Annotated in this window: 89 protein-coding genes, 5 tRNA genes and 3 rRNA genes (2 of these 97 only partly in view); 46 read left to right on the top strand and 51 right to left on the bottom strand. The window is 37.9% G+C overall.

Features of this window, described 5'->3' with window-relative positions; all coding sequences use genetic code 11:
• Positions 1-631, bottom strand: partial view of a malectin domain-containing carbohydrate-binding protein gene (locus P0077_RS02395; protein ID WP_276167573.1) — the 5' portion only. 395 nt of this gene lie to the left of the window's left edge; 631 of the gene's 1,026 nt are visible here — the first part of the coding sequence; the start codon lies at positions 629-631; its stop codon lies beyond the left edge, outside the window.
• Positions 632-1,188: 557 nt separating this feature from the next.
• On the opposite strand from P0077_RS02395, the gene P0077_RS02390 reads away from it, so the two are divergent.
• The gene (locus P0077_RS02390; protein WP_276167572.1) at positions 1,189-1,428 is read left to right on the top strand and encodes a hypothetical protein; all 240 of its coding nucleotides are present in this window, start codon (positions 1,189-1,191) and stop codon (positions 1,426-1,428) included.
• Between the two features lie 600 nt (positions 1,429-2,028).
• Entirely contained in the window at positions 2,029-2,268 is a 240-nt protein-coding gene (locus P0077_RS02385; RefSeq protein ID WP_276167571.1) for a hypothetical protein, read from the top strand.
• Between the two features lie 434 nt (positions 2,269-2,702).
• On the opposite strand, the gene P0077_RS02380 is transcribed toward P0077_RS02385, so the two are convergent.
• The 10 genes from P0077_RS02380 to P0077_RS02335 all read right to left on the bottom strand — a co-directional run bounded on the left by P0077_RS02380 (position 2,703) and on the right by P0077_RS02335 (position 16,842).
• Positions 2,703-3,683: a sensor histidine kinase gene (locus P0077_RS02380; protein WP_276167570.1), complete on the bottom strand. Its 981-nt coding sequence runs from the start codon at positions 3,681-3,683 to the stop codon at positions 2,703-2,705.
• A 365-nt stretch (positions 3,684-4,048) separates the two neighbouring features.
• Positions 4,049-5,443 (bottom strand): Gfo/Idh/MocA family protein, encoded by a 1,395-nt coding sequence (locus P0077_RS02375; protein WP_276167569.1) that lies wholly within the window; start codon positions 5,441-5,443, stop codon positions 4,049-4,051.
• Between the two features lie 74 nt (positions 5,444-5,517).
• Positions 5,518-6,735, bottom strand: a complete 1,218-nt coding sequence (locus P0077_RS02370; RefSeq protein ID WP_276167568.1) for a sensor histidine kinase — start codon at positions 6,733-6,735, stop codon at positions 5,518-5,520.
• A 224-nt stretch (positions 6,736-6,959) separates the two neighbouring features.
• Complete coding sequence (locus tag P0077_RS02365; protein WP_276167567.1) at positions 6,960-8,168, bottom strand: sensor histidine kinase; 1,209 nt, start codon at positions 8,166-8,168, stop codon at positions 6,960-6,962.
• Between the two features lie 300 nt (positions 8,169-8,468).
• A complete protein-coding gene (secA, locus tag P0077_RS02360; RefSeq protein WP_276167566.1) occupies positions 8,469-11,831 on the bottom strand; it encodes a preprotein translocase subunit SecA in 3,363 nt (1,120 codons plus the stop codon).
• 199 nt (positions 11,832-12,030) lie between these two features.
• Positions 12,031-12,255 carry a DUF2795 domain-containing protein gene (locus P0077_RS02355; RefSeq protein ID WP_013994285.1) on the bottom strand — a complete coding sequence of 75 codons (225 nt, stop codon included), beginning with the start codon at positions 12,253-12,255 and terminating at the stop codon, positions 12,031-12,033.
• Positions 12,256-12,426: 171 nt separating this feature from the next.
• Positions 12,427-13,011 (bottom strand): cob(I)yrinic acid a,c-diamide adenosyltransferase, encoded by a 585-nt coding sequence (locus P0077_RS02350; protein ID WP_276167565.1) that lies wholly within the window; start codon positions 13,009-13,011, stop codon positions 12,427-12,429.
• Between the two features lie 243 nt (positions 13,012-13,254).
• A complete protein-coding gene (locus tag P0077_RS02345; protein WP_276167564.1) occupies positions 13,255-13,758 on the bottom strand; it encodes a hypothetical protein in 504 nt (167 codons plus the stop codon).
• A 20-nt stretch (positions 13,759-13,778) separates the two neighbouring features.
• Complete coding sequence (locus tag P0077_RS02340; protein WP_276167563.1) at positions 13,779-15,659, bottom strand: ABC-F family ATP-binding cassette domain-containing protein; 1,881 nt, start codon at positions 15,657-15,659, stop codon at positions 13,779-13,781.
• Positions 15,660-15,663: 4 nt separating this feature from the next.
• Entirely contained in the window at positions 15,664-16,842 is a 1,179-nt protein-coding gene (locus tag P0077_RS02335; RefSeq protein WP_276167562.1) for an Lnb N-terminal periplasmic domain-containing protein, read from the bottom strand.
• 102 nt (positions 16,843-16,944) lie between these two features.
• On the opposite strand from P0077_RS02335, the gene P0077_RS02330 reads away from it, so the two are divergent.
• Positions 16,945-17,682, top strand: coding sequence for a CDP-alcohol phosphatidyltransferase family protein (locus P0077_RS02330; protein ID WP_276167561.1), 738 nt, complete (start codon positions 16,945-16,947; stop codon positions 17,680-17,682).
• Positions 17,683-17,685: 3 nt separating this feature from the next.
• On the opposite strand, the gene lptB is transcribed toward P0077_RS02330, so the two are convergent.
• The 3 genes from lptB to P0077_RS02315 form a co-directional block, all read right to left on the bottom strand.
• Positions 17,686-18,426, bottom strand: coding sequence for an LPS export ABC transporter ATP-binding protein (lptB, locus tag P0077_RS02325; protein WP_194524294.1), 741 nt, complete (start codon positions 18,424-18,426; stop codon positions 17,686-17,688).
• Positions 18,427-18,516: 90 nt separating this feature from the next.
• Positions 18,517-19,371 (bottom strand): twin-arginine translocase subunit TatC, encoded by an 855-nt coding sequence (tatC, locus tag P0077_RS02320; RefSeq protein WP_276167560.1) that lies wholly within the window; start codon positions 19,369-19,371, stop codon positions 18,517-18,519.
• The gene (locus P0077_RS02315; protein ID WP_276167559.1) at positions 19,371-20,336 is read right to left on the bottom strand and encodes a KpsF/GutQ family sugar-phosphate isomerase; all 966 of its coding nucleotides are present in this window, start codon (positions 20,334-20,336) and stop codon (positions 19,371-19,373) included. Before P0077_RS02315 ends, tatC begins: the two co-directional genes overlap by 1 nt.
• A 256-nt stretch (positions 20,337-20,592) precedes the next feature.
• Here P0077_RS02315 and recQ point away from each other — a divergent pair, with 256 nt between their 5' ends.
• Positions 20,593-22,803 (top strand): DNA helicase RecQ, encoded by a 2,211-nt coding sequence (gene recQ / locus P0077_RS02310; protein WP_276167558.1) that lies wholly within the window; start codon positions 20,593-20,595, stop codon positions 22,801-22,803.
• Between the two features lie 64 nt (positions 22,804-22,867).
• Here the strand turns inward: recQ and P0077_RS02305 are convergent, their stop codons facing one another.
• The 8 genes from P0077_RS02305 to P0077_RS02270 form a co-directional block, all read right to left on the bottom strand.
• Positions 22,868-24,040, bottom strand: a complete 1,173-nt coding sequence (locus P0077_RS02305; RefSeq protein WP_276167557.1) for a fibronectin type III domain-containing protein — start codon at positions 24,038-24,040, stop codon at positions 22,868-22,870.
• Between the two features lie 280 nt (positions 24,041-24,320).
• Positions 24,321-25,373, bottom strand: coding sequence for a S66 peptidase family protein (locus P0077_RS02300; RefSeq protein WP_276167556.1), 1,053 nt, complete (start codon positions 25,371-25,373; stop codon positions 24,321-24,323).
• An 87-nt stretch (positions 25,374-25,460) separates the two neighbouring features.
• Complete coding sequence (locus tag P0077_RS02295; protein WP_276167555.1) at positions 25,461-26,792, bottom strand: carboxypeptidase-like regulatory domain-containing protein; 1,332 nt, start codon at positions 26,790-26,792, stop codon at positions 25,461-25,463.
• Between the two features lie 216 nt (positions 26,793-27,008).
• Entirely contained in the window at positions 27,009-27,740 is a 732-nt protein-coding gene (rluF, locus tag P0077_RS02290; RefSeq protein ID WP_276167554.1) for a 23S rRNA pseudouridine(2604) synthase RluF, read from the bottom strand.
• 99 nt (positions 27,741-27,839) lie between these two features.
• Positions 27,840-29,060 carry a DUF3999 family protein gene (locus tag P0077_RS02285; protein ID WP_276167553.1) on the bottom strand — a complete coding sequence of 407 codons (1,221 nt, stop codon included), beginning with the start codon at positions 29,058-29,060 and terminating at the stop codon, positions 27,840-27,842.
• Positions 29,044-31,413, bottom strand: a complete 2,370-nt coding sequence (locus P0077_RS02280; RefSeq protein ID WP_276167552.1) for a DUF2339 domain-containing protein — start codon at positions 31,411-31,413, stop codon at positions 29,044-29,046. The genes P0077_RS02285 and P0077_RS02280 overlap by 17 nt, the downstream gene beginning before the upstream one ends.
• A 186-nt stretch (positions 31,414-31,599) precedes the next feature.
• On the bottom strand, positions 31,600-32,742 hold the full coding sequence (locus P0077_RS02275; RefSeq protein ID WP_276167551.1) for a serine hydrolase: 1,143 nt from the start codon (positions 32,740-32,742) through the stop codon (positions 31,600-31,602).
• Positions 32,743-32,776: 34 nt separating this feature from the next.
• A complete protein-coding gene (locus tag P0077_RS02270) occupies positions 32,777-33,028 on the bottom strand; it encodes a hypothetical protein (protein ID WP_276167550.1) in 252 nt (83 codons plus the stop codon).
• 304 nt (positions 33,029-33,332) lie between these two features.
• Between P0077_RS02270 and P0077_RS02265 the strand changes: the two genes are divergently transcribed.
• The 6 genes from P0077_RS02265 to P0077_RS02240 all read left to right on the top strand — a co-directional run bounded on the left by P0077_RS02265 (position 33,333) and on the right by P0077_RS02240 (position 42,885).
• Entirely contained in the window at positions 33,333-34,265 is a 933-nt protein-coding gene (locus P0077_RS02265) for a peptidyl-prolyl cis-trans isomerase (protein WP_276167549.1), read from the top strand.
• The gene (locus P0077_RS02260) at positions 34,258-35,718 is read left to right on the top strand and encodes a peptidylprolyl isomerase (protein ID WP_276167548.1); all 1,461 of its coding nucleotides are present in this window, start codon (positions 34,258-34,260) and stop codon (positions 35,716-35,718) included. Before P0077_RS02265 ends, P0077_RS02260 begins: the two co-directional genes overlap by 8 nt.
• A gap of 5 nt (positions 35,719-35,723) precedes the next feature.
• On the top strand, positions 35,724-36,677 hold the full coding sequence (locus P0077_RS02255; RefSeq protein WP_276167547.1) for an AAA family ATPase: 954 nt from the start codon (positions 35,724-35,726) through the stop codon (positions 36,675-36,677).
• 365 nt (positions 36,678-37,042) lie between these two features.
• Positions 37,043-39,817: a bifunctional aconitate hydratase 2/2-methylisocitrate dehydratase gene (locus P0077_RS02250; protein ID WP_276167546.1), complete on the top strand. Its 2,775-nt coding sequence runs from the start codon at positions 37,043-37,045 to the stop codon at positions 39,815-39,817.
• Between the two features lie 165 nt (positions 39,818-39,982).
• Positions 39,983-42,250, top strand: coding sequence for an aconitate hydratase (locus P0077_RS02245; protein WP_276167545.1), 2,268 nt, complete (start codon positions 39,983-39,985; stop codon positions 42,248-42,250).
• Positions 42,251-42,327: 77 nt separating this feature from the next.
• Positions 42,328-42,885: a TlpA family protein disulfide reductase gene (locus P0077_RS02240; protein ID WP_276167544.1), complete on the top strand. Its 558-nt coding sequence runs from the start codon at positions 42,328-42,330 to the stop codon at positions 42,883-42,885.
• 65 nt (positions 42,886-42,950) lie between these two features.
• On the opposite strand, the gene P0077_RS02235 is transcribed toward P0077_RS02240, so the two are convergent.
• The 5 genes from P0077_RS02235 to P0077_RS02215 all read right to left on the bottom strand — a co-directional run bounded on the left by P0077_RS02235 (position 42,951) and on the right by P0077_RS02215 (position 46,869).
• Positions 42,951-43,406: a sterol desaturase family protein gene (locus P0077_RS02235; RefSeq protein WP_276167543.1), complete on the bottom strand. Its 456-nt coding sequence runs from the start codon at positions 43,404-43,406 to the stop codon at positions 42,951-42,953.
• A 1-nt stretch (position 43,407) separates the two neighbouring features.
• Positions 43,408-44,247, bottom strand: a complete 840-nt coding sequence (locus P0077_RS02230) for a phytoene/squalene synthase family protein (protein ID WP_276167542.1) — start codon at positions 44,245-44,247, stop codon at positions 43,408-43,410.
• A gap of 10 nt (positions 44,248-44,257) precedes the next feature.
• Complete coding sequence (locus P0077_RS02225) at positions 44,258-45,715, bottom strand: phytoene desaturase family protein (protein WP_276167541.1); 1,458 nt, start codon at positions 45,713-45,715, stop codon at positions 44,258-44,260.
• 21 nt (positions 45,716-45,736) lie between these two features.
• Complete coding sequence (locus P0077_RS02220) at positions 45,737-46,633, bottom strand: MerR family transcriptional regulator (RefSeq protein ID WP_276167540.1); 897 nt, start codon at positions 46,631-46,633, stop codon at positions 45,737-45,739.
• A gap of 152 nt (positions 46,634-46,785) precedes the next feature.
• Positions 46,786-46,869, bottom strand: a tRNA-Leu gene (locus tag P0077_RS02215).
• 606 nt (positions 46,870-47,475) lie between these two features.
• On the opposite strand from P0077_RS02215, the gene P0077_RS02210 reads away from it, so the two are divergent.
• From P0077_RS02210 to P0077_RS02180, 7 genes are all read left to right on the top strand, one after another.
• Positions 47,476-47,877 (top strand): response regulator, encoded by a 402-nt coding sequence (locus tag P0077_RS02210; protein ID WP_276167539.1) that lies wholly within the window; start codon positions 47,476-47,478, stop codon positions 47,875-47,877.
• Between the two features lie 77 nt (positions 47,878-47,954).
• Positions 47,955-48,497 carry a heme NO-binding domain-containing protein gene (locus tag P0077_RS02205; protein WP_276167538.1) on the top strand — a complete coding sequence of 181 codons (543 nt, stop codon included), beginning with the start codon at positions 47,955-47,957 and terminating at the stop codon, positions 48,495-48,497.
• Positions 48,490-50,481 carry a PAS domain-containing sensor histidine kinase gene (locus P0077_RS02200; protein WP_276167537.1) on the top strand — a complete coding sequence of 664 codons (1,992 nt, stop codon included), beginning with the start codon at positions 48,490-48,492 and terminating at the stop codon, positions 50,479-50,481. The genes P0077_RS02205 and P0077_RS02200 overlap by 8 nt, the downstream gene beginning before the upstream one ends.
• A gap of 2 nt (positions 50,482-50,483) precedes the next feature.
• Positions 50,484-51,617, top strand: a complete 1,134-nt coding sequence (locus P0077_RS02195) for an FIST signal transduction protein (protein ID WP_276167536.1) — start codon at positions 50,484-50,486, stop codon at positions 51,615-51,617.
• Entirely contained in the window at positions 51,617-52,699 is a 1,083-nt protein-coding gene (locus P0077_RS02190; protein ID WP_276167535.1) for a sensor histidine kinase, read from the top strand. Before P0077_RS02195 ends, P0077_RS02190 begins: the two co-directional genes overlap by 1 nt.
• Entirely contained in the window at positions 52,680-52,997 is a 318-nt protein-coding gene (locus tag P0077_RS02185; protein ID WP_276167534.1) for an Hpt domain-containing protein, read from the top strand. The genes P0077_RS02190 and P0077_RS02185 overlap by 20 nt, the downstream gene beginning before the upstream one ends.
• Before the next feature lie 4 nt (positions 52,998-53,001).
• Positions 53,002-53,724, top strand: coding sequence for a LytR/AlgR family response regulator transcription factor (locus P0077_RS02180; RefSeq protein WP_276167533.1), 723 nt, complete (start codon positions 53,002-53,004; stop codon positions 53,722-53,724).
• A 443-nt stretch (positions 53,725-54,167) separates the two neighbouring features.
• Here P0077_RS02180 and P0077_RS02175 read toward each other — a convergent pair whose 3' ends face one another.
• Positions 54,168-56,228 carry a tetratricopeptide repeat protein gene (locus tag P0077_RS02175; RefSeq protein ID WP_276167532.1) on the bottom strand — a complete coding sequence of 687 codons (2,061 nt, stop codon included), beginning with the start codon at positions 56,226-56,228 and terminating at the stop codon, positions 54,168-54,170.
• 210 nt (positions 56,229-56,438) lie between these two features.
• On the opposite strand from P0077_RS02175, the gene P0077_RS02170 reads away from it, so the two are divergent.
• Positions 56,439-56,741: an STAS domain-containing protein gene (locus P0077_RS02170; protein ID WP_276167531.1), complete on the top strand. Its 303-nt coding sequence runs from the start codon at positions 56,439-56,441 to the stop codon at positions 56,739-56,741.
• A 51-nt stretch (positions 56,742-56,792) separates the two neighbouring features.
• On the opposite strand, the gene P0077_RS02165 is transcribed toward P0077_RS02170, so the two are convergent.
• The 3 genes from P0077_RS02165 to P0077_RS02155 are packed head-to-tail and all read right to left on the bottom strand — an operon-like array spanning position 56,793 to position 62,631.
• Positions 56,793-58,322, bottom strand: coding sequence for a cellulase family glycosylhydrolase (locus P0077_RS02165; protein WP_276167530.1), 1,530 nt, complete (start codon positions 58,320-58,322; stop codon positions 56,793-56,795).
• On the bottom strand, positions 58,319-59,542 hold the full coding sequence (locus P0077_RS02160) for a hypothetical protein (protein WP_276167529.1): 1,224 nt from the start codon (positions 59,540-59,542) through the stop codon (positions 58,319-58,321). The genes P0077_RS02165 and P0077_RS02160 overlap by 4 nt, the downstream gene beginning before the upstream one ends.
• Before the next feature lie 2 nt (positions 59,543-59,544).
• Positions 59,545-62,631: a hypothetical protein gene (locus P0077_RS02155; protein WP_276167528.1), complete on the bottom strand. Its 3,087-nt coding sequence runs from the start codon at positions 62,629-62,631 to the stop codon at positions 59,545-59,547.
• 525 nt (positions 62,632-63,156) lie between these two features.
• Between P0077_RS02155 and P0077_RS02150 the strand changes: the two genes are divergently transcribed.
• From P0077_RS02150 to P0077_RS02115, 8 genes are all read left to right on the top strand, one after another.
• Positions 63,157-64,413, top strand: coding sequence for an oligosaccharide flippase family protein (locus tag P0077_RS02150; RefSeq protein WP_276167527.1), 1,257 nt, complete (start codon positions 63,157-63,159; stop codon positions 64,411-64,413).
• A gap of 74 nt (positions 64,414-64,487) precedes the next feature.
• A complete protein-coding gene (locus P0077_RS02145) occupies positions 64,488-65,732 on the top strand; it encodes a glycosyltransferase (RefSeq protein WP_276167526.1) in 1,245 nt (414 codons plus the stop codon).
• A gap of 53 nt (positions 65,733-65,785) precedes the next feature.
• Complete coding sequence (locus P0077_RS02140) at positions 65,786-66,937, top strand: response regulator (RefSeq protein ID WP_276167525.1); 1,152 nt, start codon at positions 65,786-65,788, stop codon at positions 66,935-66,937.
• Between the two features lie 158 nt (positions 66,938-67,095).
• Entirely contained in the window at positions 67,096-67,659 is a 564-nt protein-coding gene (locus P0077_RS02135) for a TetR/AcrR family transcriptional regulator (RefSeq protein WP_276167524.1), read from the top strand.
• Positions 67,660-67,738: 79 nt separating this feature from the next.
• On the top strand, positions 67,739-68,302 hold the full coding sequence (locus tag P0077_RS02130; RefSeq protein ID WP_276167523.1) for a carboxymuconolactone decarboxylase family protein: 564 nt from the start codon (positions 67,739-67,741) through the stop codon (positions 68,300-68,302).
• Positions 68,303-68,752: 450 nt separating this feature from the next.
• Positions 68,753-69,061 (top strand): EthD family reductase, encoded by a 309-nt coding sequence (locus tag P0077_RS02125; protein ID WP_276167522.1) that lies wholly within the window; start codon positions 68,753-68,755, stop codon positions 69,059-69,061.
• A 73-nt stretch (positions 69,062-69,134) separates the two neighbouring features.
• Positions 69,135-69,782 carry a DsbA family oxidoreductase gene (locus tag P0077_RS02120; protein WP_276167521.1) on the top strand — a complete coding sequence of 216 codons (648 nt, stop codon included), beginning with the start codon at positions 69,135-69,137 and terminating at the stop codon, positions 69,780-69,782.
• A gap of 113 nt (positions 69,783-69,895) precedes the next feature.
• Complete coding sequence (locus tag P0077_RS02115; RefSeq protein ID WP_276167520.1) at positions 69,896-70,657, top strand: aspartate/glutamate racemase family protein; 762 nt, start codon at positions 69,896-69,898, stop codon at positions 70,655-70,657.
• Between the two features lie 42 nt (positions 70,658-70,699).
• Here P0077_RS02115 and P0077_RS02110 read toward each other — a convergent pair whose 3' ends face one another.
• The 3 genes from P0077_RS02110 to P0077_RS02100 all read right to left on the bottom strand — a co-directional run bounded on the left by P0077_RS02110 (position 70,700) and on the right by P0077_RS02100 (position 73,282).
• Positions 70,700-71,953 carry a mechanosensitive ion channel family protein gene (locus tag P0077_RS02110; RefSeq protein WP_276167519.1) on the bottom strand — a complete coding sequence of 418 codons (1,254 nt, stop codon included), beginning with the start codon at positions 71,951-71,953 and terminating at the stop codon, positions 70,700-70,702.
• Between the two features lie 123 nt (positions 71,954-72,076).
• The gene (locus tag P0077_RS02105) at positions 72,077-73,024 is read right to left on the bottom strand and encodes a universal stress protein (protein WP_276167518.1); all 948 of its coding nucleotides are present in this window, start codon (positions 73,022-73,024) and stop codon (positions 72,077-72,079) included.
• A gap of 114 nt (positions 73,025-73,138) precedes the next feature.
• Complete coding sequence (locus P0077_RS02100; RefSeq protein WP_276167517.1) at positions 73,139-73,282, bottom strand: hypothetical protein; 144 nt, start codon at positions 73,280-73,282, stop codon at positions 73,139-73,141.
• 874 nt (positions 73,283-74,156) lie between these two features.
• Here P0077_RS02100 and P0077_RS02095 point away from each other — a divergent pair.
• Entirely contained in the window at positions 74,157-75,431 is a 1,275-nt protein-coding gene (locus tag P0077_RS02095; protein ID WP_276167516.1) for a ribonucleotide-diphosphate reductase subunit beta, read from the top strand.
• Positions 75,432-77,219, top strand: a complete 1,788-nt coding sequence (locus P0077_RS02090; RefSeq protein ID WP_276167515.1) for a ribonucleoside-diphosphate reductase subunit alpha — start codon at positions 75,432-75,434, stop codon at positions 77,217-77,219.
• 360 nt (positions 77,220-77,579) lie between these two features.
• Here the strand turns inward: P0077_RS02090 and P0077_RS02085 are convergent.
• Both P0077_RS02085 and P0077_RS02080 read right to left on the bottom strand, forming a co-directional pair.
• A tRNA-Lys gene (locus P0077_RS02085) sits at positions 77,580-77,652 on the bottom strand.
• Positions 77,653-77,737: 85 nt separating this feature from the next.
• Positions 77,738-77,813 (bottom strand) — tRNA-Lys (locus P0077_RS02080).
• Positions 77,814-77,952: 139 nt separating this feature from the next.
• Here P0077_RS02080 and P0077_RS02075 point away from each other — a divergent pair.
• Complete coding sequence (locus tag P0077_RS02075; protein WP_276167514.1) at positions 77,953-78,468, top strand: shikimate kinase; 516 nt, start codon at positions 77,953-77,955, stop codon at positions 78,466-78,468.
• Here the strand turns inward: P0077_RS02075 and P0077_RS02070 are convergent.
• Together P0077_RS02070 and P0077_RS02065 are read right to left on the bottom strand one after the other, a co-directional pair.
• On the bottom strand, positions 78,460-78,957 hold the full coding sequence (locus P0077_RS02070; protein ID WP_194524251.1) for a phosphoribosyltransferase family protein: 498 nt from the start codon (positions 78,955-78,957) through the stop codon (positions 78,460-78,462). The two genes, P0077_RS02075 and P0077_RS02070, sit on opposite strands and share 9 nt — an antisense overlap.
• 53 nt (positions 78,958-79,010) lie before the next feature.
• Positions 79,011-79,412, bottom strand: a complete 402-nt coding sequence (locus tag P0077_RS02065) for an RNA-binding S4 domain-containing protein (RefSeq protein ID WP_276167513.1) — start codon at positions 79,410-79,412, stop codon at positions 79,011-79,013.
• Positions 79,413-79,489: 77 nt separating this feature from the next.
• On the opposite strand from P0077_RS02065, the gene P0077_RS02060 reads away from it, so the two are divergent.
• Complete coding sequence (locus P0077_RS02060; protein ID WP_276167512.1) at positions 79,490-80,341, top strand: FKBP-type peptidyl-prolyl cis-trans isomerase; 852 nt, start codon at positions 79,490-79,492, stop codon at positions 80,339-80,341.
• A 76-nt stretch (positions 80,342-80,417) separates the two neighbouring features.
• Here P0077_RS02060 and P0077_RS02055 read toward each other — a convergent pair whose 3' ends face one another.
• The 3 genes from P0077_RS02055 to P0077_RS02045 all read right to left on the bottom strand — a co-directional run bounded on the left by P0077_RS02055 (position 80,418) and on the right by P0077_RS02045 (position 82,952).
• Positions 80,418-81,011, bottom strand: coding sequence for a porin family protein (locus P0077_RS02055; protein WP_276167511.1), 594 nt, complete (start codon positions 81,009-81,011; stop codon positions 80,418-80,420).
• Positions 81,012-81,060: 49 nt separating this feature from the next.
• A complete protein-coding gene (locus P0077_RS02050; protein ID WP_194524247.1) occupies positions 81,061-82,014 on the bottom strand; it encodes a transketolase family protein in 954 nt (317 codons plus the stop codon).
• A gap of 62 nt (positions 82,015-82,076) precedes the next feature.
• Positions 82,077-82,952 carry a transketolase gene (locus tag P0077_RS02045; protein WP_226979451.1) on the bottom strand — a complete coding sequence of 292 codons (876 nt, stop codon included), beginning with the start codon at positions 82,950-82,952 and terminating at the stop codon, positions 82,077-82,079.
• 259 nt (positions 82,953-83,211) lie between these two features.
• On the opposite strand from P0077_RS02045, the gene tgt reads away from it, so the two are divergent.
• The 7 genes from tgt to P0077_RS02010 all read left to right on the top strand — a co-directional run bounded on the left by tgt (position 83,212) and on the right by P0077_RS02010 (position 92,067).
• A complete protein-coding gene (gene tgt, locus P0077_RS02040) occupies positions 83,212-84,342 on the top strand; it encodes a tRNA guanosine(34) transglycosylase Tgt (protein WP_276167510.1) in 1,131 nt (376 codons plus the stop codon).
• A complete protein-coding gene (locus tag P0077_RS02035) occupies positions 84,342-85,424 on the top strand; it encodes an LptF/LptG family permease (protein ID WP_194524244.1) in 1,083 nt (360 codons plus the stop codon). Before tgt ends, P0077_RS02035 begins: the two co-directional genes overlap by 1 nt.
• Positions 85,425-85,449: 25 nt before the next feature.
• A complete protein-coding gene (locus tag P0077_RS02030; protein WP_276167509.1) occupies positions 85,450-86,343 on the top strand; it encodes a DMT family transporter in 894 nt (297 codons plus the stop codon).
• A gap of 45 nt (positions 86,344-86,388) precedes the next feature.
• Complete coding sequence (locus tag P0077_RS02025) at positions 86,389-87,342, top strand: acetyl-CoA carboxylase carboxyltransferase subunit alpha (RefSeq protein ID WP_276167508.1); 954 nt, start codon at positions 86,389-86,391, stop codon at positions 87,340-87,342.
• A 155-nt stretch (positions 87,343-87,497) separates the two neighbouring features.
• Positions 87,498-89,045 carry a replicative DNA helicase gene (gene dnaB / locus P0077_RS02020; RefSeq protein WP_194524241.1) on the top strand — a complete coding sequence of 516 codons (1,548 nt, stop codon included), beginning with the start codon at positions 87,498-87,500 and terminating at the stop codon, positions 89,043-89,045.
• Between the two features lie 109 nt (positions 89,046-89,154).
• On the top strand, positions 89,155-90,420 hold the full coding sequence (locus tag P0077_RS02015; RefSeq protein ID WP_276167507.1) for an asparagine synthetase B: 1,266 nt from the start codon (positions 89,155-89,157) through the stop codon (positions 90,418-90,420).
• Between the two features lie 48 nt (positions 90,421-90,468).
• Positions 90,469-92,067 carry a beta-N-acetylhexosaminidase gene (locus P0077_RS02010; protein WP_276167506.1) on the top strand — a complete coding sequence of 533 codons (1,599 nt, stop codon included), beginning with the start codon at positions 90,469-90,471 and terminating at the stop codon, positions 92,065-92,067.
• Between the two features lie 44 nt (positions 92,068-92,111).
• Here the strand turns inward: P0077_RS02010 and P0077_RS02005 are convergent, their stop codons facing one another.
• The 5 genes from P0077_RS02005 to P0077_RS01985 all read right to left on the bottom strand — a co-directional run bounded on the left by P0077_RS02005 (position 92,112) and on the right by P0077_RS01985 (position 100,242).
• Positions 92,112-94,307 (bottom strand): PepSY domain-containing protein, encoded by a 2,196-nt coding sequence (locus P0077_RS02005; protein ID WP_276167505.1) that lies wholly within the window; start codon positions 94,305-94,307, stop codon positions 92,112-92,114.
• Positions 94,308-94,312: 5 nt separating this feature from the next.
• Complete coding sequence (locus tag P0077_RS02000; protein WP_276167504.1) at positions 94,313-94,810, bottom strand: DUF2271 domain-containing protein; 498 nt, start codon at positions 94,808-94,810, stop codon at positions 94,313-94,315.
• 5 nt (positions 94,811-94,815) lie between these two features.
• Positions 94,816-96,327, bottom strand: a complete 1,512-nt coding sequence (locus tag P0077_RS01995; protein WP_276167503.1) for an ankyrin repeat domain-containing protein — start codon at positions 96,325-96,327, stop codon at positions 94,816-94,818.
• Between the two features lie 88 nt (positions 96,328-96,415).
• Positions 96,416-97,807 (bottom strand): DUF4374 domain-containing protein, encoded by a 1,392-nt coding sequence (locus tag P0077_RS01990; RefSeq protein WP_276167502.1) that lies wholly within the window; start codon positions 97,805-97,807, stop codon positions 96,416-96,418.
• A 20-nt stretch (positions 97,808-97,827) separates the two neighbouring features.
• Positions 97,828-100,242: a TonB-dependent receptor gene (locus P0077_RS01985; protein ID WP_276167501.1), complete on the bottom strand. Its 2,415-nt coding sequence runs from the start codon at positions 100,240-100,242 to the stop codon at positions 97,828-97,830.
• Between the two features lie 126 nt (positions 100,243-100,368).
• On the opposite strand from P0077_RS01985, the gene P0077_RS01980 reads away from it, so the two are divergent.
• Positions 100,369-101,358, top strand: a complete 990-nt coding sequence (locus tag P0077_RS01980) for a helix-turn-helix transcriptional regulator (protein WP_276167500.1) — start codon at positions 100,369-100,371, stop codon at positions 101,356-101,358.
• Here the strand turns inward: P0077_RS01980 and P0077_RS01975 are convergent.
• Positions 101,355-102,176, bottom strand: a complete 822-nt coding sequence (locus P0077_RS01975) for an HAD family hydrolase (RefSeq protein WP_276167499.1) — start codon at positions 102,174-102,176, stop codon at positions 101,355-101,357. The two genes, P0077_RS01980 and P0077_RS01975, sit on opposite strands and share 4 nt — an antisense overlap.
• Before the next feature lie 92 nt (positions 102,177-102,268).
• Here P0077_RS01975 and P0077_RS01970 point away from each other — a divergent pair, with 92 nt between their 5' ends.
• The gene (locus tag P0077_RS01970; protein WP_276167498.1) at positions 102,269-102,691 is read left to right on the top strand and encodes a secondary thiamine-phosphate synthase enzyme YjbQ; all 423 of its coding nucleotides are present in this window, start codon (positions 102,269-102,271) and stop codon (positions 102,689-102,691) included.
• 53 nt (positions 102,692-102,744) lie between these two features.
• On the opposite strand, the gene rplT is transcribed toward P0077_RS01970, so the two are convergent.
• From rplT to thrS, 4 genes are all read right to left on the bottom strand, one after another.
• Positions 102,745-103,089: a 50S ribosomal protein L20 gene (gene rplT / locus P0077_RS01965; protein WP_194524229.1), complete on the bottom strand. Its 345-nt coding sequence runs from the start codon at positions 103,087-103,089 to the stop codon at positions 102,745-102,747.
• An 89-nt stretch (positions 103,090-103,178) separates the two neighbouring features.
• The gene (rpmI, locus tag P0077_RS01960) at positions 103,179-103,376 is read right to left on the bottom strand and encodes a 50S ribosomal protein L35 (RefSeq protein WP_027064530.1); all 198 of its coding nucleotides are present in this window, start codon (positions 103,374-103,376) and stop codon (positions 103,179-103,181) included.
• A 104-nt stretch (positions 103,377-103,480) separates the two neighbouring features.
• Complete coding sequence (infC, locus tag P0077_RS01955; RefSeq protein ID WP_276169161.1) at positions 103,481-104,029, bottom strand: translation initiation factor IF-3; 549 nt, start codon at positions 104,027-104,029, stop codon at positions 103,481-103,483.
• 37 nt (positions 104,030-104,066) lie between these two features.
• Positions 104,067-106,007: a threonine--tRNA ligase gene (thrS, locus tag P0077_RS01950; protein ID WP_276167497.1), complete on the bottom strand. Its 1,941-nt coding sequence runs from the start codon at positions 106,005-106,007 to the stop codon at positions 104,067-104,069.
• Positions 106,008-106,769: 762 nt separating this feature from the next.
• Here thrS and P0077_RS01945 point away from each other — a divergent pair.
• The 7 genes from P0077_RS01945 to P0077_RS01915 form a co-directional block, all read left to right on the top strand.
• Positions 106,770-108,297 (top strand): 16S ribosomal RNA (locus P0077_RS01945).
• Between the two features lie 142 nt (positions 108,298-108,439).
• Positions 108,440-108,513 (top strand) — tRNA-Ile (locus P0077_RS01940).
• A 155-nt stretch (positions 108,514-108,668) separates the two neighbouring features.
• Positions 108,669-108,745, top strand: a tRNA-Ala gene (locus tag P0077_RS01935).
• A 205-nt stretch (positions 108,746-108,950) separates the two neighbouring features.
• Positions 108,951-111,783, top strand: a 23S ribosomal RNA gene (locus P0077_RS01930).
• Between the two features lie 138 nt (positions 111,784-111,921).
• Positions 111,922-112,031 (top strand): 5S ribosomal RNA (rrf, locus tag P0077_RS01925).
• The 16S, 23S and 5S rRNA genes sit together here with 2 tRNA genes alongside, the layout of an rRNA operon.
• 255 nt (positions 112,032-112,286) lie before the next feature.
• Positions 112,287-114,173: a 3-keto-alpha-glucoside-1,2-lyase-like domain-containing protein gene (locus tag P0077_RS01920; RefSeq protein WP_276167496.1), complete on the top strand. Its 1,887-nt coding sequence runs from the start codon at positions 112,287-112,289 to the stop codon at positions 114,171-114,173.
• A gap of 10 nt (positions 114,174-114,183) precedes the next feature.
• Positions 114,184-115,343, top strand: the 5' portion of a protein-coding gene (locus P0077_RS01915; protein ID WP_276167495.1) for a sulfocyanin-like copper-binding protein. 790 nt of this gene lie beyond the right edge of the window; the window shows 1,160 of its 1,950 coding nt (coding positions 1-1,160); its start codon is at positions 114,184-114,186; its stop codon lies beyond the right edge, outside the window.

Below are 115,343 nucleotides of genomic sequence, written 5' to 3'. Positions count from 1 at the left end.
CTGAAGCGTCCACATTGGGGTTGTTATAAGCTTCTGTAGGACCGTCAAAATATTGGTCGGCAAGAAAGGTAACATCACCGAAAGTTATTTCGTCTCCTCCACAGTTGATTCTTAGTAAAGTAGGGCCAACAGCTTCTGTTGACTGTTCTGCTTCTTGTGCTGGATTTGACTCATCTGGGTTAAAAGTAATGTCTACAGTACTGGTAATATCCGTACCATCTAATGTTCCTGACACAGTTATTGTTTCTTCTACCTCACCACTTACGGTTGCTGTATATGTTCCATCTGCGTTATCAGTGATTTCGGATATTGTAGCAGATCCAGTAGTAGTTAGGGCGATTGTACCTCCGCTAGCGCTTAACTTTTTTCCATCTGCATCGGCTAATTGCACGGTTACAGTGGAAGTACTTACTCCGTTGGAATGAGCGGCTGCTGTAGCATCTATAGTAGTATTCTCATTGGTAGGGTCCGCTACCTGTTCGGGATCTGGGTCTGGTTCCGGATCGGGGTCTGGGTCAACTTGTTCTTTGTCTGTTCCTCCGTCATCGCTGCTACAAGCTGCAGGTACCATGATAAATGATACGAATAGCATTGAGAACAGAAAAAATCGTGTAATTAAATTACGTCTCATAATTAGTGATTTAAATTAATCCATTTTCTTTTTCAAAAGAAAGCGCAAATTATTCATTTTGATTTATCGCTCCAATTATATTAACTAATAATCGATAAAAGTTAGTTGTTGATCGTTCGTTCATCTGTTGTTGATGTAAGTCTTCTGATACAAGTTTCTTAAGCTCTGCTCTTTGTTGTAAGAAAACTATCAATATATAATTGCAGTCTCCTGACCCTGGACAAATATGTTAGATAAAGGGTATTGTTGTAGCTCTTTGGGTTTTAGGCTATAGTTAAATCGGTATCTAAAACTTACGTAAAGAACAATAAACAGTTAAACCATTCAAACTAGCCATAATTATTAAAAAGTGAAATTTAGGGATTAAAAAATGTATATGTTTTCCGATTAAAAACACTTAATCTCGGTAAGGTGTTTTTAGGGTGAATTACGTTCATCGGTGCTTTTTTACACTTGAACCGAAGTTGTGCCGATAACCGAAAATTAGGGGTTTTTCAGCGAATGGAACCTCGGTAGGGTAGGGCCTGCGGCGTTTTAATTATATAAAACGTCAAGTCATGAAAACTATCGCAACTTTAATTTTTGTTCTTTTTATCGGAGTAACTGCTCAAGCTCAAACTGCTATCGAAGAGGTTAAAGTTGCCACTATAGAAATGAGCATTGTTTCTGAAGCTTCTACAGAGGAAGTTAGCTTGGAAAATACAATTGAGGTTGCACGTTTGTACAAGAGAGATAATGCTAGGGTAACCAAGGCACTTTCTTTTACTACAAAAAGAAACAAAGCTAAAATGGCTTAATCCATTTCTTATGTAGTAAGCCTTAACTTTAATACTCAAGACTTTTTTAGTTTCTTAGGAATAATCTATCTAAAATCTCACAGATAAATTTCACGGGATATTTCTTTACTCTCTGATAGTTATGGCATGGGTTACGTTTTATGATTTTTTCCTCGGTTACTCTTCAATTCTATTAGACCAGGCTTAATGCACTAGTATATGTTAGCAAGGGAACTTGTATTTGGATTACTATGTTTATATGCTGATTTTTGGATATGGGTTAAGAGTAATGAGTTTTAATCTGCTTTTCCCTTCTTCTCCATTCTTATTTCTGCATGACCTTTACATAATGATAGGTTGTGGCGTAGCACAACATAAGTATTGCCAAAAAGAAATATTGTATTGTTGCTGTTCTAGCTTTTATAGTTTGTAAAACACACTCGTTTTCCGATTAAAAACACTTAATCTCGGTAAGGTGTTTTTAGGATGAATTACGTTCATCGGTGCTTTTTTACACTTGAACCGAAGTTGTGCCGATAACCGAAAATTAGGGGTTTTTCAGCGAATGGAACCTCGGTAGGATAGGGTCTGCGGCGTTTTAATTATATAAAACGTCAAGTCATGAAAACTATCGCAACTTTAATTTTTGTTCTTTTTATCGGAGTAACTGCTCAAGCTCAAACTGCTACTGAAGAGGTTAAAGTTGCCACTATAGAAATGAGCATTGTTACTGAAACTTCTACGGAGGAAGTTAGCTCGGAAAATACAGTTGAGGTTGCACGTTTGTACAAGAGAGATAATGCTAGGGTAACCAAGGCGCTTTCTTTTACTACAAAAAGAAACAAAGCTAAAATGGCTTAATCAAAAATAAAAAACTTGAAGTTTAGAATATAGTTCGGTCAATTTTGGAACTAAAGAAATTTATGTCATGCGGGATTTCCAAATAAGCACTTACCGAGTTTATCAACTATAAGACGTCTAATTACATTTTTGAAATGGCTTCTATTTTAGCTGATAGCCTTAAGATTTTTCGATTATCAACATAAGTGAAATTAATGCCAATGCCAACTAAGTCCGAATAAATTGAAAGAATAATGATTAAAGCTTTGACATTTATAGCTTAATTAGATAATCAGCTTTTAGTATAAATTTAAAAACAGTTTCTATGATGTTATTCGTTCTAATAATAGCTATTGCTTTGATTTTAAGTCATATTCTATTGTTTCCAAAAACAAAAGGAGTACTACGCACATTAAAATCTCACGTAAAGAAATAGTTCTTTCTTAAGAGCGAGGCTAGGCTACACTGGTAACTTGATCCCTTATTTCTTTGAACTTTATTGTATAGTGTGTACCCTTTTGAGTAAGGTCTCGCATTATTGAGCCTTGAAGTTGGCGCGATAAATTGTGTATGAGTTTAAGACCAAGAGATTTTGAGTTTTTATGGGTAATTTCCTCAGGAAAGCCCTGACCATTATCACCCAAATTTAAAATAAACTCATTTCCTTCCGTTTTTCTTAGCTTAATACAAATCTCTCCTTTGTTTTCATCTACAATTCCATATTTAAGAGCATTGGTAACTGTCTCGTTTATTAACAGGCCCAAAGGTATAGCCGTATCAATATTCAATTTTACGTTAGGAATATCTATGTTTAAAGTAATATTGCTACTAGTCCCCTTTATTGATCGGACTAAATATTCTGCAAGTTCCTGAACGTAAGATTTATATTCAATTTTAGATAAATCCTCCCGCATATATAGCATTTCATGAACTATGGCCATGGTAATTACTCGGTTTTGACTGCTTTTCAGAAGACTTTTAACGTCCTTGTCCACAATACTTCTTGATTGTAGGCTTAGTAAGCTAGAAACCGTCTGTAGGTTGTTTTTTACTCTATGGTGTACTTCTTTTATTAGGGTTTCTTTTTCGCGTATTTTTTCTTCAAGTTCATTCTTGGTTTTGTACAGGTTGTGATGTGCCTGTAATAAGTTTTTACCAAAAACACCACCAAGTAGATAAACGGAAAATAATACACTCAGAAGGGCAAATAGGTTTTTTGACTCTTCCGGCACCACATTTTTTACAAAGTTGAAATCAGCTACATTCTGTAGATAAATGAGAACAATAATCAATATATTCAAATTAAGGTAAAGTGCACCGTAAGCTTTTGTGGTAACGTATCCGGCAACTACTATTAATGCCAGAACAAAAATAAAAGGACTATTTATTCCGCCACTATATAAAGTAACAACGCTAGCTCCTGCAAGCGTCATCATTGAAACAACGTTGTAAGTAAGTGTAAGGCTTTTGTGATATTTGTAGGAAAGGATATTAATTAGATTCAGAATTCCAAATGCAAGAAAAATATAAGGTATGACATTCGTTATGTTCAGAAAAAGGTAACATAGTGCAGCAAAAATTAGAGAAAACACAGAAGAGTAGTAATTGACTTTAAGGACAAGTCTAACCTTGCTTTTCAGTTTTTTTTCTAGATCGGTACTTTGCTGCATAGAAGGGTGTCTGTTTTGCTCTTCGGTAACTATAAGTAACACGTTTGTAAGAGAGGTAAATCTAAATAGGTTTTATCGCACAATCAACAATAGTAAGTTAAATACTACCTTGTAGGCAAAGTTTTTAACATTTATCCACGCTTTTTTTTGGGTTTTAAATCGGTAAGTTGTGAAATGCGTATGGCTTTTTCTTGTTCAATACTTCTTCTTGCACCAATACCAATTAGAATTGACATAGCGCCATCTCTTATACCTGCCGTTCTGCCAAAGGGGTCTTCACTATCTGCGGTTTTAAATATTTTGTCTTGTAAACGTTTGTCGCCACCTCCGTGCCCCCTTTTTTCCATTGGAACTTGTATAGTCTCGTGTTCGCTCCAAAGTTTATGTATTATAATAGGTTCATAGGAGAGTTCTTCTTCATTTGTCTGAGCCATTTCGTTAGTATGTTTTTCCGCTTCGGAAATAGTATCGATTTTGTGATAGGGGATATCCTGTGAAGCCTCAATCCGACCTTTTGTGCCATTAAAAGCTACTCTCCAGCCTTCAAAGGGAGAGTAAGTGGTAAGCGAGTAATTTAGGATGGTATTGTTCGTGTATTTTACTTGGGCAGACATTTTATCATAGATGTCTATGTCTTCCCGGAATAGACAGTTGTCCCGTATGTAACCGTCTTGATGTTCATGGTTAACATATAGTTCCTTCATGAATTCATCTTGTGAAATGTCCCAATAAAAATCACACTCTTTCGTATGATTACAGTTACGACAATTTTTTCCTCTAAACGGACCATTTTTTCCGTAGAACTCCAAATCTCCATAGGCGAACACTTCATTGGGCTCAGAGTCTATCCACCAATTCAATAGATCAAAATGATGGGTGGCCTTGTGCACCCAAAGAGAGCCGCTGCTCTCCATTTCTCCATGCCATCTTCTAAAGTAAGATGCACCATGATAAGTGTTCAGATACCAATTGAAATCTACAGAGACTAAATCGCCAATTGTCTTGTTCATTAAGAGTTCTTTAATTTTTGTAGCATAAGGACTCCATCTATAATTAAAACCTACAATTAAGTTCTTCTCTGATTTTCTTTCGGCATCTAAAATAGCTTGGCATTTTGCTTCATCAACGGTTAGTGGTTTTTCAGTGAGTACATCACATCCCATTTCTAACCCTTTTATTATAAATTGATGGTGCGTGGAGTCTTTGGTGGTAACGATGATGAGGTCTGGGCGGGTGTCTTTTACCATTTTTTCAAAATCCACAAAAACAGGACATGAAACCCCAATATATTTTTTACTGTAAGCCAGTCTACTTGAGTTTATATCAGAAAGGCCTACAAACTCAATAATCTCAGAATATTGGTCCACTAACCTTTTTCCCCAAAATGTTATACCTCGTATTCCAGTGCCTACTAAAGCAACCTTTAGTTTTTCCGTTGCCCCAAAATTAAAAGCGTGGAGAGGTAAAGCTGTACTTGCTGCTAACATACTAATGGAAGACAAAAACTTTCGGCGAGAATTTTTCATGTGTATAGAAGTGCTTGTGTCCTTTAAAGGTATAGAATTTAAAGGGAAAATAAGAAGGCTACTTTTTTAGAAATTTAACCATTTAGCCCCGGTAGATGACGCTCTTTATCTTTAAAAGTAATATGGTAACCGGTTCCTTTCTCGGTTTTAATACGTGTAACCGAACCTCTTAATTGCCTACCTAGGTTATGCATAAGTTTAAGTCCAAGTGATGTGGTGGTTTTATGGTTAATTTCCTCAGGAAAACCTATGCCATTATCGGTAATATCTAAACAATAACTATGAGATTCTTCAGTATTCTCTTTGAGAAGAATGTCTATTTGACCAGTTGTATTTTCTGGGAAACCATATTTTAGGGAATTTGTAACTGCCTCGTTAATGAGTAGACCTAAAGGGATAGTAGTATCCAGGCCTAGGTTGACTTCTGGCATATTTATATTTACTCTAATATCAAGGTTTTTACTGTTGGCGGATTTTACCAAGAAATCCGTAAGTTCGTGCAGGTAAGGTTTAAAGGCAATTTTGGATATATTGTTTTGCATATAGAGCATTTCATGTATCATAGCCATAGAATTGATCCTAAGTTGACTACTGTTGGCAAGCTCTTTTATTTTGATGTTGTCCGTGTTCTTAGATTGTAAGCTTAGAAGGCTTGAAACGGTCTGTAAGTTGTTTTTTACTCTATGGTGAACCGTTCTAAGAAGGACTTCTTTTTCTGCAATGCCCGCTTCTATTTTGGATTTTGAAACCTGTAGATTTTCATGAGCCAGTAAAAGGTGTTTCCCAAAGACCACAAATAATAAATAGGAGCAAAAGATGATACACATTAAACTGAATAGGGCTTGTTTGTCTTCAGGAATTTCATTTATAATAAATCCATGTTCACTTATGTTATATATTCCGAAGATGGCGAGTAGTACTGCGGTTAAGAAAATATTACCGACAACATGGGCGGTCATGTAGCCGCCCAAAATAATTATACTAAATACAAAAATAAACGGACTATTGATTCCTCCACTGAATATAGTTACTATTGTTACACCGATAAGTGATAGAATGGAGCTGATTAATGATGCAATTAATAGCTTATGGTGTATTTTATATAAAAGTATATTGGTAAGGGCTAATATCGCATATAGAAGGAATACCCCAGATATATAACCCGTAATTTTCAATACAAATATTAAAAACAAGCCAACCAAAAAGGATAAAGCAGATGAAGAGTATGCAAAATTTATTAGCAACCTACTTTGGTTGTCCAACCTACTTTGAATTACATTCATTTTTGGCATTACTATTTCTATTGAAGCAGAAGTAGGTAGTTAGAATAATTACCATGTAATTAGTGCAACTACATCGTTCTTCTAAAGGCAAGTACTATCTAAAGGTAAAGTTGGGGCTCTGGGTAGAAAACTACAATATTATTATGAATTCTCTCTCCTTAAGAGAAGGAAAAATCTAATTTAGAATAGAGAAAGATAAAATGGAAGATATTATGATAGGAGCAATATAGCACTTATGTGTTAAATTGACTTGCAATATCTTGAAATACTAGTTCATAGGCTGTGCCCTCTTTTCTCGGAAGTCGCTCTATTGTACCCTGTAATTGTCTTGCAAGGTTATGAATTAATTTCATCCCCAATGTGTTGGAGTTTTTGAAATCATAGTCTTGGGGAAAGCCGGCACCATTGTCTGTAATTTTAAGGATAAATTTGTTTTGATATCGCTTTTCAAGCGCAATGGTTATTTTACCTTCTTCTACATCTTTGAATCCGTATTTAATTGATTTGGTGACTGTTTCATTGATTAAAAGGCCTAAAGGGATGGCAGTATCAATGTTTAACAATGTATCGGGTATATTTATAATAACGTCTATTTTTCTGTCTTTACGTTCAACCGTTCTTAGAAGATATTGGGTAAGTTCTTGTACGTAAGACCCAAATTCAATTTTAGAGAGATTATCCCGGACATATAGCATTTCGTGTATCATAGCCATTGCCATTACTCTATTTTGGCTACTTTTAACCAACTCTTTTATTTGATCGTTTGGTGTATTTCGAACTTGTAAGTTTAAAAGACTAGAAACAGTTTGAAGATTATTTTTAACCCTATGATGGACTTCCCTTAACAGGTTTTCTTTTTCGTCAACGCTTTTTTCAATCCTAGCTTTTGATTTGTAAAGGTTATGATGGGTCCTTAGTAAATTTTTACCAAGAACACCTCCTAATAAATAGACCGAAAATAATATACTTATTAAACTGAATAGATTTCTGTAACCATCAGGAACCTCGTTTATTATAAAGTCAAGATTGGCGTGATCAACCAGATAAATAAAGACTATGGTGAGTATAATAAGGTAGAGATAAACTTTGCCAAAAACTCTTGTTGATATATAACCGGCAAGAACAATTAAGCCTAGGATAAAGATAAACGGACTATTTATTCCGCCACTGAATAATGTAATTACAACGGTACTTAAAAAGGAAAGTACTGAAGTATAGATAGCCATTGTTGTTAGGTTCTTATGCTTGTTGAAAGCAGCTATGTTCAATAGATTAAGAACAAAGTAAAAATAGAAAACATAAGGTATGGTCCCTTGCATATGAAATACAAACGAACAGATCAGGCCTATAAGTAGACTAAGAGCAGATGATGTATAGTTGAACTTAAGGAGTAACTTAGTTTTGTCACTAATTCGGTTCAGACGTATTTTTGGCTTTCGCATGTATACTACTTTGGGTATTCATTTTCAAAAAAGAAGTGAGCCCGCTTGGTATATGCGACACTTCATCAGACACGCTAACTGTTTTACTGTACAGTAAATGTGTCTCTAGAAGTTAAATTCTGAATAAATTATAGCTCTAATTGCTTAATTAACTGCAATTTAAGCTCTGGGGTAATTTATTCTAAGCCCTGCAATAGTAGATACTATTGTATTCAAGTAACTTTTTACTCGTTAAGCGGGCAAAAAAAAACGGCAACTTATCTCTAAGATGCCGATTTACATTGTAGTAAATGTTATTTTTTAATTCTCAATTAGAACCCATTCTCCTTTTTCGATAAGGGGCTCTGCTTGTTTAAATTTTACTGTTTTACTTTCGCCAGACATTACATTTTTAATTGTGACCCTATCGTTACGTCCAATTTTTGGTCGTTCTCGAACAATGGTCTCTGTAACTTGTGGACGTTGACCTTGTGTTTGACCAGCAGCACGGTTCTGTGCGGCCAGTTCGTCACTATTAGGAATCTCTTCTTTACTGGTTTGAAGATTTTCCTTTGGTTTACTAACATTTCTAGCTTCCTGAATCTGATTTGGGTTTTCACTTGGCAATTCCCCTTTAAACAAGAAAGAAACTACTTCTTTGTTAACCTTGTTTATCATCTCTTTAAAAAGCTCAAAAGCTTCGAACTTATAAATCAATAAAGGGTCTTTTTGCTCATGAACAGCCAACTGAACAGATTGTTTTAATTCATCCATCTTACGCAAATGCGTTTTCCAAGAATCGTCAATAATGGCTAGGGTTATATTTTTTTCAAAATCCGTTACTAATTCTTTTCCATTACTTTCGTAAGCGCTTTCTAAATTGGTAACCACATTAAGCGTTTTAATACCGTCCGTAAAAGGAACTACAATACGCTCAAACTTATTGGCACTATCTTCATAAACCTTCTTAATGACAGGAAATGCCGTAGCGGCATTACGCTCCATTTTTTCTTGATAATACTTGTAAGCGTTAGAGTATACCTTATTGGCAATATCTTGAACACTCATTTTTGTAAAATCTGCTTCTGAAATTGGAGAGGTTATAGAGAAGTACTTTATCAGCTCAAATTCAAAATTCTTATAATCACTTGCAGCTTTGTTGGTGTCGGCAATAACTTCACAAGTATCATACACCATATTGGCGATATCCACTTTTAATCGTTCTCCTTGTATAGCGTGACGTCTTCTTTTATAGACTACCTCACGTTGTGCGTTCATAACATCATCATACTCTAGAAGACGCTTACGAACACCAAAGTTGTTTTCTTCTACCTTTTTCTGTGCTCGCTCAATAGATTTAGTCATCATTGAATGCTGAATAACTTCACCATCTTCCAAGCCCATCTTATCCATCATCTTAGCAACACGGTCAGAACCGAACAAACGCATTAGGTTGTCTTCTAACGACACATAGAACTGCGAGCTTCCTGGATCTCCTTGACGACCAGAACGACCTCTTAACTGTCTATCAACACGTCTAGAGTCATGCCTTTCTGTACCTATAATAGCTAAACCACCCGCTTTTTTAACTTCATCACTCAATTTAATATCCGTACCACGGCCCGCCATGTTGGTTGCTATGGTAACAACGCAAGGGTTACCGGCTTCGGCAACAACGTCTGCTTCTTTTTTATGAAGTTTGGCGTTCAGTACGTTGTGATTAACTTTTCTAATGGTAAGCATTCGGGATAACAACTCGGAAATTTCAACCGAAGTTGTACCTATCAAAACGGGTCTGCCAGCTTGAGAAAGTTTGGTAACTTCGTCAATAATGGCATTATATTTTTCTCGCTTGGTCTTGTATATTAAGTCATGTCTATCATCACGGGCAATAGGTCTGTTAGTTGGTATTTCCATAACATCCAACTCATATATTTCCCAGAATTCACCTGCTTCGGTAACCGCCGTACCGGTCATACCGGACAGCTTGTTATACATTCTAAAATAGTTCTGTAGCGTAACGGTAGCAAAAGTTTGTGTAAGGGCTTCTATTTTTACATTCTCTTTCGCTTCAATAGCCTGGTGAAGTCCATCTGAATACCGACGCCCGTCCATAATACGACCGGTTTGTTCATCAACTATCATCACCTTGTTATCCATTACCACATATTCCACATCTTTTTCGAAAAGCGTATAAGCTTTTAAAAGTTGGCTCATGGTATGAATACGCTCACTTTTTACTCCAAACTCTTTAAAAAGCTCTTCTTTAAGTTCTGCTTCTTTTTCAATGTCAAGATTCTGATTTTCTATTTTCGCAATTTCTCCGCCAATATCTGGCATTACAAAGAAATCTCTATTTTGTTCTCCGGAGATATAACTTACACCTTTTTCAGTAAGTTCAATCTGATTGTTCTTTTCATCAATTACGAACAACAAGTCCTCATCTACAACAGGCATTTCCCTGTTGTTATCCTGCATGTAATAGTTTTCGGTCTTTTGAAGTAGCTGCTTAACACCTTCCTCACTTAAGAACTTAATTAGTGCCTTATTCTTTGGAAGACCTCTATGTACACGTAACAATAGGAAACCACCGTCTTTGGTGTTTCCTTCCTGAATCAATTTTTTAGCTTCCGCCAAAACACCTGTTAGGTGTTGTCTCTGTTTGCTTACAATATCTCCAACCTTTGGTTTAAGGTCATTAAATTCATGACGGTCTCCTTCTGGTACCGGACCTGAAATAATTAACGGTGTACGCGCATCATCAACTAATACAGAATCTACCTCATCCACAATAGCGTAGTGGTGTGGACGTTGTACCAAATCTTTTGGCGTATGCGCCATATTATCTCTTAGGTAGTCAAAACCGAATTCATTGTTGGTGCCATACGTAATATCTGCGTTATAGGCAGCTCTTCTACCTTCCGAATTTGGACGGTGATGATCAATACAATCTACTGATAGACCATGGAATTCAAAAATAGGGGCCATCCAGGCGCTATCCCTTTTCGCTAAATAATCGTTTACGGTAACCAAATGAGCTCCGTTCCCAGATAGGGCATTTAGGTACAAAGGTAATGTAGCTACTAACGTCTTACCTTCACCTGTCTGCATTTCGGCAATTTTACCTTGGTGCAAAGCAATACCTCCTATCAACTGTACATCATAATGAATCATGTCCCAAGTAACCTCTTTACCTGCGGCGTTCCATGAGTTTTTCCAAATGGCATTATCCCCATCTAGAGTTACATAATCCTTTGAGCCGGATAATTCACGATCGTATTCCGATGCCGTAACCTGTAAAGTTTCATTTTGGGTAAAGCGCTTGGCCGTTTCCTTAACTACGGCAAAGGCAATAGGTAGAATTTCGTTCAGTGTTTTTTCACTTACTTTATATGATTCTTCCTTGAGTTTATCTATTTCAGCATAAATGTCTTCGTTCTTATCAATATCCGTAGACGTTTTTACTTCCGCTTCTAATTCACCTATTTTTTTGGTGAATTCGCTAATGTCCTCGGCTATTTTAAGTTTAAAGGTGTTAGTCTTTTCACGTAATTCATCATGACTTAACCCTTCTAATTGCTTTTCAAAAGACCTAATCTGTTCTACAAGAGGTTGTAGTTCTTTTACGTCTTTTTCAGATTTATCACCTACGAATACTTTTAATATCGAATTTAAAAAACTCATTTCTAGCTGTTTAGTATTTATACCGCTTTTGGGAAATTGATTGCGGTGGGGCATTATTTCTACAATATACCTGTATTGTATTTCTTTGCAAAAGGTATTCCAGTTTGGAACCTATGTACATTTCACCTGAATGCCTGCCAAAATTACATAAAAAAAAAGCCTCGATAGAGACTTTTTTGTTTCAATTAACGTAATATTTCTAATATTCGTCCTCGTTCCAGAGATAATCTTCTTCTGTAGGATAGTCTGGCCAGATTTCTTCGATGGATTCGTAAATCTCACCGCCTTCTTCTTCCATAGACTGAAGGTTCTCGACCACCTCTAGGGGCGCACCTGTACGGATTGAGTAATCTATCAATTCGTCTTTTGTTGCGGGCCAGGGTGCATCACTTAAATATGATGCTAGTTCTAATGTCCAATACATTTCAGTTGTTCAATTTAAATTTTTGCAAAAATAATTTTTAAATACAAACAGCCAAGTAATTGAGGCTATTTTATTACTATTATTTTTGTTTTAATAGTTTGATAACGAAGAATTAAAGAAATTATTAGAGAATAGCAAATTAAACACAGATAAATTTTTCTAATCGCTTCGTTATTTGCCTTTTTCCGTATTCTCTGGAATCCACTTTACTTCTTCGGCGTGTAAATTTTCTGACAATTTCCGTGCCAGTACAAATAGATAGTCGGAGAGTCTGTTTAAAAATAACAATACATTTTCATTAAAGGGTGCATTTTCATACAAAAGTGTGCTCATACGTTCTGCTCGTCTGCAAACGGTTCGGGCAATATGACAGTATGACACGGTGGTGTGACCGCCAGGAAGAATAAAATGTGTCATTTGGGGCAGGATTGCATCCATTGCATCTATTTCCTTTTCCAATAATTCAATGTCCTCCGCTTTTATTTCTACAATATTTAGTCGCTTTTTACCATTTTTAAGCGTCGTTTTTTCTGGATCGGTTGCTAATATAGCGCCCACAACAAACAGATTTTCTTGAATTTTGGTCAAAGTTTTTTTTGACCTACTATCTATTTCTTGATCTCTAATTAGCCCGAGCCAAGAGTTTAATTCGTCTACGGTACCATAACATTCTATGCGAACATGATGTTTTTTTACCCGTGTACCTCCTATTAGAGCGGTAGTGCCTTTGTCACCTGTTTTGGTGTATATTTTCATTTCTTAGAGGTTTTGGTAAAGTCCGCATTGAAGGTTAAGGCCAATCATTAATCTTCAATCTTCTTTCTTATCTTTTTTAGATGTGTTTTTACGTTCGTAGCTATCCATGAATTTACGCGATTTACGGTCTTTAGATTGTCGGCGATTGTTCATTGAAATTAATATGTATATAACGGCTAAAGCAGCGAGAATATAATAAATAGTATTGTTGTACATATTGGTAATTTAATCTAAAATTAGCGTTTAAATCCGAATTTTAAAATGCTCTTTTACTTGTTCCCTTCGAACGAAAATAGCTCCGCAATAAAACATATCAACCGTTACGGTTACTTTGTGATTTTGTTTTAAAGTTTTCCAAATAGCTTCATTCTTCTTAGATAGATAGATATAATCTATCAAAACCATGGTGTTGTTATGAAGATTTTTTTTGTTGGAAAGAAGCTTTTCTGCTTGATCAGCTCCTTCTTTAGGAAGAAAAATAATATCCGCTTCTTCCGTTACAAATTCAATTTCAGGAAATTTTTTCAGTATCGCTTCTTTAAGCTCGTTTTCACCATCCGGCAGCATTATCCGCTTTGCTTCAAAATAAGAAATACTTTTAAAAAGGACATTAATACTTTTAGAACCCTTGTATTTTAATTTGTTATAAAGGCATTTTGTAACGTAGCTATAGACAAAAGGGGAGTGTACCCCATGTTGATTGGTAGCTTTAACCAGGAATTGTAGGTGTTTACGTAACTTTTGCACTTAGAACTATTTTAGTGGGACTATTCCTCCATTTGCGCAGAAAGTTCAAACCAGCGCTCTGTTTTAGCATCTATAGCTTCGTTGATTTCTTTTAAGTCTATGGAAAGCTTATCAATATCCTCGCCGCTCAAAGAACTATCAGTAAATTTGTTCTGGACGGTAACTTTTTTCTCTTCTAGTTTTTTGATATCCTTTTCTAATTTGTTGTATTCTTTCTGCTCTAAATACGGGAGTTTGTTCTTGGAGCTGCTCTGTTTCTGTTGCGATTTGGTAGCGGCTGCTTCTTTAGCATTGGCTTTCTCTTCCCTGCTTTCTAATACTTTACTATCTTCATAGGTTCTGAAATCAGAGTAGTTTCCGGGAAAATCTTCTATAACGGCATTTCCTCTGAACACAAATAGGTGGTCCACAATTTTATCCATAAAATAACGGTCGTGAGAAACCACGATTAAACATCCGGGGAAGTCCAAAAGGAAGCTTTCAAGAACGTTTAGAGTTACAATATCCAAATCATTGGTAGGCTCATCAAGTATCAAGAAATTTGGATTTTGAATAAGAATAGTACACAAGTACAACCGCTTTCTTTCTCCACCGCTTAATTTATCTACAAAATCATATTGTTTTTTGCGGTCAAAAAGAAAACGCTCCAAAAGCTGTTGCGCGGAAATCTGTCGCCCTTTCATAAGCGGAATGAAATCTCCAAATTCACGGATTACATCAATTACCTTTTGGCCTTCTTTTATATTGATTCCTTTTTGGGTGTAATAACCAAATTTAATGGTATCGCCCACAATGACCTTTCCAGCATCCGGTTGGTCCGATCCGGTTACAATATTCAAAAATGTGGATTTGCCTGTTCCGTTTTTGCCTATGATTCCTATTCGTTCTCCCTTTGTAAAGGTATAATCAAACTTATCCAGGATAGGTTTGCCGGGGTATGATTTTACAAGCTTGTGGAGTTCAAGAATTTTACTGCCTACCCGTTCCATATTAATTTCAAGCTGAACCTCGTGGTCATTTCTACGTTGGCTTGCTTTTTCTTTTATGGCACTAAAATCATCTATTCGTGATTTTGATTTAGTGGTACGTGCTTTAGGTTGCTTTCGCATCCATTCCAATTCTTTTTTAAAAAGACGTTCGGATTTATGTTGTTCAACAGATTCTTGCTCAATACGGGCCTCTCTTTTATCTAGGTAATACGAGTAATTGCCTTTATAAGGGTAAAGTTGGCCGTTTTCCAGTTCAATAATTTCATTACATACCCTTTCCAAGAAATAACGATCGTGCGTTACCATAAAGAGGCTAATGTTTTCTTTGGCAAAATAGTCCTCTAGCCATTCTATCATCTCCAGGTCCAAGTGGTTGGTGGGTTCATCAAGAACTAATAAATCTGGTTTGTTGATTATGGCGTTGGCCAATGACAAGCGCTTTTTCTGTCCACCAGAGAGTAAACCAACCTTGGCATCTAAATTATCTAATTTTAATTTATAGAGGATTTGCTTGTAGAGTGTTTCAAAATCCCAAGCATTAAAACGGTCCATTGCCTCAAAAGCGGTTTGATACGCATCTGCATCTTCTGTATTGTGCAATGCCTTTTCATAGGCATTTATCACCTGAAGTATTTCATTGTCCGATGCAAAAATAGTCTGCTCTACCGTTAAATCGGGGTCAAAATCTGGTTCTTGATCTAAAAAAGAAACGCGAATACCTTTCCGGTAATTTACTTGCCCGGAATCTGGACTATCCAAACCGGACATTATATTTAAGATGGATGTTTTTCCTGTTCCGTTTTTGGCTATCAAAGCAATTTTCTGGCCTTTATTGATACCAAAGGAAAGATCACTGAACAAGACACGCTCGCCATATGATTTTGAAATATTTTCAACTGTAAGTAAGTTCATGCAATTATGCGATTTTTGGCTTGTGATAAGACCAGAATAAAAATAAATACCGTGCGATAAGGGCTGCCCAAATGGCCAATATCAAAGGGGAAAAAAGTTGTACACCCAGCATCCATAAAAGTCCCGAGATAATAATCAACCCGGCTAGGAAAATAGCGTATTTGGCAATCCAATTGGGACCTCTCTTTTGAGCGACCACAAAAGCTATAATTAGGTTTGGCGGAAATGCCCACAAGAAATTAAAATTGCCGGCAGTGGCGCTATGGTCCGTAAAGAACCAAAGAAAAATGATAAGTAGACCTATAAGTCCGGTGGAGAAAAACAGGGTGAAATCCAGCCACCTTCTTCGGGTATTATTCTTGAAATCAAAATAGGTTAAAGTCAATACTATAATCAGGAATACAATTAACCAGAGTTCTGGAGAAAGAAAAAAGTTGGAACTAGTTTCCTTAGGTGCCTGTTTAAGTAAGACTGTGGATTGTTCTACTAAAGGTTTACCATTTAGTTGGGCTACGTTTAGCTGTTCCAGAATATAATCCGGTAAGAACATATGTTCTTTGGCGGTGGCAACATCATCTATTACGGAGCCCAGTGCTAAGTCTATACCAAAACCTGACCATGAATTTATTCTAACCTTTTGGCGTATCAGTTGCCGGTGTGTATACAATTCGTTCAAGTAATTTTTATCAAAAACGAGTTTATCGCCATAAACCTCTTTAAGTATGTCCCATATTTTTGTGGCACAGTTGTTATAGAAAAAATCGTATTTGTAATCCCTGTTTTCAGGAAGGTAATTATTTTCAAGAAAATTGAAAAGCTCTTGGCGTTCGGTCAGTGTTAACTCTAGTTTTTGGCTTTTTACCCATCGGTTTTCATACTTGTACTCTTTAAGGAAATATGGAAAACTTTGTCTGGCAAGTGTGTAATCCAATTTTCCACGGGTAAATTTCATGTAAAAATTAGGTGTGGTAAAATCAAACGTACCATAATTGTAAATTGCGTTTATGCCTAGGCTGGCGTCTTCAATCCGGATGGCACTATGTCCAAAGGTTGAGTACAGTTCGCTACCAGGGCCACAGGTAACCACGCTTATTTTGGATAAGGGAGTCAATTCAGGTGCTTGGGAGAAGCCCAAAAAAGAAAAACCACAAAGAAGGAGGAGGAGTAATTTTTTCAATGTCATTGTTATTTTTACTGAATTTGGTTGCGCAAATATCCGAATAAATAATGGTCTAACATTATTGATGTTAAATTGTGTTATTTTTACCCCAAAGCAAATGGTTTCATGAAAAAATATATTCCTAATCTCATCACCCTATTAAATGTTTTCTGTGGATGTGTCGCTACGATTTTTGCGGCGTCTAACCAGTTGGAAATGGCAGCATTATACGTTTTTTTAGGAATTTTCTTTGATTTCTTTGACGGATTGGCGGCGCGGGTTTTGAACGTTCAAAGTGAATTGGGGGTGCAATTGGATTCTCTTGCGGATATGATTACAAGTGGGCTTGTACCCGGAATTGTAATGTTTCAATTGTTGAATATGGCTAATTTTGGCAGTTGGTCAGAAGGTGGTTCGGCATATTCTTTTATGAGTTTGATGGATTTTATTCCTTTGTTCGGGTTTTTAATCACCCTGGGCTCGGCCTATCGACTTGCAAAATTTAATATAGATGAAAACCAAGTGTCTTCTTTTGTAGGTCTACCAACACCGGCAAATGCTTTGTTGATTCTTTCTTTAGCATTGATTTTACAGTATCATGACAATGATACGCTAAACGGAATAATTCTTAATACGTGGTTTTTAGTCTTTATATCGATTTTAAGTACGTACTTACTAAATGCTAATATTCCATTATTTGCCTTAAAGTTCAAAACATGGAGTTTTAAAGATAATGCGGTGCGATATATCTTTATAATCATTAGCGCCGTTCTTTTGCTGACGTTGCGCGTATTGGCCGTGCCCGTAATTATCGTTTTTTACGTGGGCGCATCTTTAGTTTCTAATTTGAGCGAGAAAAGCTGATTTTTAGAAGTCTAGTTTCTTTTTACGGAGTTCAAAGTTCTGACCTAAATACACTTTACGGACCATTTCATCTGCGGCCAAATCTTCTGGAATTCCAGATTTTAAGATGCCTCCTTCAAACATAAGGTATGACCTTTCTGTAATGGCCAAAGTTTCTTGTACGTTATGGTCGGTAATCAGAATACCAATGTTCTTGTCTTTAAGTTGAGCTACAATACGTTGAATGTCTTCAACGGCAACCGGGTCTACACCGGCAAAAGGCTCGTCCAATAAAATAAACTTAGGGTCGGTAGCCAACGCACGTGCTATTTCTGTACGTCTACGCTCGCCACCGGAAAGTAAATCTCCACGGCTTTTACGAATGTGTCCCAAGCTAAACTCTTCGATGAGCGATTCCATTTTCATCAGCTGTTCCTTTTTGCTGAGTTTGGTAAGTTGAAGTACACTAAGAATGTTTTTTTCTATACTTAGCTTTCTAAAAACAGAAGCTTCCTGTGCTAGATACCCAATGCCGTTTTGGGCTCTTTTGTACATGGGGAAGTTGGTAATATCCGTTCCATCCAAATAAATATTGCCTCCATTTGGCTTTACCAAGCCAACGATCATATAGAAAGAAGTGGTCTTTCCGGCACCGTTTGGACCAAGCAGCCCTATGATTTCCCCTTGGTTTACTTCCAAGGAAATACCCTTAACTACTTTTCGGCCGCGGTAGGCCTTCATTATATTTTCAGCTCTTAACTTCATCTTAGCAATTTCGTATTTTTTGTTTTGACGGTCTATTTTGTTGACCATCAAAAATTAAAGAAACGGGAAACTTTTGAAATAGCCTTACGTTTACGTTTTCTTTAACCCTTTTTCTCTTGCTTTTTTCTCGCGTTTAGCCTCTTTTTTCAACACCACTTTTGATATATAGATACTTACTTGGTATAAAAAGATTACCGGTACCGCTACAATAATCTGGCTGGTTACATCTGGTGGAGTGATTACCGCAGAGAGTATTAAAACGACCACCAAGGCAATTTTCCTGTATTTTTTAAGTATTTCGGGAGTCACCACGCCCACTTTTGTCAAAAAGTATATAATTATAGGCAGCTCAAAAAGAACTCCACAGGCAATCACTGCCGTTCTAACGGTACTGATATAGGAGTCAAGGTCAAATTCATTTAAAACTATTTCACTTACTTGGTAGGTGCCCAAGAAGTTGATAGATAGTGGGGCAACCACATAGTATCCAAAAAGGACACCCATGAAAAAGAGAAACGAGGCAATAAAAATAAAACCTTTTGAATGCCTTCTTTCATTGGGGTGAAGTCCTGGGCTAATAAACTTCCATAGCTCATAGAGAACATAGGGGAAGCCTACAATAAAGCCTACCCATATAGCTGTCCAGATATCGGCAGAAAATTGCCCGCCCATTGTACGACTCTGTATAGTAAACGGAAGTTTGTCGGCACAAAAGGCAGAATCAAAATCCAAGTAAGTAGCAATTTCACAAAATAACCGGTATGTTGGGAAATTCATTTTAGAGGGTCCAAAGATGACAGTGTCAAAAATAAAACCACTCATTACAAATGCCACTGTAGCTAGTATGATTACTGCTAAGACCGATCGTATTAAATGCCATCTTAGTTCTTCTAAGTGGTCTAAAAACGACATTTCGTCGGGGGACTTCGTATTTTCCTTCGCCATTATAATATACCTTCGTTGATCAAGTTGTGCAAATGTACAACACCCATATATTTTTTACCATCTACGCCCAATAATTGTGAGATACCCTTTTCTTGCATGAGCTCCAAGGCTTCTATGGCAAGAACATCTACGGATATAGTCTTTGGGTTTTTACTCATTATATCTTTTGCCGTTAGGCCACTAATATTATCGTACTTGTTGAGCATGCGTCTAATATCACCGTCCGTTACAATACCTACTATTTCCTCGTTCTGGGTAACCGCGGTTACGCCAAGCATTTTTTCGGAAATTTCTACAATTACTTTTTTAACCTCCGCATCAATATGTACTTGTGGCTTTTGATTGGTTCCTACAATATCCGAAACCCTTAGGTACAAACGTTTTCCTAAAGAGCCGCCGGGGTGATATTTAGCAAAATCCTTACTGCTGAACCCTTTTAGTTGAAGCAAACAGATGGCAAGCGCATCTCCCATAACAAGTTGAGCAGTGGTACTGGTGGTGGGCGCTAAGTTGTTTGGGCAAGCTTCTTTTTCTACGTAAGTATTTATTATAAAATCTGCTTCTTTGGCCAAATAAGATTCGGTATTGCCGGTCATGGCTATAAGTTTGTTGGTTCCTCTTTTTACAAGGGGTATCAACATTTTTATTTCGGGGGTACTACCACTTTTTGAAATGCAGACCACCACATCATCTTCTTGAATGGTTCCAAGGTCTCCGTGAATGGCATCACCGGCATGCATGAAGATGGCCGGTGTTCCCGTAGAGTTTAATGTTGCGGTAATTTTAGAGGCAATTATAGCGCTTTTGCCTATGCCGGAAACAATAACCCTTCCTTTAGACTCAAGAATACAATTTACTGCATCCGAAAATTCCTCGTTTAATAAAGTGCCTAAATGGTGTATAGATGCACTTTCTGTTTCTATCGTTTTCTTGGCAACCGCAAGAATAGCTTTGCTATCGTTCAAACTATGAAAAAGGTTAAAATTTTGTTGTTTTTATGTGCTCGTAATCGACAAATACGCTCGTTTAAAATAAAACTATCCTAAAACCCGAATGGTTTCTAAAACTTTGTTTTATATTTAAGATTACAAAATTACATAATCTTGACGTATAGCTAATTTAATACCCTTAAATATATTTTGACTAAATTAGAGTCCCCCGCAACGAAAAGTATGATATTTCAACAATTAAGATACAATTACCTAAAGTTTTTAACGAAAGATGGCAAAAGATAAAAATGTTTTGAAAAAAACTGATTTGCATGCTTCGTTAAAAAAACATTTCGGTTTTTCTGAATTTAAGGGTCTACAGGAGGGTGTTGTTACAAGCCTTTTGGAAGGAAACAACACTTTTGCCATAATGCCCACAGGTGGAGGTAAATCACTTTGTTACCAACTTCCGGCATTAATGAAAGAAGGTACGGCCATTGTGGTTTCGCCCTTAATAGCATTGATGAAAAATCAGGTAGATGCTATAAGAGGTATTTCCGATCAGTTTGGAATTGCCCACGTGCTTAATTCTTCATTAACAAAAACGGAGGTTAGGCAGGTGAAGCAAGATATCAGAGATGGCATTACAAAGCTATTGTACGTTGCTCCCGAATCATTGACCAAAGAGGAGTATATTGAATTTTTACAATCTGTAAAACTATCTTTTGTAGCGGTAGATGAGGCACATTGTATTTCAGAATGGGGCCATGATTTTAGGCCAGAGTATAGAAACTTAAGAAATATTGTCAATAAGTTAGATGATAATATTGCCATAATAGCACTTACGGCTACGGCTACTCCAAAGGTTCAAGAAGATATTATAAAAAACTTGGGCATAACAGATGCTACAACTTTTAAGGCTTCTTTTAATAGACCTAACCTTTTTTACGAGGTACGCCCTAAAACGGCCAATGTTGATTCTGATATTATTCGTTTTGTAAAGAAAAACACGGGAAAATCAGGTATAATTTACTGTTTGAGTAGAAAACGGGTAGAGGAATTGGCGCAAGTGCTTCAGGTTAACGGAGTTAGTGCGGTACCGTACCATGCCGGTTTTGATGCCAAAACACGATCTAAGTATCAGGATATGTTCTTGATGGAAGATGTAGATGTGGTGGTTGCTACCATTGCTTTTGGGATGGGAATAGATAAGCCGGATGTTCGTTTTGTAATCCATCACGATATACCAAAAAGTATAGAGAGTTACTATCAAGAAACGGGTAGGGCAGGAAGAGATGACGGTGAGGGGCATTGTTTAGCATTTTATGCGTACAAGGATATTGAGAAGCTGGAAAAATTCATGTCCAATAAACCGGTTGCCGAACAAGAAATTGGGAATGCCCTGTTACAAGAGGTCGTAGCTTATGCAGAAACCTCCATGTCACGTAGAAAATTCATGCTCCATTATTTTGGAGAAGAGTTTGATGAAGTGAACGGTGAAGGGGCCGATATGGATGATAATACCAGAAATCCAAAAGAAAAACAAGAAGCCAAGGAAAATGTAGTTAAGCTAATGAAGGTAGTAATGGCTACCCACGAAAAGTTTAAATCCAAGGAAGTAGTACGGACTCTTTTAGGAAAAGTAAATGCCTTGATTACATCTCATAAATCAGATGAAAAGGAGGAGTTTGGAATAGGAAAAGACAAGGATAAGGAATACTGGATGGCATTAATACGCCAGACGTTGGTTGCCGGTCTTCTAAAAAAGGAGATAGAGCAGTACGGAATATTGCGTGTAACAGATGAGGGTAAAGCGTATTTAAAGTCGCCTGAGTCTTTTATGATGACGGTGGACCATACGTATACCAAAGAGGGGAACGATGCTATTGTAAGTGCGGCAAAAGCAGGAGTTTCTGATGAAAAGCTGTTGAAACAACTTAAGGATTTGCGTAAAAGTCAAGCGGATAAGCTTGGAGTGCCTCCATTTGTAGTTTTTCAAGATCCATCGTTGGAAGATATGGCAATGAAATATCCCGTAACTCAAGAAGAGCTTACCACTATTTATGGGGTAGGTGAGGGGAAAGCCAAGAAATATGGGAAGCCATTTATTGCTTTTATAGCCAGTTATGTTGAAGAGAATGAAATTATTAGACCAGATGACCTTGTCGTAAAAAGCACGGGTGCTAACTCTGCTCTTAAGTTGTACATTATCCAGAACGTAGACCGAAAACTTCCCTTAAGTGATATTGCATCAGCAAAGGGAATTGAGATTCCACAACTTATTAAAGAGATGGAACAGATTGTTTTTAGCGGAACAAAATTGAATCTGGATTATTGGATTGATGAAGTGTTGGACGAAGATCAGCAAGAGGAAATCCATGATTATTTCTTGGAGGCCGAAACCGATGACCTCGAAGAAGCCATGAAAGAATTTGATGGTGACTACGAAGACGAAGAACTACGCTTATACCGACTGAAATTCATTAGTGAAGTAGCGAATTAAGCATAAAAAAGACCTTCTGTTAAGAAGGTCTTTTAAGTTTAAAATTATTTTGATGGTAAGAATGCTAGAACTGAAACTCGAAAGTATACTCATCATTAACAACATCAAAGTCTACGACATCTTTGTTTGAAGTAAGTAAGAAGGTTCTGTACATACGTGTACCGTCAGGCTGAGTGATAAGCACTGAAACCTCTATTTCTCCAAAAATTTCATCATTTCTTCTTTCAATATTTAAGAAATAATTTCCATCCGATTTTCCTTCTAACACAAAAGATTCTGAATCTTCATTTGTGCTGTAAAAGCCAACACTTGAATATGTTTGACCTGTTTCACCAGTTCTTTTGAATAAAACGGCATCTACTTGTGCATCAGGGTGACTCCATGTAATATCTACTTTTGGGCCATTCATAGAGGCTATGGGTAGATCTTCTTCAGGGGGTCCCGCAATAATATAAGTGGCATCACTTTTAGTTTCATCAAGCTCAGCGCCTTCTACAGATATAATCATAATAGAAAAACTTTCATCATTTAATTCAATCATAGCATCAGTCTTGACTTCTACTTTTATTGCAGTCTCAGATTCTCCTTCTTCTATGTATACGGGCATAGCTGTTCTGATACTATAATCATATTGAAAAGCAACATCAGAATTAATTTGGTATTTAATCTTTATACGTTCTGATGCGGTAATTGCTTCGCCATTTTCACCAATAAGTTTGACAGGAACAACGAGTGTTCCAAAATCCTCTTCTAATGTTGGGGTATTAACAGCAATGTTGGCCTCGCCTAAGGAAACGGTGGCAGTTGTAGTACTAGCTTCTTCTTTAGTTTTAATATTGGTTATTAACTCTGACGTAAGACCTTCTTCATCACTAGCAACAATTTTTATATCGTAAGCGGTATTTGGAGTCAACTCTGTTAATGTAAATTCAGAAGCGTCAATGCTAGAAACAATTTCGGTATCACCTAGAAATACAGCATATGAAATTGCTTTCTTCTCTGGGTCGGTAGCATCGCTCCAATCTAATTCTATTGAAGTTGTTTCTGCTATTGAAGAAGAAAGTTCAAAGTCGGTAGGAGATGCATTTTCATCTTCTGTTTCCTCTGTTTCTTCTTCCTCAGTTTCATCTTGTTGTTGTTCTTCTTCTTGTTGAATTTCTTGGTCAAGTTTATCTTCTACATCATCACTTGAACAAGATTGAGAAAGAACTAAGCTTAATAGAGCGAGTGTTAACACATTTTTTTTCATTGATCTGTTTTAAAAGGGTTATTGACAAATTCGGTTTTTCCGCTATGAACACTAGTGTCAACGAGAATGTCTGATGTGAAGTATTAATTTTTCGACGAAATGCCAGTTTCTAGAAAATTAAAACAGTGTTTTTTACACTTTATTCAGTAAAAGCCCTTTTTTTTGCATTGGAAATCAGTATTGTAGAGGTAATACGAATGAAATTTTCCAAAATATGTCAATAATCTATTTTATAAGATTGCTTCCCTAATAAGGAAAAGAAAGAATTCTACAGTACCGCCTTCTCCAGAAGCTGAAGGCTCAATTGTGTAGCATCCATTTTTGCTGAAATTCCTATTGGAAATGTAAAGTTGTTCTCTACATGCCCAAAACTCATACCGTAAGCGGCAGGAATTCCTAAGGGTTTAATTCTATCTAGAATCACCTCTTTTAACGAAAAGGAATCAGGGTTGGTAGAATCGTTGCAGCCGGCACAAACACCAATTAGAATGCCTGCGGCCTTTTTAAAAGTTTTTCCTTCTATCAATTGGGTAAGCATGCGGTCTATTCGGTAAGGCGCTTCTTCCACATCCTCAATACAAACAATAGCGCCTGTAAAGTCTATTTCGTGAGGTGTACCAACTAAAGCATTAATTAGGGTAAGGCTACCTCCCACAATTTTTCCCGTAGCTTTACCTGGAGTAATCGTATAGCGTTCAAACTCTGGGTTGGTGGCCAATTCAGGTTTTAGAAGGTCAACGTTTTGAATTTCTAGTTGGGGTTTAGGTGAGATAACTATATTTTCCAATTGGCGAATACTGTACGGGTCATTCAGAGTACTCCCTACGGGTCCGTGAAAGGTTACAAGACCCGTTTCTTGATGAATGCCATTTAATAATGCAGTAATATCACTGAAGCCAATAAATGTTTTAGGGTTCTGTTTGATGTTCTCATAATCTATCATTTGCATAATTCGGGTACAACCGTATCCACCACGAGCACAAAGAATACCGTCAACATTTGGGTCAGCAAACATTTCATTTAGGTCTTTGGCCCGTTCTTCATCGGTATTGCTTAAGTAGCCGTATTTATCTATAATTCTATTGGTATGATAAGGTTTGAAACCCATTGACCTTAGCGTATTTTTGGCTTCTTCCAAAATGGAGGACTTAATGGCATATCCAGGAGCTATTAGCCCAATAGTGTCTCCCTTGTTCAACCGTTTAGGTTTGATCAGGGCAATTCCTGAGTTCATGTTCTCATTTGCATTACTAAAACTTGGTAGCAATGTTGCCGCGGTTGCACTTAACGCTGTTCCTATAAAACCTCTTCTGTTGGTCATACAATTTATTTGATAGTATGAATTTAAATAGAATCATAAAAAAAATCGGTCAAATGACCGATTTTGTACTCTATATTTTTTGTTGTTCTAAGGAATGGAAGTTCCTCCGTCAGAATTTGCTCTCCGCAGTTGGCGTTGAATTTTCTTTATAGCGGATTCAATAGACTTCTCGGGTTCTATAATATTGTATTGGCCCCAAAAATCAGGGTCCGCAAAACCTATGGCTTCATCACTAAGAATAATGGAAGTTTTGATTCTGTCCTTCGCTTTTGGGAACTCGGTAGCAATATTTTTCTTCCAGTCGGTGACGGCCATTTCACAGGTCATACTATAAATAGAATTGAATAGTCGTTTATCCCAATTTATTTTAAACTCTAAGAGTACATTGCTATAGGAATAATACCATTTTCCATTTTTTTCTCGGTAATCTACTCGGTAGGCTACATCGGTTGGCCATACTTGGGCGTTTCTAGGTTTCCTTCTGACAAATAAGCGTGCTGCCAAATCTTTATCCGTAATATTCAAACTGTAGATGGCACTGGTAAGAATCTTGTTTTCGGCATCTATATAGAGTTTTCCTTTATATAAGGGGTCTATAACCTGCGAATTCTGTTCAAAATTAATAACATACACCAATTTGTCATTTACCCGTGTAGAATGGTCAAATTTAAATATGTAGTGGTCTAGTGTTTCTTGGGAGAAAATGTACTCCGGATACTTCATAATGTCTACAAAAAGCGCATTAAAAGGTCCGCCCTGTAGTTTTAATGCTACAGTGTCCAACTTATTATAGTCGGTGCTTTTTCTAGCTTTGTATAGTCTTACACCATCTTTTTTGAAAGATGTATAAGGTGTTTTGTAAATGTTTACCACCGCTTCCGACAGGGATACATTTTTTCTTCGTTTTTTAATCGTTTCTCTATAGAACGCGGTCATTAAGGTAGGGTCATCAAAATAATTCTCTCCTTTCTTTTTAAGTACTTCACGTACCAATGCTTCGGCATCTTTAGGGACTTCAATGTTGACCTCTGGCAACTCGGTAATCGAAATATCCATAGTAATTTTACTCTTCTCTTTATCAAGTTGAGTTAATGGGATAGTTTTTGTGCTGTAGCCCAAAAAGGATACGATTACATTTGCATCACCCATGTCATTTGGGATTTTTAAAGAGAATTCCCCTTCTGTATTTGTGATTGTACTGATGTTTGATTTTTCAATAGCTAGTGAAGCGAATACTAAAGGTTTCTTCGTTTTTGAATCTTGAACCTCCCCTTTGTATAGCGTGTATTCTATTTCTTGCTGCGTGTCATCTTGAAAGAAAGCAGAAGCATCTTGAGTGCCTGCCACCACGACTAGCAACATTAGAAAAAATGCAGTGACCATGAATTTTTGAGTATACTTTGTATGTTTTTGTATCATGACAGTAATTTTTAAAGGCACAATTATGTAGTTCTCTCTAAGTTAGTGATTTTTAGTGAAATAAGAGTCTATAGGGTCATTTATATTAGAGATGGGTTTTTAATACATAAACTGCCGGAATTACAACGTTTACGCCCGGAAAAGGATTTTTGCGGATTTACCACGGGAAAATGTTCCTTGCTTTTTATAAGTAGAAGTGAAGAAAGATAAGCCCAGTTAGGAATGTGTTTTTGACGAGGAAGATACGAGTCTGTTTATTTCCTCTAGTTCGGCATCGGTCAGGTCTCGCCATTTACCAGCGGGAATATCTAATTTTACGTTCATAATACGTATCCGTTTTAATCGCTCTACATTATAGTTTAAATATTCGCACATGCGCCTAATCTGTCTATTCAGACCTTGTGTTAATATAATTTTGAATTCGTATTTGCCTATTTGCTCCACTTTACATTTGCGCGTCACTGTGTCTAGAATAGGAACGCCATTTTGCATACGTTCTATAAAATCTGGAGTAATGGCACGGTCAACCGTTACTAGATATTCTTTTTCATGATGATTGCGGGCGCGTAGAATTTTGTTGACTATATCACCGTCATTGGTCAAGAATATAAGACCCTCACTAGGCTTGTCCAGTCTTCCAATAGGAAAAATCCGTTTTGGGTAATTGATATAATCAATAATGTTGTTTTTTTCAACTCTAGTATCGGTTGTGCAGACAATGCCAACAGGTTTATTAAAAGCGAGATAAACGGGTTTTTCTTTAGGTTCTGAAATTAATTTGCCATCTACATGTACTTCATCACCTTCGGTAATTTTGGTGCCCATTTCAGGAACCTTTCCATTAATGGTCACACGGCCTTGGTCAATTAATTTGTCAGCTGCACGGCGTGAACAATAGCCAACTTCACTTAGGTACTTGTTTATTCTGGTCTGTTTAGGTTCTTGCACGCTTCTATAGTTTAAGAATGCAAATTTACGGGATTCTAGATTGGTATACTAGAAGAAATATTTAAGGATGAAGCCTGTCTGAAATCGGTTTTTAGAAAATCACCTCTTTGCCATCATTCGTAACGTAAACCAACCCAAAACCAGAATAATAATACCCATTACCATCCAGAGCCAAACCTTGCTTTCAAACAACGGTTTTTTTATATTCTTTTTTGGTTTTAAAATTTCTTGAACTTCTCCTAAATCTAGAGAAGGTACATTTTTAGGGATAGAAGGTGTTATTTGTTGAATGTCATATTGAGGGCTTTGCGCATTTTTCTTACCATAAACTAAAAAATAGTCAGCTTCATTATCAAAACGGGCAACTAATTCATGATTATATCCTTTTATTGTAGCAGATTCTATCTGTAAGGCTTGGTTGTCACTGTTTTCTACAATTACTCTTATTTTTTGAGTTAGTGTGGTAAATTTAAAACCGGTAGTATCAACTGAGGACAAGGTGCCTCTATAAAGATTTTTGTAGGTGTACTTAAGACCTTTTTCAGTTTGTATGCTGTCTGATATATATTGAAGCGTTATTGGTCTGTAATAATCTACCTTGTCAGAAACATTCAATTTTAAAAAGCTAATCGGTAACCGTTGATTTACATCAATATCTACAACCGTAGTTTTACCTTTTTGATCAATATTCATAAAGGTAGTAGGGTAAGTGTTATACTTAGCGTTCACAGAACCATCCAAGCTTATCTTTGCTTGGGATAATTCTGGTTTTACTTTACTTTTAATAAGTAAACGGTAGTATTTGTATTTGGATGAAGGGAAGTTTAGAGTGCTAAATCTGTAATTGGTTTGGTCATTTTTAATGGAGAGAATACGGTACTCATCTAGTATCTTAAACCACTTATTTTGAGTTTGGCTGCCTTCAAGAACAACATGCCAATTAAAATTAGTTTGATTAAACCGAAGGTCTATTTGGTTAATAAGTTCCGTAGTAGGAATTTCATAGGTAAAATAATAACCATCTTTGTTGGAAGCGGTATTCAAAAGTTTAAATGCCGTCTCCTTTGTACTATTCTTTTCGGAAGCTATTTTAAGAACATACGGTGCTTCTAGCGTATCCTTTTTGGTTATACCATAAATACGAATATCCGAAAGAGCATCATTCGCTTCGTTAAATACTTGGTTGGGCAGGGTAATTGTATGCCATTGTTCGGAAATGCCTTTTAATTCTTGCTTGTATCCATACGTAGAGAGCTGACCAAAGGCCATAGTGCAATACCATAATCCAAAGAAAGCGAACAGTTTATTTTTCAGTTTCATCTGAAATAACATTTTTGTATTTATTATAAAGAAATGAGACTATAAGCAGTAATACGCCCAAGGAGACAAAAACGATAGTTTTTGAAATGGTATTAAGTGATGCTATGTCATATAAAAAGAGCTTGGCAAGTGTAACACCAAATAAGGAAATAGCCCCAACACGTAGGTATTTTCGTTGTTTGTATATGCCAAGGCCAATGAGTAGTAGCGCATATACACCCCACAGTATGCTAAGACCTAGTTTATAAGATTGGTCAGAACCTGCTAGATCCATCCAATTTAATAATTCACTGCTAAGAATCCATAGAATAGAAATGTGCGTTATGATTTCAATAGGAATTTTTAAGTTCATATTCATAAATGCACGTTTGGATAGTTTAACGAGTGCAATCCATAGCAAAGTAAAAAAGGCAAATGAAACATACCGAATTATAATATTCATTGTGCCAATTTCATAGTATTCGGAAAGTTCACGGTCTATATAGCTTTCACGTAATTCGCTCAAAATATAGAGTCCCGCAGTTAGAAAAAGGAAACTAACGGCAACACCTGTCACTAGAGTGCTAATACCCAGAATTCTATTTTTGATTTTCTTAAAGTTTACAAAGGAAAGAATCGTTAAGAATAAAAAGGTGTAATTAAAAAGCCAGATACTTCCATAGTCCTTTAAGTCATAGTTGTACTCACTATAACCATATACATCATCTGGTTTTAACTCCACTTCCGATGCCGAAAATATGGATTTCCAATATTCTTCTATTTCTAAGTAAATGGACATATAAGAAACAAGTAGTAAAATAATGGGAATCACAAAAGACATAACCACTGCTAGTTTAGGGGCAGGTTTTTCTTGTGACGAAATCCTGAATTTCTGATTTACCCAATTAATGAAGCCAAAAGCAGTTAAAAATAAGACAGAGGTTAAAAAGTAACTATTCAATATGGGTTTTAAATCATTGTGTGAATAGTAGCTTTCATAACCTATACTCCAATCTTCGGTAAGGCTTGTAAGTGCCAATACCATAAGAGGGTACGACAAATATTCGTAAAAGGAAACGTCCTTAGTGCGACCTATGTAAAAAAGTAAAGCTGCTTGTAACGTCCATAATAAAGTAACCCAATTTCCATCTAACTGCACGGGTACGGCAATAGTTATAAATACCAGTACTAAGCCCGCAACTAAATGAAATAGATTTCTATCGGCTAGTTTTTTCTTGAACAAGACAATGCTTACCGCAAAATGGATAATGGCATTTGCCAACGTAAAGGCGCCCAGCAAGTCCTTTCCAGTCTCATGACCGCTTAAAAGATTATATCCTAAGCCAAAGAAAATAAATGAATTTAAGAGCAGTAAGATAATATCACTTTTTAAAAATTGTTCTTTTCTGATTAATTTATAGGCTAGAAAAGCCGCATAAAAAATGGCGAAGAATATAGTTAAGTAAACAAATGCAAGAGTGAAATGCTCTGATGTTCTGTACGAGAAAATCATCCATGAAGCATAGATTAAATAGGTAAATATAAATGCCGAGTAGAAAAGAGGTTTCCAATATTTTTTGAATGAAATAACAAGAATACCCACGTTAATAATGGCCATGTAGGCAAACAAAGTAGATACGCTGCCCGAATTGTTACTCAATAAAAATGGCACGGCGTACGCACCTACAAGACCAATATGTGCAATGACCTGTTTGTTATAGTTTAATGCGGCCACCACTCCAAAAACCGTAAAAACCAGCATTAGGGCAAAGGCCATTAATTGTGGGAACAATTCATAGAAACTGTACGCGGCAAAAGTGATGAAATAGAGAATGGACAAAGCTCCGCTAACCAGAACGGCGCTATAATTTTCATACTTGTCTTTCAGTTTTATACCGAAGCCTAAGAGACCTAAACCAGATAGATATCCTAAAATAATACGGGTAAGTGGACTAATTAAATCGTTTTCAATAGAGTATTTGGCGCCTATAGCTACGCCAATTACTGTTATGGCTATACCAATTTTATTGATGAGGTTCTCCCCAATAAACTTTTCAAGATTGGATTTTCCTTTTGGTTTCTGTGTTTTTTTAGGTGGAACCGGCTGTATTATTGGAGCTTCAGCAGTTTTTTTAATTTCCTCCTGTTCACTTTCGGTAGATACAACTGCATCGGAAATTTCAGGAGCTTCTGGTTTTTCTACAGTAGGCTCAGGAAGGACTTTTTTGGCAGCAAGTTGATCTGGGCTAAGTTTCTTTACAGCTTCAATTTCTTTGTAGAGCGCCATTAATTCTTTCGCAAAACCCTCTTGTTTACTCAGGAGTAGTTCAAGTTTTTGGTTTAGCTGGTCAATTCGGTCTTGGTGGTTGGGCATGTTGAGATTCCTTTTTTGTGGCTCACTAATTTATATTTGAGCAACAGAACTAACTGGTATAACGGAAAATCAAATAATTTATTGATAAGAGTTTTGCTTATATCTGAAGTGGGGGTGAGAGGGAGTTAAAGCAAAAGGTAGCGGTTTTTCATTTTTAAGTACAGCCTTTAATCACTATTTGTAGGTTTAGTGTTTTCGGCTTAGCTCATAAACGTAAAGCTGTCTGCCTAATTCAGCTAAAAACGGAATACCTACTTCTTCATATTCATACGTGTTGTCATTAAAAATACCGTTCTCATTGACCAACAAAGTGGCAGTTATCATAAACTCTATGTTGTTTTCTGTGTCTTTTATGTATGCACAGTCAGTTAAGGTGCCATAGGCAAAACCTACTTTGTTATAGATTTCAATACTATCCGGGATAGTATCTTTAGTATCACCGTACATAAAGAATTTACAGTAGCCATCTGGGTATATATGTGGGTCGTACCCTGCTTTTCTGGGAACGGTATGCATTGCATTTAATAACACTGCACGTTGTTCTTCGCCCAGGTTAAAGCGCTCTTTTGGGGTAAAATTTTCTGGAAAGATAATTTGCTTTAAAAGTGCATCTTGAGCTTCAATGGGGTAGTAGTTTTTCAAGCTGAAATCAAAAGGTTCGGACATTAAGGAGTCTTCATCATAAAAGCCTTCTCCTTTCCTAATATTTTTGAGCTCCAACGGTTTTGGGTATGTATTTATGTGTTTTGATAACATGCGAACGGTGCTATCGTTCTCATAAATTATTAGTGGTTTTGTAGTGGTATTATCATCATTATTCCCTAGTCTCTGCCAAATCCTAACCGGCGAAACTCCTTTTCTTTTCAAAACCGAATTGATGGTGTCCTGGCCTAAGAATTCAATTAACCTGTTATTGGCATCATTATCACTAATCGCAAATATTTGTGTGATGACTTCGGAGAAAGTAGTTTCAATAGAATCACCTTCAACATAAAAACGAGTGTTGAGGTTCAGTGAGTCCATTTGGTTTAAACGCGAAAGAGCTACTACTGCCGTCGGAAATTTTACCGTGCTGGCAGGATAGAAATAGGTACTTGAATCAACTTGAAAATCAAAATTTGTAAAAGAAACCTGGTTGTCTTCCCTATCAATTTGTGTGTATCTAATTTGAACCTCGTGCTGTTCTAAATTATCCATCACCCTTTTTATTTTTGGAGCGTCAGAAGTCAGTATGGTCTCAAGTGGGTTGCTTATTTTTTCTTGTTTTTGGGGAGAACAAGAAATAGAGATCAATAGACTTGACGCTATAAAGGTGACTTTTTTGAACATGCTATTTTTAAGGTTTAAATAAAAAAGAGAGTGGTTAGTTTTCTGTGGATTCAGTATAAACCTCTCCACGGTGTGGCTTTAACGCATCTCTAACAGCTATCATTTCGGCTTCGTCAACTACCATGAATGCAATGCTATACATGTCATTAAAATCTTGGGAACCTGTTATGTTATGGTTTGTTTTTTCAATTGCAATAAATTCTTTCAGGTGTATGACATGGTGTTCCGCTGTCTTTTGTGCGGCTGGTCCTCTAAAATCCCAGATCAATTTTATTTTTCTGCTCATAAAATAGGTGTTCTTTGCTCGATTATTGAGATTAAATGCCCCAAGGCTTCCCTTAAAATTAAAGTGTATTCTTTTTAATGCCTTGTGGGCTTGTCTTAAGGTAATTTACTTTGTGCATGTGTTAAAACAATTTCAATTTAGGTTTTTAGCCCTTGCTTTAAACTAAATTTTCGATGTATTTGAAATAACTGTGGGGCAAAAGTAGTATCGTTTCGTTTAAAACAGCTCTTCTGCCGACGCTATTTTTGAAAACGGTCAAGATTGTGTAAGTAACGGATTACGTGAGAGATTAAAAAGTCTGTTAATGACAAGTACCTCTATTGCCCACCATATCAGATTTGTTATTTTTGTCCCCATGAAATTAAAAATATCACCATTGCGCTATTTGGTTCGTTGTTCGGCCGTTATGGCTCTAATAGTTCTTTTTGTAGGCTGTGGTTCTTTTTTAGCAAAGGACGAACCTGAGTATTTGGCACGCGTGGGTGAGAATTATTTGTACAGGGAGGATGTGGCAAAACTATTGGCCAAAGGTATTTCTAAAGAAGATAGTGCATCTTTTGTGACGAACTACATCAACAATTGGGCATCTAAGCAATTGTTGTTGGGTAAGGCTAAAATAAATCTTCCTGAAGAAAAATTGGCAGAATATGATGTTTTGGTGTCCGATTACCGAACGGATTTATATACTAGAGCTTATAAAGAAGCGTTGGTTCAACAGAGTGGGGATACGGTAATCAGTAGTTCTCAGCTAAATGGTTTTTATGAGCGAGAAAAAGAAAATTTTAAGCTCAAGGAAAAGATTGTCAAACTGAGGTTTGTAGAACTGCCTACGCAATTTTTGAATAAAGAAGACGTAATAAGTAAGTTGAAGCGTTTTAAAAAGAATGATATTACATATTTAGATTCTATTGGAGTGCAGTTCAAGAAACTAAACTTTAACGACTCTATATGGGTAAGTGCGGCAAGGGTTATTGAAGAAATACCTCCCTTAACCTTTGAAAATGCCAGTAAACACCTAAAAAAATCACAATTTTTTGAGTTGGAGGATGCAAACGGGGTATATTTGGCAAAGGTTACTGATGTGCTTGATATTAATGACATCGCTCCACTATCTTTTATTGAACCTACGATCAAGCAGGTGTTACTAAGTAGAAGAAAACTTGATTATTTAAGAAAACTGGAAACAGAGATTATAGATGAGGCTATTAAAGAGAAAGAATTTGAAGTTTATGAGTAAAGTGAATAAGTACATTGCTATTATAGGATGCCTGTTGATTACAGGAAGTACTTTTGCTCAAGAAACCGAAGAAGTTGTTGAAAGTCAAGAAACAGCTTCGGAACCGATAATGGATGCTGAAGCCAGTATAGAAACGGACTCGGTTAAACCAAAGAACAATTTTAAAAAAATTAAGTTAGACGGTATTTCTGCGGTTGTAGGGGACTATGTTATTCTAGAATCGGATATAGAGAAAACTTTAATCGATTTAAAAAGTCAAGGTGTTTCTACGGAAGATGTCACCCGTTGTGGTCTTTTAGGTAAATTGATGGAAGACCGTTTATATGCGCATCAGGCAGTTCAGGATAGTCTCTTGGTTTCAGATGATGAGATTGCAGCAACTACTGACCGTCAAATACAGTCTTTTGTACAGCAGACGGGTTCCATGGAGAAACTGTTGAAGTTCTACAAAAAAGAAGATGAAGCTAGTCTTAGAGAAGACATCAATAAAATTAACAAGCTACGAATGCTTTCTGAGAAAATGCAGTCTAGTATTGTTGAGAAAATAGAAATAACACCAGAAGAAGTTCGTCAATTTTTTAATAAGATACCAGAAGATGAACGTCCGGTTTTTGGTGCAGAAATGGAAATTGCTCAAATTGTTAAATCTCCAAAACCTACAGAAAAAGAGGTTCAGGATGTATTGGATAAGCTGAATGAGATTAAGGCAGATGTAGAAGATAATGATGCAAGCTTTAGCGTAAAGGCTATTTTGTATTCTCAGGATCCGGGGTCTAAATCAAAAGGTGGTTTTTACAGTATTACCAAAGACACTGGTTTTGACAAGACCTTTAAAGATGTAGCTTTCAGTTTGGCGGAAGGTGAAGTTTCGGACCCTTTTGAAACGCAGTTTGGTTACCACATTATTTATATTGAAAAGATAAGAGGTCAAGAATTGGATTTACGTCATATTCTAGTGCAGCCTAAAATTTCGCAAACGGCCTTGAATGAGGTAAAGGCGGAGTTGGATACTATTCGTAAGCACATCATGGAAGGTAAATATTCTTTTGCTGATGCCGCACGTAATTTCTCAGATGAAAAGGAAACGAAGTTTGATGGTGGTCTCTTAAGAAATCCTACCAATTTTGATTCTCGTTTTGAGTTGACAAAAATGGATCCCACACTTTATAATCAAGTACGTAACCTAAAGGATGATGAAATTTCTTATCCGTTATTGGAAGAAGACCCAAGGGGTGGAGGTCCAAAATATAAAATATTGAAGGTTACCAACCGTTATGATGAGCACGTAGCGGATTTCTCCAAGGATTATATTAAGATCCAACAATTGGCTAAAACTGAAAAGCAGTACAAAGCGATTAAGAAGTGGATGGACGAGCATATAGAAGATACCTATATCAGTGTAAACGAAGACAACAGAGACTGCGAATTTGCCAATAACTGGGTAAAAGAATAAAGTGCATGTCAGACGTTCAGGCGATCCATCAACTTGTAGAAAAACATCAGGAGCTTAAAAAGGAAATTGCCAAAGTAATTGTTGGACAAGATAAGGTAATAGACCAAATTCTTTTAAGTATTTATACCGGTGGTCACTCTTTGTTGGTTGGTGTTCCCGGGTTGGCAAAAACTTTAATGGTAAATACCATAGCCCAAACTTTAGGGTTGGATTTTAAACGTATTCAGTTTACTCCGGATTTAATGCCAAGTGATATTCTAGGTAGTGAGGTTTTGGATCAGAACCGAAACTTTAAATTTATAAAAGGGCCTATTTTTGGAAACATCATTTTGGCCGATGAGATCAACCGTACGCCACCTAAAACTCAAGCGGCTTTGCTTGAGGCGATGCAAGAGCGTGCAGTGACCATTGCAGGAGAACAGCACAAACTAGAACTTCCTTATTTTGTTTTGGCTACTCAGAATCCTATTGAACAAGAAGGTACGTACCCACTTCCGGAAGCTCAGTTAGACCGTTTTATGTTTGCTATTGAGCTGAAATATCCTTCTATAGCCGAGGAAATAGAAGTGGTGAAAAGTACCACTTCAGATAGATCGGTAACCGTACAGGCTTTATTCAATGCCAAAGAGATAATAGAGGTTCAAAAGCTGGTACGTCGTATTCCAGTTCCGGATAATGTTGTAGAGTACGCTGTAAAGTTGGTAAATGCTACACGTCCAAATTTAGAGACGGCAAGTGATTATGTAAAACAATATATAGATTGGGGAGCAGGTCCAAGAGCATCACAAAATCTTGTTTTGGCGGCTAAAGCACATGCGGCAATACAAGGTAAGTTTTCTCCGGATGCCGAGGATGTCCAAGCTGTTGCTACCGGAATTTTGAGGCATAGGATTATCAAAAATTACAAAGCAGAGGCTGAAGGTATTTCGGAAGAAGCTATTATTGGTAAATTACTCTAGCTAAAAATTAACACATCACCTGAAAATTCATAAGTTTTCTACCTTTCTTTGTTTAGTTAGTGTAAGAAGAAAGCAATCTTCTGATCAATTTCTAAAAAAGGTATGAATCCTAAGGTAAAAGTTTTATTTGCGCTCCATATTTTCTTAGTTTTACGGGATTGAAACAACTCAAACGAATTCGGTAATGACATCTCATATGGTAACGGTCAGAGGGATATTTTTTCATTTGATTATTACATGTTAAAAGGTGCGCTCAATGCTGTTTTCAACCTTTAATTTTAGTTGTGATATTATAGTGTGAAATTGATGGTGAACAATTTAGACTATTTTTTCATAGCTGATTTAACACTCAAACCATTTTTTAAATGAGCATTTATAAGGATTACCTAAAGGAGATCGAAGAGCGTAAAGGTCAAGGTCTTCACCCAAAGCCAATTGATGGCGCTGAATTACTTAGTAAAATTATTGAGCAAATTAAAGATGTGGATAATGAGCACAGAGAAGAATCTCTAAACTTTTTTATCTATAATGTTTTACCAGGAACTACAAGTGCTGCTGGAGTAAAAGCGAAGTTCTTAAAAGAAATTATTTTAGGGGAAGAAGAAGTAAAAGAAATTTCTCCGGAGTTTGCTTTAGAGCAATTATCGCACATGAAAGGCGGCCCTTCAATAAAGGTTTTGTTGGACATTGCTTTAGGGTCGGATGAAACTTTGGCCAAACAAGCCGCTGAAGTATTAAAGACACAGGTTTTTCTTTATGAAGCGGATACATCTCGTTTAGAGGAGGCTTTTAATGCCGGAAGCGCAATAGCAAAGGATGTTATTGAAAGTTACGCTCAAGCGGAGTTCTTTACGAAGTTGCCTGAAATAGATGAGGAGATTGAGGTAGTAACTTATATAGCCGGCGTTGGTGATATTTCTACGGATTTACTTTCTCCAGGAGGTGATGCACACTCACGTTCAGACCGTGAACTTCATGGTCAGTGTATGTTTGAGCACAATAAAGAAATGCAAGCTGAATTATTAGCTTTAAAAGAGCAACACCCGGATAAGCGTGTGATGCTAATTGCAGAAAAAGGAACCATGGGAGTTGGGTCTTCAAGGATGTCAGGTGTAAACAATGTGGCATTATGGACAGGTATTTCTTCTAGTCCCTATGTGCCTTTCATTAATATAGCCCCTGTAATTGCGGGTACGAATGGTATTGCCCCTATTTTCTTAACAACGGTTGGTGTAACCGGTGGTATTGGTTTAGACCTTAAAAACTGGGTAATCCAAAAGGACGAAGAAGGCAAAACAATTCGAGATGAAGATGGAGAGCCCGTATTAAAAGAAATGTATTCTGTAAAAACGGGTACGGTGCTTACCATTGACACAAAAGAGAAAAAATTATATCACGGTAAAGTTGAACTGAAGGATGTTTCTGCAGCATTTACGCCACAGAAAATGGAATTCATGAAAGCAGGTGGTTCTTACGCTGTTGTCTTCGGTAAAAAATTACAAACATTTGCGGCTAATGTATTAGGTATTGATGTTCCTCAAGTCTATGCTGCTTCAAAAGAAGTGTCGATTGAAGGACAAGGATTAACGGCAGTTGAAAAAATATTCAATAAAAACGCAGTAGGTACATCAGGAGCTACCTTACACGCGGGTTCTTATGTTCGTGCAGAAGTAAACATTGTGGGCTCACAGGATACTACAGGTTTAATGACTTCTCAAGAATTAGAAATGATGGCTGCTACGGTTATTTCTCCAATTGTTGATGGAGCATATCAGTCGGGTTGTCATACAGCTTCTGTTTGGGATGATAAGTCTAAAGCAAATATTCCGAGGTTAATGAGCTTTATGAACGACTTCGGTTTAATTACCGGTCGTGATCCAAAAGGGAAGTATTTCCCAATGACAGATGTTATTCATAAAGTATTGAATGATATTACCGTTGGTGATTGGGACATCATCATTGGTGGGGATTCTCACACACGTATGTCCAAAGGTGTCGCTTTTGGAGCAGACTCAGGAACAGTGGCTTTAGCATTAGCTACAGGTGAGGCATCCATGCCAATTCCAGAATCGGTAAAAGTAACCTTTAAAGGTGAAATGAAATCCTACATGGATTTCCGCGATGTAGTACACGCTACACAGCAACAAATGTTGAAGCAGTTTGGAGGTGAAAATGTATTCCAAGGCCGAGTAATCGAAGTACACATCGGAACGTTAACTGCAGATCAAGCGTTTACATTTACAGACTGGACGGCAGAAATGAAAGCAAAAGCTTCAATCTGTATTTCAGAAGATGAAACACTTATAGAATCTTTAGAGATTGCTAAAGGTCGTATCCAAATCATGATCGATAAGGGTATGGATAACGAAAAGCAGGTGCTTAAAGGCTTAGTAGATAAAGCTGAAACGAGAATCACTGAGCTTAAAACGGGAATTAAACCATCGTTAAGACCAGATGCCGATGCTGTATATCACGCAGAAGTAATCATTGATTTAGATGAAATTGCTGAACCGATGATTGCAGATCCAGATGTAAATAACGAAGATGTTTCCAAACGTTACACACACGATACAATTCGTCCATTATCATACTACGGAGGAACCAAGAAAGTAGATTTAGGTTTCGTTGGTTCTTGTATGGTGCATAAAGGTGATATGAAAATATTAGCGCAAATGTTGAAGAACATTGAAGCGCAACAGGGTAAGGTGGAATTTAAGGCGCCTTTAGTTGTTGCCCCTCCAACCTACAACATTGTAGATGAGTTGAAAGAAGAAGGCGATTGGGATGTCCTTGTAAAGTACTCTGGCTTCGAATTCGATGACAGCGCACCAAAAGGATTGGCACGTACTAAATATGAGAATATGTTGTACTTGGAGCGACCAGGTTGTAACCTCTGTATGGGTAACCAAGAAAAAGCAGAACCAGGGGATACCGTAATGGCAACATCAACACGTTTATTTCAAGGTAGAGTGGTAAAAGATTCCGGTGAGAAAAAAGGAGAATCATTATTATCTTCAACTCCGGTGGTTGTATTATCTACAATATTAGGAAGAACACCTACTATGGCAGAATATGAAGCTGCTGTTGATGGAATCGTATTAACAAAGTTCAAGCCATCTACTAAGCAACTAGTGAGGTAATTAGAGAATATTTTTTATCGAGATGAAGGCCTGAGTATTCTTACTCGGGCTTTTTTCTTTCTTCTTTTTATAATCATTCTTAATTTCATATGTGCTCTTAAAATCAGTGTACATTTCGTATCTTGTACGGGTAAGATAGATTAACAATTATTATAAATAATTTTTATGGCTTTTGACATAGATATGATTAAAAAAGTCTATGCTTCCATGGCGGAACGCGTAGACAAAGCAAGAGAGATTGTAGGTAAGCCGCTTACACTTTCTGAAAAGATTTTATATTCTCATTTATGGGATGGTAGCCCTACAGAAGCATTCACCAGAGGAAAGGATTATGTTGATTTTGCTCCGGATCGTATTGCTTGTCAAGATGCTACGGCTCAAATGGCTTTGTTGCAGTTCATGCAAGCTGGTAAGCCAAAAGTTGCTGTGCCGACTACTGTGCACTGTGATCACCTTATTCAAGCGAAGAGTGGTGCTACAGCTGATTTAAAATCGGCTAATAGTACCAGTGCGGAGGTGTTTAACTTTTTAGAATCGGTTTCTAATAAATATGGAATCGGTTTTTGGAAACCAGGAGCAGGGATTATTCACCAAGTAGTACTGGAAAATTATGCTTTCCCTGGTGGAATGATGATCGGTACGGATTCACACACGGTAAACGCCGGTGGATTAGGTATGGTTGCCATTGGTGTTGGTGGGGCAGATGCCGTTGATGTAATGGCAGGAATGGCTTGGGAGTTGAAATTCCCTAAATTAATAGGGGTAAAGTTAACCGGGAATATTTCCGGTTGGACTTCGGCAAAAGACGTTATTCTTAAGGTTGCAGGTATCCTTACGGTAAAGGGTGGTACAGGCGCAATTATTGAGTACTTTGGAGAAGGTGCAAAAAATCTGTCATGTACGGGTAAAGGAACCATTTGTAACATGGGTGCGGAAGTTGGTGCCACTACATCTACTTTTGGCTATGATGACTCTATGGAGCGCTATTTAAGAGCTACAGATAGAAATGATGTGGCGGATGAAGCTAATAAAGTAAGAGAATATTTAACTGCCGATGATGAGGTTTACGCCAATCCTGAGCAGTATTTTGATGAAGTTATTGAGATTAACTTAGATGAGCTTCGCCCTCATTTAAATGGACCGTTTACTCCAGACTTAGCTACACCAGTGGGTGAGTTAGGGACAAAAGCAAAAGAAAACGGATGGCCTTTAAAGGTTGATTGGGGATTAATAGGTTCTTGTACCAACTCTTCATACGAAGATTTAACAAGAGCGGCTTCCATAGCTCAACAGGCGGTGGATAAAAAGATAAAATCCAAATCGGATTTTGGTATTAACCCGGGATCGGAGCAGATTCGTTATACGGCCGAGAGAGATGGTATTCTAGAGGTTTTTGAAAACCTTGGAGCTACGGTCTTTACGAATGCTTGTGGGCCATGTATTGGTCAATGGGACAGAAGTGACTTAAAGGGCGAAGAGAAGAATACCATTGTTCACTCGTTCAATAGAAATTTCTCCAAAAGAGCTGATGGTAACCCAAATACGCATGCGTTTGTAGGTTCTCCAGAAATGGTGGCTGCTATAGCAATATCTGGTCGTTTGGATTTTGACCCAATGAATGATACATTAATCAATGAAGATGGTGAGGAAGTTAAACTAGATATGCCATTAGGTATAGAATTGCCTCCACAAGGGTTTGCAGTTGAAGATGCAGGTTACTTAGCTCCGGATGAAGATGGTTCCGGTGTAGAGGTTAAGGTTTCTCCAGATTCTGAAAGGTTACAATTGTTAGAACCGTTTACTCCCATAAAGGACGAAAGTTTAATGGGAGCTAAATTGTTGATCAAGGCTTTTGGTAAATGTACTACAGACCATATTTCAATGGCCGGTCCTTGGTTACGTTTCCGTGGTCATTTAGATAATATTTCTAATAACTGTTTAATTGGTGCGGTCAACGCATTTGGTAAGAAGACCAACTTTGTAAAAAACCAATTAACGGGAGAGTTTGCAGGTGTTCCGGATACGGCGCGCGCTTATAAGGCGGCGGGTGTGAGATCTGTGGTTGTAGGTGATCACAACTATGGTGAAGGTTCTTCTCGTGAGCATGCAGCTATGGAGCCAAGACATTTAGGCGTTGCAGCGGTTATAGTAAAATCTTTCGCGCGTATTCATGAAACAAACCTTAAGAAACAAGGTATGTTAGGATTAACATTTGCCAATGAGGCAGATTATGATCTAGTACAGGAAGATGATACTTTTAACTTTGTTGATATTGCCGAGTTTGCTCCGGACAAACAACTAACTTTGGAGTTGGTGCATGCAGATGGAAGCAAAGATGTAATTAAGTTGAACCATACATACAACCAACCTCAAATAGATTGGTATAGAGAAGGTTCTGCATTGAACGTCATTAAAAAGGAAAATGCAGCTTAGTCAATATTGAAATAGTATATAAAAGCTCCCGTTAATTAGCGGGAGTTTTTTAGTTTTGGCCCTAGCTAATACTTTTTATGAAAAGAAAAACATTCTTTACGCTCATTATCATGGCCTTTGTGCTTTCCTTTTTTGTAACTCCGGTAGGGTATTGGGGCAAGGTGTGGCTTATGCGTTTATTTGCTTCACCTCCAGAAATTATTGCTGTAGAGGATAGGGAGAAAATAAGTGGTTACGACTGGAAGCTAAAGGATGCCAATTGGGACTATTTCAACTTTAATAAATCCGAAGGAAAAGTACTGTTCATTCACTTTTGGGCTTCATGGAATACCCCCAGTGCCGCAGAGCTAAAGGGTATTCAAGAGCTTTATAACACTTATTCGGACAGAGTGGATTTTTATATTATTACGAACGAGGAACGAGAGCCTGTAGAAGAGTTTATGGCAAAAAATAAATATATTTTTCCCGTAACCTATAGAATTGTAGGTGCCGACTCGCCATTTAAGATACCGGAGATTCAGGGTACTTATATAATAGATAAAAATGGAACTATTGTAGTGAATTCTAAAGAAACCCATGATTGGAATAATGCCACGGTAACCGAACTTTTAAATAGCCTGATAAATAAACCTTGATGACTTTATCAAATCTGTTCGTTGATTGAAAGATGAAATAACCAACGTAGAGTCTAGTTGCCGAGCTAAGTCTTATTCTTAAAATAACGAAACGGAACTAGGAGCATACCAAAACATTCACCATCTTTTTTGCCTAAATGTTTGTGGTGCATTTTGTGGCCTCTACGAACCCCTTTCGCATACCAATGGTCTACATTTCGGAAAAGCTTAAATCGTTGATGAATAAAAATATCATGAACAAGAAAATAGGCAATGCCATAGGCTAGAATCCCAAACCCCAATGGCCAACCGTACCAAAATGAAGTTTGTGAGCCCATGTAAAAAAGAATCATGCTTACAATGGCATAGAATATAAAAAAGGCATCGTTTCTTTCAAACCAACAATCATGGTCTTTTTTGTGATGGTCCTTATGCAAACTCCATAGAAAACCATGCATAATGTATTTATGGGTAAACCATGCCATAAATTCCATGAAGGAAAATGTGCCAAAAAATAGGGCTATCCAAATAACTGTTTTCATTCTAAACTAAATTCAATTTATAGTTTACATATGATTTTGCCAAAACACCGAATTTTTCATAGTTGGGAACGCGAATACGAACCTTTCTAATTTCTAAAGACGGTGTGCGCTGCAACTTTTTCAATAATTGATAATAGTATTTATACGCGGTATACACACCAAATTTAGCTTCGTTAGGTAATTGCAATATACCCGAATAGGCTATTTGAAAATCGGCTTTGATTTCGTTAACGATTCGGGTTTTTGAGGCTTCATCTAACATCGCTAAATCCGTGTTGGGAAAATAGCTTCGGTTTAATTCTTCAAAATCACTCTTAAGATCCCGTAAGAAATTCACTTTTTGAAAGGCAGAGCCTAATGCCATCGCGGTTTCTTTTAAGCTGTTATATTTTTCAATATCACCTTTTACAAATACTTTAAGACACATTAGGCCCACCACATCGGCAGAACCGTATATGTATTCTTTGTATTCTTCATCAGTTCTGTACACGGTCTTATATAGGTCCATTCGCATACTTTTCATGAAAGCGGCGACCAGCTGATAGGGTATTTTATATTTATGATAGGTGTATTGGAACGAATTTAGAATAGGGTTTAGGCTAATGCGGTGTTCCAAAGCATCTTTAAGACTGACTTCAAACTGATTGAAAAGCCTTTCTTTATCATACTGGTCAAACGAATCAACTATTTCGTCTGCAAACCTTACAAAACCATATATGTTATAAATGTCAGCCCTAATAGAGCGAGATAACATCTTTGTGGCCAATGTAAAAGAGGTGCTATAAGACTCTGTAACTATTTTGCTACATTGGTAGGAAACTTTATCGAAGAGAGCTTTCATAGTATGGGTTTTAGACGTTCTGATTGATCAATTGAGAAACAAGTTTGCCTGAAATTAAAGCCGGAGGAACGCCAGGGCCCGGAACGGTTAGCTGGCCGGTAAAATATAGATTCTTTACTTTTTTACTTTTTAAATTGGGCCTGAGAAAAGCAGTCTGACTCAAGGTATTGGCCATACCATATGCGTTGCCTTTATATGAGTTATATTGCTCTACAAAATCGTTCACACAGAAAGATTCTTTAAAAAGTATATTTTGTCTTACACTTTGTTGTGTACGTTTTTCAAACCGGTCCATTATGATATCAAAATACTGTTCTCTTAGTTCAGGTGTATCCGTCAAATTTGGGGCAATTGGAATTAAGAAAAAACCAGTTTCCGAGTTTTTAGGAGCCATAGAAGAGTCGGTCACAGAAGGAAAATTTGCGTAAAACAAAGGGTCTTCTGGCCAGCTGGGCAGGTCGTAAATTTCATTTGCATGACGCTCAAAATCAGTGTCGAAAAAAAGATTGTGGTGTTCAATATTTTTGAGCCTGATATTAAAACCTACATAAAGTAATAAAGAGGAAGGGGCAAAGGTCTTTTTGTTCCAATAAGCTTTTGAATATTGACGGTATTTAGGTTCAAGTAAAGATTCCGAATGGTGGTAATCCGCTCCACAAAGGATAACATCAGCCAAAATATCTTTTCCGTTTACCTGTATCCCAATAGTTTTATTATTTTCTACGTTGATTTTTTTTGCAGGAGATTTAGTACATATATTAACCCCAAGTTCCTCTGCCAAATTTTTCATAGCCTTCACAATTTCGTACATACCACCTTTGGGGTGCCAAGTACCCAAACCAAAATCGGCATAATTCATGAAATTATAGAACGAAGGCGTTTTATTGGGTTTGGCTCCTAAAAAAAGGACGGGGAATTCTAGTGTAGATACTAATTTTTTATTTTTAAACTTTTTACGCACTTCGCCGCTAATGGTTTTGAAAAATTGATCCACGCGCAAGGCTGTTTCAGGAGTGATAAGTTCTAATGGAGAAAGCCCGGGGCGCAGTACAATTTTGTTGATTGCTATGTCATAGTTCTTTTGAGCCTTTGCAATGAAGTTTCTGAGGTGCGGGGCACTTCCGGGTTCTATACGTTCAAATTCTTTGCAAATATCATCCATACAATCCCCAATGGTAATGTTGTCATCGGCAAAGAAAATCTTGTAAGCAGGGTTTAGTTTATCTAGTTGGTAGTAATCTGAAGTTTTCTTTCCAAAGTCGTTAAAGAAGGATTCAAATATATCCGGCATCCAGTACCAACTGGGACCCATATCAAATATAAATCCATCTTTATTAAGTTGTCTGGCTCTACCGCCTATAGTTTCGTTTTTTTCATAAATAGTTACCTCATGACCTGCTTTTGCCAGATAGCACGAAGCGGATAACGATGAAAAACCTGAACCTATTATGGCAATTTTTTTTTGCATTACTTTTCTATAAAAACATATTTAAAGTCGCTTAATAATTTTATCCATTGATGAAAAAATTTCTATTGAATTAGGTAGACTTCCCATATCTAAGTGTTGGTTATGGTGTCCTAATAACCAGAGTTTTGTATTTGGATATTTAGAAGAAAGCAAATGAAACTGGTTCAGGTAATCGTTGATTTTGTCCTTAGAAGGGGATACTGTAAAAGAGGATATAAATGTAGTATTGTCAAAAACCTTCATTACCTCTTCTAAATTTTCAAGTGGAACAGTCTGTCCTAAGTAGATTGATTTATAACCTCGGGAAACAATCTCATAATTTAAATAGAGAAGACCTATTTCGTGAATTTCGCTCTCGGGCAAATAGGCAACAAAAGTAGTAGTACTGTTCAATACGCCTTTTTCTTGCTGTTCTTGCGTGTTTATTAGGATTTTTTGTTTTATGAGATTGGATATGAAATGTTCGTGTGCAGGACAAATAGTATCTGTCTGCCACAATAGTCCCAATTCATTTAACAGCGGTATAAATACTTCCTTAAAAATTTCTGAGAATGATTTTTCAAGAAGAAGGGTTTGGTATGTTTTGGAAAAAAGCTGCTGATCAAAATTAAACATGGCCAGCTTAAAGGAATTAAAAATCTGGCTATTATGACTCTCTGAAGTCAGTTTTGTTACGAGCTCAGGAATTTTGGACTCGTTTAAATTAGCAATTTTAGATATTTTGTGCCCATTACTATATAGAAGGGTAATGTTTAATAGCTTCTGTAGACTTTCTAGACTGTACCTTCTAATGTTAGTGTCTGTTCGTTCAGGAGAAAGTAGGTTGTACCTTTTCTCCCATATTCTGATTGTATGCGCTTTAATGCCGGAAAGGTTTTCCAGGTCTCTTATGGTAAAAGTCTTTCTTATATTGTTCATTCTTTTTGAAAAAAAGTTAAACAAATCTACTGATTTTTATTCGTGAAAGGAGTGATGTACGTGCTCTTTCGCTAAAAAAAATGATTTGATAAAGAGAAGATAAGAAATCTAGACATAAAAAAACCATCAATGAGAATTCATTGATGGTAATGTGCGCACGAGAAGACTCGAACTTCCACGGCCTAGTGGCCACCAGCCCCTCAAGCTGGCGCGTCTACCAATTCCGCCACGTGCGCATAAGAGTTTTTTAAAGCGATGCAAAGATACTATAACTTTCTAATTACGCTTCATTAAATTTAAAGATAGTGAACATTGACTTTAACGAACTTTAGAGTCTTCGGAGAACATTTCTGAAGTTTTTAGTACCATTAGGGTACGCAAGGCTAACCATTGGTTACTTAATGGACCTGCTTTGAGTTTTGAACGAATTTTGTTTTCAATTTTTTCTAGAATTTCAAGAAACAGATGGTTATTGCTTTGGCCATATTTTGTAAATATGTTTTAATTGAGATGCAGCCCTAAGTTAGGTTTGTTGATGAAATACAAAAATGGGGGAGATTTTACTCGATAATCGAGATTAAATGCTCCGAGGCTTGCCTCGAAATTAAGGTGTATTCCTTTTAATACCTCGCGGGCTTGCCCCGAAGTAGTTTACTAAAATAGAATAATTGCCGGAAATAGGGAGTAAAAGATTGCTTTTTAATTGATTACATGGGCTTCGGACAAAATCTTTAACCTATTTAAAATACCATTCACCTACAGTTTTTTTCCATTCGTCTACACCTAGTTAAAATTATATTATTTAATTTGGAGATTTGTATTCAATTTAATTACAAATAATTATGGATATTTTATTAATCGAAGATGATGCTATAGAAGTAATGAAATTACAGCGTACTGTAAAGAAATTAGAACTTAAGCATAATATTATTGAGACTAAGAACGGCGAAGACGCACTAGAGATTCTTAAATCAGGGAATAAACTACCGGATATTATACTGTTAGACCTCAATATGCCAAGAATGAACGGGATTGAATTTTTGAGCATTCTTAGAGCTGATGATGTTCTAAAATATCTTCCTACAGTTATTCTTACAACATCTGAAAATAGAGCTGATTTGTTGGAATGTTACAAAATTGGTGTAGCCGGCTATGTTATAAAGCCTTTAAAATATGAAGAGTATGAGTCTAAGCTTCATAAGGTTCTTCAATATTGGGATGTCAATCAATTAGTGAAAGGCTAACAAATAATTGGTTTTCACAACAAAAATTCCTAAGTACATACTACTTTTCTTACTTTTATTAAATAAATTTAAGAGCTATGAAAGGAATAGTATTCACGGAATTTTTGGAAATGGTCGAGGCTAAGTTTGGACTTGAGACCTTGGACAACATAATAGAAAATGGAAATTTGCCATCTGAAGGAATTTATACATCCGTTGGAACGTATGAATTTAACGAGATGGTTACCCTCATAACCAACCTTAGTGAGGAAACAAAAATTCCTGTCGGTGATCTTATTTATGCTTTTGGTCTGTACCTTTTCGCAGGTTTGGCCAATTCGCACCCAGAGGTCATTAAGAACTACAATACTCCCTTAGGTCTTTTATATTGTATAGAAGACCATATTCATGTACACGTTAAAAAACTGTACCCAGATGCAGAATTACCAACCTTTAAGATTCTTGATAAAACAGATTCTAGAATTACTATGGTATATTCTTCCTCAAGAGGCTTATATCGTCTGGCGCATGGTCTCATAGAAAAAGCCTTTGAACATTTTGGTGGTTCTGCAACTATCACATATGATCTATTAAAAGAGGACGGTACAGAGGTGAAATTTGATATTGTTCAAAATGGATAGTAGTAAAGAGGTACAACTTCTCAAAAAGGCTTTAGAAAGACAGAAAAAAGCGAGGCAACAAGCCGAGAAAATTCTAGAACAAAAATCTACTGAATTATATGAAACTGCGGCTCGCCTGAAAGAGGCCAATGGTACTCTAGAGAATCTCTTGAGCGAAAAAGTGTCTGAGCTAGATGGCGTATTTGTAAATATCATTGACCCTTACGTAGTAATGGATCTTACGGCCAATGTTATTAAAATGAATAGTTCCGCAAAAGAATTTTTGGGATACGACCATACCAAAGAAAGTGTAAACTTAACAGAGCTTGTACACAAAGATTATCTTCAATATACCGCAGAATCTTTCAAATACCTTTTAAAAGTTGGTACATTAAAAAACTACAGGGCTAAAATAAATGTAAAGAATGGAGATGAGAAATGGATTGAAATCAATAGCAGCTTAATTTATAATACAAAACAGGAACCTATTGGTGCACAGGGTATTATTAGGGATATTACACAAGAAACGGAAATTAAAGAATTACTTGATCAACAAAGAAAGCAGTTAGATATTATTGTTGAAAGTTCTCCTTTAGGCATAGTCTTAAGTGTTGAAGATAAAATCATAAAATCAAACAGCACGTTTACTGAGCTCCTAGGTTATACAGAAGCGGAGTTTAAGACAATGAAGCTTAGTGAGTTTTCAAAAGATATAGAAGGAGAACCTACGGATGAAATTATGGCGAAAATGTTAGCAGGTGAAATTGATGCAGCAATCGCTATAAAAAGATACTATAAAAAGGAAGGTGGCTGCTTGGTAGGTAAGACTTCTGTAAGTGCAGTAAGGGACTACAAGGGCAATTTAATGTATCTCTTGGCAATGGTTGAGGATATTACCAGGGAGCGTGAAGCCGAAGAGCGATTGAACTACGAGCGCGAAAAATATGCGAGTATAATAGCTAACATGAACCTTGGCCTAATAGAAGTAGATACGAATGACGTTATACAGCTCGTGAACCAAAGCTTTTGTGCTATGAGCGGATATAAGGAAGAAGAACTTTTAGGAAAAGTAGGAAGTGAAGTGCTTCGTGTTCAGAACAAGAATATTCTAGATAAGGAAAATGAAAAACGCACAGAAGGCGAATCAAATTCATATGAATTAGAGGTTTTTGATAAAGCTGGAAATAAGAAACATTGGTTGGTAAGTGGTGCACCAAGATATGATAATCAAAAGACCTTAATTGGCTCGGTAGGAATTCATCTGGATGTTACCGAACAAAAAATTCTACAAAATCAAAAAGAGCAATTGCTTAAGAAGCTTGAACAAAGTAATAAAGGACTTCAGGAATATGCACATATCGTTTCCCATGATTTAAAATCACCATTACGAAGTATAAGTGCTTTGGCTACTTGGATACAGGATGATTATAAAGATGTCCTTGATGAAGCAGGTCAACAGAACTTAACATTAATGCAAGAGAAGGTTGCTTCAATGGATAAGCTAATTCAGGGTATTTTGGAATACTCAACGGCTAATGATTCCGCCTTGGATAACTCCAGTGTTGATTTGAACGTTGTTGTAGAAAAAATCAAGGAAAGTATATTTATTCCTGATCATGTGGCCTTAGTGGTTCCTAAAGTTTTGCCTACAATTATTGCAGATAGTACCAAGATGCACCAGTTATTTCAGAACATACTATCCAATGCCGTTGTTCATATTGAAAAAGAAGTGGGTCTTGTAGAGGTATTATTTGTGGAAAACTCAACCCATTGGCAGTTTTCCATTAAAGATAATGGGGTAGGTATTCCAAAGGAGTACCATAAAAAAATATTTGAGATTTTTCAATCTATAGGAGCTAATGAAAGGTCCACCGGTATAGGACTTTCTATAGTAAAGAAGATTATTGATCGCTATGAAGGCGAAGTGTGGGTAGAGAGTGAAAAAGATATGGGTACCGAGTTTCACTTTACTATTAAAAAAGAACCAACTAGCCTAAATAGTTAAAGATGAAAATAGTACAAGCGGTAAAAGAAGTAGCGGAGCCCTTTAAATTAATATCTGGTGAAAATCAAACTTTGGATAATCCTTTGGTTTTGGTCTTTGGAAATAGGTATGCATTAGAAGATAAAAGCCTTTACAATGAAGTAAAGGAACTTTTTCCGGGAGGACATATTGTTTTTGGTAGCACTGCTGGCGAAATTATTGGAGATTCGGTACAACAAGGTTCGGTATCTTTGACAGCTATTGAGTTTGAAAGATGTAGTTTCACAGTAAAGAGGGGTAATGTATCGGACATAGATGATGACCTTGTACTTGGTGAAACTATTCTCAGTGAGTTTCCAAAAGAAGGCCTAAAATATATTTTTTTAATATCGGAGGGAAGTTCTGTAAACGGCAGTGCTTTAATTGGCGGTTTTGAAGATGCAAGGCTGAACCATATTGGTATTTCTGGTGGATTATGTGGTGATGATGATCGTTTTGAAAAAACACTTGCCTCCTACAATGAGAGCCCTAAGGAAGGTGAAATTATAGCTATAGGTTTCTATGGGGAATCTTTGGAAATTACGAGTGCCAATTATGGAGGGTGGACACCTTTTGGGCCTGAACGTACAATTACAAAATCTGAGAACAATATACTTTATGAGTTAGATGGGCAGCCCGCTCTAGATTTATATAAAAAGTATTTAGGAGATAAGGCGCAAGAATTACCAACTTCTGCATTGCTTTTTCCGTTAAGCGTGAGGGTAAATGAAAATTCGGAGCCTGTGGTCCGTACCATTTTAACCATAGATGAAACAGCTAATACAATGACATTGGCCGGTGATGTTCCAAAAGATGCACGTGTTCAATTAATGATGGCCACCGTAGATGATATTGTAGATGCGGCAAGTGTTGCTGCGCAATATGCCATGGATAATAGAAAGAATGAACCAGAATTAGCTATTTTAATAAGTTGTGTAGGTAGAAAGCTGGTTATGGATCAAAGAACGGAAGAAGAAGTGGAAGAAGTAATTTCCGTTATTGGTAGCGGAGCAGCAGTCACAGGATTTTACTCTTACGGGGAAATGGCTCCCTTTGTAGGCCAAGATGCTTGTAAGTTGCACAACCAAACTATGACCTTAACTTTATTTAGTGAATAATGCACTCTCTATTAAAACGACAACTTAAGAAGAACCTACCTGCATCTCTTAGTGAGAATGAAGATATGCAGCGGTTTTTGGATGCGGTAGAGATGTCATATCAGAATTACGATGAAAAATTAAGCATGATACAAAGAGCTACTGCCATTAGCTCTGAAGAATTATTCATCGCCAATAGGGAGCTTACTAAAGAAGCTGAAAGGCAAAAGAAAATTTTGGCGTCATTAGAATTGGCAATGACTAGCTTAAATTCAAATTTAAGTAGTGAAAATCAATTTAACAATGATGCGAAAAAGGAGTTTGATGTTGAAAAATTGGCACAACAAATTAGTAAATTGGCTTCCCAGGTGGGCGAAATGACGGAAGAAAAAAATGTACTATTGAAGGATCTGGAAACTCAGAATGATTCGCTTAATAATTATGTGCAAATGGTATCACATGATTTAAAATCGCCTATACGGAACGTAAATGCGCTTTTGAGCTGGATACAAGATGACAACCAGAACAGTCTAACGGAGGATAGTAAGGAAAATATAGAATTGGCATCAAGTAATCTCGTGAAAATGGATAATTTGATTAACGGTATTTTAGAACATGCTACCATTGGAACAAGTATGGAGTCTAAAATGAATGTAGATATCAACCTTCTTTTAAATGAAATTGAAAGCTACGTGCCGTTGCAAGAAAATATCACCCTGAACTATGGGAATGATTTTCCGGTTATACATATAGAAAAACACCTTATTGAACAGATTTTTGCTTACTTAATAACAAATGCCATTACTGCAACCAAGCATCTTAAGAAGGGGGTAATTACTATAAAATTTGAGGATCAGGCTGAGTTTTGGAAATTTTCTGTAATTGATAACGGAAAAGGCATCCCGGTTAAGCATCAAACCTCCATATTTGAAATGTTTAAGAAGTTAGAGAATAATGATAGCTCGGCAGGAGTAGGACTGGCTTTGGTCAAAAAAATTGTTAGATTGTATCATGGTTCCATAGAACTGGTATCTGAAGAAAATATGGGAGCTAATTTTTCGTTTACATTAAAAAAGGATAGCAATGGAACAACCAAACCTTAAGTACATAAAAGAATTATCTGGGGATGATATTGAGTTCGAACAAAAATTTATCTCTATCTTGAAGGAGGAATTTCCGGTGGAATTAGCAACATATATGAAACATATAGATAGTAATGAATATAATGATGCTGCTGATATAGTTCATAAATTAAAGCACAAGTTCAATATTTTGAGTATGGAGGAAGCATACGGATTTGCAGTTACCTTTGAGGAACAATTACGTGCTGGTATAAGTGACATGGATTCGGAATTTAGAGAAATATTAACCAAAGTAGAAGGCTTTCTTAAAACTCTTTAATAGCATGACCTGTATTATCGTAGACGATGAAGCAACGGCCCGCGCCATAGTAGCAAAACACTGCTCTTCGGTGTCGGATTTAAATGTTGTGGGCGAGTTTGATAATGCAATAGACGCTATAAAGTTTTTAAACCAACAAGATGTAGATGTTGTGTTTTTGGATATTCATATGCCTGGATTTAGCGGGGTTGATTTTGTTCAAACTCTAAAGAATTGTCCTAAAGTAGTGTTGACTACTTCGGATACCGAATTTGCCATAGAAGCATATGAGTATGAGGCTATTGTAGATTACATGGTTAAACCGCTAACTGCAGAGCGCTTTGCAAAATCCGTTCAAAAGATTAAAAATGCACTCGAAAAAAAGGCATCTCCCGTTTCAGGTTCTAATCCAAAAACGAATACTACAGTAGAAGCTGAAAAAGATTTATATATCAACATCGATAAAAGGTTGATAAAACTGAATTTGCACGAAATTCTTGTGGTAAAGGCGCAAGGCGATTATATTGATATTACCACAGAAAACAAAGAATATAGAGTACATACTACACTAAAGAAAATAAAAGAGAAATTACCAGATAAAACGTTTCTACAAATACACAGATCTTACGTTATAAACTTCACTAAAATTATAGATATTGAAGACAATAGCGTTCTAATCAAAAAGATGGTGATTCCCATTAGTCGATCAAATAGACCAGAACTCATGAGACGGTTAAACTTGGTTTAAAGAATTTCTGCAATTTTATGCCATTCATCTATAGGTTAAGGTGATTCAACGTAAGTGCTTTCTTATTTTTCAATTTCAGATGTAAATTTGTAGTAAGAATATTAAAGCCATCTACTATGAAAGCAAATCTCTTATACATTTTAAACTCCAAAGGGGCCGCTATACGTCTAATAGGTGTACTTCTATCCGTTTTAATAGGTATTGTGTTAGCTGTTATGAGTATCTGGAACTATTAAGAAAAGTTAGACCGTAAAAGAGAATGCTATACGTATTACTCGCTTTTATCTCTATATAGCTAATCTTAAAAAATATAAATAGGCGTTATAGTTTGTAGGAATTATTCTCATCGATTGGGTTCTTGAGAATATGTTTTGTATCAGGACAACCTTTTAATTAAAAAGGTTGTCCATTTTTTTTGCACTCCTAATTCTTCAGGAGGGTAGTTATTTTACTATCTTTTTGTAGAATAAAGGTTTTTTGGTCATTAACCACTTTAGTTTTAGTCCAATCTCCGTAAACTCAAAACCAGCAGCAGTTGCGGAGGCAATGTTACTGTATTTACCATATAAGTTGCCACTAAAACGTTTAGAAAATTTATGGGTTACACCCGCTTCGGCCCTAAATATTATCGTATTTGGGTCTTCTTCTACTTGCTGTAATCCGGTAGCCGCACTCATCATGTACGTAGTGTTTTCAGAAAACTCTCCCCTTAAGTCACCAAAGAGCTCTACCGCCTGATACTTTTCCGGACTAAAGTAAATAGTTGGTACTTGATCGGCAAAAGAAAGATATTGATAATTGACACCTACTTTTAAGGCCGGTTTACGCAAGACGTTATAGTATAGGGAGGTAAACAGAAGCTTTCTAATATTATCATCACTTTGTGTCGTGTAAATGGCTTGGGTATACCAACCTAGATTAAAGTTGGTGCCTAAATTGTAATTAAGGCCAAAGTGGTTCATTACAATTTCCCGCTCAATAAGGTCGGCATTAAAGCTTTGAATCTCCCGTTTGTAATTAAGTTCTAGATTTTGAACCTTAAAAGGTTGCATTAAAAGCTTAACGTCTATTACTGGTTGTGTATAGGAAGCTGAATCAAAACTAGATTTGTTCAACCCTAAAACGGTCTTAAATGTAGTTTTAGGAAGTAGTTTATAATCAAACCCAGCAGAAAGCACATGGGAACTTGCCTTGTTATTTGTTAACGTGTTTTCGGTAGTCCTATAGTTATACGAAAGATTAGTGCTTAATTTTGTTGAAAGGGGGACGGTAGCAGTTGTATTTGTAGAAAAAGCTACGTTTTTACCGTTGTCAAAAGTATAAGCTAGGTGTTCTTCTAAAGTTGGTGTGAACGATATATTCAATTTATCAATAAAACCAAGAGCATCTTTCTGGTCTTTAAATACTTTGAGCGTACCAAAAGCGGCTTTGTATGCTGGAACTATACGGTCTGCCGCAAAAAGTGCATTGGCTTTACCTAGGTTGCCGTCAAAAGAGGCATTATCATTTTTTAGGATAGCGTCATAATTGGCAATACTCTTTTTTGGAGCACCTGTATAAAGACCATGCATAGCTTTTAGGGCGTAGATCCAATTGCGATTTTCGTATGTAGTTTCTAACGCTGCTATTTCAGTTTTAGCCTGGTTGTATTTTCTATTCCATATTAAAGCTTGTACATAACGATCATACGTTTGTTCCTTCAAAGCTTCATCCTCCAAAGACTTTACTCTTTCTTTTGCTTCTGTAGCGACTACCAAAGCTTGTTTGTCGTTCTCTCCAATATGTTCTGCAAGGGCTATACCGTTCAGGGCACTAATTGAATCTTTGGGTGAAGTCGCTAGGCGACGGTATGTTGATTTTGCTTTCTCGGTATTTTTTGTAATCAAATAGAGATTGGCAAGATTTAGTAAAGCATCTTTATCTTCAGGGAAATCTGTAAATATCTCTTTTAACAAGGCTTCTCCTTTTTTGTAATTCTGAGCGTTTACATAGGCATTTGCATAGCCTAAGCGCATATATTTTTTTGATGTCAGGGCACCCTTATTACCCGGATCAATTTGCAAGGCCTTTTCAACCCATTCCAAAGCCTTTTCGTATTTTTTTAAATTGCTAAGGGTATTGGCATAACCTAAAACTGCGCCAAAATTTTCAGGATAGTTAGCTACTAAGTCAGCATATAGAGGCTCAGCTTGTTTATACTTTTTGTCCCAAAGGAAAGATTCGTTGTAATTGATTTGAACTTCAAAATCACCAGGGTATTCTTTTAAAAGGTCTGAGAAAATTCCTGTGGCTTTTTCGGGCTCACCACTCAAACCTACAGCACGGCCATAACATAGCAACGCTGTTTTATTGTTTGGGTCATCAACGAGATAACCCTCAAAAAAGGTCTCCGCTTGCTCAAAATCACCATTCTCCAGTAAGGTAAAGCCAGGTTGAAGTGGACTTTGCGCCATTCCTATAAACGAAAAGAATAGCACGATGCAGAGTGTATTTAGTTTTAACATTAAAGTAAGTTTTTTACCACAAGTGTATAACGACTATAAAACTTTTTTATTGGTAATTATTTTATAAAAGTTTTGCGCCATTTTTGAATAATGAACAATAAAACTTGCTCACATACAGTTATTTAAAGTCCAGTTGCAAAGCTCTTTTAATTTTTAGTGTCTTGAATAGAGTTTTACAACTGTAAAAATTAACCTACAGAACTTTACATTATGGCTTTACAGATTACGGAATCATGTGGTATATTTTGCGTTCACGGAACATTGAATTTGAATAACGCAACTATTTTAAGTCGACACATAGGTAGATACTTAGGTTCGGATAGACGGATAATTATCAATCTAGAACGTTTATCGGAAATTGATGCGAACGGTGCATTGGCCTTAAAACGGTTATATGATTTTGCTGTAACCCGCAATCGTACGTTGACAATATTAGGTAGTGCCAATGAGCGGGTTTTCTCCTTATTGAATAAAACTAATACCACGTATATACTTGGTACTAATCAAGCTTGATATTTTTGGACCAGTACTTTGAAAAATATTGGAGCTAATCAACAAAGGGTTTTATTTTTTTCCCGAATTTGTAAATACCTCGTAAATGGGTTTTTGGTCTCCCTTAAAATCTAGAAGGCCAAAATGGCGTTGTCTTACTTTTCGCCATGGCAGGCGCCCAACTACAGAGGTCGGGATATTTTTAAAATCGTAAAGCGTCCATATCATATGAGATAACTGTTCTCTTTCCACAACTTTTTGAATAGTCTCTACATATTCTTTTTGTTTTTTGTCCGAACCGGTATAGGCATTCCAAATACCATCATATGAAGAGTATCCGTACTCTTGTAGAATTAAAGGTTTATCTGTAACCTCTTCTTTAAGTTTAGCAAGAACATTTTGAAACTCGGAAGCTTCTCTATAGTAATGAAAGGAGACCAGATCTAACTCGTCCTTTAGGTTAACGGCGGCTTCTGGGCTTGACCAGCCAATGGTAATAGCATGTCTCGGATCTAGTTTGCGAATACGTTCTACGGTTTGCTCTAACCAAGAAAGTACCAAATCTTTTCCGCGCGATTCAAAATCAAGGTCAGGTTCATTCTTAACGTCCCAAGCAATAATAGCATTATGGTCTTTTAAAGCTTCTACTACCTGTTCAACATGGCGATTGGTCATCGTCCAATCGCTAACGCTATAATTTCCATAAAAATCAAAAAGTGTAGGCATGATTGACAGTCCGTTTTTTTCGGCAATATCTAACGTCAATTTTACTCTTTGTATTTTTTCAAGGTCTACATGTTCTTTTCCAAAAGATTCATAGGGAATAAAAATACGTAAGCTATTGACTCCCATTTTCGCCATGAGTTTAAAATCATGTTCAATAATTGAATCGTTGAATTTTTTTCCGAACATATCCCAAGGTGTGTCCTGTGGATAGTAATTGATGCCTTTAAAGTGATAATCATTAAGATTTTGAACTTGTGATGGCATTTCCTTCATTTGTTCCGGTAATTCGGTTTCAACCAATTGTCGAATCCTCCAAAAACCATCTTCTAATAGCAGCATGACCTTGTAATCCGATGTAAATCTTCGCTTTGTCACTAAAGTTTCGTCTTGGTAAACCTCTTCGTAAGCCGATACATTTTTATCGGTCAAAACCACCAATTTTCCATCGGTACTATAAAATTCTAAATTTGGATGATGCTCTAGCGTGGTGGTCTGCAGGGTAACTTTATTTTTAAGGTTGAGGTCGGTAACCTTAAAAAGTTCCGTGCGCATACTATCCGTATAATAATCAGCGATACCGTAGGGTACGTTGTTGGCATAAGCAGCATTCCGTACTTGCCAAGCGCTCATATAATCGCGCTCAATTTCACCCAAAGTTTGTTCTTCCATGGGCCTACCTTCATTTTGGGCAATTTCCCATTCTACTTTTGGAAGATAGCTAGCTGAAATCTCCTCGTGTAAATGTAACATTGAAGTACGGTCGGCACCGGTATTCAAATAGGTCCAGGCACTGCTGATTCCGAATAAAATTAGGCCGTTGAGAGCCAGAAATGACAGCAGCAGAAAAATACGATATAAAGTTTTGTTCATTTTCATTTTAGTACTACTGATTTTATTTTGGTTAGGCCTGCAGTCTTAATTTTCAACTCGTAGGTATCGTTCGGGAAGAAATCTGCCGAGAGTTTAAATTGGCCTTCTCCCTGCATGGAAGAGGTTCTGAGTGTGTCCAAAACCTTACCGTTTTTGTCACTAACGGTCAAAGCAATGGGCATACCATCAGGTACAAGTTGGTCCATAAAACTTTTAAGCGGACCTACGGATATGGCTCTATAATCTTCTGAAAAATGAATTTCATAATCGGTTATAGAAGCTTTGAAATCAACTTTTACAGCTTTGCTTCTTGCCGCGCCGGTCACAAATGCCTCCACGGACCAGCTCGCTTTTTGCTCGGGATGTAAAAGTCGTGCTTCAGCTTTGCCGTTAAGGGTCGTGCCCTGTGCTTTGAGTTTTGCACCTTTATCATCGGTGATGATAAAACCTACCAAGGTGCCGTCTCCCACAATATTACCATAGGTATCTCTTAAAATGCTTGTCCTAAAGGTAATCACTTGGTTGCCATCTGCATATTCGTGATTTCTTTCGTAGGATATGGTGAAATCCACAGGATTTGCAGGGTAGATAATTGTGGTAAATTCTTTGGAGTCAGTTTCATTACAAGCGGAGGAAATCAACATACGGCCAGATTTTTCGGGAGATCGTACTAGAGACCACGCCATAAGGTTTTTAGTGCGTAATTCTTGTTCTGTTTGGCTATCCTGAAACTGGACTTTACTGTAAATTGATGTACTATCGTTTAAAGGGTTGTCATAGAAATCAGTAGCAAGCATAACGAACATGGCATAATCAATAGGTCCTGCCGTTAGACTTCTAGGTCCTAAATACGATTCTAGAAAAGTGCCATTTTTATTATTGACTAAGATGTTAAGTGTACCACTCATTTTTTCTTCGGAATCGGAATTCAAAGACCAATAGCATATGCCCGATTTTTCGTAAAAGTTCTTTGGAATAGCAAATTGCAAAGTATCATCAACAACGGAAGGCTTAAGAACCGTGGTGCCCACCGCATTTCTAAAAATAAGATTAGGACTGGCTTCTCCTGAGGCTTTGAAGTGGAGAGCGAATGCTTCCCCGGCGGTAAAGTTCTCTTCTGTTGTGAGCAGTTCAAAGGTAGCGCTTGAAACTTCCTTTTTCTCTGGTTCTTTTGAACACCCTAAGAAAAGCAGCATGAAAGCAATGCAGATATGTACAAAATGCATTTTCATTTCGGGTTACCTATATAACTGTTCAACTCAAATTTTAAATATTGAAATCCATCACCGGAATACGGTTGCAATTGGTCCTGGGCATGCGATACATCTCTATCTGGGAAAAGTTTTATACCAATTTCTGAATTCGGACTTCCGTTTACAAAACAATTCTCTAGACTACTATTTATGATTTTAATATCCGATAGACACGCCACATCATACTCGAAGAATCGTTTTCTCTGAATACGGACACCATCGGTTAAAAATTCATGTTCTACCCAAATCAGTTTTTTATTATCGTCATAATATGAAATCAATAACTGCGGAATAGTAACTTCCTGTATACCGGAGTTGTAAAGGGTACCACTTATTTTATCTCCTTCAAAAACCAATTCCTGAAGGCTAACCTGCTTGTATAAGTCCGTATTGGCAACGTTACCGGCGCACTGTAGATTAAATTTTGTAGGCTGTTCCTCAAAAGTCATTGGAGTGAACTGGTCCGGGTTAAAAGTAGGGGGCAGGGTATCTTTTGTTGATGACCAGGCAATTCCTTCAAAATCTATTCTAAAGGTGGTGGTCTCTTTTGGCATCAATTTATGTTTGGCTACATCTTTAGCATTGTAGGTAGCAAGTTCTTTGTTTTCATCATTATAAAGTGTGCCTTTAATGACTACATCGGCGGGTACGTGATCCACGTTTTGCAGTTCTCCAATAATGCTGTAGCTACCTTGGTATTGCACCAGTTTGGCTTTTAATACCTCTAAAACAGGTTGTTTTAGAACATCCTCGTGGTGAGTTTGTTGGGTTGTAATCTTTCGTCTACCATGATTGAAAAAGGTGGTGTTGTTAGAGGTGAACAATTGGTCCGGTGGTAAATCATTATCCAGAGAAGAAGGCTCTATGTACCACTTGCCTTTCTTTTTAATAAGACTGTGATAAAAATCTTTATGAATACTTTCTAAAGGCGTAATCCATCTAGTAGCGGCCTTAACCCGGGCGCTTGTATCATTTTGTTGTAAAAACTCAATGCCCAGTGAATCTAGTTTTGCGTAAGAGCTAAGAATACCATCTGTAACAGATACTTCTAACATATATTGGGCAATGGTCTTTCCGCTATCAGGGTTTAAAAAAGAATGCGCTTTATTGAATTCTTTAAAATCAATAGCATCGTAATAAGCTTCAACTACATTGGTAGGGGCGATCTGGTCTACGTTTTTAATGTAGAATAAGTGTATTCCAAAAACCAGTACAATCAATATAATAAACGCCCATATATGATTTATGATTACCAATTTCTTTGGAAAATTGTTGTGTACAAGTGCATACTTCATAAACTCACCTTGCGGTAGTTTTCTAGCTTTTAGTGCTCTTACCCAAATCCATTGAATATTTATTATAAAAGCGATGACCACCGTTAGTATGGGAATGATACCCCACATAATTTTAATTCCTACGGGTACATCTTCTTTGGGCATTATTGTAGGGAACGGCGGGACGTTGAGTTTTTCCCACACCATAATTCCGTTCTCTAGTTGTTGCAAGCGCTGCCATCCGCAGAAATAAAGAATGGGATCATAGAATTTATCGTTTGAGAAGATGTATTTAAGGTTGTATTTCTCGGGTACCGTTAAAAACTGCTGTAATGACCCTATTCCTTCTACACCCCTAAACTTTGAATTTTCTAACCGTTCAATTGCCCTAGTGGTAAGTTCGGGCAAACGTCGGGCGGAATGATAGTTTCCATCTACCGTCATTGCCTTTGTTTGAGCAGATAACCAAGCCATTTGATCTCCGAACCCCAATGGTAAATAACGCCAATGGTCATGAGAATCTTGACTTAAAAAGTTGATAATGGGCTGCATCTTTATTTTTGCCGGCTGTGATGGCCTAAAATAGCCAAGACTCATGGTAAAAATGACCATGAACAAAATACCGCCCATAATTACGCCCCCCAAAATACGATGGTATACACGACCCCAATTTTCCTGAATACGTTCTTTTAAATCGCCCTCTACCATACGAAAGGCAAATTCTCCAAAAAGAGGCAGAGCCATAATGGTCGCCCAAAGAGTAAAACGGTCTAAAGTCAATATATTAAAAGCGGTTTCACCTAATAATATGAGAGGAAGCGGAGTTGTTCCACCGGTACCTAAAAGGGTTAGCATTGAGAACGATAATCCAAAAAAGATGTAGCGCCTGCTGTAATATCGATAAAAAAGAAAAGGAAGGATAAAGGTCAGAATCCCCCATGGGATAACAAAAAATACGAGTCCGGATGAGGTTACTTCTAGAAAATTATCACGAGACCCATGTGGAATGGGTACTTGGGTAATTGGATTTTTCTTTGAGTTGAGCCAATAGGGAAATATGCAGGTAACAATAAGGAACAATGATGAAAAACCGAATATGACGATTCGCCAAAAACATTTTTTAAATTGTTTGAAAAATACCCAAAAGCGTACTTCTTTAAAGCTGTTCACTTGGTCTCTGGCCGAATCCATTACGGCCATGCCTAGCAATGGAAAAATAAAGAATACCATTCCAAAAATAGGCGTTACATGGTGAGAAGTAACCGTCACGGCAATCAATGATAGACTTGTGGCTATGTACCTTAGCTTACCCGTTTTTACCCAAAGGTAAATCTCTGGTAAGGAATGTAGAAGTACCGAAAGTCCAACGATACTTGGCAATTGCCCAAAAATATGAAGGGTTTCTACAAAGGTGGAAGAGAACACAGCTAGTATGGCAGTATAGCCTGCAATTTTTCTATCACCGGTCATCAATAACCCAAACCGATATGCTCCCGTGATGAACAAAACAATTGCAATCATAGCTACGGTGAACATTCCAAACTTGAGTCCGCCTATATGAGAGAGAATTCCAATAGATTGATGTACCAGTGGAGGGTAGGCCTGTACGGTAAAACCTGTGTACCACCTATAATCCCACGGCTCAAACCAACTGTTGGCGTAATGGTCCGCAAAAAACAAATGTATCAAAGCATCATAGGTAGTCTCAAGGGTAAAGAAGATACTAGACCCGTGAAAAGCTATGCCTATGACCAGTGCTAAGATTAATAAAACGTTGGTACGCTGCATTCGTAATTATTTGTCAGAAAATATAACACTATAACGGTGTTAATATTGTATTTCATCGATGGTATTGCTGGTTTAAGGCTTTCAGCCATTATTCTATAGTCAACCATTATTGGACTTTTTAAAAAATAGAAAGGTCAAAAACTGGTGTAATTATACCATTATAAATCAGCTATTTGAAATGTTTTTAATGTGTTTGGTGGTTGAAATACAGGTTGATGTTTTTATTTTTAGGAAGAGGGTTTACTCCGTTTGGAATGTTTGCTGGGACAGCTTTTGATTGTTGAGATAAAGGCAATCCAATAAAATTTGATTTTATCGATGAAATGCATAAATATCTCTTTAAAATACAACATTTCATCGATTATAAGTTAATTCTTACAATAAAATTACGGATTATCGTTTACGTATTGTTCTCATAAATCTCAGTCTAAGAAAGTGTTAACATTTAATATACAGTTGAATGTGTTTAAATTCAGAAAGACTCGGATTTGTGAGTTAATTAAAAATGTAGGAAATATATAAATTATGACAGCCATCAAATTAATGTTTAAAAAAGTATCCCAAGAACAACTGTTCATGGGGAGCGTACTTTTGGTAAATGGTGGTAACTATTTGTACAACCTATTATTAGGGAGACTTCTAGGGCCTGCAGCATTTTCGGAAGCTGCACTTTTGGTAACCTTATTATTGGTACTCTCCTTTTTGGGAATGACATTTCAATTGGCAGCAGCAAAGTTTGCAGTTATTTTTTCCGGTACGGAGTGGAATATATTTAAGAATATTACCTACCGTCAAGCGAGCATTGTAGGTCTTGCTTTGGGCATCATCATTATAGCTTGCTCTAAGCCGTTACAATATTTATTTAATACGGAAAGTCATTGGATGTTTGTTGTATTTGGTGTTGGTGTACCTATATATTTCTTTATGAGTGTAAATAGAGGAGCCTACCAAGGCCGGCAGGAGTTTGGTAAATTATCTATTACCTATCAAACAGAGATGTGGAGTCGTCTGCTTTTGACTATGGCCTTACTTTTTCTTTTGGATATTGAACCGGGTACTTTAGTAGCACTGGGCATATTTTTGTCTTTTCTTTTCGGACTTTTTCCTTCGGATAGTACATCCATATCGTTTACAGAGTCAAGAAAGCTTGAGCCTGAGAGTGCCAAAAGAGTTTCCCAATTTATTTGGTTGACCGCTTGTTATGAGTTTACTCAAATCATAATAAATAATAGCGATGTATTATTGGTGAAACATTACTTTGAACCCATGGAAGCAGGATTGTACGCTTCTTTGGCCTTAATAGGTAGGGTAGTGTATTTTGTAGCTTGGATGTTTGTTATGCTATTACTTCCTGTTGTAGTACAGAAACAAAAAGACGGAGAGCCCACAGCGCCAATTCTATTTAAATATGTGTCCTATATAGGGTTATTGTCCGCAGCTATTGTTGTGGTATGTTATATTTTTCCAGAATTGATTATCACTTTAATGTTCGGGGATTCTTATATAGCCATGTCCAGTTTATTGTGGCAATATGCATTGGCTACCTCATTATTCGCTATATCAAATATTTTCGCCTATTACTTTTTGTCATTAGATCATTATGTACCCGTTATTTTATCGGGAATATTAGGCCTTTCGCAAATAGTATTAGTGGTATTATATCATGAAAGTTTGGAAAGTGTAGTGCATATGCAGCTCATAGCCATGACCTTATTGCTAGTGGTTCAGTTGGTCTATTTCGCTAACAAAGAGTTACGGAGTAAGAGTGTGGCCGAAAACTGAAAATAGTAAAATCGAATTATATAAAAATACAGGATAATCACCATATTAAATAGCCTAAATCTTAAATATACAGTATGAAACTAGCCATTGTAACCGCATATCCTCCTAGTAAGGTCACCTTAACGGAATATGGATATTACCTTGTAAAGCACTTTAGACTGCAAGAAGAAGTCACCGAAATTATTTTGATGACCGATACAACCGAAGCCCCTAAAGATCTTTCTTTTGAAGAAGAAGGTTGTAAAATTACGGTTGCCGAATGTTGGGACTTTAATAGCTATGCGAATTTACTAACGGTGAACAAGGCTATTAAAATGCATAAGCCAGATGCTGTACTTTATAATTTACAATTCTTAAAATTTGGGGATAAAAAAATACCTGCAGCTTTAGGTTTGATGTTGCCTTATATGACCAAATTTAAGGGCATTCCCACCATTTCATTATTGCACAATATTTTGGAGCAAGTAGACTTGGATAGTGCCGGGTTTACAAAGAATAAATTACTCCAGAGTATATACGGATTCATTGGAACAACTTTGACCAAGTTTGTTTTGGCCTCCGATATTTTGGCGGTAACTATAAGCAAATATGTAACCATTTTAGAAGCAAAATATAAGGCGAAGAATGTGGCGTTAATTCCGCATGGCTCGTTTGAGACACCTCCAAAACCAGATTATAGTCTTCCTGCAGGACCCAAACAGGTATTGGCTTTTGGTAAGTTTGGAACCTACAAAAAGGTTGAGGTCCTTATTGAAGCCGTAGAGGTCATTCGTAATAGGAGCAATGAAGATATAGAAATAGTAATTGCAGGAACGGATAGCCCAAACACACCTGGTTATCTTAAGAAAATGGAAGAATTGTATAGCCACGTACCTCAAATACGTTTTACGGGTTATGTTGCCGAAGAAGATGTACCTGTAATTTTTGGCGATAGTGCCGTTGTGGTCTTTCCGTATACTTCTACCACGGGTAGTTCAGGAGTGTTGCATCAAGCGGGTAGTTACGGAAAAGCCGTTGCCCTGCCTGATTTAGGTGACTTAAGTGTATTGGTTCAGGAAGAAGGCTACAGAGGAGAATTCTTTTTACCGGAGAATAAAGAATCTTTAGCGGATGCCATAGAAAAAATACTTTCAGACGATGCCTATAGAACAGAACTGGCCAAAACCAATTACGAAGCAGCCTGTTCGTTGCCAATGAGTACTATAACTCAAATGTATTTAGACTATTTTAAGGCTATACAAGTGCAAAAATCAAAAAGACAGATAATAGATGTTAATGCAATAGGAGTAACTCCCGCAAATATAAAAGTAAACGCTTAATACAAAAAAAAGGATTCCCAAATCTTACTCTACAAACCATAGACCTTACCATCATGAAAATACTTACTATTGACGACCAATTGCTGATTCTACTTTCGGTAGAAAAAAGACTATTAGAATTAGGTTACGAGGTTAAAACCGCCGATTCAGGTGAAAAAGGCATTGAAATTTTCAATGATTTCAAACCAGACCTCGTATTAGTTGATATAAATATGCCAGGTATTACAGGCCTAGATGTGGTAAAGCATATTCGTGTCGACAAAAAATCCGATACCCCTATTTTAGTAATGTCAGGTAATACAGATGAAAAAATCATAGTAGATGGTTTCGATTTAGGCATTAATGATTATATGAAAAAGCCAGTAAGTCTAGACGAAATGGCGGCGCGTATAAAACGTATTATTGGAGCGCCAACAGTCGTTAAAGAATCGACATCTAGCGCAACTACTGGTGAAGGGGGCAGAATGTTGCAAAAACATTGTGTTGGTGTAATTATTCCCTGTTACAATGAGGAAGACCGACTTTCAGGTCCGGAGTTCAAAAGTTTTGCACATAAAAACCTTGGGTACCACCTATGTTTTGTTAATGATGGAAGTACCGATAAAACATTGGAGGTATTGCATGAACTGAGAAAAGGACATGAATCCAATATTAGCGTTTATAACTGTGAGAAGAACGGAGGTAAAGCGGAAGCTGTACGACAAGGTATTTTACATATGATGCAAGATGAACAATTGGATTATATTGGATATTTGGATGCCGACCTTTCAACTGATTTTAGAGATTTTGACGATTTGGTGAAAACAATAGAAGGTTCTCAGTTTAAAATTGTAAGCGGTTCTAGAATCAGTAGAATGGGAGCGAACATCACTAAAGAGTCCGCTCGTAAAATTATAAGCATGACCATTAATATGATCATACAGACCATATTGGGTATGCCATTTAAAGATACGCAATGTGGTGCTAAAATAATGGATCGTGAAATAGCTTCGACCATGTTCAATAAAAAGTTCATTACCAAATGGCTTTTTGATGTAGAGATTTTTATGCGAATGAGAAAGTTTTACGGCAAAGAAGAAGCTAAACGTATTATTTGTGAACAGCCGTTAAAAAGATGGATTCACGCAGATGGGTCTAAGCTTTCTATGAAAGACTCGGTTAAGATTGTTGGGCAATTGGCTAGGATTGCTGTTTCTTACAGATAAAATAATATTCCTTAATTCTCGGGCAGCTCGAAATTCAAATTCATGGGGCTATGAATTGATATTTTGAGCTGTCTTTTGTTTTGGCAAAAGCTAAAGTATTCTTAATAGCTTGTTTATTTCAAAGCAAGTGCTTAGTTTTGTACTGTAGTTTAGAAATAATGGCTAGAAAAAAGCAATATAATGAGCAAGAAGTAATAGAAAAGGCAACGGCCTTGTTCTGGCGTAATGGCTATGAGGCTACTACTGTTCGTATGTTGGAGAAAGAAATGGGTATCAACCAATTTTCCATTTATTCAAGTTTTGGTAATAAGCAGGGTGTTTTTTTGAAAAGCATTGATGATTACAAAAAGAAGGTTCGGGCGATTACGGATAAACTTCAGCAGTCAAAAAACGGTAAGGAAGGCATTAAACAATACTTCTATGATTTTTTAGAATTTGCAAAAGAGGACGAAAAAAATAGAGGTTGTTTGGTTACTAATACGGTTAACGAAATTAAAGATGATTCCGACCCTATTATTAAAACAGAACTGGTTGCTTTTGCAGATAATATAAAACAGTTGTTTATAAATAATTTGATACAGGACGAAGGTAAGTCGCCAAAGCAAATTGAAGGTCAGGCAAATTATTTGATGAACAGTTTATTGGGTCTGTCTGTTTCGTCAAAAGTTTTCGACCAAGAGCAAATCAAAGATATTATTGAATTTACCTTTGTGAACCTTTAAAAATTTTTTGACCTAAAACTAAGCATTTGCTTAGTAATAAATTAAAATAGAAATAACAATTAATTAAAATTTTGAAACTATGAGTAAATTAACAAATTACAATTTAGAAACAGCACCGGAAGAAAGTAAGCCATTACTGGAAAACTCTATTAAGGCATACGGTAATATCCCTAATTTACACGGCGTATTGGCTGGGGCACCAGGTCTATTGAATGCATATCAATCCATTCACGAGCTTTTTGTTAATTCATCTTTTGATAACGATGAACTTACAGTGGTATGGCAAACTATTAACGTAGAGCATGCTTGTCATTATTGTGTTCCTGCGCACACTGCCATAGCCAAAATGATGAAAGTTGATGATGCAATTACCGAAGCTTTAAGAAATGGCACGGAATTACCATCTGAGAAATTACAGGTATTACACGAAACTACGTTGAAAATTGTTCGTGACAGAGGGTATATCAAAGAAGAGGACATTCAAGCGTTTTACGCTGCCGGTTATGAAGAAAGACAACTATTGGAGATTATTTTAGGTCTTTCACAAAAAGTTATCAGTAACTACGTAAATCATATTGCTGAAACTCCAGTGGATGATGCTTTTCAAAAATTCGCTTGGAAAAAAGAAGGACAAACTGCCTAATGTTGTTAGCTTACGAAGTTTGATGGTAGTGCATAAACCTTCCACTTAGGTGGAAGGTTTATTTCTTTCTAATCGTTAACAACAGAATCGGTTTCAACCAGCTTGCCATGAAAAATCAATTAAAAATTCTAACGGCTATTCTTTCCACTATTGCTGTATATTGGTAAAGACAGTGGGTTTGTTGAAGCCTCAGTATATAGAACACGAAATAATCCTAAACCTACACCAGTTTTTTTGTATGGTTCTATACAATTTGAAGACTATAGAGAGGTAAATGGTATTTTATGCCTTTTAAACTTTCTGCTAAAGTTGGTAGCCAAAAGATAATACAGATGGTTATGTGCTTCGGTTGGGGGTAGAAAGTTTTAAATAGGATGCTTTTTCCGTAGGTAAACTGAATCCGTTGCAATAGAAATAGTAAGACAACACGAATAAAATAAAAATAGAATTATGATTAAAGTATCCGTACTGTATACAAATAGTGAAACTGTAGAGTTCAATCATGAATACTACTCCAATACCCATATACCAATGGTTCAATCTTTGGTGGGGAGTGCCTTGAAAAAGGTGGAAGTAGAAAAAGGACTGGGAGGTAGGGTACCTGGTGAGCGTGCTCCTTTTGTTACTATTGCGAATCTATATTTTGATTCAATTGAAGAGTTTCAAAAATCTTTTGGTCCTCATGCAGAGAAGTTCGCCGCAGATGTACCAAATTATTCCAATGTTGATGGAATAATCCAGATTAGTGAATTGGTTTAAATTTTACTCGATAATCGAGATTAAATGCTCCGAGGCTTGCCCCGAGGTAGTTTACTAAATTAAAATTGATGTTATGGCAGAAAAAATAAAATTAGACATTGTTTCCGATGTAGTATGTCCTTGGTGTACTATTGGATACAAGCGCTTACAAAAAGCAATTACCGAGCTCGGTATTGAAGATAAAATTGAAGTAGAGTGGCAACCTTTTGAATTGAATCCTCATATGCCTGCAGAGGGTGAGGATTTGGTAGAGCATATTGCAAACAAATATGGTTCAACCCTGGAGCAGCAAAAAGATTCTCAGCAACGTATGATAGATGCTGGTGAAGAATTGGGCTTTACTTTCGATTATTTTGAAGGCATGCGAATGGCAAATACAAGAGATGCCCATATTTTGCTTGATTATGCAAAGGAAAAAGGAAAACAGACCGAACTAAAAATGCGTTTGGTTACCGCTTTTTTCAGTGAAAGAAAAGATGTTTCCGATAGGGATATCTTAGCGGAAGCGTTAAAAGATGTTGGGTTGGATGTGGAGAAAGGAATGGCAAGGCTGGACAATGACAGCTTTAGGTATGAAGTAACTTCTAAAGAGCAATATTGGCAAGGACTTGGAGTGTCTTCTGTGCCTACTTTTGTTTTTGACAAGAAGAGTGCGTTAACGGGGGCGCAACCCGTAGATGTTTTTAAACAAGTATTGACCGAGATGCTGCAAGAAGCATAATACGGACTTAATTATAATTCAATTAAGTTTTTAAATTCAAAGGGCATAAAACGTATCTTTGCAGACCCCATTTTAGTCTAATAAAATGGGGTCTATTTATTTTGTATAGCATAATGATGACAAATAAGACAATAGGCATAGTAGGGGGAGTGGGTAGCTATGCAGGTATAGATTTAATAAAAAAAGTGTACGACCTTACCGAAGCAAAATCAGACCAAGAGCATCTGCCGGTTTCGATGTTATCAGTACCTCATAAAATTATAGACCGTACCAAGTATCTAATGGGCGAGACGGATATTAATCCGGGTATTGCCATATCGGAAATTATAGCCTCCCTCATTGCAAGTGGTTCCAGTATTATCGGTATCCCTTGTAATACGGCGCATGCAAGACCTATTTTAAGTTTAATAGAGAAAAGTATTCCAGAATCTTGTGTTCTGGTAAACTTGATCGAAGAAGTAGGTTTACATATATCTACTAAGCATCCAGAGATTACGAAGGTGGGTGTTTTGGGTACTACAGGTACAATTTTAGCAAAAGTATATCCAGAGGTATTGGCAAAATATAACATTGAAGTAATTCAGCCATCCGAAGATATTCAGGATCTATTTGTGCATCCTTCTATTTATGACACAAGCTATGGAATTAAGGCGTTTTCTAATCCCGTAAATGAAAAAGCCAAAGAAAACCTGAGTAAGGCGGCCACGTATTTGTCAAGAAAAGGCGCACAAGCCGTAATTCTGGGTTGCACCGAAATACCACTTGCTATTCAATATGAAAAGATAGAAGACAGTTTGATTATTGATGCTACTACCGTGCTGGCCAGTGCTTTAATACGGGAGTCCAGAAAAATGGAAGAGACCCTTGTGGGGTAACTTATGATGCGAATAACTTTTCCTCAACTTAAAAACCTTGTTTTATTCCGTGGGTACGGGGTTGAAGGTAATTGGAAGCTCAAACACTTCTAGATCAAAATAAGGCAATGCAGCCAAAAGATGGTCAAAAATGTCCGCCATTATGTATTCATAATTTTCCCAACGTTTGTCCGAGCTAAAAGCATAAATTTCCAAAGGAATGCCTTGGGGTGTAGGTTCCAATTGGCGCACCATTAAAGTCATTCCTTTATTGACTGCCGAGTGGTTTTGTAGATAATCGTTAACGTATTTTCTAAACAGGCCAATGTTAGTTAAGTTCCTTCCGTTAATTGCTAATTCTTTGTTTATCTGGTTGGATTCATTATAAGAATTTATCTGTTCATTTCTGGTGATGAGATAGGGTTCTATAAGTTGAATTTTTTTAAAAGTTGATAGGTCTTCATCAGACAGAAAACGGATGCTTTTTTGACTAATAATCAATGCACGCTTAATACGTCTTCCCCCTGAAACTTCCATACCTCTCCAGTTTTTAAAGGAATCGGAAATAAGGGCGTAGGTGGGTATTGTAGTTATAGTTTTATCAAAATTCTGAACTTTTACGGTTGCCAATGTAATTTCAATAACATCTCCATCCGCACCGTACTTTTCAAAAGTGATCCAATCTCCAATACGCACCATGTCGTTAATACTAACTTGAATGCTAGCTACCAGACCCAGGATGGAGTCTTTAAAGATTAATAAAATCACTGCAGACCCGGCACCTAGAGCGGTAAAGAATTTCCAGATTACTACACCAGTAATAATCGCGAATATGGTTAAAATACCTATGAACCATGCAAAAATCATAAACACCTGAATATAGCTGTCCATGGGTTTGTCACGAAACCGAGGCTTCGTTTTTAAATAGTCATTTATACTCTTAAAGATGCTTTTTACAATGTATAACGTTAATATAACGAATACTATTTGGAGTATTTTGAGCGCAATATTCCCGGCATATTCAAAATGAAAAAAGGCAAACGGAATGAACTTGAACAATACGGCTAATGGAACGATATGGGCTACATACCTCGGAACTTTATTGACAACGAGAAAGTTGTCAAAATTAGTTTCAGATTTTCTAGCAAGCTTTAGGAATAAGGAACGTAAGACTTTCCATATCATAAAGTCTAAGAACCAAGCTAGAATCAAGGCCGTTAGAAAAACAATCAACAAGTTCAGGTAGGAGGCGAAAATTTCGCTCATTCCTGTTTTTAATAGGTAATCGTAAAAAATCTTGTGTATGCCCTGTTCCATGAATCTCCTTCTAAAGAATTTGAGTGCAAAATTAAGCTATAGAAGGAAGAAAGACAGCCTATAGCGAAATAATTGAGACAATTTTGGCAAGGATTATAGTCAGGGTATTTATTTTAAAATGTTTTAAGAGGCATTGGATTCAGGTTGGCTTTCATATAAGGGAGAAACTTCATCCCATATTTCATCTTTGGTGTTGAGCAAAGTGCTATTTTCTGAATATTTTAATTTATCATTTATAGCAAGAATGGGTACATCATCAAAATAGCCCAATTTTTCCAACGTACACTTCCCAAAGCCCATACTTTCCCAGAAAGTCTGTTTTTTGTTCACATAGCTGATCATGGCACTTGCTTTAATTTGTACAAAGCATTGTAATGCAATGTTCATTTTAGTATCATGAATCATATTAAAGTGAAGGTCAATGTTTTTAAAATAAGTCTCTAGTACTAATTTGTTCTTTTCTTGTTGAGCATCTAGCGTATCATTCTCTTTTAAACCTAATACTTGAATACTTGAGTTGCTGATTTTTGCAATCTCAGCTATGTGCTGTATATCAAAAAGATTAAAGTCCGTTTTGAAGTTGGTAGCAAAAACAATTTCTTTTGAATCCCCAAAAGTCGCTTTTTTTGGCACAATTAGAACTGGACATTTTCTAATATTTTCAATTGTGGAAATGGTGGTCTTACCGTAGCTTCCCGTTTGTGTATTGGCTATCCCTTTTGCACCCATTATGAGCATATCAATTTTCATATTTTCAATAATATCTCTTACAGCATCTAAATAAAGTGTGGAGCGCGAAAGAACGTGAAAGCGATGTCTAGGATTGTCTTTTTTAAAAGTTAAACGAGTAAGAATGTTGCCTAGTCCTTCCTTTGATCGCTTTTCGGAGAGTTTGTTGAACGCATCGTCCGGGTCTAAAAGTGTAAGGCTGTCCAAGCCACTGGTGTTTTTGGCATAGGTGTTAAGAATATAGAAGTCACAATCTTTATTCGCATAGAGCTTGATCGCATATTGAATAGCATTCAGCGAATTCTTAGAAAAATCGGTAGGCAATAATAGCTTCTCACTCATGATAATTGTTTTTAATTTGTTTAATAAAATCGCCTAGGCATAGCATCATACAAATTTGGGGCTCGGATGAATGTGTTTCAAATGAAAGGCTACTACATACTATAGGTTACGGACCTAGAATTCTGTGTCCAGAATGTATTCTAATTCTTTGTTGATGTATTCAATATCTTCTGTCCATCTACTAAGTTCAACTTCATTTTTTTTATCTATAGTAGAACTATTGGATTCTTCTGGGTAAAATGACCTTTTTCTGTTCATATTTTGATATTTACAATACTATCTTTAACAGTAACACACTACCATCAATGGGTGTGCGTATAGGTAAATTCCGGTACGTATTACAACTTGGGCAGAACCAAGTAAAAAGCGTTTGCTTAATAGTAATTTTATAACCCTAGTATTACAGAAAACATATTTAATTAATATGGTGAATCACTATCTATTTGATAGACAGAAATTTCATGACTCGGTCAAGGTTGTCTTTTACAATTCAAATAGTGTGCCTTATAAATTTATCATTTATTTTCTGAAATAACATCCTGATTATCAATATTTTAAGTTTTAATCGATTTTTGTCGCTTTTTTTAGTTGAGGAAAATTTCCTCATACGGTAAATTTTGAACCGGCTAACAAGAGGTTTGTTTTGATATTATTAAACGGTATGGGTTGATTACATGGTACTTAAGAGAAAATAAAAATAATAAGAACATTGTTTGGTCTGATGGGAGCAGAACTTCAAGAAAAGAAATAGAAGTGTTCGATTTTTTTTCCAGATTTGGTAGTTTATCAATATCATAGATGAACAGTGCTCGTACTTATCAGTTTTTGGTGTTTTTCTTTGGGGATGGTGGTTGGCACAACATGCAAATGGGAGACTATTTGAAGCATGGATTTGGTCAAACAATATGAGGACTTCTCATCATAGGTAAAAGCATCTTAGGCTTAACCAATCTTCGTCATTTTATCACATTTAATTTTCTTTGGTCAACCCTCTAAAAGACAGTTGGTTTTGTAGTGTTTAGCATCGTTGTTAATAAAACTGTGAAAACATTAGTTGAGTTTAAGCAAAAACAAGGGACTTAAATCAGACCTTTATACTTCTTATTCAGAAGAATTCTAAGATTCATTTTCTATGCAAATTACACATCTTATAAAACGAGATTTCACAAAGAAACCGTTTCATTTACACAAGATTACGGAGGCAATAATGAAAGCCATGATGGCCGCTTCACATGGTGGGCCACAGGATGCTGAACGTATTGCGAATAACGTTCATACCTCGCTTTTGGAAAGAAATGCGCTAGATGATAAGTATGTTCCTACTGTAGAAGAAGTACAGGATTTTGTAGAAACCCACCTTATGGAAGCTGGTTTTTTTGATGTTGCCAAAGGATATATTCTATATCGTAATGAGCAGGCTCAAAAAAGAAAATCCAACATTTTTGAGAAGCGTATTAATTTAAAGCCATACGAGTATCCTCAGTTATATGAGTATGTGCCGGCCATTCGTCATTCTTATTGGATTCATTCAGAATTTAATTTTACTAGTGATATTCAGGATTTTAAAGCAGGTCTTGAGGAGCCCGAAAGAAATGCCCTCAAAAATGCAATGTTGGCTATTTCTCAGATAGAAGTAGCCGTGAAAAGTTTCTGGGGCGATATCTATCATAAAATGCCTAAACCGGAAATCGGTTCTGTAGGAGCTACTTTTGCAGAAAGTGAAGTGCGTCATGCCGATGCCTATTCTCATTTACTTGAAATTTTAGGACTCAATGCAGAGTTCAAAAATTTAAAGAAGAAGCCGGTAATGATGAAGCGTGTGCAATATCTTGAGACAGCGCTTAAGAATGCAAAAAGTGTAGATAATAAGGAGTATGCAGAATCTATTTTGTTGTTCTCTTTGTTTATAGAACACGTATCCCTGTTCTCTCAGTTTTTGATAATAATGGCTTTCAACAAGCATAAGAATATGTTCAAGGGAATTTCAAACGTGGTTGAAGCAACCTCTAAGGAAGAACAAATTCATGGTGACTTTGGTATTGATGTTATTAAAATCATTAAGGATGAAAATCCTGATTGGTTTGATGAGGAATATCATACCATGATAAAGAATATGTGCCATGAAGCTTTCCTTGCGGAAAGTGAGATAGTAGATTGGATTTTTGAAAAAGGAGAACTAGACTTCTTGCCAAAAGCAGTTATAAATGAATTTATTAAAAACCGATTCAATAATTCTCTCAGTAGTATTGGAATAGACAAAATATTTGATGTCGACGATAAGCTATTGGCAGAAACAGAATGGTTTGATGATGAAATAATAGGGACTAAACATGGCGATTTCTTCGTGAAACGCTCTATCAATTATAGTAAACGAACTCAAAGTATAACCAGTGACGATCTTTTTTAAATGAGCGAATTAAACACTACCACCACACAGATTGACGAAAAAATTTCAGAGCAAGATCAACTTGTAATCGCAAGGAAAGAGGCTCTAAAGAATAGTAAGAAAGAACCGACTGGCGGTTTTAAGTGGCTTACGGACCACAGTCTTAATTTTTTAAATTCAGGTTATTTAACCAAAGGCGTGACTGCGGAACAGCGTATTCGCGAAATTGCGGATAGGGCTGAACAGCTATTGGGTATGCCTGGTTTCTCCGATAAGTTTTACGGGTATATGTCAGAAGGTTTTTTCTCTTTGGCATCTCCGGTATGGTCAAACTTCGGAAAGGAAAGAGGATTACCGATCAGTTGTTTTGGTTCGCATATAGATGATGATATGGGTAATATTTTATACACCCAATCAGAAGTTGGTATGATGTCTAAAATGGGTGGAGGTACGTCTGGCTATTTTGGAAAAATAAGACACCGTGGTGCTGAGGTTAAAAATAACGGTCAAGCTTCGGGAGCTGTACATATTATGCAGCTTTTTGAATCCATGGTAGATGTGGTGAGCCAAGGTTCTGTTCGTCGTGGTCGTTTCTCTCCTTATTTGCCTATTGAGCATCCGGATATTATGGAGTTCTTGGAAATTGGTACGGAAGGAAATCCTATTCAAGAGCTTACCCATGGGGTAACGGTTACTGATAAATGGATGCAAGAAATGATTGATGGAGATACGGCAAAACGCTCTATCTGGGCCAAAGTGTTACAACGTAGGGGAGAAATGGGTTATCCATACATATTCTTTACGGATAATGCCAATAACGGCGCATCAAACGTATATAAAGAAAAGGATTTGCCTATATATGCAAGTAACCTTTGTACGGAGATAATGTTGCCATCAAATGATGATTGGTCGTTTGTATGTGTTTTGTCCTCAGTAAATGTTTTGCATTACGATAAGTGGAAAGATACGGATGCCGTTGAAACCATGGTATATTTCTTAGATGCCGTTATTACAGAGTTTATTGAAAAATTAGAAAGGTACCGTGATTCTGATTCTCGTGAGGACAGACAAACTTTCCTTTTTATGGAACGCGCCTATAATTTTGCAAAGGATAACCGTGCACTAGGTTTAGGGGTTTTAGGATGGCATTCATTATTGCAATCCAAGAGATTGCCTTTTAATAGCCAAGAAGCTTTTAATCTAAATAGTGAGATATTTAGAGAGATAAAAGAGAAATCATATAAAGCCTCCGAAGAATTGGCCGCTAAGTTTGGCGAGCCAGCTGTTCTTAAAGGATACGGTAGACGCAATGCTACGTTAAATGCTGTAGCGCCAACAACATCTTCCGCTTTTATTTTGGGGCAGGTTTCACAAGGTATTGAACCTATCTGGTCAAATATTTATGTAAAGGATATTGCTAAGGTTAAAACGACCATTAAAAATCCTTTTTTACTGGAATTATTGGAAGAAAAAGGAAAGAATACAACAGAAGTGTGGCACAGCATTCGTGAGCGTGATGGATCTGTACAGCATTTGGAGTTCTTAACGGAACTTGAAAAAGATGTATTTCAGACTTATTCAGAAATAGACCAGATGGATATTATATATCAAGCGGCAAACCGTCAAAACCATATTGATCAAGGTCAATCTGTAAACATAATTGTGCATCCAGATATGCCGGTAAAAGAAATCAATAAGATTCACGTTACGGCTTGGAAACTCGGGTTAAAATCACTCTACTATCAGCATAGTATGAATGCGGCACAAAAATTTAAGCAGAAAAAAGATTGTGCTAGTTGCGAGGCGTAACCTGGTAAAGGCATTTATTTAAAGTTTACTTATTGCTTAAGGCGAACCCTATTCTTATTTATATGGATAGGGTTCGTTTTTTTTTAATTACTCTACAGTTTAAGGTTTGTCTTTTTTCGGCAAAAATAAAAGTAGGTATCCTATTGTTTGGTCATAGAGCGCAATAAGATGGAAATAGGGCCTTAGAATTGATTATATCCTCGTTTGTAAGGAAAGTTGAGACTTATGGCTTAATCATCCGTTGATGAAGGTTTATTTCCGTTTGAAGCACGTATAAAGCTGGGTTTGCATCTAAAACAAAAAAGCCCTGAAACAATATTGTTTCAGGGCTTTTTTGTTTTAATCATCAAAATTTTAAAGTGACCTGGCTGGGGCTCGAACCCAGGACCCTCTCCTTAAAAGGGAGATGCTCTACCAACTGAGCTACCAGGTCAATAATATCTAAGAACGTAAGCGTTAAAATGTGCTCACCCGTTTAAATAAAAAAGCCTCTTTTTTGTAAGAGGCTACTATTTAATTGGTGACCTGGCTGGGGCTCGAACCCAGGACCCTCTCCTTAAAAGGGAGATGCTCTACCAACTGAGCTACCAGGTCAATAACATATGAGGTTTGATTCCCTCAATGCGGGTGCAAATATAAGTCGATTACTTTATTTTCCAAGCCCTTTTTAAGATAAATTTCTTTTTTTTTGAAATCCCTTGAAAATAAGCCACTTTTGCACCAAAATAAAATTGTGAAAATAGTATTGATAGGCTATATGGGGAGTGGTAAGAGCACAATTGGTAAGTTGCTATCCCAAAAAAGAAACTTAGAATTCATAGATCTAGATGATTATATAGGACAGGCCGAAAAAATGTCCGTTTCCGATATTTTTAAAAATAAAGGGGAGCTGTATTTCAGAAAGAAAGAATATGAATACTTGAATGAAGTGCTGGCCCAAAACGATAATTTTATATTGTCTACCGGTGGTGGAACCCCTTGCTACGGAAACAATATGCAGGCCATGCTAGAAAAAACAGAGAATACTTTCTACTTAAAAGTATCCATACCTCAATTGGCCAAGCGTCTTTTAAAAGAGAAGGATGAGCGGCCATTGGTTAGAAATATTCCGGAAGAGGAATTACCTGAATTTATTGGTAAGCACCTCTTTGAACGGAGCTATTTTTACAATCAGGCAAACAAGGTGATCAGTTGCGATGGTAAAGATCCGCAGGAAATTGTTACTGAAATGGAGTCTATTTTAATCTAGATATACCATATCATTCTTAGCCTGAAACTTAACGTGTACATGTTCCTGTAAAGAGGTGGACAGGGATATGCCTTTATAATCGGCTTTTACCGGGTATTTTTTATGGTTTCTGTTAACTAGAACAGCAGTCTTAAGTTGTTTAAGGGGGGTTTTTAAGAAATGGTGCACGCCATAAATTAGGGTAGTCCCCGAATTAAGGACATCATCAACCAGCACAATTGACTTATCAGTATATTCAGATTCAGGAATTGAAGTAGTAACGCCGCTCTCTAAGGGGTTTTCTTTATCCATCAGCACCTTACAGAGAGTGATTTCTGCTTCGGTTACCTTCTTAAGAACGCGCTGTAGTTTTTTTGCAAAATTGAGTCCACCGCCATCAATACCCGCAATAATAATTTCTTTTTCTTCAACATTCGCCTCGTATATCTGATAGGCTATACGTTCAATTTTATGTTGAATTTGTTGATGTGTAAGTATTTTATTTTCCATAAATGGGTATTTTCATTTCAAAGATAGCCAACCGTTGGTAAATCTTCTCTTTTTTATTCCGGGCTTATAAAACTATCTGGTGTGGCATCTGGATCATCCAGGTAATCTTCAATATCCCGGCGGTCTTTTTTGGTAGGTCTTCCTGTTCCTTTTTTGCGGTAATGTTCCTTTGCCTGTTTCAGTAATTCGTTGTGTTCAAAAGCTTCCTTGGGTGTGGTGTCTGTTCTATATATATTTACCAATTTGGCGCCCACTCGGCTTTTCGGGATGTCCAAAACCGTAAGTTGAAGGTTAATTTGCTCCTTACGGACTATAATTTTATCCATTGGGTAGATTTCTCTTGATGGTTTTGCCACTTGGTCATTAATTTTCACCTGCCCTTTTTTACAGGCAGTAGAAGCAATGTTTCGGGTCTTGAAATAGCGGGTGCTCCATAAGTACTTATCAATTCGCATAACTATTAAAAATCTTTGTTAAGGCTTTCCACAAAAATAAGGGAAAATTGTATCTTGCCGCCTGTAAAATTGAATAGATGATAATGAATCGCATAGTTGCCTTATTGGCATTGGTAGTTGTACTGTACTCTTGTAATAACGATGATGGCGGTGCCACTATTGAACCAGCAAAGCCACTGGCCGAAATTTTGGTGGATGATGAAGCTGAGATTCAGGAATATCTTAAAACGCATTATTACAACTACGAGGAGTTTCAATCGCCTACGGAAGATTTTGATTATAAAATTGACGTAATGGAGATAGGTGAGGGGGATACGGATAAAATACCTCTTATTGACCAAATGACTCCTATTGAAGTGGATGTGCCTTCTAGTCATTACTTTATTGATGGTCCAGAAACTACGGTAACCCATACCTTGTATTTTTTAGAAGTAAGAGAAGGTGTAGGTGATGCTTTGAGTGTTGCGGATTCGGCTTTTGTGCGTTATTCAGGCAACCTTATAGATGGGACTATTTTTGATGATGGCAGTGAGGATGATCCAGTGTGGTTTGATTTAGCTAGTTTACAGGCTCCGGCAACTTCCACATTTTCGGGTACTCCCGCTAGAGGTTTTTCCGAAGGGGCATCTCTTTTAAAGGGTGGTGCGCCAGCAGTAATCAATGAAGATGGTACATATTCCGTAGATGATTATGGGATAGGTATGTTCATCTTTCCTTCAGGCTTAGGGTATTATAATTTGACAAGTGGGGTAATACATGCTTATACACCGTTAATATTTAAGTTGGATATGTTGGCTATTAAACAGACAGACCACGATGGTGATGGAACGCCATCCATTGAAGAAGATACTAATAATGACGGTTATTTGTTTAATGATGATGCTGATGGTGATACGTTTCCAGATTATTTAGATTCGGATTCCAATTAAAAGTAATTCTAGGATATAAAAAGAAAGCCCGAAACCATATATGGTTTCGGGCTTTCTTTTTATAATAACAGTTTCCTTATAACGTCAAAGATAAACTAACGATCAACTGATCTGGGCGAGCGTCTACGCGGCTAGGTCCTAAGTTGGTAATGTTCGTATTGATAAAGGTAGCTTCGTTGCTGTTAAAACCTCTCTCATAGCGAATATCTATTCCTAATTTACCTAAGTCTACTCCTGCACCAATATTAGCTCCTACACTAAAATCGTTTTCAATATCATCTATGGAGATACCATCAAACTCGGTATCTAAAATGTATTGAAACGAAGGACCGGCAAAAACATGCAACGGGCCTATAATTTTAGCGCCAATCAGTAAAGGCATATCAAGTTTGCTAATGTCAAACTTATCACCATCGTAGTCCGACTTTGTTTTGGTATACATCAATTCAGGTCGAAAATAAATACGGCTTAAGCCTACTTTTCCGAAAAGTCCCAAGTGGTAACCCATGTTTCGGTCAGGATCTCTTGCCGCATCACCGATCGACTCAAAATAGTCTCCGTTAGCACCATAGTTCAAGCCGGCCTTTACACCAACTTTTACCAAATCGTTTTGTGAAAATGCAGCAATGCTTACCAAAGCAAAAACTGCTGTAAGGAGTGTTTTTTTCATATGTTCTCGTTTTTTAATACTTACAACGGTATCAAAAACGATACCATTGTTATTTCCTTTTCAATACCCTTAAAACGGCCTTCTCAATAGCTTTATTGTTTAGTCCGTATTTCTCCATTAACTGGTCTGGGGTACCGCTTTCACCAAAAGTATCTTGTGTTGCAACAAACTCTTGCGGCGCAGGATGCTGAACAGTAAGGGTTCTAGCAATAGTCTCACCAAGGCCACCTAGGTAATTATGTTCTTCGGCAGATACAACACAGCCTGTTTTTTTAACTGATTTTAACACCGCTTCCTCATCAAAAGGTTTGATAGTGTGTATGTTGATTACCTCTGCGGAGATACCTTGTTCTTCTAGTTTTTCGGCGGCAATTAAAGCTTCCCAAACCAAATGGCCGGTAGCAACAATAGTAACGTCCGTACCCTCGCTAAGCATAACAGCTTTACCAATTTCGAACTTTTGGTCAACTGGGGTAAAGTTGGCTACTTTTGGTCTTCCAAAACGCAAGTATACAGGACCGTCATATTCAGCTATTGCTAAAGTAGCAGCTTTTGTTTGGTTAAAATCACAAGGGTTGATGACAGTCATGCCCGGAAGCATTTTCATCATACCAATATCTTCTAGAATCTGGTGGGTAGCACCATCTTCACCTAAAGTAACACCGGCGTGCGAAGCACATATTTTTACGTTTTTGTTAGAGTAAGCAATGGACTGGCGGATCTGATCGTAAACTCTACCTGTGGCAAAGTTGGCGAACGTACTTGCAAAAGGAATTTTCCCACCAATGGTCATACCCGCGGCAATACCCATCATGTTTGCTTCTGCAATACCTATTTGAAAGAAACGCTCTGGGTTCTCATCAATAAAAGGCTGAATTTTTAGTGATCCTACCAAATCGGCACAAAGAGCTACAACATTAGGGTTGGTTCTTCCTAGCTCGGTCATGGCCTCTCCGTAGCCACTTCTAGTATCATTTTTTCCTTGATCTATATATTTTGTCATTGTATTTCGTTTTTGTCGTTTCCGCCAAGCGGAAATCTAAAATTTAAGATAGTTACGGAATTTTAATAGTCCCCTAAGGTTTCAGGATTCTGTCCTAGTGCGTTTTCCAACTGCTCATCGCTTGGCGCTTTACCGTGCCATGCGTGCGTGTGCATCATAAAATCTACACCGTTACCCATCATTGTATCAAGGATGATACAGACCGGTTTTCCTTTTCCGGTTCTGCTCTTTGCTTCTTTAAGTCCGTTTATAACGGCTTCAAGATTGTTTCCTTCCGCAACTTCAAGAACATCCCATCCAAAAACTTCAAACTTTTCTTTTAGGTTTCCTAGTGGAAGTACCTCTTCTGTTGGGCCGTCAATTTGTTGTCCGTTTCGGTCAATTGTAGAAATTAGATTGTCTACTTTGTTTCCGGCGGCATACATAATTGCTTCCCAGTTTTGACCTTCTTGTAATTCTCCATCGCCATGTAGGCTATAAACCAATTTGTCATCGCCGTTCAACTTTTTTGCTGCTGCAGCACCAATGGCAACAGACATACCTTGACCCAATGAGCCCGAAGCTACACGAACCCCCGGAAGGCCTTCATGTGTAGTAGGGTGTCCTTGTAAACGTGAGTCCAATAAACGGAATGTGTTTAGTTCCTCAACAGGGAAATATCCTTTTCTAGCTAAAACGCTGTAAAATACAGGAGATATATGACCGTTTGATAGGAAGAAAAGGTCTTCGTCCTTACCGTCCATATCAAATCCTTCTTTAAGGTCCATTACTTCATTATAAAGTGCGACCAAAAATTCAGTACAGCCCAAAGAACCTCCTGGGTGCCCTGAATTTACTTTATGTACCATACGTAGAATATCCCTTCGGGTCTGTACTACGATATCTTGTAGTTCGTCTAATTTTGCCATTTGTAAATGTTCATTTTTAGTAGTTTTCAAATGTAATCGCAATCTTTTGGGAATACAAATTGGACCCTGTTTATTTTTGCCCTCAAATCAAAAAAAGAGTGATAAAAGCAACAGATAGCAACGTTTTGAGCAATAGCGGTTTGTTTGTGCTTAATATTAGCAAAACTAGAAGTGGAACGGACCTGGGAAAGTATTTTTACATTTGAGGTTTAAACTCGTGCAAACTTTATTTTTTCGTTAAGGCTATTATGCTAAGCAGTTGTTTATCTTTGCGCCCATAAATATTATTTTGAAATTTACCTTACATCATACAGACCCCCAAAGTAAAGCTCGTGCAGGAACCATGGTTACTGATCACGGAGCAATTGAAACCCCTATATTCATGCCGGTTGGCACTGTTGGTTCCGTAAAAAGTGTACACCAACGTGAATTGAAAGAGGAAATAAACCCAGATATCATATTAGGGAATACCTATCACCTTTTTCTACGGCCTAAAACCGACATTCTAAAGAAAGCGGGTGGGCTCCATAAATTTATGGGATGGGATAGAAATATCTTGACCGATAGTGGGGGGTACCAAGTATACTCACTTTCGGGAAACCGAAAAATTAAGGAGGAAGGAGTAAAATTCAAGTCGCATATAGACGGCTCAACCCATCTATTTACACCTGAAAATGTAATGGAAATTCAGCGTGTGATCGGGGCGGATATTATAATGGCATTTGATGAATGTACACCTTACCCTTGCGATTATCGCTATGCGGAACGGTCTATGCATATGACGCATAGGTGGTTGGAGCGTTGTATTGCGCATCTTAAAAAGACGCCTTTTGAATATGATTACGCACAGACTTTTTTCCCAATAGTACAAGGTTCTACGTATACGGACTTGAGAAAAAGATCAGCAGAATATATTGCTGGCGTAGGTGCGGAAGGCAATGCTATTGGTGGGCTTTCCGTTGGTGAGCCAGCGGAGGAAATGTACGCCATGACCGAGGTGGTTTGCGAGATTTTACCTGAAGACAAGCCTAGATATTTAATGGGTGTGGGTACGCCAATTAATATTCTAGAGAATATTGCTTTAGGTATTGATATGTTTGATTGTGTGATGCCTACCCGAAATGCTAGAAACGGAATGTTGTTTACCGCACATGGTACCATCAACATAAAGAATAAAAAATGGGAGGATGATTTTTCTCCTATAGATGAAATGGGATTGACTTTTGTAGATATTGAATATTCAAAGGCGTACTTAAGGCATTTGTTCGTTGCCAAGGAATATTTGGGCAAGCAGATAGCTACCATTCATAACCTTGGTTTTTATCTTTGGTTGACACGTGAAGCGCGAAAGCATATTTTAGCAGGGGATTTTACCGAATGGAAGAATCGTATGGTGAAACAAATGGATAAACGATTGTAGTGTTAACAATACTGGATAAATATATATTAAAACGATATCTCGTCACTTTTTCGGTGATGATATTGCTGTTCATTCCTATTGGTATCATGGCCCATTTGGCGGAACAAATAGGAAAGATGCAGGCCAATGAGGCTCCATTGGATGAAATACTTATCTATTTTGGAAACTTTACCATTTATATAGGAAGTTTACTGTTCCCTATTTTTCTTTTTCTATCCATTATTTTCTTTACTTCTAAACTGGCGGGCAATACAGAAATTGTAGCTATTTTAAGTTCAGGGGTTTCATATAATAGATTTTTGCGCCCCTATATAATCGGAGCATCCATTATTGCCATAATTATGTTCATCATGGGTATGTTTATCGTGCCCAATGCCAGTAAAGGGTTTAACGAGTTTAAATACAAGTATCTAAAAAAAGGGAAACAAGATAGGGTTACCAATAATATTTTTACCCAATTAAACGCCAATGATTTTATTTATGTAAGCAGTTTTGATCCGGCAAGGGAGATTGGTTACAATTTTACCTTTGAGCGATTTAATGATGAGAATGAGCTTGAGTTTAAGATTTCTGCGGCCAATATCCGTTACGTAGATAAAGACAGTGTATACCGTTTAACTACCTATAAGAAACGCAGAATATTGGAAGATACCGCACTGGTAGAGACTAAGAGGCGTTTGGATACGCTTTTTTCCTTTAAGATAGGTGACCTTACCCCAGTATCTTACGCAGCGGAAACCAAAAATATTTTTGAGTTGAATCGCTTTATAAAAGACCAAAAACTTAAAGGCGCTTCCAATATAAACACCTATGTATTGGTGAAATACAAACGGTGGGCGTTGCCAATAACAGCCTTTATTCTTACTATCATAGCGGTTGCCGTTTCGTCGGTTAAAAGACGGGGTGGTATGGGAGTAAACCTTGCTTTTGGAATTATAGTGGCATTCGTTTTTGTCTTTTTTGATAAAGTTTTTGGTACACTAGCGGAGCAGTCTGGTTTTTCCCCTCTTTTAGCGGTACTTGTACCAAATATGATTTTTGGGATTCTTGCAGTAGTGTTGTTGCAGAAGGCAAAACGATAACGCTTGTACTTCTAAATAGGCTTTTATGGGGGCGCAGTTAAAAAATTACCTACACTTACATTTTATTGTCTTTATTTGGGGCTTCACAGCGGTATTGGGTAAACTGATTACCCTAGACGCTATGCCGCTGGTCTGGTATCGTATGCTTATTGCGGCCGTATTTATCTTATTATATCTAAAAGCTAAAAAATATTCCCTTAAAGTTTCCCGCCCCATGCTATGGTCTTTGTTAGGTGCAGGTATTGTAATTGCGTTGCATTGGGTTACCTTCTTTTTGTCCATTAAAGTTTCTAATGTTTCCATTACGCTGGCTACTATTTCAACAGGTGCATTTTTTACAGCTTTAATAGAGCCTTTTTGGTACAAGCGCAAGATGATTTGGTATGAGATTGTTTTTGGTATTGTGGTTATGCTAGGGCTGTATTTAATTTTTAAGGTAGATACGCAATATCTCTATGGTATACTATTGGCACTTGTCTCTGCATTTTTATCGGCTCTTTTTTCACTCATTAATGGAAAGCTGATTCAAAAGGAAAGACCTTCCGTAATCTCATTCTATGAGTTGGTGAGCGGAGTAGTATTGCTGACTATCTTTTTAGCGTTTCAAGGTAGTTTTGACGCTCAATTTTTTGCACTCTCGCAGAACGATTGGTTGTATCTGTTTATTCTAGCTTCAATTTGTACCGCCTATGCCTTTATCGCATCGATAAAAATTTTAAAATACATTAGTCCTTACACGGTAATGCTCACTATTAACTTAGAGCCTGTGTACGGCATAATTTTAGCTTATTTTATTTTAGGCGAATCAGAAAAAATGAATCCCCTGTTTTATGTGGGTGGAGGCATCATCTTATTGACGGTTCTTGCCAACGGAATCCTTAAAAATAGGAGAAGGTTTAAAAAACCCTTCAGGAGATAAGCTTAAAGTTCTATATTTGTCCATCAAACTAAACCTATTACACTAATGGAATATCTCGATTTTGAACTCCCGATAAAAGAGCTTGAAGAGCAGCTGGATAAATGCATGATTATTGGGGAAGAAAGCGAAGTAGATGTAACGGAAACCTGTAAACAGATTGAAAAGAAGTTAGCGGATACCCGTAAAGAAATCTACAAAAACCTTACGGCCTGGCAACGGGTACAGTTATCTAGGCACCCAAATAGACCCTATACTTTAGACTACATCAACGCTATTTGTGGCGATACTTTTCTAGAACTTCACGGAGATAGAAATGTAAAAGATGATAAGGCAATGATCGGTGGTCTTGGTAAAATTGGCGACCAGAGCTTCATGTTCATCGGTCAACAAAAAGGATATAATACAAAGACAAGGCAGTACCGTAACTTTGGTATGGCCAACCCAGAAGGCTATCGTAAAGCACTGCGCTTAATGAAATCTGCGGAGAAATTTAATGTGCCTGTGGTGTGCTTTATAGATACTCCTGGTGGCGCTGCCGGTATTGAGGCGGAAGAACGTGGGCAAGGAGAGGCAATAGCCCGTAACATTTTAGAGATGACCCGTCTTAAAGTGCCAATTATTGTTGTAATTATTGGTGAAGGAGCTTCTGGTGGAGCTTTGGGTATAGGTGTAGGAGATAAAGTGTTGATGTTGGAAAACACATGGTATTCGGTGATTTCTCCGGAATCTTGTTCTTCTATTCTTTGGAGAAGTTGGGAGTATAAGGAAGTGGCTGCTGAGGCATTAAAACTTACTGCTACCGATATGAAAAAATTAAAATTAATCGATGAAATCGTACGCGAACCTGCGGGCGGTGCACATGCAAATAGGGAAAAGACTTTTGAAGTTGTGAAAAACAAAATATTGACACAATTTAAGGCTTTAGAAAAGTTATCCCCAAAAGAATTAGTCAAAACCCGAATGGATAAATACGCCCAAATGGGTGTTTTTAACGGTTAACGGACACTTTTTACAAGCTGATTAAAATCTGAGGAAGACTTTCCTCAGATTTTTTTTGTTATCAACATAAAATTGTAACTTATTAACACGGTAATGTTTATTACCTGTTAACTATACTTCTCTTTATTTTTTAGTTAATTGCATAATTTCGTAAAATGGAAAAAATTAATCCGGTCGTCGGACGCAAAATAGACAAGTCAACCCTAATCAATTTAGAAAGAGGTAAAATTCCACCTCAATCTGTTGATTTAGAAGAGGTTGTGTTGGGTGCTATGATGATTGATAAAAAGGGTGTAGATGAAGTAATAGATATCCTTCATCCTGATGTTTTCTATAAAGATGCCCATCGATACATCTATGAATCCATTTTTAAGCTGTTCGAAAGTTCCGAACCAGTGGATTTATTAACGGTTTCCTCCCAATTAAAGCGAGATGGAAGGTTAGATGCCATAGGAGGTGATTTTTACCTCATTAAACTGACTCAAAAAGTGGCTTCATCGGCACATATTGAGTTCCATGCACGTATTATTCTGCAGAAGTACATTCAGCGGAGCTTGATTAAAATTTCCAATGAGATTATTGAAGAGGCATATGATGAAGGAACCGATGTTTTTGACCTTTTAGATAGTGCGGAATCTAAATTATATGATGTTACTCAAGGTAACCTGAAACGTTCTGCGGAGACGGCTATGGATTTGGTAATTCAGGCAAAGAAAAAGATTGAAGAGATTTCCAATAAAGAGGGGATGAGCGGTATTGCCACCGGCTTTGATAAGTTGGATAAACTTACTTCGGGTTGGCAGCCTAGTGATTTGATTATTGTAGCTGCACGTCCCGGTATGGGTAAAACCGCATTAACATTATCCATGGCAAGAAATATTGCTGTAGATAGTGGACAAGGTGTTGCTTTCTTTTCCTGTGAGATGTCTTCTGTGCAGTTAATTACACGTTTGATTTCTTCGGAAACCGGACTTTCATCCGAAAAATTGAGAACCGGTAAATTAGAAAAGCACGAGTGGGAGCAGCTGAACGTAAAAGTAAAAGCGCTAGAGAAAGCACCGTTATTTATTGATGATACGCCTTCTTTATCTATTTTTGACTTGCGTGCAAAGGCCAGACGTTTGGCTTCACAGCATGATATTAAGATAATTATTATTGATTATTTACAGTTAATGACCGCTGGTGGAACCGGCAAAGGAGGAAACCGTGAACAGGAAATTTCTACCATTTCGCGTAACCTTAAGGCATTGGCAAAAGAATTGAATATACCCGTAATTGCACTATCTCAGCTTTCACGTGCGGTTGAAACCCGTGGAGGTAGTAAAAGACCTTTACTTTCGGATTTACGTGAATCTGGTGCGATTGAGCAGGATGCGGATATTGTGTCGTTTATTTTCCGTCCTGAATATTATAAAATTGATGAATGGGATGACGAAGAACGAAGCCCAACACAAGGTCAGGCAGAGTTTATCGTTGCCAAACACCGTAATGGTGGTCTGGAAAATATTCGTTTGAAATTTATCGGTAACCTCGGTAAGTTTGATAACCTAGACGATTTTGACTCTCCGTTTGAGTTCCAATCTAAAATGAACGAGAACGAGGACAATCCTTTTATTACGCCGAACTTACCAGATGCGAACGAAGCTTTTGGTAGTTCTATGAACGATAACATGCCTCCTGGAGATGATGATGTTCCGTTTTAATAGAAGAGAAATTCCCAAAATCAGTTAGTTTTCTAATAGCTTTAACTTTGAGTGAAGATAAAAAGCGTAGTTTTTCAAGTATCTTTAGAAAAAATAAAGTGCTAGAAATATGGTGAAATCGCTTTTGTCAATTCTTTTCATCTTAATTGGTGTTTTGCAACTTTCTGCATCCTCCATTTTAATTCCTATGGATGCCGAGGGTCAGAAAGACCACCTTAAAGCCTACGGAATTACCTATTGGGTACTCAATAAGCAGCAGAAAGTGCAATGGCTTCTGAATTATAGAGGAGGTTCTTTTTTGCTGCCCGATGGAGATGTTATCCGTAAAGAATGTCAAATTAGAGGAGTTTCCTTTGAAATTTTATCTGATAGTCAAGCGGCGAATATTTTGTCGGAAATCAGTAGTCCATCTAAAAATCAAGATGCTGTAATTCTTGAAAAAGCTCCGAAGATTGCAGTCTATTCCCCCAAAGGAAATCAACCTTGGGACGATGCCGTAACTATGGTGCTGACCTATGCGGAGATTCCATATGTTACCGTTTACGATGAGGAAGTATTAGGCGATAAGTTGGCGTTGTACGATTGGCTGCACTTACACCACGAAGATTTTACAGGTCAATACGGAAAGTTTTATGGAGCATACCGTGCTGCCCCTTGGTATATAGAACAAAAAAAGGAGGCTGAGGCACTAGCTCACACACATGGATTTTCAAAAGTTTCGGAAGAAAAAAGTGCCGTAGCCCAAAAAATAAGGAAGTATGTTATAGGTGGAGGGTTTATGTTCGCTATGTGCTCTGCTACGGATAGTTTTGATATTGCGCTTTCTGCAGAAGGTGTTGATATTTGCGAACCCATGTTCGATAATGACCCTTCGGATGCGAACTATCAAAGTCAATTGGATTACAATAAAACGTTTGCCTTTACGGATTTTACATTAGAAAGAAATCCGCTCAAATATGAGTTTTCATCAATTGATATGACAAGTAAAAGAGGAAACGTTCCCAAGGAGTCCGATTATTTTTCATTAATGGATTTTTCTGCAAAATGGGATGCCGTTCCTACTATGCTTTGTCAAAATCATACCTCTTTGGTCAAGGGCTTTATGGGGCAGACCACGGCATTCGCAAGAGAAGAAGTGAAGCCAACGGTCATGGTTTTGGGCGAAAATAAATTGAATGGAGAAGCCCGCTATATTCATGGTGTAAAAGGAAAAGGCTTTTTTACATTTTATGGCGGTCACGATCCAGAAGACTATCAGCATAGGGTAGGGGACCCTAAAACGGAATTAGAGCTACACCCCAATTCTCCTGGGTATCGACTGATACTGAACAATGTTCTGTTTCCTGCTGCCAGGAAGAAGAAACAGAAAACTTAAATCCCTATCTCTTTTCAAAATTAGTTAATCCGCATACCCTTTATTTCAATGAGAATCTCCGTAAATTTTATTCTACTCGTATTACTTTGTTTATCACCTGTTTTTTTAAATGCGCAGTCGCCAATAATCCCAGAACCTACAAAGGCCATTGCCGGAAAGGGCCAGTTCGTATTGGATAAAAATACGTCTATAGCCAGTTCGGACATACGGTTACAAGACGTTGCTTCTTTTTTAAAGGCGCAAATATTGACACAAACTAGAATACCATTACATACAGGTGATTTTCATTCAAAAAGCCTAAAACAAATTACTTTAGAATTGGTTTCAGATGAATCAATCGGTACTGAGGGGTACCATCTTTCCGTATCCCCGCAAGAAATCAAAATTACGGGAACAACTGTATCCGGAGTGTTTTATGGAGCCGTTAGCTTAGTGCAATTGGCAGTGGAAAATACACCTAAAAATGGAGAGGTACCTATCAATGCTTGGGAGATACAAGATCAACCGTTTTATGAGTGGCGGGGCATTATGCTAGATGTTTCTAGATATTTTATAGGGAAAGAGAAAATAAAATCCATTTTGGATTGGATGGCTTTTTACAAATTAAATACGCTGCACTGGCATTTGACCGATGCAACGGGGTGGCGAATGGAAATTTTAAAGTATCCTAAATTGGCCCTTGTAGGCGGTGTAGGTGACCATTTTGATCCTAATCTGCCTGCACAATATTATACACAAAGTGAAATTCAGGAAATTGTAGATTATGCGGCAAAGTTGCAAATTAAAGTGATTCCTGAAATAGATATGCCCGGTCATGCTACGGCTGCAAATATGGCTTATCCTCAATTTAGCGGAGGGGGAAGTGAAAAATATCCTGAGTTTACTTTTGACCCGGGAAAGGAAAGTACGTATGGTTATCTAACGGATATTTTACGAGAAGTGAATGCTTTGTTTCCTTCCGGCTTGTTGCATTTAGGAGGGGACGAGGTGAGTTTTGGTAACCAAAAATGGAATTCGAATAAAGGAATTTCGGATTTAATGAAAAGAGAAAAGCTGAACGGTCTTAAAGATGTGGAGCATTATTTTATGGAACGCATGGCGGATTCTGTTTTCAGTATGAATGCAAAAGTTCTGGCTTGGGACGAGCTTGCAGAAATTGATTTACCAAAGGATAAAACTATTATTTATTGGTGGCGACATGATAAACCCGAGCAGTTTCAAAAAGCACTGGAAAAGGGGTTTTCAACGGTGGTTTGTCCAAGAATTCCGTATTATTTAGACTTCGTTCAAGATGAGAATCATCGTTCGGGTCGTAAATGGGACGGAGCATTTAGTCCTATTGAAGCAGTCTATGGCTTTGATGTTAACCATATAGTTGATGGTGAAAAGTACGGAAACCAAATTCTAGGTGTACAGGGTAATTTATGGACGGAAACTATCAATAGTGAAGCAAGAATAGATTATATGTTATTTCCTAGAATAGCCGCTCTTGCGGAATCTGCATGGACGAAAACTAGAAACGATTATGAAGAATTTGAGTCACGGTTAGAATCTCATTTAGAATTGTACGACAAGCAAAATATTTATTATTATAATCCTATTAAACCGAATCTGGTACCTGAACCGGTCCACTTGCTGACCGAATAAAGTTGCTTTTTTTTAGAAAAGAGTAGTGGGATGCGGTGTGGGAATTAATAGCAGTCCATCTTAATCTGCTTACGATTTTGATAGTGGCTCAAGTCTTTGCCAAGATGTTCGTTGCAGAGTTGCTGTAGTTCCTGTAGTACTTCTTTTTGCATGGCAATGGATCCACAAATCATAATACAACCCTTCTTTTTTAGAACCTCTAAAAACAGTTCTTTGTCCCGTTGAATCAGATGTTGAACATAGATTTTTTCTGGTTGATTACGGGAATACGCAGTTTTAAAATTGGTTAGTTTTCCGTCTTGTAGAGCCTTATCTATATAATCTTTGTACAGATTGAATGAATTGGTAGTTCTGGCTCCCCAGTACAAATGGATTTCCTTCTTACGGGTATTCTCTTTTATCATTCCTAAAAAAGGGCCAATACCGGTTCCTGTAGCTATGAAAATGGTCTTTTTTGCATTTTTAGGAAAGTGGAAATTCCTATTGCCAACAACCGTAGCCGACAATTTTTCGTTCTGCCCTAGTTGGTGCAAATAGTTGGAACACAATCCTTGTTCATGCCTCCTAATGCTAATCAACAAAGTTTCCGCATTCAATTTACCTATGGAATACAATCGCTCACGAGCTCCTTCTTCCGGTATTACCGATAGTAAATCACCAGAAATGGGTTTGGAACCGTTTAGATTTTTCAAGCTCAAAAGAAATGTGTCATCTTCGGGTATTTCTGCCTTATTGATAACTTCAAAAGTGGAAGGAGGTAAGGAGTTGGTAGCTAATTTTGGCTTTTCTAGGAGAATATTTAATCCTGCCTTCTTAGACCATGTGGCGCACCAATTATTGAAAGCTTCAAATGATTGGTCGTTAACCGTAAAGACCTCTTGCAAAGCCGTACTGTTATTTGAAGCTTCTAGGACTTCATGAGTTTCGTAGGCAAACTGACAAAAATTGGGGTAGGCCGTAGATCCAAAACCTACTACACTAAAATCAAAAGCTTGTTTTTGAGGATATTTTTTAACCAGTTGCACGAATTTTTCGGCGGATGCAGGAGCTTCTCCCTGCCCGTAAGTCGCGGTGATAACAATCAAATGCTCCATTTTTTTGAAATGGGTATATTGATTCATCAGGGCTAAATGACTTTTTTTTCCGATGGATAGTAGTTGTTTATGGAATTCTTGAGCAAATTGAAGTGTGGTTCCTCCTTCAGTTCCAACTAAAACTACATACGTACCTTCGTTCTTATTATAGGTGTTTTTAATTTTTGTTTTAGGCCTTTTGAAGTATACGATAAAGCCCGTTACGGTTAGAAAGGGAATGGCTAGACTTCCCAAACCAAGTACAATAGACCATAAGATACTCCCTTCTCCGGTGTGTAATACCGTAGCCCAAGAAGACATGACCTGTACTGTAGGGTATTTTTCTTCCGCCAGTACATCGCCAGTAACCTGATTTAGGTATACTTCTTTATTCTTCAGTCTAATGATGTAATAATCTTCAACAAATTCCGAAAAGGGGTATTCCAACTCCCGTAGCTCGGATAGAGGTGTAGTTTTGAATAGGTCAAATTCCGTATATTCTTTAAAAGGTTCTTCTTGAATGGAATCAAAATCGACTTGCAAAGCAACCTGAGTATCCGGAATAACATCAAACCGTAGTAAAGAAAGATAAACTCCGGTAATTGCTAATACCAATAAGGGAATGAGTGAAAACCTCGCATAAACCACATGGTTGTATTGAGAAAAATTTTCACGAACTACAGGAGCAAAGAATTGCCTATAGCCACCTTGTCTTTTAGCTATAAGTACTATTCCCGAAATAGTAATAAGAATCAATAAAAATGAGGCAAGGCCAATAAGAAAGCGCCCTGTGGATTTTAAAAAAAGGGAACGATGAAGGTTAGTGGCAAACTGAAAAAGGGGCTTCTTTTGAAGTAAAGCCCCCAATTTTTCACCTGTAAACGGGTCAACATAAAATGCTTCATTCTTCCCGTCTAAAATGGCAGTTACACTTATGAAACCATTTCGGTCACGTGATACGGCCAATATTTCTTCATATTTCGCATTCAGATTTTCTAAGGTTTCGGCCAATGAAAGCGCATCGGCACCTGAAATACTGTAGGGTTCAATTTTATTTGAAATTGGTTCTACAGCAAGAATCACACCCGTAATGGAAGCAATCAGAAGAAAAATAGAAGATATAATTGCAAATAGTAAATGGCTATACCTCCATACCGATACAATCATAAAAGCTATCTGTTTGGTACCATTCTTATATAACGGATGTAACCTTTTCCGTCTACTTTTTCCTTAATCGTAGCAGAGTTCAATGGAATTTCTGCATCCACGGCATAGTATTCTTGATTCTCTACCGCAGACTCAAAACGAACCTTATAACCCGCATCAATATGAGCGGCATTGAAGCCCAAAGATATAATATTCCGCTCTCCGTTGCCAATGGTAGCCCCTGAAATGGCATCTACATTTTCCTTGGTACCATCACTGAACTCCCACCAGTTTTTTAAATCCGGAAACCATTCTTTATCATCTCCTTGAACATAAAGTGTTTTTTCGTACGTCCCATCAGGATTTATCAAAGAAACCACTACATAGGCTTTTTCACCAGTATAGTTTGTCATTTGAATCATACACTTATAACTCACTTCCGTCTCTTTTACAAAAGATGATAATACAAAGAAAGCAGACGCTAAGCCAAGTGTACTAACGGTCTTGATTATTGAATTTTTCATGGGAACTAGTTTAAAAATTGAAGATTAACCTTGTTTTTGGCCAATAATTCGTTCTCGCTTGCTAAATCATGGGCAGTTTCTCCAAATTCGGTAGTAGACTTTAAGTCGGCTCCATTTGCAATCAAAAATTTCAAGATTTCTGCATTTTCGGTTTTCATGGCCGCATAATGTAACGGGGTGTTGCCATCTTTATCCTTGCCGTTGATATCTGCACCAAATGCCTTAACCTTTTTGAGAAGACCCAAATTGTTTTTTGCAACTGCTAAATGCCATACCGTGCTATTATCGCCTTGTAGTTGTGTAAAATCAAGACCTTCACCTTTTAATGCGGCAACCTTAGCATCAAAATCACGAGGTTTTCCACGACCGTTAAAAAGGTAAGAAACCAAGTTGTTTCCTTTTTTATCAAGAACATCAACGCTAGCTCCTTTAGAGATTAAATACGTTACTACATCTGCACTGTTGTTTTGAATGGCAGCGGTTAAAGCAGTATGTCCGTCTTTATCAGAATGATCGATTTTATCGGTTTTCTCAGCAAAATAGGTGATAACTTCTAGGTCATTTCTTCCAGCAGCCTTTATTAGGGCGGTTTGACCTTCTGCATCTATGGCATTGGGGTCTACACCTTTTGATATGAAGTAGTCTAAAACTTTAATATCTTTAGATGATGCTAAATTATGCAAAGGTGTGGTACCATCCTTAGAAACAACATTAGGTGCAATACCCAGTCCTTCCAAATATTGGAAAACGGCTATGCCGTTGCTACCGCCACGGCCAACTCTACTTGCAGCAAGAATAGCATTATCACCGGTTTTATCATTTTTAGTTGTTGAAACACCACGTTCTTTTAGAGCTTTAAGAACATCTATATTTCCACCTTTTGCTGCATAATAAAAGATACCGTTACCATCGTTATCCGTTGCGTTGATATTTAGACCTTTAGAAATTAAATAATCTGTGAATTTAAGGTCTTTAGCGTTGGACACTGCCACTAAGATTATGTTAGCACCATGATGGTCTTTCTCATTTTTTAAATCGGCACCATTGGCAATCAACAATTCATAAATTTTAGGATTTGCTTGTCCGCCTGCAGAAGCAAAAGCACTAGGGTAGTACCCGTGAGAATCCACTACGTCTAGTTTGGCACCTTTCTCAATTAGGTATTCCATTGCTTCTACGTTCCCACTGTAAGCAGCCCAGAAAATATAGGTACGGGAATCATGTGTTTTTTTGTTTACATCATTACCCTGCTCGACCAAATATTTAATGGTGGTTAAAGGGTTATTGGCCAATAGGGCAAAAGTAGTTGCGTCAAAACCGCCACCGTTGGCTACGGTTGCCGAGTGGCCCTCTTTTATGGTAGTTTCAATAGCACTGATACTGGGTTGATTTTCCCAATAGTCCCTATTTAAAAAAGGATTGGAATCTTTTGGGCCGCCTCTCTGAGCCATAGCACTGATGGAAACAAGAGCGATGCTGAGAACTAAAACGAAATTTCTAAAAATAGTTGTTTTCATGTTCGTATAATTTAGGTTCTAATTTGTTAAAACCATTACCGGACATTTAGCCCGATAATGGTATTGTAAAATTAATATTTTTAAAGGTTTACCAAGCGCCAATAAAATGGCTGCCTGTTGCATTAACTAACTCGGCACCTTTGGTTACTTCGCCAGTTTCTGTATCTACTACATAGATATTTCCGTTTTTTCCAACAGGCGCTTGTGTAAGGTAGATTTCGTTTCCGTCTACCGCATAACCTTGGTATTGGAATAATTCAAAATCTACTTCGTAAGGAATATCGTTTATTTGAGTTGCGGTTTTTGCGTTCAAATCCACTAATGCAAAAAAGCTTTCTCCTCTACCGGAAATACCTTCTGCAGACCCATCATGACGGTAAGCCAAAACTGCTTTTCCATTGGCTGCAGGTCTCCATGCTAAAACGTATGCACCAGTTACCCCTAAAGCGTCATCTAAGTTAAAATCGTACGAATCATCATACAAGTTGTCAGCTCCAATTTTTAAGATATGAGAACCTTCTGGATCGTTTTGGTTAGCTTGATAAACGCTTCCGCCATATTCAAAAGAATTGATACTGCGGTAACCGTTTGTATCTCCATGTCCTACTGTAGATGTAATAATAGTAGGGTTCAATAAGGATGGATAATCCAAAACAATAGTTTTAGAACCCAAAATTTCATAATCGCTATCGCTTTCAAGCGTTGTTGGGTCTACTTTGCTTACACGCGCACCAATATATAACTTGTCTCCTGCCTCATTTAACGTTGGCATATCAATTCTAGAGATATAATAACCTTGTGCCTCTTCTTCATCACTTAGTCCAATTTCATGTTCTTCAAATGCGTTTATTTTAGAATCAACTAAGTCTAATGTAACTACACCAATGGTCTGACTTGTGCGTATGTATGTGTCATCGGTTACTTCATTAGGAGTACCGTTATCATCAACTTGGTGTTCTGTAGATACATATACGGCAGATCCTGTATTATCTCCATCAAACAATTTTATCCATCTTGGAGCGGTACCCACATAAGGAGCTATACTTATTTCAGAACCTGTTAGCTCAAAATCACTCCCTCCATTTACGGTGTATTTGGTATAGTTGCCTCCTGTATCACCAGCATAACTGATATTGAAAACAGTATTACCGTCTTCTGAAGCTTGTAATCTTGCTGTTCTGTTAGATGGGGCTACAAAACCATTGTTAAAAGGGTCTATTTGTACCGTAGGGTCTTTAGCATCTGTACTGGTTATGGAATATATAAGAGTTCCACCGTTTCCATCTCCTGGGTTGTCTCCCATTTTGGCTCCAGCTATGGTAATCCATCTTGATTCTACCTCTTCTACTTCTTCCACCTCTTCCTCTTCTTGTTCAGTTTCCGGTGTTACTGTATTGTCATCGCTGCTACAAGCGGTCATAAAACCAACGGCAAATATGGCAATGGCATATGATTTCAAATTTAATACGGGTCGTTTCATAATAGATTCTATTTAGATATTTAAAAATTATTGATTGTATAATTAAGTTTAAAATAAAAGCCTCTTCCTGGTTTTTGAACCGATAAATTGTCATAGACGTCTTGGTCAAAAATATTTTTAACATCAAGACTCAATACAAAATCCTTCTTTGGGAAAGTATAGCTTAGCCCAAAGTCGTGAGCAAACTGTTGTGGAATTAAAAATTCTTCCTCCCCTGTAGTATTGGTTCCTGCAGCAAACTTGAATGCAAATTCATCTGTGTAGTAAGCGTTATAAAAGAGATTGATTACTGATTTTGATTGGATTAAATCTTTAATGGTATACCGCAAACCAGCGTTCATGGTCGATAGGGGTACGTTAGGAACGTCCGTTTGGAAACCTGAATTTACCGTGGTTAAGCTCATGTGGGTTATGTTGAAATTAAACCCAAGGTTGCTATTGTAGGTGTAGTTGAATTCTGCTTCAATACCTTTAGATTCGGCTGTATTTTCTAAATTGGCATACTGCACAAACTCATCGCTGTCTCTTAATGCATCCGCATTTACAGGCAACCCAATTCTGTTTTCAATATTTCTGGTAAAAAAATTGGCAGCGAGTGTAAGGCCATGCTTGTCAATATTGAACTTACCAAGTCTAAAACCTAAATTTAAATTGTTGCTTGTTTCTGGTTTAATGGTTAAGTTAGGGAGCAAATTTTCTCCCGCATCTCCAAAAACTTCGTTTTCACTTGGTAAGCGAATGGCTTTTTCAGCAGATGTTAACAAGGTAATCGAGGGAATAATGATGTACGAGGCAGCAAAACCATATCCCGTATAATCCACATTACTTTCGTAAACTTTATCTATAACTTCGGTATTATCTTCATTAAATTCAGGTTGGGTATTCTTAACTTTTTGCTGGTAGTATTTGCCAAAGGCATTTAAGTTTAGTTTTTCATCAAAGGCATTTACCTCATAACTCAAAGAAGTAATATGTTTATATAAATCACTTGTTTGTTGAAATGTGTTTTCTAGTAGCGATATCATTTCATCACTATCTTCTCGGTCAACACCGCTATAAACGTGGTTTAAAAGGATTTTGTGATTGTCATTAATAGCATATGATAGACCTGAACGAGCGGAAGATACATTTCTGACTATTTTGGCCAGTGTTGGTCCATTTTCATTTTGGGAATCCCATATGTAGTCAAGGTACTCACCATCAAAACCAATTCTTCTTTCCCCTGTCCAACTATACGCTTCAGCAACTGTGTCATTTATGATGCGATTACGTTTGCCGTATACACCGGTGATATTAAGATCAAGCCCTTTAGCAAAAACATCTCTCTTTTGATAGGTTAGATTTCCTAATATGGCATCAGATTCTAAAAAGCGACCTTTATAAGGTAGTTTAGTTACGAAAATACCATGTTGTACTTCATTATATTCATCGGAAGCCGTTACCCCTACTAAGAACTGATCGGCCCAGCTAACATTGGTGTATCCTATTTGTGCCATGCCTCCTGTAGAACGGTAGGCATCATGGAACCTTCTCGCAACTATTGGGGTTTCTACGCCGTTGGGAGCAGTATCAACAATGGTTCTTCCTGAAATTTTATAGTCGTTATCCGAGTAGTTGTGGAAAGCCGATGCTTTTACGGTAAAACCAGATGTATCAAATCTATAGGCTCCATTTAAATTTGTCTGTAAGGTGTTGAACGAACCATATGAAACGGAAGCATTCAAGTTGTTTTTGGCTCCTTTGTGTAATATAATGTTAATGGCCCCGCCAATAGCATCGCTAGATAAGTGTCCTGGTACCACTCCTTTATACACTTCAATGTTCTTTATCATAGAAGTAGGAATGCTGTTTAAGCTAAAAGAAGAACCGTATACGGAAATAGGAATACCATCTATAAAGATACTTACAGACCTACCTGATAAACCGTTAAGGCTATATTGAACATTGGATCCTAAACCGCCGTTTTGGCGTATTTTAACCCCTACTGTAGTGTTCAGTAAATCGTTGGTTTGAATGCTTCTAAGACTGGCTTCTTGTGTGTTGATGGCATTTACTGCAAAACCTTTTGTTTCAAGTTCTGTCTCTTTGCTCTTGCCATTTACCGTAACCTCGTTTAAATTCTCAACGTTTTCCTCCAGTGTAAAACTGAGTTTAATATTGTTGGTATTTTTATTGACTTCAACTGTTTTTGAGCGGGTGCCGCACCCAATAAAAGATGCGACGATTTTATGTGTGCCAAAAGGAACTTTATCAAGGCTGTACGCGCCATTGTCATCTGTTAAAACACCAAGTTTTAGACCCTCTAACAAAACACTTGTAAAAGGCAAGGGCTTTCCAGAGGCATCACTCACTACACCGGATATAATACCAGAAGTTTCTTGTCCTTGTATGGATACGAATGCCATGAAAAAGAAAGCCGTAAATATGTTCTTCATATTATTTTTAAAAAAATCTGTTTGTTTTTATTCAGATTTAGTCTAAATAAATAACTTTGCAAAACTAATCTAGGATTTCAGGTAGGAATAACGCAAAAGGAAGTATTAGTTACGAATTAGGAATAAATGAGAATAGGTCTTTTTCCATCTACAGAACATAGTATAGACAAGGGTATTGATTCCGTTGAGTTGTTAGGTGATATTTCTGCGAAGACTAAAGCATTTACACTAGAAAAAGGAGTTACGGGTAATCAACAAGAACTCAGCTTGGACGGTGCCTTGGTGCTATTGCGAAAATTAAGTTTGGATAGTTTTTCTAAAACAGAATATAAAAATGGAAATTTCTGTTTTGGTATTCATTTTGTGCTTGAAGGGAATTATAACTTTACCAATCCGGAAAGTAAAACCAAAGTGAATATCTCCTCTGGCAGCTATAACCTTGTGCAGTGGCCAGAACTTGTTGGTTTTGAAAAGCTCAAAGGGAAGGAGTATGTTTCCGTAGAGGTATTCTTTGCTAAAGAGTTTCTTGAAGACTTATTGGGAACAGAGCACGATTCAACTTTTGAAAATTTTGTTGATACTTCAGTAGAAAAACCGAAATGCCTATGGAGTGAAGGGAGGGCTATACCGGGTAAACTTAGACAGTTGCTCCTAGAAATTTTACATTGTTCGTATACTGGAAGCGCCAAAACCAATTTTATAGAATCTCAAATTAGATGCTTGGTGATAGAGGTTTTTTTAGGGAAAGATAATGGCATGCAGGAGATGGATGGTGGCGCTCAATTGTCTGTTTTGGATAAAGAGACCATAGAAAAAGTGAGTTTATATATCAAACAGAACCTAAAGCGAAAGCTTACCATAAAAGAGTTATCTGAGATGGCTGGTTTTAATACCACAAAGCTAAAAAGCTGCTTTAAGAAAGTATTTCACACTACAATATTCAAATACATAACGCAACTACGGATGGAGAAAGCAAGAGCGCTGATACTTGAAGAAAACTTCACTATTGCTCAAGCCTCCTATGAAGTAGGCTATTCCAATCCACAACACTTTACGGTAGCCTTTAAGAAAACAATGGGGTATTTACCTAGTTCTTTACTAAGTACTCCAATTTAATTTGCTTCTTTGTTTGTTTCTATATCTACCAACATTGCTTGCAGAACGTTCTCTACCCCAAAATTGTCATTGTCGTCAGTGAGGTAGTTGGCTGCTGTTTTCACATTGGGGTGCGCATTTTCCATAGCAAAGCTAAAATCAGCAAGAGCTAGCATTTCAAGGTCATTGTTATAATCTCCGAAAACTAGGGTTTCAGCAGGTGTTACATTAAAACGTTCTTGTACTTTTTGAAGCGCATAGCCCTTGTGAGCATTTAGACTAGAAATATCTACCCAGTTTTCTCCGGATACTTTTACCTTCAGAGTTTTCTCTAAGTGAGCTACTGAGGGGTAGATGTATTTTTCCGAGCTTTCAAAATGATAAATTGCAATTTTCAATATTTCCCCATCAAAATCCTTTAAGTCGTCAATTATCTTATAATCGGTGTAATACTCACGAAGTTTAGCTTCAAACTCTTTAGAATCACTTTTTATATAGGCGCTATGCTTACCGCAGAGAACAGGGTGAATATTTTCAATAGAACCCAAAACATCAAGAACCATGTTTTTGGATACGTTGGGTAGGGGAGTCGCTAATAGTTCAGTTGTATTATGCATTGCATAACCACCGTTTTCGGCGATAACGATGATATCGTTTTGTATTGGCTGAAGTTTTTCTACAATACTATGGTACTGTCTTCCGCTAGCAGCAACGAAGATAATACCTTGTTGCTTTATTTTTTTGAAGAGGTCAAAAAATCGACTGCTCACTTCGTGATTGGAATTTAACAATGTGCCGTCCATATCGGTAACGACCATTTTAATCTTCGATAGATCCATGTGAAATTTTTAGAAGGTGCAAAGGTATCTGTTCATAATTTAATTAGCGTTCGTATTGAGAAAGTTTTACATTTATTTGATATATAAAGTATATGAAATTCTATCAAAAAGAAATAAGGCTTAAAGCTTATAACCGTGGTTTTCATTTAATAACGGAAGAAGTACTGCATGGCTTTCCCGAACTAAAGAATATTAAGAAAGGCATGTGTCAAATTTTCATAAAACATACATCGGCAAGTTTGACCATCAATGAAAATGCAGATCCAACTGTACGGCAAGATTTTGAAAGTCATATGAATAAAATGGTGCCTGAAAACGCTCGGTATTATATTCATACTTATGAGGGGCCGGATGATATGCCGGCACACATTAAAGCATCTCTGATGGGGGCTTCGGTAAATATTCCGATAACTAATGGAAGATTCAACCTAGGTATTTGGCAAGGAATTTATCTTTGTGAGCATAGAAACCATGCATCCGGTAGAAACCTTGTTATCACGGCTTACGGGGAATAAAAAAACCCAATACGTACGTATTGGGTTTTTTCTAAGTGAGATGTATTCTTAATTTATTTAACCTGGTCTACGATGGCCTTAAAAGCTTCTGGATGATTCATTGCTAAATCTGCAAGAACTTTTCTGTTCAATTCAATTTCGCTAGCTTTTAATTTCCCCATAAACTGAGAGTAAGACAATCCGTGTAAACGGGCACCTGCATTAATACGGGTAATCCATAGGGCACGGAAGGTTCTTTTCTTGTTTCTTCTGTCGCGGTAAGCATATAACATTGCTTTTTCTACCGCATTTTTGGCTACTGTCCAAACGTTTTTACGTCTTCCAAAGTAACCTTTGGCTTGCTTCATCACCTTTTTTCTTCTGGCTCTAGAAGCAACTGCATTTACTGATCTTGGCATAATTTTAAATTTTTGTAGTAGGCGGTGCTTTCATGTGCACACTTTTTGAGCCTAACTCCATGGTTAATACTTTTTTACCGTAAAGAATATTACTTTAAACGTAATTGTTCTTTAATACTGTTAACATCCGCTTGATGAACTAATCCATCATGTGTTAACTTAAGCTTACGCTTTTTAGACTTTTTAGTCAAGATGTGACTCTTAAAAGCGTGCTTCCTTTTAATTTTACCAGTACCGGTAAGCTTAAAACGCTTCTTGGCACTCGATTTTGTTTTTTGTTTAGGCATTTTTCCTATTTATATGAATCTCACTTATTTATGCTGAAACTGCCCGCAAATAGCGGACAGATGTCAGTATCTTCTCTAGTAATCATAGTATAACTATGTTACGTTTATTTTTTTGTTTTAGGGGCTATGAACATGGTCATTCGCTTGCCTTCTAATCTTGGTAATTGTTCTACTTTTCCTAACTCTTCCAAATCTTGGGCAAGTTTTAAAAGTAAAATTTCACCTTTATCTTTATAAACTATAGAACGTCCCTTAAAGAAAACGTATGCTTTTAATTTAGCACCGTCCTGCAAGAACTTTTCTGCGTGTTTTTTCTTAAATTCATAATCATGATCGTCCGTATTAGGACCAAAACGGATCTCTTTTACGATAACCTTAGTGGCCTTGGCCTTCATGATTTTCTCACGCTTCTTTTGTTCGTAAAGAAACTTCTTGTAATCTATAATCTTACATACCGGTGGCTCGGCGTTTGGTGATATTTCAACCAAATCCAAAGCCATTTCTTCCGATTTATCTAGAGCTACCCTTATAGGGTATACACCTACTTCAACGTTATCACCTACCAACCTTACTTTAGGTGCTAGTATTTTTTCATTGATTTTGTGAGGGTTTTTATTTTCCCTCCTAGGTTGGGGCCTAAATCTTTTTCGTATTGCTATGACTAATTCTTTTTAATTAAACTTAAATTTTTTAAAACGACTTTAAGGTACTATTTATTTCTTTAGTTACCAAGTCTGAAAACTGTTCTAGGGAAATAGAGCCTAAATCCTCACCGCCATGTCTGCGAACAGAAATGGTGTTTGACGCTTCTTCGTTCTCCCCAACGATCAGCATAAAAGGAATTTTATTCATTTCAGCTTCACGTATTTTCTTGCCTACGGTCTCATTCCTATCATCAACGAGGGCGCGAATTTCGTCATTTTCTAAGGAATTTAAAACTTTTTCGGCATATTTTTCGTGTTTCTCGCTCACAGGCAGTACAATAGCCTGCTCAGGAATCAGCCATAAAGGAAAATTACCTCCTGTATGCTCCAGTAGCAGGGCAATGAATCGTTCCATGCTGCCAAAAGGTGCACGGTGAATCATTATAGGTCTGTGTAATTCATTGTCGCTTCCCTTGTAAGTAAGTTCAAAACGCTCAGGTAGGTTGTAATCTACTTGTATGGTACCCAATTGCCATTGTCTACCTAGGGCATCTTTTACCATAAAATCTAATTTGGGACCATAAAAAGCAGCTTCACCTTTTTCAATTATGAAATCCAATCCTTTTTCTTTTGCGGCATTGATAATGGCATTCTCTGCTTTCTCCCAGTTTTCTACGCTACCTATATATTTGTCGGGCGTATCAAGATCCCTTACGGAAACTTGGGCTGTGAAGTTGTCAAACCCTAAAGAACCTAATACGTATAGGGATAGGTCTATAACATTTTTGAATTCCTCGTCAAGCTGATCAGGGGTGCAAAAAATGTGCGCATCATCTTGGGTAAAACCTCTTACTCTGGTAAGGCCATGAAGTTCGCCACTTTGTTCATATCTATATACGGTACCAAACTCCGCAAAACGCTTTGGTAGATCTTTGTAAGAATGTGGTTTAAAATTATAAACCTCACAATGGTGTGGACAGTTCATGGGTTTTAACAAAAACTCCTCATCCATTTTGGGAGTTTTAATAGGTTGAAAACTGTCTTCCCCGTATTTAGCGTAATGGCCGGAAGTTTCATAAAGCTCCTTTTGGCCAATATGAGGTGTAACCACCATTTCATACCCTGCTTTCTTTTGGGCTTTCTTAAGAAAATTTTCCAATCGCTCTCTTAATGCAGCGCCTTTAGGTAGCCACAAGGGTAAGCCTTGTCCAACTTTTTGGGAGAAAGTAAAAAGTTCAAGCTCTTTTCCCAGTTTTCTGTGGTCACGTTTTTTTGCTTCTTCTATTAGCGCAAGATATTCTGTAAGCTCTTTTTGCTTTGGAAAAGAGATTCCGTAAACACGGGTTAGTTGCGGTTTGTTTTCATCGCCTCTCCAATAGGCGCCAGCAACATTTAGTATTTTTATCGCTTTTACAATACCGGTATTGGGTATATGCCCACCGCGACACAAGTCGGTAAATGTATCATGGTCGCAAAAAGTAATACTGCCGTCCTCCAGATTTTCTATAAGCTCTACTTTGTACTCATTCCCTTGGCTCTTATATAGAGATAGAGCATCTGCTTTGGAAATAGGTCTTAGTTTAAAATCGTGTTTGCCACGAGCAATTTCAAGTGCCTTTTTCTCTATTGAGGCAAAATCCTTTTCAGAAATAGTGTGTTCGCCAAAATCAACATCATAATAAAACCCGTTTTCAATAGCCGGTCCAATGGTTAGCTTTATGCCAGGGTATAATTCCTCCAGTGCTTGAGCAACAATGTGCGAAGAAGAATGCCAAAAGGCTTTTTTACCTTCTTTATCGTTCCATGTATAAAGAACAAGTGCCCCATCTTCATTAAGAGGGGTGACGGTTTCTACGGTTGTATCGTTGAATTTTGCGGAAATCACGTTTCGTGCAAGGCCTTCACTAATACTTTTTGCTATATCCATAGGAGTGCTTCCTTTTGCGAACTCCTTTATACTTCCGTCAGGTAATGTAATTTTTATCATGCCCATTTTTTGTAATAAGGGAGCAAAGATAGTATACAGGTACAAGGCACACAATATATAGGGTTAAGTTTATTAGGTGTTTCTTACTTTAAATTGATGAAGATATGTTTAGGTGTAAATGAAAAAGCATCTTATTGGAAAAAGCTGTTTTATGGCTTCTTATATAGGTTGATGTAAGTGTAAAGTGAAAATTAATAAAACATTAAGCGTAAAAGTTGATGTAGGGACTTGTGGGAATCAATAAAAAATTCTAATTTTAAGGCCCTTCTTTTTTAAGAGATATGTAATCTATTGTAAGTAAGTGGATTGTGTAATTTTTTAAAAAAAATTCAAAAAACTCTTTGAGAAACGAAAAAGGGTCTTACATTTGCAGCCCGCAAAACAGGTATGAAGATGTTTGTTAAGCGTGGGTTATTAAAGAGTAAAGGTTCTTTGTAAATGTTGTTTTTGCCGGACGGGAAAAAGATTTCGATTTTTTTTCAAAAGAAAGTTGCCGGTTAGAAAAACAGTTGTATATTTGCAGCCGCTTAGACAAACAGTAAGATGTTTTCCAAGGGGTTCCGGGAGACCGGGAAGGATATAGAAGTTCATTTGACATATTGTGGAGACAACGTAAGAAGGGGCGGAAAGGGAAACTTTTCTGTTCCGATCGAATTACGTAAGACAACATACAGATTAGAGTTTAAGATTTTTATTTTAGGATGAGAGTCGGGGCCGGGAAGGTTTTTGGTGGTTGATAGACTTATAACATATAATGAAACAACGATGAAGAGTTTGATCCTGGCTCAGGATGAACGCTAGCGGCAGGCCTAACACATGCAAGTCGAGGGGTAACGGGAAGGAGCTTGCTCCTTTGCCGACGACCGGCGCACGGGTGCGCAACGCGTATACAATCTGCCCCCTACTGTGGGATAGCCCAGAGAAATTTGGATTAACACCACATGGTACCATTTTACGGCATCGTATTAATGGTTAAAGGTTACGGTAGGGGATGAGTATGCGTCCCATTAGTTAGTTGGCGAGGTAACGGCTCACCAAGACCGCGATGGGTAGGGGCCCTGAGAGGGGGATCCCCCACACTGGTACTGAGACACGGACCAGACTCCTACGGGAGGCAGCAGTGAGGAATATTGGACAATGGGCGGGAGCCTGATCCAGCCATGCCGCGTGCAGGAAGAATGCCCTATGGGTAGTAAACTGCTTTTATACGGGAAGAAAAAGGGCTACGTGTAGCCCACTGACGGTACCGTAAGAATAAGGACCGGCTAACTCCGTGCCAGCAGCCGCGGTAATACGGAGGGTCCGAGCGTTATCCGGAATTATTGGGTTTAAAGGGTCCGTAGGCGGGCCGATAAGTCAGGGGTGAAAGTCTGCCGCTCAACGGTAGAACTGCCTTTGATACTGTCGGTCTTGAGTTATAGTGAAGTTGGCGGAATATGTAGTGTAGCGGTGAAATGCATAGATATTACATAGAACACCGATTGCGAAGGCAGCTGACTAACTATCGACTGACGCTGATGGACGAAAGCGTGGGGAGCGAACAGGATTAGATACCCTGGTAGTCCACGCCGTAAACGATGGATACTAGCTGTCCGGGTCCTTGAGACCTGGGCGGCCAAGCGAAAGTGATAAGTATCCCACCTGGGGAGTACGTTCGCAAGAATGAAACTCAAAGGAATTGACGGGGGCCCGCACAAGCGGTGGAGCATGTGGTTTAATTCGATGATACGCGAGGAACCTTACCAGGGCTTAAATGCATATTGACAGGGGTAGAGATACCTTTTCCTTCGGGCAATTTGCAAGGTGCTGCATGGTTGTCGTCAGCTCGTGCCGTGAGGTGTCAGGTTAAGTCCTATAACGAGCGCAACCCCTACCGTTAGTTGCCAGCGAGTCATGTCGGGGACTCTAACGGGACTGCCGGTGCAAACCGTGAGGAAGGTGGGGACGACGTCAAATCATCACGGCCCTTACGTCCTGGGCCACACACGTGCTACAATGGCCGGTACAGCGGGAAGCCATGCGGTAACGCAGAGCGGATCCACAAAACCGGTCACAGTTCGGATCGGGGTCTGCAACTCGACCCCGTGAAGCTGGAATCGCTAGTAATCGGATATCAGCCATGATCCGGTGAATACGTTCCCGGGCCTTGTACACACCGCCCGTCAAGCCATGGAAGCCGGGAGTGCCTGAAGTCCGTCACCGCAAGGAGCGGCCTAGGGCAAGATCGGTAACTAGGGCTAAGTCGTAACAAGGTAGCCGTACCGGAAGGTGCGGCTGGAACACCTCCTTTCTAGAGCGTCGATCGCCAAAGTTCCAAAAGGCCCCGACACCTCGTTCTAAATATGATCTAGGTCTGTAGTGCAACAAGAAAAGTCTCCACATTAATAATATAAATACTTCTTTTGGTACGGAGTACTAAGAGTGGTAGGGACAGTCCCATAGCTCAGCTGGTTAGAGCGCTACACTGATAATGTAGAGGTCGGCAGTTCGAGTCTGCCTGGGACTACAACCTAAGGTCGGTTAAATTATGGAGTAGTGATATTTTATGGTTTAATGGCTTTGGAACGTTCATTGAGAATAATATTGAATAGGAAATTCTAGAAGTTGAGTAGTAGTTGGAAGTACTGACTACTGACTACTATATACTAACTACTAGTATATGGGGGATTAGCTCAGCTGGCTAGAGCGCCTGCCTTGCACGCAGGAGGTCATCGGTTCGACTCCGATATTCTCCACCAGGCGATGCCCGGGGACGATTGATTTGTTCCCATGTATTGCATGAGTGGCCACAGGGTGATTTTTAATTGTCCGTGGCGGCTCGCCACAAGTTCATTGACATATTGGGACAGGACATACATCTTTAGGGGTGTGTGGACTGAAGAAAAAGAAAAACACGAATTTTTTTAAGTAAAGAGTACGAATACGAATAGAACAAAAGGTCTGGCGACAAGCTAGATAAGGGCGTATGGGGAATGCCTAGGCTCTCAGAGGCGACGAAGGACGCGATAAGCTGCGAAAAGCTGCGGGGATTGGCACATACAATATGATCCGCAGGTATCCGAATGGGGCAACCCACTATACTGAAGGTATAGTATCCGCAAGGAGGCAAACCCGGTGAACTGAAACATCTAAGTAGCCGGAGGAGGAGAAAACAAAAGTGATTCCGGGAGTAGCGGCGAGCGAAACCGGATTAGTCCAAACCGTACATGTTCCGGCATGTGCGGGGTTGTAGGACCACGATATTCGAACAGTAATGAACTGGAACAAGTTGGAAAGCTTGGCCATAGACGGTGATAGCCCGGTACAGGTAAAGACCTGCAAGATAGTGGTATCCTGAGTAGCGCGGGGCACGTGAAACCCTGTGTGAAACCGGCGGGACCATCCGCCAAGACTAAATACTCCTGAGAGACCGATAGTGAACCAGTACCGTGAGGGAAAGGTGAAAAGAACCGTGAACAACGGAGTGAAAAAGATCCTGAAACCATACGCTTACAAGCGGTCGGAGCCCTTCGGGGTGACGGCGTGCCTTTTGCATAATGAGCCTACGAGTTACTTTTACTAGCAAGGTTAAGGACTTCAGGTCCGGAGCCGTAGCGAAAGCGAGTCTGAACAGGGCGCCATAGTTAGTAGTAGTAGACGCGAAACCGTGCGATCTACCCATGGGCAGGTTGAAGCTGTGGTAACACATAGTGGAGGACCGAACCCGTTGACGTTGAAAAGTCTTGGGATGACCTGTGGGTAGGGGTGAAAGGCCAATCAAGCTCGGAAATAGCTCGTACTCCCCGAAATGCATTTAGGTGCAGCGTGTAGATAGTTTTATAGAGGTAGAGCTACTGATTGGATGCGGGGGCTTCACCGCCTACCAATTCCTGACAAACTCCGAATGCTATAAAACGTTTCTGCGCAGTGAGGGCATGGGTGCTAAGGTCCATGTCCGAGAGGGAAAGAACCCAGACCATCGGCTAAGGTCCCAAAATATATGCTAAGTTGAAAAAACGCGGTGGAACTGCATTGACAGCCAGGATGTTGGCTTGGAAGCAGCCATTCATTTAAAGAGTGCGTAACAGCTCACTGGTCGAGCGGTTCCGCATGGATAATGATCGGGCATAAGCATATTACCGAAGCCATGGCTTTGTATTTATACAAGGGGTAGGGGAGCATTGTAGTGCCGTTGAAGGTGTACCTGCGAGGGATGCTGGAGGAGCTACAAACGAAAATGTAGGCATAAGTAACGATAATGCGGGCGAGAAACCCGCACGCCGAAAGACCAAGGTTTCCCCAGCTATGCTAATCAGCTGGGGGTCAGTCGGGACCTAACGCAGACCCGAAGGGGGAAGTGGATGGACAAGCGGTTAATATTCCGCTACCCGCACATCATTGAAAGCGACGGAGGCGAGAAGTTGGTGCGTGCAGACGGAATTGCACGTTGAAGGGAGCGGTAACGCCCCGATAGTACACCGAGGCTACGGCCAAGGTGATAATCCAATGTATCGACTTCCAAGAAAAGCGAGATGTGCGGCCCGTACCGTAAACCGACACAGGTGGTTGGGATGAGTATTCTAAGGCGCTCGAGAGATTCATGGCTAAGGAACTAGGCAAAATAGACCCGTAACTTCGGGAGAAGGGTCGCCCATCTTTTAGATGGGCCGCAGTGAAGAGGTCCAGGCGACTGTTTATCAAAAACACAGGGCTCTGCAAAATCGAGAGATGAAGTATAGGGCCTGACACCTGCCCGGTGCTGGAAGGTTAAGGGGAGATGTGAATCCTTCGGGAGGAAGCATTGAACTGAAGCCCCAGTAAACGGCGGCCGTAACTATAACGGTCCTAAGGTAGCGAAATTCCTTGTCGGGTAAGTTCCGACCTGCACGAATGGTGCAACGATCTGGACACTGTCTCGGCCATGAGCTCGGTGAAATTGTAGTATCGGTGAAGATGCCGGTTACCCGCAGTGGGACGAAAAGACCCCGTGCACCTTTACTATAGCTTCGTATTGACCTTGGTCAAGCAATGTGTAGGATAGCTGGGAGACTTTGAAGGCGCACCGCCAGGTGTGTTGGAGTCACCGTTGAAATACCAGCCTTTGCTTGTCCGGGGCCTAACCCTCCAAGAGGGAACAGTGCGTGGTGGGTAGTTTGACTGGGGTGGTCGCCTCCAAAAGAGTAACGGAGGCTTCTAAAGGTGCCCTCAGTACGGTCGGCAATCGTACGTAGAGTGCAATGGCACAAGGGCGCTTGACTGTGAGACATACAGGTCGAACAGGTTGGAAACAAGAGCATAGTGATCCGGTGGTTCCGCATGGAAGGGCCATCGCTCAAAGGATAAAAGGTACGCCGGGGATAACAGGCTGATCTCCCCCAAGAGCTCATATCGACGGGGGGGTTTGGCACCTCGATGTCGGCTCGTCACATCCTGGGGCTGGAGAAGGTCCCAAGGGTTGGGCTGTTCGCCCATTAAAGTGGCACGCGAGCTGGGTTCAGAACGTCGTGAGACAGTTCGGTCTCTATCTACTGCGGGCGTTAGAAATTCGAGCGGACCTGGCCCTAGTACGAGAGGACCGGGCCGGACCGACCGCTGGTGCACCGGTTGTCCCGCCAGGGGCATTGCCGGGTAGCTATGTCGGGATTGGATAAGCGCTGAAAGCATATAAGCGCGAAACCAACCGCAAGATGAGATTTCTTTAAAGGACCGTGGGAGATGACCACGTCGATAGGCTATAGGTGCAAGGGCAGTAATGTCCGTAGCCGAGTAGTACTAATTGTCCGTACGGCTTGCGCAACGTAAGTCCCTTCCCTTCGGGGGAGGGCGACAACCTTTTCTCTATAACATCCGTCCTTTTCACTTAAAAAGGAACGATAGTTCTTCTTTTTCTTCTTAAACTGTCCCATTATTTTTATGTCATTATAATATTCAAAATTTAGGTGGCCATGGCGGCGGGGCCCACCCCTTTCCATTCCGAACAGGGAAGTTAAGCCCGTCAGCGCCGATGGTACTGCCAATAGGTGGGAGAGTAGGAAGCCGCCTTGCTTCGAGGTCCCGATCAGTTTTACTGGTCGGGACCTTTTTTTTTGGACCATAACGAAATGAGGATGATAAACTCCACTGAAAATAACTTTCTTTTTTATTACCGCCCATTTTATTAATCGAACTTGACAAAAACTCGCTTAACGTATTAATTAGGTAGTGTTTTATATGAAATTAATCAATATGTTATAGTAGTTGAACCAATTGTTGTGTTTAGATGCTGGGCTATTTTATATATTTGGATTCATACTATACCAAATGAAAATAAAATTTACCATTCTACTTTTAGGTGTTCTAGCATTTTCTTGTACCGAGAGGAAAAAACAAAAGGATGTTGTCAGTAAAGACGCTCAGATTCATTCACTACCATTTCAAAAAATTGATTTAACTAGCTTAGGTGATTTCAAAGAAACTACTGAAAATTGGCAAATAGTTGGTGGTGTTACGATTAATCGTTCCAAAGAAAAAATATTGAACGTAATTGATGGAAATGGTGTTTTAGCCAATATTCCGGATGAAAATGCTAAAAAAAATTTAGTGACTGCTTTTGATCATGGTGATATAGAGCTTGAAGTGGATGTAATGATGCCCAAAGGTTCTAATTCTGGATTGTATTTTCAGAATAGATATGAAATTCAGCTTTTTGATAGTTGGAAGGTTAATAAGCCAACTAATGGAGACATGGGCGGCATATATCAAAGATGGGATAAATCTAAAGAGGCTGGTCAGGAAGGTTACGAGGGACATGCACCTAAAATAAACGCAGCAAAAGCCCCGGGTTTATGGCAGCATTTAAAAATTATTTTTCATGCTCCTAAATTTGACGATGCTGGTGAAAAAATTAAAAATGCTGAATTTGAAGAGGTATGGCTGAACGGTATTCTTATCCATGAGGATGTTGAGCTCAAGGGTGCAACACGAGGGGGAATTTTGGCAGAAGAGGTAAGTATGGCTCCTTTAATGATACAAGGGGATCATGGGCCGGTAGCATTTAAGAACTTAAAGTACAAGTTATACTCGCATGATAGGTTGTCTTTTGCTGATATGAAAATGAAAGAATTTAAGTATCAAGATAAGATGTTACCTAATGTAGATACTCTAGTTCCAATACGTGAAGTATCTACCGATACGTTGTCTGCATCTATGGCGATTGGTGATAAAGTGACCCGTATACTAGATTATCAGGGGCAATTAGTAGTGCCTACTTCTGGTGAATATATTTTTGATTTTAGATTAAATCAAGCCGGAGGATTACTTATCATAAATAATGATACGGTTGTCAATAGAGATGGCAACTATATAATTGACTCAGCTGGGATAGCAAAGGTTGCGTTAGTCGAGGGAAAAGTTCCATTCCGATTAATATACAACAAACACAATCCCTGGGTAATTGGTTTTAGTTTGTATGGAGAAGGCCCTGGAATACAGAATTTGCCATTGCACGCACCCAGTTCCTTAGCAGCTAATAAGGGAGGTGTTAACCGAAAGATAATGGTTGAGCCAACTGATAAGGCGGTTACTCAACGAAGTTTTCTTATGCATAAAGGATTGAAGCGTACGCATTGTATTTCTGTGGGTACTCCGAAACAAATAAATTATGCTTATGACTTAAACACCGGAAGTTTGCTGCAGGCTTGGAGTGGAGAGTTTTTAGATGCAACTCAAATGTGGCATGCTAGAGGAATAAGACAATTAGGGGAACCCGTCGGTTTTGCAATTTCCTTTCACGGTACTCCTGATTTTTCTTCTTTAGCTTCTGAGGGTTCTGAGTGGCCAAATACCGTTACGGAGGAAGGATTACAGTTTTCTGATGGTTATGAACTAGGGAAAGATGGAATACCTTTATTTATTAGAAATCTAGGCTCTAAAATAGTTAAGGATAAGATTGAGCCTTCTTCTAATGAGCGTAAGTTGGTCAGAAATATATCCCTTAGTGGCGATGGTATTATTTGGCATAAGGTAGCTTCTGGTGAAACCATAGAAAAACTTCCGGATGGTTCATATATAGTTAACGATGAAAGTTATTTTGTGGATTTTTCAGATAATAGTTTGGCTCCTATAATTCGTAAATCGAATGGACAGGACGAGTTATTAGTGAAAATTCCAACGGGGGAGCAAAAGGTTGAATATAGTATCATTTGGTAAAAAGAAAAGCATGTCCACTTTATATAAAACAGTATTATTTTTAGTTCTATTTAGTAGTTATCAATTTGGTGCCGCACAATCTGAAATAGCCAAAAAGGAGGCTCAATTTTATGATATTATAGATGTACCTATTCCAAAAGATGTTGTTCTAGAGGTTGGCGGCTTGGCGCTTACCGATGATGATAAACTGGGGGTTTCTACAAGAAGAGGAGAAGTTTGGGTAATTGATAAGCCCTATGGTAAATCTCCAAATTACACCAAATTTGCTAGTGGTATGCACGAGGCACTGGGTCTTAATTACAAGGAAAATAGTTTTTATCTCGCCCAAAGGGGAGAATTAACACGGCTTACTGATAGGGACAATGACGGTGAAGCAGATGTGTATAAAACCATTTATTCTTGGCCATTATCCGGTAATTATCATGACTACTCCTATGGCCCAAAATTTTTGGAAAATGGTGATATGTTAGTAGCGTTAAACCTTTCATGGATAGGTCATGGGGCTAGTTTGGTGAAATGGAGAGGTTGGATGTTGCAAATTACTCCCGATGGAGAAATGGCTCCCATAGCAACAGGATTACGTTCACCTTCCGGATTTGTACTTAATGCTGCAGGAGACGTTTTTTATTCTGAAAACCAAGGAGATTGGGTGGGTTCTGGTCGTATAACGCATTTAGAAAAAGGAGATTTTGCAGGTAACCCTGAAGGTTTGGTGTGGAGCGGAGACCCAAAATCGCCTTTGAAATTGAAAAAAGAGGATATTGAGGAGCAGTCCGGTCTCAGTCTGTACGAGTACTCTAAAAAGGTACCTGAATTAAAAGCGCCGGCAATATGGTTGCCGCACACCATTTTAGGAATCTCTACATCAGATATGATTTATGACACTACCAAAGGTCAGTTCGGACCTTTTGAAGGTCAGATGTTTGTTGGTGATCAAGGTCACAGTAAAATCATGCGGGTTTTTATGGAAAAGGTAAATGGTGTTTATCAAGGTGCTGTTTTTCCCTTTGTAGAAGGTTTTTCATCAGGAATACTTAGAATGTTGTGGGGTAGCGATAACAGTATGTTTGTAGGAATGACAAGTAGGGGTTGGTCATCCACGGGAAAAAAAATGTTCGGTTTACAGCGGTTGAAATGGAATGGAAAGACTCCTTTTGAAGTAAAAACAAT

The organism is Zobellia alginiliquefaciens (assembly GCF_029323795.1).
Taxonomy (GTDB): domain Bacteria; phylum Bacteroidota; class Bacteroidia; order Flavobacteriales; family Flavobacteriaceae; genus Zobellia; species Zobellia alginiliquefaciens.
This window is presented reverse-complemented; position numbering and strand designations above follow the sequence as displayed.

Coding starts and splice junctions, on each gene's coding strand:
- P0077_RS02390 (WP_276167572.1), top strand. CDS start 1,189: ATGAAAACTATCGCAACTTTAATTTTTGTTCTTTTTATCGGAGTAACT.
- P0077_RS02385 (WP_276167571.1), top strand. CDS start 2,029: ATGAAAACTATCGCAACTTTAATTTTTGTTCTTTTTATCGGAGTAACT.
- P0077_RS02380 (WP_276167570.1), bottom strand. CDS start 3,683: ATGATGACGCTTGCAGGAGCTAGCGTTGTTACTTTATATAGTGGCGGA.
- P0077_RS02375 (WP_276167569.1), bottom strand. CDS start 5,443: ATGAAAAATTCTCGCCGAAAGTTTTTGTCTTCCATTAGTATGTTAGCA.
- P0077_RS02370 (WP_276167568.1), bottom strand. CDS start 6,735: ATGCCAAAAATGAATGTAATTCAAAGTAGGTTGGACAACCAAAGTAGG.
- P0077_RS02365 (WP_276167567.1), bottom strand. CDS start 8,168: ATGCGAAAGCCAAAAATACGTCTGAACCGAATTAGTGACAAAACTAAG.
- secA (WP_276167566.1), bottom strand. CDS start 11,831: ATGAGTTTTTTAAATTCGATATTAAAAGTATTCGTAGGTGATAAATCT.
- P0077_RS02355 (WP_013994285.1), bottom strand. CDS start 12,255: ATGTATTGGACATTAGAACTAGCATCATATTTAAGTGATGCACCCTGG.
- P0077_RS02350 (WP_276167565.1), bottom strand. CDS start 13,011: ATGAAAATATACACCAAAACAGGTGACAAAGGCACTACCGCTCTAATA.
- P0077_RS02340 (WP_276167563.1), bottom strand. CDS start 15,659: ATGAACTTACTTACAGTTGAAAATATTTCAAAATCATATGGCGAGCGT.
- P0077_RS02335 (WP_276167562.1), bottom strand. CDS start 16,842: ATGACATTGAAAAAATTACTCCTCCTCCTTCTTTGTGGTTTTTCTTTT.
- P0077_RS02330 (WP_276167561.1), top strand. CDS start 16,945: ATGAAAAAATATATTCCTAATCTCATCACCCTATTAAATGTTTTCTGT.
- lptB (WP_194524294.1), bottom strand. CDS start 18,426: ATGAAGTTAAGAGCTGAAAATATAATGAAGGCCTACCGCGGCCGAAAA.
- tatC (WP_276167560.1), bottom strand. CDS start 19,371: ATGGCGAAGGAAAATACGAAGTCCCCCGACGAAATGTCGTTTTTAGAC.
- recQ (WP_276167558.1), top strand. CDS start 20,593: ATGGCAAAAGATAAAAATGTTTTGAAAAAAACTGATTTGCATGCTTCG.
- P0077_RS02300 (WP_276167556.1), bottom strand. CDS start 25,373: ATGACCAACAGAAGAGGTTTTATAGGAACAGCGTTAAGTGCAACCGCG.
- P0077_RS02295 (WP_276167555.1), bottom strand. CDS start 26,792: ATGATACAAAAACATACAAAGTATACTCAAAAATTCATGGTCACTGCA.
- P0077_RS02285 (WP_276167553.1), bottom strand. CDS start 29,060: ATGAAACTGAAAAATAAACTGTTCGCTTTCTTTGGATTATGGTATTGC.
- P0077_RS02280 (WP_276167552.1), bottom strand. CDS start 31,413: ATGCCCAACCACCAAGACCGAATTGACCAGCTAAACCAAAAACTTGAA.
- P0077_RS02275 (WP_276167551.1), bottom strand. CDS start 32,742: ATGTTCAAAAAAGTCACCTTTATAGCGTCAAGTCTATTGATCTCTATT.
- P0077_RS02270 (WP_276167550.1), bottom strand. CDS start 33,028: ATGAGCAGAAAAATAAAATTGATCTGGGATTTTAGAGGACCAGCCGCA.
- P0077_RS02265 (WP_276167549.1), top strand. CDS start 33,333: ATGACAAGTACCTCTATTGCCCACCATATCAGATTTGTTATTTTTGTC.
- P0077_RS02260 (WP_276167548.1), top strand. CDS start 34,258: ATGAGTAAAGTGAATAAGTACATTGCTATTATAGGATGCCTGTTGATT.
- P0077_RS02255 (WP_276167547.1), top strand. CDS start 35,724: ATGTCAGACGTTCAGGCGATCCATCAACTTGTAGAAAAACATCAGGAG.
- P0077_RS02250 (WP_276167546.1), top strand. CDS start 37,043: ATGAGCATTTATAAGGATTACCTAAAGGAGATCGAAGAGCGTAAAGGT.
- P0077_RS02245 (WP_276167545.1), top strand. CDS start 39,983: ATGGCTTTTGACATAGATATGATTAAAAAAGTCTATGCTTCCATGGCG.
- P0077_RS02240 (WP_276167544.1), top strand. CDS start 42,328: ATGAAAAGAAAAACATTCTTTACGCTCATTATCATGGCCTTTGTGCTT.
- P0077_RS02235 (WP_276167543.1), bottom strand. CDS start 43,406: ATGAAAACAGTTATTTGGATAGCCCTATTTTTTGGCACATTTTCCTTC.
- P0077_RS02230 (WP_276167542.1), bottom strand. CDS start 44,247: ATGAAAGCTCTCTTCGATAAAGTTTCCTACCAATGTAGCAAAATAGTT.
- P0077_RS02225 (WP_276167541.1), bottom strand. CDS start 45,715: ATGCAAAAAAAAATTGCCATAATAGGTTCAGGTTTTTCATCGTTATCC.
- P0077_RS02220 (WP_276167540.1), bottom strand. CDS start 46,633: ATGAACAATATAAGAAAGACTTTTACCATAAGAGACCTGGAAAACCTT.
- P0077_RS02210 (WP_276167539.1), top strand. CDS start 47,476: ATGGATATTTTATTAATCGAAGATGATGCTATAGAAGTAATGAAATTA.
- P0077_RS02205 (WP_276167538.1), top strand. CDS start 47,955: ATGAAAGGAATAGTATTCACGGAATTTTTGGAAATGGTCGAGGCTAAG.
- P0077_RS02200 (WP_276167537.1), top strand. CDS start 48,490: ATGGATAGTAGTAAAGAGGTACAACTTCTCAAAAAGGCTTTAGAAAGA.
- P0077_RS02195 (WP_276167536.1), top strand. CDS start 50,484: ATGAAAATAGTACAAGCGGTAAAAGAAGTAGCGGAGCCCTTTAAATTA.
- P0077_RS02190 (WP_276167535.1), top strand. CDS start 51,617: ATGCACTCTCTATTAAAACGACAACTTAAGAAGAACCTACCTGCATCT.
- P0077_RS02185 (WP_276167534.1), top strand. CDS start 52,680: ATGGAACAACCAAACCTTAAGTACATAAAAGAATTATCTGGGGATGAT.
- P0077_RS02180 (WP_276167533.1), top strand. CDS start 53,002: ATGACCTGTATTATCGTAGACGATGAAGCAACGGCCCGCGCCATAGTA.
- P0077_RS02175 (WP_276167532.1), bottom strand. CDS start 56,228: ATGTTAAAACTAAATACACTCTGCATCGTGCTATTCTTTTCGTTTATA.
- P0077_RS02170 (WP_276167531.1), top strand. CDS start 56,439: ATGGCTTTACAGATTACGGAATCATGTGGTATATTTTGCGTTCACGGA.
- P0077_RS02165 (WP_276167530.1), bottom strand. CDS start 58,322: ATGAAAATGAACAAAACTTTATATCGTATTTTTCTGCTGCTGTCATTT.
- P0077_RS02160 (WP_276167529.1), bottom strand. CDS start 59,542: ATGCATTTTGTACATATCTGCATTGCTTTCATGCTGCTTTTCTTAGGG.
- P0077_RS02155 (WP_276167528.1), bottom strand. CDS start 62,631: ATGCAGCGTACCAACGTTTTATTAATCTTAGCACTGGTCATAGGCATA.
- P0077_RS02150 (WP_276167527.1), top strand. CDS start 63,157: ATGACAGCCATCAAATTAATGTTTAAAAAAGTATCCCAAGAACAACTG.
- P0077_RS02145 (WP_276167526.1), top strand. CDS start 64,488: ATGAAACTAGCCATTGTAACCGCATATCCTCCTAGTAAGGTCACCTTA.
- P0077_RS02140 (WP_276167525.1), top strand. CDS start 65,786: ATGAAAATACTTACTATTGACGACCAATTGCTGATTCTACTTTCGGTA.
- P0077_RS02135 (WP_276167524.1), top strand. CDS start 67,096: ATGGCTAGAAAAAAGCAATATAATGAGCAAGAAGTAATAGAAAAGGCA.
- P0077_RS02130 (WP_276167523.1), top strand. CDS start 67,739: ATGAGTAAATTAACAAATTACAATTTAGAAACAGCACCGGAAGAAAGT.
- P0077_RS02125 (WP_276167522.1), top strand. CDS start 68,753: ATGATTAAAGTATCCGTACTGTATACAAATAGTGAAACTGTAGAGTTC.
- P0077_RS02120 (WP_276167521.1), top strand. CDS start 69,135: ATGGCAGAAAAAATAAAATTAGACATTGTTTCCGATGTAGTATGTCCT.
- P0077_RS02115 (WP_276167520.1), top strand. CDS start 69,896: ATGATGACAAATAAGACAATAGGCATAGTAGGGGGAGTGGGTAGCTAT.
- P0077_RS02110 (WP_276167519.1), bottom strand. CDS start 71,953: ATGGAACAGGGCATACACAAGATTTTTTACGATTACCTATTAAAAACA.
- P0077_RS02105 (WP_276167518.1), bottom strand. CDS start 73,024: ATGAGTGAGAAGCTATTATTGCCTACCGATTTTTCTAAGAATTCGCTG.
- P0077_RS02100 (WP_276167517.1), bottom strand. CDS start 73,282: ATGAACAGAAAAAGGTCATTTTACCCAGAAGAATCCAATAGTTCTACT.
- P0077_RS02095 (WP_276167516.1), top strand. CDS start 74,157: ATGCAAATTACACATCTTATAAAACGAGATTTCACAAAGAAACCGTTT.
- P0077_RS02090 (WP_276167515.1), top strand. CDS start 75,432: ATGAGCGAATTAAACACTACCACCACACAGATTGACGAAAAAATTTCA.
- P0077_RS02070 (WP_194524251.1), bottom strand. CDS start 78,957: ATGGAAAATAAAATACTTACACATCAACAAATTCAACATAAAATTGAA.
- P0077_RS02065 (WP_276167513.1), bottom strand. CDS start 79,412: ATGCGAATTGATAAGTACTTATGGAGCACCCGCTATTTCAAGACCCGA.
- P0077_RS02060 (WP_276167512.1), top strand. CDS start 79,490: ATGATAATGAATCGCATAGTTGCCTTATTGGCATTGGTAGTTGTACTG.
- P0077_RS02055 (WP_276167511.1), bottom strand. CDS start 81,011: ATGAAAAAAACACTCCTTACAGCAGTTTTTGCTTTGGTAAGCATTGCT.
- P0077_RS02050 (WP_194524247.1), bottom strand. CDS start 82,014: ATGACAAAATATATAGATCAAGGAAAAAATGATACTAGAAGTGGCTAC.
- P0077_RS02030 (WP_276167509.1), top strand. CDS start 85,450: ATGGGGGCGCAGTTAAAAAATTACCTACACTTACATTTTATTGTCTTT.
- P0077_RS02025 (WP_276167508.1), top strand. CDS start 86,389: ATGGAATATCTCGATTTTGAACTCCCGATAAAAGAGCTTGAAGAGCAG.
- dnaB (WP_194524241.1), top strand. CDS start 87,498: ATGGAAAAAATTAATCCGGTCGTCGGACGCAAAATAGACAAGTCAACC.
- P0077_RS02015 (WP_276167507.1), top strand. CDS start 89,155: ATGGTGAAATCGCTTTTGTCAATTCTTTTCATCTTAATTGGTGTTTTG.
- P0077_RS02010 (WP_276167506.1), top strand. CDS start 90,469: ATGAGAATCTCCGTAAATTTTATTCTACTCGTATTACTTTGTTTATCA.
- P0077_RS02005 (WP_276167505.1), bottom strand. CDS start 94,307: ATGATTGTATCGGTATGGAGGTATAGCCATTTACTATTTGCAATTATA.
- P0077_RS02000 (WP_276167504.1), bottom strand. CDS start 94,810: ATGAAAAATTCAATAATCAAGACCGTTAGTACACTTGGCTTAGCGTCT.
- P0077_RS01995 (WP_276167503.1), bottom strand. CDS start 96,327: ATGAAAACAACTATTTTTAGAAATTTCGTTTTAGTTCTCAGCATCGCT.
- P0077_RS01990 (WP_276167502.1), bottom strand. CDS start 97,807: ATGAAACGACCCGTATTAAATTTGAAATCATATGCCATTGCCATATTT.
- P0077_RS01985 (WP_276167501.1), bottom strand. CDS start 100,242: ATGAAGAACATATTTACGGCTTTCTTTTTCATGGCATTCGTATCCATA.
- P0077_RS01980 (WP_276167500.1), top strand. CDS start 100,369: ATGAGAATAGGTCTTTTTCCATCTACAGAACATAGTATAGACAAGGGT.
- P0077_RS01975 (WP_276167499.1), bottom strand. CDS start 102,176: ATGGATCTATCGAAGATTAAAATGGTCGTTACCGATATGGACGGCACA.
- P0077_RS01970 (WP_276167498.1), top strand. CDS start 102,269: ATGAAATTCTATCAAAAAGAAATAAGGCTTAAAGCTTATAACCGTGGT.
- rplT (WP_194524229.1), bottom strand. CDS start 103,089: ATGCCAAGATCAGTAAATGCAGTTGCTTCTAGAGCCAGAAGAAAAAAG.
- rpmI (WP_027064530.1), bottom strand. CDS start 103,376: ATGCCTAAACAAAAAACAAAATCGAGTGCCAAGAAGCGTTTTAAGCTT.
- thrS (WP_276167497.1), bottom strand. CDS start 106,007: ATGATAAAAATTACATTACCTGACGGAAGTATAAAGGAGTTCGCAAAA.
- P0077_RS01920 (WP_276167496.1), top strand. CDS start 112,287: ATGAAAATAAAATTTACCATTCTACTTTTAGGTGTTCTAGCATTTTCT.